This is a genomic window from Aminobacter ciceronei (assembly GCF_014138625.1).
Classification (GTDB): Bacteria; Pseudomonadota; Alphaproteobacteria; order Rhizobiales; family Rhizobiaceae; genus Aminobacter; species Aminobacter ciceronei.
The window spans coordinates 1-95,205 of record NZ_JACJHY010000029.1; the positions used below are offsets into that span (position 1 = coordinate 1).

Annotated in this window: 91 protein-coding genes, 1 tRNA gene, 1 pseudogene and 1 riboswitch; of the genes and pseudogenes, 48 read left to right on the top strand and 45 right to left on the bottom strand. The window is 64.1% G+C overall.

The window, feature by feature from the left end:
• Positions 1–61 precede the first annotated feature (61 nt).
• The 7 genes from HNQ95_RS24880 to HNQ95_RS24910 all read left to right on the top strand — a co-directional run bounded on the left by HNQ95_RS24880 (position 62) and on the right by HNQ95_RS24910 (position 7,754).
• On the top strand, positions 62–1,060 hold the full coding sequence (locus HNQ95_RS24880) for a BMP family protein (protein WP_312870992.1): 999 nt from the start codon (positions 62–64) through the stop codon (positions 1,058–1,060).
• Between the two features lie 161 nt (positions 1,061–1,221).
• Complete coding sequence (locus tag HNQ95_RS24885) at positions 1,222–2,748, top strand: ABC transporter ATP-binding protein (RefSeq protein ID WP_182575536.1); 1,527 nt, start codon at positions 1,222–1,224, stop codon at positions 2,746–2,748.
• Between the two features lie 102 nt (positions 2,749–2,850).
• Positions 2,851–3,900: an ABC transporter permease gene (locus HNQ95_RS24890; protein ID WP_067965592.1), complete on the top strand. Its 1,050-nt coding sequence runs from the start codon at positions 2,851–2,853 to the stop codon at positions 3,898–3,900.
• A gap of 250 nt (positions 3,901–4,150) precedes the next feature.
• On the top strand, positions 4,151–5,092 hold the full coding sequence (locus HNQ95_RS24895; protein WP_154386874.1) for an ABC transporter permease: 942 nt from the start codon (positions 4,151–4,153) through the stop codon (positions 5,090–5,092).
• Positions 5,089–6,381, top strand: coding sequence for an amidohydrolase family protein (locus HNQ95_RS24900; protein WP_154386875.1), 1,293 nt, complete (start codon positions 5,089–5,091; stop codon positions 6,379–6,381). The genes HNQ95_RS24895 and HNQ95_RS24900 overlap by 4 nt, the downstream gene beginning before the upstream one ends.
• Before the next feature lie 81 nt (positions 6,382–6,462).
• Entirely contained in the window at positions 6,463–6,720 is a 258-nt protein-coding gene (locus HNQ95_RS24905; RefSeq protein ID WP_067965586.1) for a hypothetical protein, read from the top strand.
• Between the two features lie 113 nt (positions 6,721–6,833).
• Positions 6,834–7,754 carry a DMT family transporter gene (locus HNQ95_RS24910; RefSeq protein ID WP_067965584.1) on the top strand — a complete coding sequence of 307 codons (921 nt, stop codon included), beginning with the start codon at positions 6,834–6,836 and terminating at the stop codon, positions 7,752–7,754.
• A 136-nt stretch (positions 7,755–7,890) separates the two neighbouring features.
• Here HNQ95_RS24910 and HNQ95_RS24915 read toward each other — a convergent pair whose 3' ends face one another.
• From HNQ95_RS24915 to HNQ95_RS24940, 6 genes are all read right to left on the bottom strand, one after another.
• Entirely contained in the window at positions 7,891–8,373 is a 483-nt protein-coding gene (locus HNQ95_RS24915; protein ID WP_246340965.1) for a CAP domain-containing protein, read from the bottom strand.
• 144 nt (positions 8,374–8,517) lie between these two features.
• A complete protein-coding gene (locus HNQ95_RS24920) occupies positions 8,518–10,959 on the bottom strand; it encodes a GcvT family protein (RefSeq protein ID WP_154386876.1) in 2,442 nt (813 codons plus the stop codon).
• A 2-nt stretch (positions 10,960–10,961) separates the two neighbouring features.
• Complete coding sequence (locus HNQ95_RS24925) at positions 10,962–11,843, bottom strand: phosphotransferase family protein (protein WP_154386930.1); 882 nt, start codon at positions 11,841–11,843, stop codon at positions 10,962–10,964.
• Between the two features lie 13 nt (positions 11,844–11,856).
• Positions 11,857–13,878, bottom strand: coding sequence for an ABC transporter permease (locus tag HNQ95_RS24930; protein WP_246340966.1), 2,022 nt, complete (start codon positions 13,876–13,878; stop codon positions 11,857–11,859).
• Positions 13,875–14,897, bottom strand: a complete 1,023-nt coding sequence (locus HNQ95_RS24935; RefSeq protein ID WP_067965579.1) for a quaternary amine ABC transporter ATP-binding protein — start codon at positions 14,895–14,897, stop codon at positions 13,875–13,877. Before HNQ95_RS24935 ends, HNQ95_RS24930 begins: the two co-directional genes overlap by 4 nt.
• 98 nt (positions 14,898–14,995) lie before the next feature.
• Entirely contained in the window at positions 14,996–15,961 is a 966-nt protein-coding gene (locus HNQ95_RS24940) for an ABC transporter substrate-binding protein (RefSeq protein WP_067965577.1), read from the bottom strand.
• A 249-nt stretch (positions 15,962–16,210) separates the two neighbouring features.
• Between HNQ95_RS24940 and HNQ95_RS24945 the strand changes: the two genes are divergently transcribed.
• A complete protein-coding gene (locus HNQ95_RS24945) occupies positions 16,211–16,975 on the top strand; it encodes a DeoR/GlpR family DNA-binding transcription regulator (protein ID WP_154386877.1) in 765 nt (254 codons plus the stop codon).
• Between the two features lie 8 nt (positions 16,976–16,983).
• On the opposite strand, the gene HNQ95_RS24950 is transcribed toward HNQ95_RS24945, so the two are convergent.
• Together HNQ95_RS24950 and HNQ95_RS24955 are read right to left on the bottom strand one after the other, a co-directional pair.
• Positions 16,984–18,366, bottom strand: coding sequence for a sensor histidine kinase (locus tag HNQ95_RS24950; protein ID WP_154386878.1), 1,383 nt, complete (start codon positions 18,364–18,366; stop codon positions 16,984–16,986).
• A complete protein-coding gene (locus HNQ95_RS24955) occupies positions 18,363–19,037 on the bottom strand; it encodes a response regulator transcription factor (protein ID WP_067965571.1) in 675 nt (224 codons plus the stop codon). Before HNQ95_RS24955 ends, HNQ95_RS24950 begins: the two co-directional genes overlap by 4 nt.
• 240 nt (positions 19,038–19,277) lie before the next feature.
• Here HNQ95_RS24955 and HNQ95_RS24960 point away from each other — a divergent pair, with 240 nt between their 5' ends.
• Both HNQ95_RS24960 and HNQ95_RS24965 read left to right on the top strand, forming a co-directional pair.
• The gene (locus tag HNQ95_RS24960; RefSeq protein ID WP_246719271.1) at positions 19,278–19,847 is read left to right on the top strand and encodes a class I SAM-dependent methyltransferase; all 570 of its coding nucleotides are present in this window, start codon (positions 19,278–19,280) and stop codon (positions 19,845–19,847) included.
• On the top strand, positions 19,844–20,461 hold the full coding sequence (locus tag HNQ95_RS24965; protein WP_182575537.1) for a DedA family protein: 618 nt from the start codon (positions 19,844–19,846) through the stop codon (positions 20,459–20,461). Before HNQ95_RS24960 ends, HNQ95_RS24965 begins: the two co-directional genes overlap by 4 nt.
• A 64-nt stretch (positions 20,462–20,525) precedes the next feature.
• On the opposite strand, the gene HNQ95_RS24970 is transcribed toward HNQ95_RS24965, so the two are convergent.
• From HNQ95_RS24970 to HNQ95_RS25035, 14 genes are all read right to left on the bottom strand, one after another.
• A complete protein-coding gene (locus HNQ95_RS24970) occupies positions 20,526–20,843 on the bottom strand; it encodes a hypothetical protein (protein ID WP_067965566.1) in 318 nt (105 codons plus the stop codon).
• Between the two features lie 42 nt (positions 20,844–20,885).
• Entirely contained in the window at positions 20,886–21,248 is a 363-nt protein-coding gene (locus tag HNQ95_RS24975; protein ID WP_067965564.1) for a nuclear transport factor 2 family protein, read from the bottom strand.
• 70 nt (positions 21,249–21,318) lie between these two features.
• A complete protein-coding gene (locus tag HNQ95_RS24980) occupies positions 21,319–21,795 on the bottom strand; it encodes a carboxymuconolactone decarboxylase family protein (RefSeq protein ID WP_067967121.1) in 477 nt (158 codons plus the stop codon).
• A 104-nt stretch (positions 21,796–21,899) separates the two neighbouring features.
• Positions 21,900–23,465, bottom strand: a complete 1,566-nt coding sequence (locus tag HNQ95_RS24985) for an alpha/beta fold hydrolase (RefSeq protein ID WP_154386881.1) — start codon at positions 23,463–23,465, stop codon at positions 21,900–21,902.
• A gap of 87 nt (positions 23,466–23,552) precedes the next feature.
• The gene (locus HNQ95_RS24990; RefSeq protein ID WP_067965560.1) at positions 23,553–23,783 is read right to left on the bottom strand and encodes a formate dehydrogenase subunit delta; all 231 of its coding nucleotides are present in this window, start codon (positions 23,781–23,783) and stop codon (positions 23,553–23,555) included.
• Positions 23,784–23,793: 10 nt separating this feature from the next.
• A complete protein-coding gene (gene fdhD, locus HNQ95_RS24995; RefSeq protein ID WP_182575538.1) occupies positions 23,794–24,621 on the bottom strand; it encodes a formate dehydrogenase accessory sulfurtransferase FdhD in 828 nt (275 codons plus the stop codon).
• Between the two features lie 7 nt (positions 24,622–24,628).
• Positions 24,629–27,508 carry a formate dehydrogenase subunit alpha gene (gene fdhF, locus HNQ95_RS25000; RefSeq protein WP_154386882.1) on the bottom strand — a complete coding sequence of 960 codons (2,880 nt, stop codon included), beginning with the start codon at positions 27,506–27,508 and terminating at the stop codon, positions 24,629–24,631.
• Positions 27,509–27,519: 11 nt separating this feature from the next.
• Positions 27,520–29,076 (bottom strand): formate dehydrogenase beta subunit, encoded by a 1,557-nt coding sequence (locus tag HNQ95_RS25005; protein WP_154386883.1) that lies wholly within the window; start codon positions 29,074–29,076, stop codon positions 27,520–27,522.
• Positions 29,073–29,552 carry a formate dehydrogenase subunit gamma gene (locus HNQ95_RS25010; RefSeq protein WP_067965552.1) on the bottom strand — a complete coding sequence of 160 codons (480 nt, stop codon included), beginning with the start codon at positions 29,550–29,552 and terminating at the stop codon, positions 29,073–29,075. Before HNQ95_RS25010 ends, HNQ95_RS25005 begins: the two co-directional genes overlap by 4 nt.
• A 141-nt stretch (positions 29,553–29,693) precedes the next feature.
• Positions 29,694–30,593: a LysR family transcriptional regulator gene (locus HNQ95_RS25015; RefSeq protein ID WP_067965550.1), complete on the bottom strand. Its 900-nt coding sequence runs from the start codon at positions 30,591–30,593 to the stop codon at positions 29,694–29,696.
• A gap of 63 nt (positions 30,594–30,656) precedes the next feature.
• Complete coding sequence (locus HNQ95_RS25020; protein ID WP_067965548.1) at positions 30,657–31,034, bottom strand: VOC family protein; 378 nt, start codon at positions 31,032–31,034, stop codon at positions 30,657–30,659.
• 101 nt (positions 31,035–31,135) lie between these two features.
• Positions 31,136–31,687, bottom strand: a complete 552-nt coding sequence (locus HNQ95_RS25025) for an SRPBCC family protein (RefSeq protein WP_182575539.1) — start codon at positions 31,685–31,687, stop codon at positions 31,136–31,138.
• 24 nt (positions 31,688–31,711) lie between these two features.
• Positions 31,712–32,119: a DoxX family protein gene (locus HNQ95_RS25030; protein ID WP_067965544.1), complete on the bottom strand. Its 408-nt coding sequence runs from the start codon at positions 32,117–32,119 to the stop codon at positions 31,712–31,714.
• Between the two features lie 33 nt (positions 32,120–32,152).
• Entirely contained in the window at positions 32,153–32,566 is a 414-nt protein-coding gene (locus HNQ95_RS25035) for a VOC family protein (RefSeq protein WP_067965541.1), read from the bottom strand.
• 211 nt (positions 32,567–32,777) lie between these two features.
• Here HNQ95_RS25035 and HNQ95_RS25040 point away from each other — a divergent pair, with 211 nt between their 5' ends.
• Complete coding sequence (locus tag HNQ95_RS25040; protein WP_182575540.1) at positions 32,778–33,944, top strand: Mrp/NBP35 family ATP-binding protein; 1,167 nt, start codon at positions 32,778–32,780, stop codon at positions 33,942–33,944.
• Between the two features lie 230 nt (positions 33,945–34,174).
• Here HNQ95_RS25040 and HNQ95_RS25045 read toward each other — a convergent pair whose 3' ends face one another.
• The 3 genes from HNQ95_RS25045 to pgi are packed head-to-tail and all read right to left on the bottom strand — an operon-like array spanning position 34,175 to position 37,123.
• A complete protein-coding gene (locus HNQ95_RS25045; protein ID WP_182575541.1) occupies positions 34,175–34,636 on the bottom strand; it encodes a GNAT family N-acetyltransferase in 462 nt (153 codons plus the stop codon).
• Between the two features lie 53 nt (positions 34,637–34,689).
• Positions 34,690–35,418 (bottom strand): HAD family hydrolase, encoded by a 729-nt coding sequence (locus HNQ95_RS25050; RefSeq protein WP_182575542.1) that lies wholly within the window; start codon positions 35,416–35,418, stop codon positions 34,690–34,692.
• Positions 35,419–35,473: 55 nt separating this feature from the next.
• Positions 35,474–37,123, bottom strand: a complete 1,650-nt coding sequence (pgi, locus tag HNQ95_RS25055; protein ID WP_376769274.1) for a glucose-6-phosphate isomerase — start codon at positions 37,121–37,123, stop codon at positions 35,474–35,476.
• A gap of 273 nt (positions 37,124–37,396) precedes the next feature.
• On the opposite strand from pgi, the gene pdxR reads away from it, so the two are divergent.
• The gene (gene pdxR, locus HNQ95_RS25060; RefSeq protein ID WP_067965532.1) at positions 37,397–38,890 is read left to right on the top strand and encodes a MocR-like pyridoxine biosynthesis transcription factor PdxR; all 1,494 of its coding nucleotides are present in this window, start codon (positions 37,397–37,399) and stop codon (positions 38,888–38,890) included.
• Between the two features lie 278 nt (positions 38,891–39,168).
• A complete protein-coding gene (locus HNQ95_RS25065; RefSeq protein ID WP_067965530.1) occupies positions 39,169–40,758 on the top strand; it encodes a trimethylamine methyltransferase family protein in 1,590 nt (529 codons plus the stop codon).
• Between the two features lie 44 nt (positions 40,759–40,802).
• On the opposite strand, the gene HNQ95_RS25070 is transcribed toward HNQ95_RS25065, so the two are convergent.
• The 3 genes from HNQ95_RS25070 to HNQ95_RS25080 are packed head-to-tail and all read right to left on the bottom strand — an operon-like array spanning position 40,803 to position 42,958.
• Positions 40,803–42,029: an NAD(P)/FAD-dependent oxidoreductase gene (locus HNQ95_RS25070; RefSeq protein ID WP_182575543.1), complete on the bottom strand. Its 1,227-nt coding sequence runs from the start codon at positions 42,027–42,029 to the stop codon at positions 40,803–40,805.
• Positions 42,029–42,346 carry a 2Fe-2S iron-sulfur cluster-binding protein gene (locus tag HNQ95_RS25075; RefSeq protein ID WP_182575544.1) on the bottom strand — a complete coding sequence of 106 codons (318 nt, stop codon included), beginning with the start codon at positions 42,344–42,346 and terminating at the stop codon, positions 42,029–42,031. Before HNQ95_RS25075 ends, HNQ95_RS25070 begins: the two co-directional genes overlap by 1 nt.
• Before the next feature lie 9 nt (positions 42,347–42,355).
• Positions 42,356–42,958 (bottom strand): MSMEG_1061 family FMN-dependent PPOX-type flavoprotein, encoded by a 603-nt coding sequence (locus HNQ95_RS25080; protein WP_182575545.1) that lies wholly within the window; start codon positions 42,956–42,958, stop codon positions 42,356–42,358.
• Positions 42,959–43,104: 146 nt separating this feature from the next.
• On the opposite strand from HNQ95_RS25080, the gene HNQ95_RS25085 reads away from it, so the two are divergent.
• Positions 43,105–44,256: an ROK family transcriptional regulator gene (locus tag HNQ95_RS25085; protein WP_067965522.1), complete on the top strand. Its 1,152-nt coding sequence runs from the start codon at positions 43,105–43,107 to the stop codon at positions 44,254–44,256.
• Here the strand turns inward: HNQ95_RS25085 and HNQ95_RS25090 are convergent.
• On the bottom strand, positions 44,253–44,651 hold the full coding sequence (locus tag HNQ95_RS25090; RefSeq protein WP_182575546.1) for a hypothetical protein: 399 nt from the start codon (positions 44,649–44,651) through the stop codon (positions 44,253–44,255). The two genes, HNQ95_RS25085 and HNQ95_RS25090, sit on opposite strands and share 4 nt — an antisense overlap.
• A gap of 162 nt (positions 44,652–44,813) precedes the next feature.
• Here HNQ95_RS25090 and HNQ95_RS25095 point away from each other — a divergent pair, with 162 nt between their 5' ends.
• Positions 44,814–45,002 (top strand): hypothetical protein, encoded by a 189-nt coding sequence (locus tag HNQ95_RS25095; RefSeq protein WP_182575547.1) that lies wholly within the window; start codon positions 44,814–44,816, stop codon positions 45,000–45,002.
• A gap of 221 nt (positions 45,003–45,223) precedes the next feature.
• On the opposite strand, the gene HNQ95_RS25100 is transcribed toward HNQ95_RS25095, so the two are convergent.
• Positions 45,224–45,931, bottom strand: coding sequence for a DUF6065 family protein (locus HNQ95_RS25100; RefSeq protein WP_182575548.1), 708 nt, complete (start codon positions 45,929–45,931; stop codon positions 45,224–45,226).
• Positions 45,932–46,092: 161 nt separating this feature from the next.
• On the opposite strand from HNQ95_RS25100, the gene HNQ95_RS25105 reads away from it, so the two are divergent.
• The 5 genes from HNQ95_RS25105 (at position 46,093) to HNQ95_RS25125 (ending at position 48,598) form a co-directional block, all read left to right on the top strand.
• A complete protein-coding gene (locus HNQ95_RS25105; RefSeq protein ID WP_067965514.1) occupies positions 46,093–46,446 on the top strand; it encodes an ArsR/SmtB family transcription factor in 354 nt (117 codons plus the stop codon).
• Complete coding sequence (locus tag HNQ95_RS25110; RefSeq protein ID WP_067965512.1) at positions 46,430–46,891, top strand: SRPBCC family protein; 462 nt, start codon at positions 46,430–46,432, stop codon at positions 46,889–46,891. The genes HNQ95_RS25105 and HNQ95_RS25110 overlap by 17 nt, the downstream gene beginning before the upstream one ends.
• A 110-nt stretch (positions 46,892–47,001) precedes the next feature.
• A complete protein-coding gene (locus HNQ95_RS25115) occupies positions 47,002–47,451 on the top strand; it encodes a GFA family protein (RefSeq protein ID WP_182575549.1) in 450 nt (149 codons plus the stop codon).
• A gap of 84 nt (positions 47,452–47,535) precedes the next feature.
• Positions 47,536–48,306 (top strand): DUF899 domain-containing protein, encoded by a 771-nt coding sequence (locus HNQ95_RS25120; protein ID WP_246340967.1) that lies wholly within the window; start codon positions 47,536–47,538, stop codon positions 48,304–48,306.
• A gap of 124 nt (positions 48,307–48,430) precedes the next feature.
• Complete coding sequence (locus tag HNQ95_RS25125; RefSeq protein ID WP_182575551.1) at positions 48,431–48,598, top strand: hypothetical protein; 168 nt, start codon at positions 48,431–48,433, stop codon at positions 48,596–48,598.
• A 65-nt stretch (positions 48,599–48,663) separates the two neighbouring features.
• Here the strand turns inward: HNQ95_RS25125 and HNQ95_RS25130 are convergent, their stop codons facing one another.
• Positions 48,664–50,466, bottom strand: a complete 1,803-nt coding sequence (locus HNQ95_RS25130; RefSeq protein WP_154386901.1) for an IlvD/Edd family dehydratase — start codon at positions 50,464–50,466, stop codon at positions 48,664–48,666.
• A gap of 253 nt (positions 50,467–50,719) precedes the next feature.
• Here HNQ95_RS25130 and HNQ95_RS25135 point away from each other — a divergent pair, with 253 nt between their 5' ends.
• Entirely contained in the window at positions 50,720–51,457 is a 738-nt protein-coding gene (locus HNQ95_RS25135; RefSeq protein ID WP_182575565.1) for a class I SAM-dependent methyltransferase, read from the top strand.
• A gap of 98 nt (positions 51,458–51,555) precedes the next feature.
• Positions 51,556–52,008 (top strand): SRPBCC family protein, encoded by a 453-nt coding sequence (locus HNQ95_RS25140; protein WP_154386903.1) that lies wholly within the window; start codon positions 51,556–51,558, stop codon positions 52,006–52,008.
• A gap of 394 nt (positions 52,009–52,402) precedes the next feature.
• On the opposite strand, the pseudogene HNQ95_RS25145 reads toward HNQ95_RS25140, so the two are convergent.
• A pseudogene (locus tag HNQ95_RS25145) lies at positions 52,403–53,597 on the bottom strand (TCR/Tet family MFS transporter).
• 358 nt (positions 53,598–53,955) lie between these two features.
• On the opposite strand from HNQ95_RS25145, the gene HNQ95_RS25155 reads away from it, so the two are divergent.
• On the top strand, positions 53,956–54,162 hold the full coding sequence (locus HNQ95_RS25155) for a ParD-like family protein (protein ID WP_067965500.1): 207 nt from the start codon (positions 53,956–53,958) through the stop codon (positions 54,160–54,162).
• Between the two features lies 1 nt (position 54,163).
• Positions 54,164–54,943 (top strand): type I methionyl aminopeptidase, encoded by a 780-nt coding sequence (gene map / locus HNQ95_RS25160; protein WP_067965498.1) that lies wholly within the window; start codon positions 54,164–54,166, stop codon positions 54,941–54,943.
• A 46-nt stretch (positions 54,944–54,989) separates the two neighbouring features.
• On the opposite strand, the gene HNQ95_RS25165 is transcribed toward map, so the two are convergent.
• The 3 genes from HNQ95_RS25165 to HNQ95_RS34115 form a co-directional block, all read right to left on the bottom strand.
• Positions 54,990–55,943 (bottom strand): DUF4034 domain-containing protein, encoded by a 954-nt coding sequence (locus HNQ95_RS25165; protein ID WP_067965496.1) that lies wholly within the window; start codon positions 55,941–55,943, stop codon positions 54,990–54,992.
• Between the two features lie 328 nt (positions 55,944–56,271).
• Positions 56,272–57,921 (bottom strand): long-chain fatty acid--CoA ligase, encoded by a 1,650-nt coding sequence (locus tag HNQ95_RS25170; RefSeq protein ID WP_263008117.1) that lies wholly within the window; start codon positions 57,919–57,921, stop codon positions 56,272–56,274.
• 157 nt (positions 57,922–58,078) lie between these two features.
• Positions 58,079–58,645, bottom strand: a complete 567-nt coding sequence (locus tag HNQ95_RS34115; protein WP_246719272.1) for a hypothetical protein — start codon at positions 58,643–58,645, stop codon at positions 58,079–58,081.
• A 390-nt stretch (positions 58,646–59,035) separates the two neighbouring features.
• Between HNQ95_RS34115 and HNQ95_RS25175 the strand changes: the two genes are divergently transcribed.
• The 13 genes from HNQ95_RS25175 (at position 59,036) to HNQ95_RS25235 (ending at position 71,218) form a co-directional block, all read left to right on the top strand.
• Positions 59,036–60,631 (top strand): ABC transporter substrate-binding protein, encoded by a 1,596-nt coding sequence (locus tag HNQ95_RS25175; RefSeq protein ID WP_067965492.1) that lies wholly within the window; start codon positions 59,036–59,038, stop codon positions 60,629–60,631.
• Between the two features lie 110 nt (positions 60,632–60,741).
• Complete coding sequence (locus HNQ95_RS25180; protein WP_067965490.1) at positions 60,742–61,746, top strand: ABC transporter permease subunit; 1,005 nt, start codon at positions 60,742–60,744, stop codon at positions 61,744–61,746.
• 9 nt (positions 61,747–61,755) lie between these two features.
• On the top strand, positions 61,756–62,664 hold the full coding sequence (locus HNQ95_RS25185) for an ABC transporter permease subunit (RefSeq protein ID WP_067965488.1): 909 nt from the start codon (positions 61,756–61,758) through the stop codon (positions 62,662–62,664).
• A gap of 1 nt (position 62,665) precedes the next feature.
• Positions 62,666–63,517 (top strand): ABC transporter ATP-binding protein, encoded by an 852-nt coding sequence (locus tag HNQ95_RS25190; RefSeq protein WP_083948704.1) that lies wholly within the window; start codon positions 62,666–62,668, stop codon positions 63,515–63,517.
• Positions 63,514–64,341 (top strand): ABC transporter ATP-binding protein, encoded by an 828-nt coding sequence (locus HNQ95_RS25195; RefSeq protein WP_067965486.1) that lies wholly within the window; start codon positions 63,514–63,516, stop codon positions 64,339–64,341. Before HNQ95_RS25190 ends, HNQ95_RS25195 begins: the two co-directional genes overlap by 4 nt.
• 342 nt (positions 64,342–64,683) lie before the next feature.
• The gene (locus HNQ95_RS25200) at positions 64,684–66,291 is read left to right on the top strand and encodes an ABC transporter substrate-binding protein (protein WP_067967118.1); all 1,608 of its coding nucleotides are present in this window, start codon (positions 64,684–64,686) and stop codon (positions 66,289–66,291) included.
• Positions 66,292–66,563: 272 nt separating this feature from the next.
• Entirely contained in the window at positions 66,564–67,550 is a 987-nt protein-coding gene (locus HNQ95_RS25205) for an ABC transporter permease (RefSeq protein ID WP_182575553.1), read from the top strand.
• Positions 67,547–68,374, top strand: a complete 828-nt coding sequence (locus HNQ95_RS25210) for an ABC transporter permease (RefSeq protein ID WP_067965481.1) — start codon at positions 67,547–67,549, stop codon at positions 68,372–68,374. The genes HNQ95_RS25205 and HNQ95_RS25210 overlap by 4 nt, the downstream gene beginning before the upstream one ends.
• The gene (locus HNQ95_RS25215; RefSeq protein ID WP_067965480.1) at positions 68,371–69,147 is read left to right on the top strand and encodes an ABC transporter ATP-binding protein; all 777 of its coding nucleotides are present in this window, start codon (positions 68,371–68,373) and stop codon (positions 69,145–69,147) included. Before HNQ95_RS25210 ends, HNQ95_RS25215 begins: the two co-directional genes overlap by 4 nt.
• A complete protein-coding gene (locus HNQ95_RS25220; RefSeq protein WP_067965477.1) occupies positions 69,144–69,950 on the top strand; it encodes an ATP-binding cassette domain-containing protein in 807 nt (268 codons plus the stop codon). Before HNQ95_RS25215 ends, HNQ95_RS25220 begins: the two co-directional genes overlap by 4 nt.
• The gene (locus HNQ95_RS25225; RefSeq protein WP_067965473.1) at positions 69,947–70,450 is read left to right on the top strand and encodes an L-2-amino-thiazoline-4-carboxylic acid hydrolase; all 504 of its coding nucleotides are present in this window, start codon (positions 69,947–69,949) and stop codon (positions 70,448–70,450) included. The genes HNQ95_RS25220 and HNQ95_RS25225 overlap by 4 nt, the downstream gene beginning before the upstream one ends.
• Before the next feature lie 162 nt (positions 70,451–70,612).
• The gene (locus HNQ95_RS25230) at positions 70,613–70,801 is read left to right on the top strand and encodes a YegP family protein (protein ID WP_067965471.1); all 189 of its coding nucleotides are present in this window, start codon (positions 70,613–70,615) and stop codon (positions 70,799–70,801) included.
• A 162-nt stretch (positions 70,802–70,963) separates the two neighbouring features.
• Positions 70,964–71,218, top strand: a complete 255-nt coding sequence (locus HNQ95_RS25235) for a GlsB/YeaQ/YmgE family stress response membrane protein (protein WP_067967117.1) — start codon at positions 70,964–70,966, stop codon at positions 71,216–71,218.
• A 90-nt stretch (positions 71,219–71,308) separates the two neighbouring features.
• Here HNQ95_RS25235 and HNQ95_RS25240 read toward each other — a convergent pair whose 3' ends face one another.
• The 4 genes from HNQ95_RS25240 to HNQ95_RS25255 form a co-directional block, all read right to left on the bottom strand.
• Complete coding sequence (locus HNQ95_RS25240; RefSeq protein WP_246340968.1) at positions 71,309–72,232, bottom strand: acyl-CoA desaturase; 924 nt, start codon at positions 72,230–72,232, stop codon at positions 71,309–71,311.
• A gap of 672 nt (positions 72,233–72,904) precedes the next feature.
• Positions 72,905–73,123, bottom strand: a complete 219-nt coding sequence (locus HNQ95_RS25245) for a hypothetical protein (RefSeq protein ID WP_157097168.1) — start codon at positions 73,121–73,123, stop codon at positions 72,905–72,907.
• Between the two features lie 470 nt (positions 73,124–73,593).
• Positions 73,594–74,373, bottom strand: coding sequence for a (2Fe-2S) ferredoxin domain-containing protein (locus tag HNQ95_RS25250; protein WP_246340969.1), 780 nt, complete (start codon positions 74,371–74,373; stop codon positions 73,594–73,596).
• Between the two features lie 115 nt (positions 74,374–74,488).
• Positions 74,489–74,681, bottom strand: a riboswitch (cobalamin riboswitch).
• An 896-nt stretch (positions 74,682–75,577) separates the two neighbouring features.
• Entirely contained in the window at positions 75,578–75,922 is a 345-nt protein-coding gene (locus tag HNQ95_RS25255; RefSeq protein WP_182575555.1) for a hypothetical protein, read from the bottom strand.
• Between the two features lie 167 nt (positions 75,923–76,089).
• Between HNQ95_RS25255 and HNQ95_RS25260 the strand changes: the two genes are divergently transcribed.
• From HNQ95_RS25260 to HNQ95_RS25275, 4 genes are all read left to right on the top strand, one after another.
• Positions 76,090–76,446, top strand: coding sequence for a cupin domain-containing protein (locus HNQ95_RS25260; RefSeq protein WP_067965465.1), 357 nt, complete (start codon positions 76,090–76,092; stop codon positions 76,444–76,446).
• A 209-nt stretch (positions 76,447–76,655) separates the two neighbouring features.
• Positions 76,656–76,796 carry a hypothetical protein gene (locus HNQ95_RS25265; RefSeq protein ID WP_154386918.1) on the top strand — a complete coding sequence of 47 codons (141 nt, stop codon included), beginning with the start codon at positions 76,656–76,658 and terminating at the stop codon, positions 76,794–76,796.
• Positions 76,797–76,849: 53 nt separating this feature from the next.
• A complete protein-coding gene (locus HNQ95_RS25270) occupies positions 76,850–77,605 on the top strand; it encodes a glycosyltransferase (RefSeq protein ID WP_154386919.1) in 756 nt (251 codons plus the stop codon).
• 56 nt (positions 77,606–77,661) lie between these two features.
• A complete protein-coding gene (locus HNQ95_RS25275) occupies positions 77,662–78,591 on the top strand; it encodes a polysaccharide pyruvyl transferase family protein (RefSeq protein WP_210289169.1) in 930 nt (309 codons plus the stop codon).
• Positions 78,592–78,688: 97 nt separating this feature from the next.
• On the opposite strand, the gene HNQ95_RS25280 is transcribed toward HNQ95_RS25275, so the two are convergent.
• Positions 78,689–78,764 (bottom strand) — tRNA-Thr (locus HNQ95_RS25280).
• Positions 78,765–78,942: 178 nt separating this feature from the next.
• Positions 78,943–79,899, bottom strand: a complete 957-nt coding sequence (locus HNQ95_RS25285; RefSeq protein WP_182575557.1) for an NAD(P)H-dependent flavin oxidoreductase — start codon at positions 79,897–79,899, stop codon at positions 78,943–78,945.
• A 296-nt stretch (positions 79,900–80,195) separates the two neighbouring features.
• Here HNQ95_RS25285 and HNQ95_RS25290 point away from each other — a divergent pair, with 296 nt between their 5' ends.
• Positions 80,196–81,290 (top strand): hypothetical protein, encoded by a 1,095-nt coding sequence (locus HNQ95_RS25290; RefSeq protein ID WP_182575558.1) that lies wholly within the window; start codon positions 80,196–80,198, stop codon positions 81,288–81,290.
• A 55-nt stretch (positions 81,291–81,345) separates the two neighbouring features.
• On the opposite strand, the gene HNQ95_RS25295 is transcribed toward HNQ95_RS25290, so the two are convergent.
• A complete protein-coding gene (locus HNQ95_RS25295) occupies positions 81,346–82,944 on the bottom strand; it encodes a cisplatin damage response ATP-dependent DNA ligase (protein WP_182575559.1) in 1,599 nt (532 codons plus the stop codon).
• A 271-nt stretch (positions 82,945–83,215) separates the two neighbouring features.
• Positions 83,216–84,226, bottom strand: coding sequence for a ligase-associated DNA damage response exonuclease (locus tag HNQ95_RS25300; protein WP_182575560.1), 1,011 nt, complete (start codon positions 84,224–84,226; stop codon positions 83,216–83,218).
• Positions 84,227–84,310: 84 nt separating this feature from the next.
• Between HNQ95_RS25300 and HNQ95_RS25305 the strand changes: the two genes are divergently transcribed.
• Positions 84,311–85,222, top strand: a complete 912-nt coding sequence (locus tag HNQ95_RS25305) for a class I SAM-dependent methyltransferase (RefSeq protein WP_182575561.1) — start codon at positions 84,311–84,313, stop codon at positions 85,220–85,222.
• Here the strand turns inward: HNQ95_RS25305 and HNQ95_RS25310 are convergent.
• Positions 85,219–85,392, bottom strand: coding sequence for a hypothetical protein (locus HNQ95_RS25310; protein ID WP_182575562.1), 174 nt, complete (start codon positions 85,390–85,392; stop codon positions 85,219–85,221). The two genes, HNQ95_RS25305 and HNQ95_RS25310, sit on opposite strands and share 4 nt — an antisense overlap.
• Before the next feature lie 421 nt (positions 85,393–85,813).
• Here HNQ95_RS25310 and HNQ95_RS25315 point away from each other — a divergent pair, with 421 nt between their 5' ends.
• Positions 85,814–88,315, top strand: coding sequence for a ligase-associated DNA damage response DEXH box helicase (locus HNQ95_RS25315; protein ID WP_182575566.1), 2,502 nt, complete (start codon positions 85,814–85,816; stop codon positions 88,313–88,315).
• Positions 88,312–89,025, top strand: a complete 714-nt coding sequence (pdeM, locus tag HNQ95_RS25320) for a ligase-associated DNA damage response endonuclease PdeM (RefSeq protein ID WP_182575563.1) — start codon at positions 88,312–88,314, stop codon at positions 89,023–89,025. The genes HNQ95_RS25315 and pdeM overlap by 4 nt, the downstream gene beginning before the upstream one ends.
• A 255-nt stretch (positions 89,026–89,280) precedes the next feature.
• On the opposite strand, the gene HNQ95_RS25325 is transcribed toward pdeM, so the two are convergent.
• The gene (locus HNQ95_RS25325; protein WP_067967102.1) at positions 89,281–89,733 is read right to left on the bottom strand and encodes a MerR family transcriptional regulator; all 453 of its coding nucleotides are present in this window, start codon (positions 89,731–89,733) and stop codon (positions 89,281–89,283) included.
• Positions 89,734–90,174: 441 nt separating this feature from the next.
• Here HNQ95_RS25325 and HNQ95_RS25330 point away from each other — a divergent pair, with 441 nt between their 5' ends.
• From HNQ95_RS25330 to HNQ95_RS25340, 3 genes are all read left to right on the top strand, one after another.
• Positions 90,175–93,909 carry an SEL1-like repeat protein gene (locus HNQ95_RS25330; protein ID WP_067965449.1) on the top strand — a complete coding sequence of 1,245 codons (3,735 nt, stop codon included), beginning with the start codon at positions 90,175–90,177 and terminating at the stop codon, positions 93,907–93,909.
• A gap of 176 nt (positions 93,910–94,085) precedes the next feature.
• The gene (locus HNQ95_RS25335; RefSeq protein ID WP_067963116.1) at positions 94,086–95,012 is read left to right on the top strand and encodes a sulfite exporter TauE/SafE family protein; all 927 of its coding nucleotides are present in this window, start codon (positions 94,086–94,088) and stop codon (positions 95,010–95,012) included.
• A partial coding sequence (locus HNQ95_RS25340; RefSeq protein ID WP_182575564.1) for a TIGR02186 family protein occupies positions 95,012–95,205 on the top strand: 194 nt, incomplete at its 3' end. The genes HNQ95_RS25335 and HNQ95_RS25340, both read left to right, overlap by 1 nt.

Here is a 95,205-nt window from a genome sequence, read left to right on the forward strand (position 1 = left end):
TGCTCTTCCGTGAACCGCTTTCTCTTCATCAGTCCGTCCTTCGATCAAGGACCGGACTCTAATCTCAGATGGAGGAAAAACTCAGCGGCAGGTCACTTCCGCCGCGGTCGCGGCCGTGGGCTTGCCCGGCCGGCTTTTCGCCGCCGACCCGATCAAAGTCGCGGCCATCTACACCGTCCCGGTCGAGCAGCAATGGGTCAGCCGCATCCACAAGGCGGCCAACGCCGCCAAGGATCGTGGCGACATCGAATATGTCTATTCGGAAAACACCGCCAACAACGACTATGAGCGCGTCATGCGCGAATATTGCGAGGCCGGCCACAAGCTGATCATCGGCGAGGTCTTCGGTGTCGAGGATGCTGCCCGCGCAGTCGCCAAGGACTACCCCGACGTCGCCTTCCTGATGGGCTCGAGCTTCAAGCCCGATGCCGCCGTGCCGAATTTCTCGGTGTTCGACAATTACATCCAGGATGCGTCCTATCTCTCCGGCCTCGTTGCGGGCGCGATGACCAAGTCGAAAAACATCGGCATGGTCGGCGGCTATCCGATCCCAGAGGTCAACCGCCTGATGAACGCCTTCATGGCGGGCGTGAAGGAAGTGGCGCCAGACACCAAATTCCAGGTCGCCTTCATCGGCTCGTGGTTCGATCCGCCCAAGGCCAAGGAAACCGCCTTCGCCCAGATCGATGGCGGCGCCGACCTGCTCTACGCCGAGCGTTTCGGCGTGTCTGACGCCGCCAAGGAAAAGAAAGTACTGGCCATCGGAAACGTCATCGACACCCAGGCCGACTATCCCGAAACGGTGGTCGCCTCCGCACTCTGGCACTTCGAGCCGACGCTCGACAAGGCGATCGCGGAAGTGAAAGCCGGCACCTTCAAGGCCGACGACTATGGCGTCTACTCCTTCATGAAGAACGGCGGCTCGTCGCTTGCGCCACTTGGCACCTTCGAGGGCAAGGTGCCTGACGAGATCAAGGCCAAGGTCGCCGAGAAAGAAAAGGCGATCAAGGACGGCTCGTTCACTGTCGAGATCAACGACGCCGAGCCGAAGTCGAGCTGATGACAGCGTTCTTCTCCCCCGTTTACGAGGGAGAAGATGCCGACAGGACGATGAGGGGCAGCGTATCCTCTCCGATTTCGGCACTGCCCATCATCCGGCCCTTCGGGCCACCTTCTCCCCGCAGGCGGGGAGAAGGGACCTCCAGCTGCCGTCGCCGCTTCATGACAAATGAGCCCAGCATCGTCCTTCGCCTCTCCGGCATCACCAAGCGTTTCGGCCCGCTGACGGCCAACGACGCCATTTCCTTTGAGCTGAAGCGCAGCGAGGTGATCGCGCTTCTCGGCGAGAACGGCGCCGGCAAGACGACGTTGATGAACATCCTGTTCGGCCACTATGTTGCCGACGAAGGCACTGTCGAGGCGTTCGGCAAGCTGCTGCCGCCGGGCGATCCACGCGCGGCCCTCGATGCCGGCATCGGGATGGTGCACCAGCATTTCACCCTCGCCGACAACATGACCGTGCTGGAGAATATCGCGCTGGGCACCCAGGGCCTGTGGCGAGCCAGGCTCGACAGGGCAGCCGCGCGCCGTCGCATCGAACAGTTGTCCGCTGATTTCGGCCTGACCGTCGATCCTGCGGCCACCGTGGCCACACTGTCGGTGGGGGAGCGCCAGCGCGTCGAGATCCTCAAAGCGCTCTACCGCGACGCCCATGTGCTGATCCTCGACGAGCCGACGGCAGTGCTGACGCCGGCCGAGACCGACGCACTGTTCCGCACGCTGAAGCTGCTCGTCGCCAAGGGCCTTTCGATCATCTTCATCTCCCACAAACTTCATGAGGTGATGGCCGTCAGTGACCGCGTGCTGGTGCTACGCGCCGGCCGGCTCGCCGGCGAACGGGAGACGAAATCGACCGACCGCAAGGAACTTGCCGCCCTCATGGTCGGCCAAGAGGTCAAGCCGGCAGAGGTCAGTCCGGTCCATGCAGGTGCGGCCCTGCTGGCACTCGACCGCATCTCGACGGCGCGCCATAACGGCGCCGGCCTCGACGAGGTGTCGCTGACACTCAACGCCGGCGAGATCACCGGCCTTGCCGGTGTTTCCGGCAACGGGCAGGCAGCGCTCGCCGCACTCATGTCAGGCACCCAGCGCCCGACCGGCGGCGCGATTTCCATCGCCGGCCACGCGGTTGGCGACTGGTCCCCGCGCGCCGCCCTCGGCCATGGCATCGCCCGCATCCCCGAGGACCGCCATGCCGTCGGCACGATCGGCGACATGAGCGTTACCGAAAATGTCATCGCCGAGCGTTACGGCAGCTCACGTTTCAGCCGCATGGGCTTCCTTGACTGGACGGCGGCGCGCCGCTTCGCCGAGGAGATCATTGCCGACTACGACGTCAAATGCCCATCGCCCGAGGCGCGCATCCGCCTGCTTTCGGGCGGCAACATGCAGAAGCTGATCCTCGGCCGCGCGCTCGACCCCGAACCGGCGGTCATCCTCGCCAGCCAGCCGACGCGCGGCCTCGACGTCGGCGCCGTCGCTTATGTCCACCGCATGCTGCTCGCCGCGCGTGAGCGCGGCGCGGCGGTGCTGCTGATCTCGGAGGACCTGGAGGAAATCCTGGCGCTTTCCGACCGCATCGTCGTGATGTCCAAGGGGAGGTTGTCCGCGCCATCGGCGCGCGGGGAACGGACGATTCGCGAACTGGGTGAACTGATGGCGGGCCATGGTGGGGAGCAGCCGGCGTGAACGCGCGAGGTCAGATGTCAGTGCTCCACGCCACCCCCCTCTGTCCTGGCAGGACAGAGGGGGGTGCTGTCCCGCAAACATCTCAGGCCACGGAGCAGACCCATGCGGCTTGAGCCCAAACCCGCGCCATCACTGGCGGTCACGCTATTGTTCCCGCTGGCGGCGATCGCCGCCACGCTGCTCATCACGTCGTTGCTGGTGCTCGTCGCCGGTGCGTCGCCGCTGTCGGTGTTCTACCTCGTTGCCAAGGGTGCGGCTGGTTCGCAGTTCGCGCTCCTGGAAACCCTGACGCGCGCGACGCCGCTGATCTTTACCGGGCTTGCCGTTGCCGTCGCCTTCCGGGCCAAGCTCTGGAACATCGGGGCCGAGGCGCAGCTCTATGTCGGCGGCATCGTCACCGTGGTGCTCGGCACCGGCGCGCTGCCGCTGCCCGCGCCCATTCTCATCCCTATCATCATGGTCGCCGTCATGGCCGCGGGCGCGTTGCTGCTGCTCGGACCCGCCGTGCTGAAGACCCGCTTCGGCGTCGACGAGGTTGTGACTACGCTGCTGCTCAACTTCATCGTGCTGCTGTTCGTGTCGATGCTGCTCGAAGGCGTGCTCAAGGACCCGATGGGGCTGGGCTGGCCGCAGTCGCAGAAGGTCATCGCCGAGGCGCAACTGCCGCGCATCATCCAGGGCAAGCGCCTGCATTATGGCTTCGTCATCGCCATCGTCTCGGCCATTGTCGTCTGGGTCATCATGAAGAAGACCGTGCTCGGCTACGAGATGCGCGCCGTCGGCCACAACCCCGAAGGCGCGCGCTTCGTCGGCATTCCCGTCAATCTCGTGCTGATGAAGACGGCACTCCTGTCGGGCGGCCTCGCGGCGCTCGCCGGCTTCTCCGAGGTCTCGGGCCTCAAGGGCAACCTGACGCTCGACCTGTCGCCGGGCTACGGCTACTCGGGCATCGTCGTTGCCATGCTGGCAATGCTGAACCCGCTCGGCGTGATTGCCTCGGCCATCTTTGTCGCCGGCATCTTCGTCGGCGCCGATGCCATGAGCCGTGTTGCCAAGGTGCCGAGCTACATCGCCGACGTCATGGTCGCCACGTCGCTCTTGACGATGGTGGTAGCGATCCTGCTGACGCGGTTCAGGGTGAGGTGGAGGTGATGGCTGAGATCCTTCGCGCCTGGCCTGCCGGCCATCTCCTTCACAAGGGGGGAGATCAGTCGCATCGACGCCACACCAGTTCCTGTTGTTTCCCGGGATGCTTTGGCCGACACGGAGTTCCTAAGCGAACGATTGTGCGAGGCGCTGGCGAAGTCCTGATCTCCCCCCTTGTGGGGGAGATGGCCGGCAGGCCAGAGGGGGGCAACGTCGAGCGCCAGCGTTGTTTGGTATCGAGGCGGAGTGCCCTCTGATGGACGCATTTGAAATCCTCTTTACCGCTTCCTTCTGGGTCGCCGCCATCCGCATTGCTTCGCCGCTGATCTTCGCCACCATGGGCGAGCTGATCTGCGAGCGCGCCGGCGTGCTCAATCTCGGCATCGAAGGCATCATGACCGCCGGCGCCTTCGCCGGCTGGTTCACCGTCTATGCCGGCGGCGACCTGTGGACCGGCGTGCTTGTAGCGGCCCTGGCAGGGGCAATGTTCGGCTTGTTGCATGCGACGCTGACCGTGCCGCTCGGCCTGTCGCAGCATGTCGTCGGCATCGGTGTCACGCTGCTCGCCACCAGCCTGACCTATTTCACCTATCGCCTGGCGCTGCCTGAGGTAACCTCGCCGCCCAAGATCGAGCCATTCCAGCCATTGCCGATCCCTGGTCTGTCCAAGATCCCCATCGTCGGCGAAGCGCTGTTTTCGCAGACGCCGCTGACCTATTTCGCCTTCCTCACCGTCGCCGTCGTTGCCTGGGTGCTCTACCGAACACCCGTCGGCCTTGCCGTCCGCGCCGCCGGCGAAAACCCGGCGGCCGTGGAAGCACAGGGCATCTCGGTCACCGGCATCCGCATGGGCGCGGTGGTGGTCGGCAGCGCGCTGATGGCCGTCGGCGGCGCCTTCCTCACAATGTCGGCGTTCAACTCGTTCTTCTTCGAGATGATCAACGGCCGTGGCTGGATCTGCATCGCGCTCGTGGTGTTCGGCTCGTGGCGGCCGGGCAAGGCGCTAATCGGCGCCATCCTGTTTGCCGCCTTCGACGCCTATCAGGTGCGCCTGCAGCAGATGTCGGGCGGCGTCGTGCCTTACCAGCTGTTCCTGATGATGCCCTATGCGCTGTCGATCCTGGCCCTGATCCTCGTGGCGCGCCGCGCTACCTATCCGAAAGCGCTGATGATCCCCTATCAGAAAGGCGAGAGATGAGCTTCGACCTGATCGTCAAGGGCGGTACGCTGCCCGATGGAACCGTCGCCGATATTGGCATCAAGGGCGACAGGATCGCTGCCATCGAGCCGAAAATCGAAGCAGCGGCCAAGAACGTCGTCGACGCCTCCGGCAACCTCGTCTCACAGCCCTTCGTCGACCCGCATTTCCACATGGACGCGACGCTGTCCTATGGCTTGCCGCGCATCAACGCCTCAGGCACGTTGCTCGAAGGCATATCGCTCTGGGGCGAACTCAAGCCGCTGCTGACGCATGAGGCGGTCAAGGAGCGCGCGCTCGCCTATTGCGATTGGGCCGTGTCGATGGGCCTGCTCGCCATTCGCACCCATGTCGACACCTGCGACGACCGCCTGCTTGCCGTCGAGGCCCTGCTCGAGGTCAAGAAGCAGATTGCGCCTTATATCGACCTTCAGCTCGTCGCCTTCCCGCAGGACGGTCTCTATCGCTCGCCCTCGGCGCGCGCCAACACCATTCGCGCCTTGGACATGGGCGTCGATGTCGTCGGCGGCATTCCGCATTTCGAGCGCACGATGGCCGACGGCACGCGCTCGGTGACCGAACTGTGCGAGATCGCGGCAGCGCGCGGCCTGATGGTCGACCTGCATTGCGATGAAACAGACGACCCGCTGTCGCGCCACATCGAGCAACTGGCCTATGAGACCCAGCGTCTCGGCCTGCAGGGCAGGGTGGCCGGCTCGCACCTGACCTCGATGCACTCGATGGACAATTATTACGTCTCGAAGCTGTTGCCGCTGATTGCGGAAGCCGGCGTGTCGGCGATCCCCAACCCGCTCATCAACATCATGCTGCAGGGGCGCCACGACACCTATCCCAAGCGCCGCGGCATGACCCGCGTGCCGGAAATGCTGAAGGCAGGCATCCGCGTCGGCTGGGGCCAGGACTGCGTGCTCGACCCGTGGTATTCGCTCGGCACCGCCGACATGCTCGACGTCGCCTTCATGGGCCTGCACGTCGCCCAGATGTCTTCGCCTGCCGACATGCGCCGCTGCTTCGACATGGTGACCAAGGTCAATGCCGAGATCATGGGGCTCGACCATTTCGGGCTCGAAGTCGGCAAGACCGCAAGCCTCGTCGTGCTCGACGCCGGCAACCCGATCGAGGCTGTGCGCTTGCGCGCCGAACGCCTCTGCGTGATTGCCAAGGGCAAGGTCGTGGCGGAACGTCCGAAGCGCGACACCGCGCTGTCGATCAAGGGCCGTCCGACTAGCATCAACCGCCGCCATGTGGTGCCGCCGCAGGCGAATTGACCTGGCGTAGCGCGTGGCCAGAAGTCACAAAAAAGTCTACAACAGAACTCAAGATTCTCGCGGTTGCGGAAGGAGAAGGTCATGTTGTCGAGGTCAGTTTTGCTGGTGTTCGTGACGGCTTTGCTTGCCGGCTGCGTGTCGGCGGAAGAACAGCGCGCCCGCGACGAAGACAAGTGCCGCTCCTACGGCTTCACCAAGCGCAACGACGCCTTCGCCGAGTGCCTGCAGCGCATCGAGCTCGATCGCCGCGCCGAGTTCCGCCAGAGCAAGTCGTCGTTCGACGACTGGAACCGGCCTGTCGTGGTCTATCGCCCGATCGTCGTCGCACCGAAGCCGTAACGGCTGGTACTGCGACAGGGCAACGCATGGTCCAGGCCAGATTGCCCTCGCCATTACTCTTTCAAGCGCATAGATAGCCTCAATCCGGGCCCGTCGCCCGGCGGATTGGCACCATGACGTTTCGACAAGCCCTGGCCCTCCCGAAGAACAACATGGTTCTTTCGGGCATCCTCCTCATGTTGCTGGGCGACTTCATGTTCGCGCTCAACGACGCGATGGGCAAATGGCTGGTCGAGAGCTTTTCGGTCGGACAGGTGCTGTTCATCCGCTCGATCGGCGCCTTCATCATTCTTGGCCCAATGATCTACAGGCAGGGGCTCGGTCCGCTGACCAATGTCGAGCGCCCCGGCCTGCAGGTGTTGCGTGTCGTGCTCGCCACCGCCGACACCGCCTTCTTCTACGCCGCCGTCGCTTATCTGCCGCTGGCCGACGTGATGACCTTCTACATGGCCGGCCCGATCTACATCGCCGCGCTGTCGCACTTCTTCCTCGGCGAAAAGGTCGGCTGGCGCCGCTGGCTGGCCATCGTGCTTGGCTTCTGCGGCGTGGTCATCGCGCTCCGCCCGTCGACGGCGTCGCTGTCCTGGCCGTCGCTGTTTGCCGTCGTCGGCAGCATGTCCTTTGCCATCAGCCTGATCCTCAGCCGCAAGCTGCGCGCTACCAACGATACGACGCTGGTGACCTGGCAGACGGTAGGCGCGCTGATCATGGGCGGCGTCCTTGCCGCCTCCGACTGGCAGCCGGCAAGCGCCATCGACTGGTCGGCCATGCTGTTGCTCGGTGTCGTCGCCTGCGCGGCACATCTTTTGATCACCCGCGCCCTCAAGCTCGCGCCCGCCTCGCTGCTTGCGCCGCTGCAATACACACTGCTGATCTGGGCCGTGGTCATGGGCATCGCCTTCTTCGGCGACTATCCGGATGCGCAAATCCTGATCGGCTCGGCGATCATCGTCATCGCCGGCCTGTTCATCTTCCATCGCCAGAAGGTGGTGGACAAGGCCGAACCCGAGACGGTGCCGACCAGCGTGCACTGACGAGTTTAGCTCCTTCACCAATAGCGGGTTTAGCCTCTCCCCAGAAGCGGGGGGACGTCGGCCTGCTCTCGGCAATGAGGTGTCATCGGCGGCAAGATGTTCGGATACCTCCCCCTTGTGGAGAGGGGGATGGACCCTAGCGCCCCAGCACCAGCGCCCAATAGCGCTTGTCGCTGCCTTTGCTCTCGCGCACATAGGCGAGGCCGAATTTGCCGAAGCGCGGGTCGAGCATGTTGCGGCGGTGGCCCGCCGAGTTCATCCACATCGAGAACAGCTTGGCCGGCTCCATGCCGCCATGGGCGATGTTTTCGGCCGCGGCGCCCTCGACGCCGCCATCCTTCATGCGCGCCGCGAAATCCTTGCCCCAGCCGGTGGTGTGCTCCATCTTGCCGCTGCGCGCCATGTAGGCGGCTTGCTGCAGGGCGGCGCGCTCAAGCGTCGAGTCAGGGCTCAGCGGCGGCAGGCCATGCTCGGAGCGGATGGTCTGCAGGTAGGTGACGCCGGTCGACGACGCACCGGATCCGTCGCCGGCGATGTTGGACCCGGTCTGGCAGGCGGCCAGGAACAGCAACGACCCAAGAGCGGTCGCCCGCATCACCGTGCCTGTCAGTCGCGCCATGGTTTTTTCCTTGTCTGTCGTCATTGGCGACCGTTGATAAGGCTGATCATGGCTTTTTGGCGAGCATGGCGCCTCGGGGTGGGCGGGACCTTGGGACCGCGCACCACCTTTTCCGAGGATCGATTCTGGCTTTGCCGGTCGCAGCTACGCCTTCACCCTTGCCGCTACCGGATCGAACAGCGGCTCCATATGGATCTTCGCTGGCACGCGCTCCATGGCAACGACAAGCTCGTAGCTGCCACCTGCAAGGAAGGCGTCGTCGACGCCGCCGGTATTTCTGACATAGCCGAAGCCGATGTTCTTGCCGACCGTGTAGCCATAGCCGCCACTGGTGAGGTAGCCGACCGGCTGGCCGTCGCGCAGGATCGTCTCACGTCCCAGAAGCACGACGTCCTTGTCGTCGACGGTAAAGCAGGCAAGCCGCTTGGTCAGCGCCGCGTCGCCGAGCTTCTCCAGCGCCTTGCGACCGAGGAAGTCGGTGTCTTTCCTGAGCTTCACCGCCCAGCCGAGCCCGGCCTCGAGTGGTGTGTCGTTGGGGGTGATGTCGGAACCCCAGGCGCGATAGCCCTTTTCCAGGCGCAGCGATTCCAGCGCGCGGTAGCCGACAGGGCGGATGCCGTGAGGCTTGCCCGCCGCCATCAGCGCGTCGAATACCTCACCGGTGGCGCCGATCGGCACATGCAGCTCCCAGCCGAGCTCACCGACATAGGTCACGCGCAGCGCCCGCACGGCGGCACCGGCGATGGCGACCTCTCTGACATGGCCGAAGGGGAAGGCCGCGTTGGAGACGTCGGCAGCAGTGACCGTTTCGAGCACACTCCGTGCATTCGGCCCCATCAATGACAACGTGCCGAACTGCTCGGTCACATCGACCACTTTCGCGTCGTATCCAGACGGGATGTGGTCGCTGATCCAGGCGAGATCGTGGGTGCGGAAGCCGGTGCCGGTGACGATGTAGAATTTGTCGTCGGCCAGCCGGGCAACGGTGAGATCCGCCTCGATGCCGCCACGCGTGTTCAAGAGCTGCGTGTAGGTCAGGCGTCCCACGGCCTTCGACACGTCATTGGCGCAGATGAAGTCGAGCGCTTTCTGCGCGTCCTTGCCCGTCATCTCGTATTTGGCGAAAGACGACTGGTCGAACACGCCCACCGCCTCGCGCACATGCCGGTGTTCGTCGCCGACCGTCGCGAACCAGTTCTGCCGCCCCATGGCGTAGACGTCCTTTGGCTCTACGCCTTCCGGGGCGAACCAGTTGGGCCGCTCCCAGCCGAGCTTGGAGCCGAACACGGCGCGGTGCCTCTTCAGCCGCTCGTAGAGCGGCGAGACGATGTAGGGCCGCCCGCTCGCATATTCCTCGTGCGGATAGCCGATCGTGTAGTGCTTGCCATAGGCCTCGAGCGTGCGGTCCGACACCCATTGCCGGTCGCGGTGCAGGCCCGAGAAGCGGCTGATGTCGACCACCCAGAGGTCGAGCGGCGCCTCGCCGTCGACCACCCATTGCGCCAGCACCCAGCCCGCACCGCCGCCCGAGGCGATGCCGAAGGCGTTGAAGCCGGCGCCGACGAACATGTTCGAGCATTCAGGCGCCACGCCGAGGATGAAATTGCCGTCGGGCGTGAAGCTTTCCGGGCCATTGATCATCTGCTTGACGCCGACATCGGCCAGTCCGGGCACACGCTCGATCGCCTGCATCATGTGCTGTTCGAAATGATCGAAATCGTCATCGAACAGGCGGAATTCCCAATCGTTGGGCACGTCACCAGTGGTCCAGCCTTGCGGGTTGGGTTCGTAGCCGCCCATGACAAGCCCGCCGACCTCCTCCTTGAAATAGGTGCGACGGTCGGGGTCGCGCAGCGTCGGCGCGTCGGTGGCGAGGCCGGGCAGCTTCTCGGTGATGATGTATTGGTGCTTGACGGGCTGCAGAGGCACGTTGATGCCGGCCATCGCACCGACCTGCCGCGCCCATTGGCCAGCGCAGTTCACCACCTTGTCGCAGGCAACGTCGCCTTGGTCGGTCTTCACCTTGAGGATGCGACCGTCCTTCATCTCGAAGCCGGTGACGCGCACGTTTTCGAACAGTCTGGCGCCATGCATGCGCGCGCCCTTGGCCAGCGACTGGGTGATGTCGGAGGGGCTCGCCTGGCCGTCGGTCGGCAGCCATGACGCACCTACCAGGTCCGAGGTGTCCATCATCGGCCACATGCGCTTGACCTCTTCCGGCGACACCAGCTGCATGTCCATGCCGAAGCTCTTGGCGGTCGTTGCCAGCCGCTTGTATTCCGTCCAGCGGTCCTGGTTGGTGGCAAGCCTGAGGCAACCGGTCATCTTCCAGCCGGTGGCAAGCCCGGTCTCGGCCTCCAGCCCCTTGTAGAGCTCGACCGAATATTTCAGCACCCGCGTGATCGACGCCGACGAGCGCAATTGTCCTACCAGGCCCGCCGCGTGCCAGGTCGAACCCGAGGTCAACTTGCCCTGTTCGAGCAGGATCACGTCGGCCTTGTGGTCGCGTGCCAGGTGATAAGCCGTCGAGCAGCCGATGATGCCGCCGCCGATGACGACGATCTGCGCGTGCGAGGGGAGGGCCATAGCTACAGTTTCCCGTACTGGTTCTGGTAGGTTTCGAGCGCCGCCTTGAATTTTTCGAGGTTCTCGGCGGTGTAGGCGACGTAATCGCTGCCCGGGGCGGTGAGGTACAGTTCCGAGACCATGCTCCACATCGCCTCGCGCAGCAGCGAGGCGCATTGCATGGCCTGGTGCGAGCGCCGGATCGCCTGGTCGGGTCTGCCGCCGAAATAGACGGTCAGAAGCTCGTCCGACTCCTCCGCCGTCATGCCGGCATTGGAGGCGGTACCGGCAAGGTCGAACATCGCCGTCGAGAAACCGGCATATTCGAAGTCGATGAGCCAAAGCCTCGAGCCGTCGTCGAGGAAGTTGGCCGGCAGCAGGTCGTTGTGGCTGAAAATGATCGGCAGCGGCGCTTGCGCCTTTTCCAGCTTGTCGGCCAGGTCGAGATAGCGCGGCAGTTCCTGACACATCCGGCTGTTGCCGGCGGCCAGCGTGCGGGCATAGTCACGGATGACGTGGAAGGCCCAGAACATGAAGCCCGCGCCGGAGACATGCCGCGGCATCTCGTCATGGAAGCGCTTGACCAAGTGGGCGATGCGTCCGGCATTGGCCCGCACATCGTCGGCGCCATAGGTCTTGGCGCCGAGGAAAGCGCTGACCATGACGCCAGGCGCGGCATAGCGCAGCTCCGGTGCAAAACCGGCCTCATGGGCCGCACGCGCCACCATCGCCTCGCGGTCGCGGAAGACGTGATGGAACGGATAGTCCTTGCCGAAGCGGACGACATGGCGGCCGTTGCCGTCTTCGACCAGCCAGCTCTCGTTGCTGATGCCGCCCTTGAGTGGCGCAATTGTCAGCGTCCCGTTCCACAAGGGCAGGGCGCGAATGCGGTCCATTGTTGTCAACGCAGCCATCCCCTTACTCCAATCCCAGCCGTGCCTTTGTCCGAGCGGCCCCGGCCGAGATCAGCCGGTCGGCTATGATGGCGATGAAGGCCACCGCCAGACCAGCAACAAGGCCGCGTCCAGTATCGGCCTTGGTCAGGGCGATGTAGACCTCCTGGCCGAGATCCCGGGTGCCGACGAGCGCCGTGATGACAAGCATCGACAGGGCGAACATGATGGTCTGGTTTAGCCCCAACATGATTTCTGGCAGCGCCAGCTTGATCTTGATCCTGGTCAGCAATTGCCATTGCGTGCAGCCCATTGCGGTGCCGGCTTCGATCAGGCGCGGATCGACCTTGCGCAGGCCATGCACTGTGTAGCGAATTGCCGGAGAGATCGCATATGCCACCACCGCAATCATGGCGGTGAAGTCGCCGACACGGAACAGCATCACCGCCGGCATCAGGTAGACGAAGGATGGCAGCGTCTGCAGTGTGTCGATGATCACCTGCACCCAGTTCCACAGCCTGTCGCGCTGGGCAGCGGCGATGCCGATGGGAACGCCGATCAGGCAAGCCAGAACGACCGATATTCCGCACAGATAGACCGTGATCATCGCCTTTTCCCACTGGCCCGTGGCGGCGATCAGGAAGGCAAGCGCGCCGGTCAGCATTGCCAGGCGAAGGCCACCGAGGCGATAGCCGGCGAAGGCCAGGAGTGCTGTCACTCCCGCCCAGGGCAGTCCGAGCAGCAGTCGCTTGAGCGGCACCAGTATGTTCAGCAGAACTGCGTTCTTGGCCGCTTCCAGCGTATCGAAGTAGTTCACGTTGATCCAGCCGACGACATTCGACCAGAACGAGCCGGTCGAGAGCTGGAGCGCCGGCGGATAGGTTTGCAGTGCCGGCATGGCGAGACCGGCAACACCGGCCAGAACGATCATTACCAATGCCGCCACGATGTAGGGATGACGAGCCGGGAGGCTGGTCGACACGGCGGGCGGCGTCATTGTGCCGGCGCGCGCGGCAGACGCCTGGCTCAAACGGTCGAGCGCGATCGCCAGTGCGACGATGGCAAGTCCAGCCTCCAGGCCAGCGCCGATGTCGAGGCGCCGCAATGCCGCCAGAACATCGAAGCCGAGGCCTCCGGCGCCGATCATCGAGGCGATGATCACCATATTTAGCGACAGCATGATCACCTGGTTGACGCCGACCATCAGGCTGTCCTTGGCCGATGGCACAAGCACACGCCATGTCATCTGCCGGCGCGTGCAGCCGATCATCCTGCCAAGGTCGAGCGTGTCGGAAGGCACCGCGCGCAGCGCGAGCGTGGCAATGCGGGTCATCGGCGGCATCGCGTAGATCACTGTCGCCACCACCGCCGCTGTCGGCCCGAAACCGAACAGGAACAGGATCGGCACCAGGTAGGCAAAGACCGGAATGGTTTGCATCAGGTCGAGCACTGGGGTGAGTGCCCGTTCGAACCAGTGCCAGCGATAGGCCGCAATGCCAAGCAGCAGCCCGCCAATCACGCCGATCGGCACCGCCACCAGGATCGAGGCGAGCGTTGCCATTGCGCTCTGCCATTGGCCGAAGGCTGCCAAGAAGCCAAAGCACAGGACCACCAGTGTCGCGAGCCTGCGGCCTCCGGCATGAAAACCGATCAGGCCAATGGTCGCGGTCACTGCGACCCATGACAGCGGTGGCAAAATCTGGACCGCGCCCGAGCCCTGGCCTTTGAGAAAGCCGGTCGCCAGCAGGCTGAGCGCGCAGCGGTAAGGCAGGTCGATCAGGGCAGCAATGAACCGGGTCAGGTCCTTGAAGCTGAACAGTCCGAAATGCGCCTCATTGACTAGCCATTTCATGAAATCGCCGATCCATCGTCCAGCGGGGATGATCGCTGCACTGGGATATTCGAAGGCCCAGTCATAGGCCCCGCCAAACCGCCAAAGCACGATGAAGGCGCCGGCAGCGACGATCCAGGGAATGAGCCCGCGCGGCAAGCCAATTGGACCGGCAGCAGCTTCGACGCTGGAGTTGGCCGGGGCGGTCATCGTCATCCCCGCATCAGCACGTCGACGACGTCGGTTCGAAGCAGTTGGCCCAACATGTTGCCTGCTTCGTCGATGACACCGACGCACTCGTTGGAACCGTCGAAAAGTGCGACGGCTTCCGACACGGTGGCCCGCGCCGGCACAGATGTTTTCGGCTGCGCGCCCTGTACCGGTTTCATGATCGATTGCGCCTTGATCACCTTGGCTTTCGGGACGTTGCGGGTGAACTCGGCGACATAATCGGTGGCCGGGGCAAGCACGATGTCCTCGGGCGTGCCGATCTGCACGACGGCTCCATCCTTCATGATGGCGATGCGGTCGGCCAGCCTGATCGCCTCGTCGAAATCGTGGGTGATGAAAACGATTGTCTTGTTCAGTACCGATTGCAGGCGAATGAATTCGTCCTGCATTTCGCGCCGAATGAGCGGGTCGAGCGCCGAGAAGGGCTCATCGAGGAACCAAAGCTCCGGTTCCACCGCCAGCGACCTGGCAATGCCGACTCGCTGCTGCTGGCCGCCGGAGAGTTCGCGCGGGAAGACACCTTCCTTGCCAGACAGGCCGACAAGTTCGACCATGCGGCGCGCCAGTTGCTCCCGTTTCTGCCGCTTGACGCCCTGAACCTCTAGCGGAAAGGCCACATTCGCAAGCACTGTCAAATGGGGCAGCAAAGCGAATTGCTGGAACACCATGCCCATCTGGTGGCGGCGGATTTCGATCATCCGGGCTTCGTCGGCGGCGAGCAGGTTTTCGCCGTTGAACAGGATTTCGCCTGAGGTCGGCTCGACCAGGCGCGACAGACAGCGCACCAGGGTCGACTTGCCAGAGCCCGACAGCCCCATGATGACGAAGATCTCGCCGTCACGGACCTCGAGATTGACGTTGCGTACCGCGCCGACGAGGCCTGCTTTCACAAGATCGTCGCCGGTGACCGATGCCGGCTCTCTCGCTCGCAGGAAATCGCGCGCGCCGGAGCCGAACAGCTTCCAGACATTGCGGCAGACGAGTTTAGGTTGGCTATCGTTCATCGACCCGGCTGACAATGCTTGCGGGAAATCTGCCCTTCGGCCATGGGGCCGAAGGGATGACGCGCGTCATTCGTTCCGCCCCGTGGCGGGAATGCGGTCTATTTCTTGATCCAGCCGGACCAGCGGGCTTCGTTAGCGCCCATCCACTCCGCGACCACGTCGCTGACGCTCTTTCCGTCGAGGTCGACCTTTGTGATCATCGCGCCCATCTCGTCATTGTCGATCGTGAACGCCTTGATCGCGGCATAGGCGCCAGGCCATTTGTCCTTGACGCCTGACCAGCCGACTTTCCAGATTTCGCCGAAAGGCTTGCCGCAATCATATTGGGCTGCGGCATTCGAGCCCCATTTCGGGTCCTCGTAGCATTCCTTGGTATAGGCTGGGAATTCGACCCATTCGCCCTTGTACTTGGCCGGCGCCCAGTGCGGTGCGTAGATCCACAGCATGATCGGCGCCTGCCGCTGATAGGCGCTTTCGAGTTCGGCAAACAGTGCGGCGTCGGTGCCGGCATGGATCACTTCGAAGGGCAGGTCGAGCGCCTGCACACGCTCATCGTCGAAGCCGCCCCAGGTGACGGGGCCGCCGAGGTAGCGCCCCTTTGGGGCGGTTTCAGCGGTGGAGAATGCCTCGGCGCACGACGCTTCCTTCAGTGCCTCCCAATTGGGAAGGCCCGGGCACTTCTCCTTCATGTATTCGGGGAACCACCATTCTTCCTTGGCCTTCATGCCGGTCGGGCCGATGTTCTCGACCTTGCCGGTTGCCGTCGCCGCGTCCATGGCGTCGCGTCCGGTGGTTTCCCACATCTCCATCGCCACATGCAGGTCGCCGGCTTCAAGCCCGGCAAACTGAGCGAGATAGTCGGCCTGGACATATTCAATGTTGTATCCGGCCTTCTTCAGCACTTCGCCCATGATCTCGGTGGTGATCAACTGACCGGTCCAGTCGTGTAGTGTCAGCTTGATCGGGTCAGCGGATTCCTGTGCCGTGGCCGGTGCCATGGCAAACGCAGCAGACAGCGTCAGTGCTATCGCTGCGGACTGCAAAACCTTGTTGCGCGCGAACATGTCGTGCCTCCTGATCACCCTCTGAAGATGTTGTTTCTTCTTGGTATACCCGAAGGCCCGCACGGCATTGGCGACGGCGGCTCCTGCCAGGTCACTGCATGAGTGTCACGCAGCGTAATGCACGTTGTCAACGAGTGTTTGAGGTTTTATGTGTTTTTTTGACCGATGAATGTGGAATTTTGGTCAAGGAACGGCCATCATACCACGAAACAAGTCAAACCATTGTACGTCTCCTAACAGGTCTGCAAGATGAATCACTCCAAGCGCCACAGCGAAATCCTGCGCCTGCTCGAGGATGAGGGTACGATCACCATCGCAGAGCTCGCCGACAAGCTTGGCGTCTCGCTGGAAACCGTGCGCCGCGACGTCAAGCCGCTCGCCGACGGTGGCTCGATCCTCAAGATGCACGGGGCCATCGGCCTTCCTTCGGTCGTCGGCGAAGCGCCTTTCGAGCGGCGCATGCGCGACAATGCCGACGCCAAGCGTGCCATCGCCAGGACTGTCGCCACCACCATCCATGACGGCGAGTCGGTCATGCTCGATACTGGCACGACGACAAGCTACCTGGCGCGCGAGCTTCTCGGCCATCGCCGCCTGACGGTGGTGACCAACTCCTCCGACATCGCCCGTACGCTGGCGACGGTGAACGGCAACAAGGTCTACATGGCCGGCGGCGAGTTGCGCAGCGACAGTGGTGCGGCCTTCGGCATCTCGGCGATCGAGTTCGTCAGCCGCTTCGCCGTCACCCATGCGGTGATCTCGGCCGGTGCTGTCGATGCCGAAAACGGCGTCATGGACTACAATCTCGAGGAGGCTGAGTTCGCCCGCGTCGTGCTGGCGCGCGGCCAGCGTTCGGTTGTCGTCACCGACCACAGCAAGTTCGGCCGCAAGGGCCTGGTCCAGGTATGCGGCTTCCACGGCTTTACCGAGCTCGTCACCGACAAGCAGCCATCCGACGACCTTGCCCAAGCCCTGGCCGACGCCGGGGCACAGCTCACCATCGCGGGGCGTTGAACCAGACCTCAGGCCTGCGCGAAGACCAGCCTGAAGCAGGCGCCTTTCCTGTCGCTGCCGGCGAGCTCGATGCGGCCGCCATGGATCTGCATGATCTCGTGTACGAGGTTAAGTCCGAGACCGGCGCCATGGCCGCGCGGGCGCAGGCGATAGAACGGCTCGAAGATCTTCTCCCGTTCCGCCGCCGGCACGCCGTCGCCCTCGTCCGAAACCTCGATCGTGGCCGGGCTGTTGACGCCGATGGTGATCCTGCCGGCATTGCCGCCGTGCTCGATGGCATTCTGGACGAGATTGGTGATGGCGCGCTCGACGGCGGTGCGGTCGCCATTGGCAAACAGCTCGCCGCGTGCCGGTTCGAACGACATCTCGTAGCCGGCGGCAAAGGCCATCGGCGCCAGGTCGACGACGACCCCACGGGCCACCGCCACCAGGTCGAAGCGGGTGAATTGCTGCGTCTGCCGGCCGAGCCGCTGGATGTCGAGAAGCTGGTCCGTCAGCGTCGACAGCCGCGCCGTGTCCTGCAGCAGCCGCGCCCGTTCGGGCGTCGCCGGCAGCGAGGTGATGCGCGTGTTGAGGATGGCGACCGGCGTCCGCAGCTCATGTGCGGCATCGATCAGGAAGCGTTTGTGCCGCTCGTAGCCCTTGTCGAGACGGTCGAGCGCCCCGTTGACAGCCTTCACCAGCGGCGCGATTTCGGTTGGGATTGCCTCGATTGGCAGGCGGACGCCGCGTTCTTCGACGTCGATCTTCTCGGCGAGAGTGGCAGCGCGCCGCATACCCTTGAAGGCATTGCGCACGACGAGGGGAATGACGATCAAGGTCGCCAGGCCCATGACGCCGCCGACGGGCAGAATGATGTCGGTGAACAGCTCCGGGGTTATCGACACCAGAGCCATGTAGTGAAACTCACCCTGCGCGCCAGTGAAGATCTGCACGCGGCCAGCCGCGGTATCCGCCCATTGGACGGTCGCCGACGTCTGCGTGCCGCCAAACTGCTTCACGAAAGTCGCGTCGTTGATGTAGTCTAGCGAAGAAGGAATGTCGATCAGCAGGCGGGGCACCTCGCCTTCGGAGATCTTGTTGCCTTCCGTGTCTCGCACGATGAACCAGAGGTTTGGCACCTCAGCGCGCAATCCGGCGAGCAGTGGTCCTTCCTTGAGCGTCAGCTTGCCGGCGTCGTCCTTGCGCACGGTCTTGCGCAACACGTCGATAGCGCGACCCTCATAATTGTCCGGGATCACGCCGGCGATGGTCAGCCCGGCGAGCAGGATGACGATCATCAGCGTCAGCAGAACGACCTGCAACACCACTAGGCGCCACACCAACTGCCACTTCAGCGAGCGCGGCCGGAAGAAGCGCTGGGTATAGAAAAGCAGGCGCGCCAGTCTCATGAAATCTCGCGCAGGAGATAGCCGACGCCACGGACGCCATTGATCTCGACCTTGCCGTCGGCTTCGGCCAGCTTGCGCCGGAGCCGCGACACATGGGTGTCGAGCGCATTGGATTGGATCTCGTCGTCGAGGCCGAACACCGCTTCCATCAGCGACGAACGCTGCACCATGCGGCCCGTCCGACGCAACAGCGCTTCCAGCACCAGCAGCTCACGGCGCGGCAGCGTCAGCGGCTCGCCGCGGACCATGACCTCGCGATGGCCCAGATCGAAGGACAGGTCGCCGGCACGGATGACCTGCGTCTGCACATTGGCCGGCCGGCGCAACAGCGCGCGCAACCGCGCCAGCAGCTCCTCGAAGGCGAAGGGCTTGGCCAGATAGTCGTCGGCGCCCATGTCGAGCCCGTCGACCTTGTCGGAGGTGTCGCTGCGTGCCGTCAGCACCAGCACCGGTGTTGCGTTGCCGCGCGCGCGGATCTTCGGCACCAGCGTCAGGCCGTCGCCGTCGGGCAACTGCCGGTCAAGCAGGATCGCGTCGTAGTTCTCGCTGGCGGCAAAGTCGCCGGCCTCCAGCAGCGATGCGGCGTGATCCACCACCATGTCGTATCGCCGCAACGCCGTCTTCAAAGCCGAAGCCAGTTCTGGCTCGTCTTCCACAAGCAGTATGCGCATTTCAGTCCTCGAAGGGCCCCTCGGTGCCGCCCGGCTATTCCCTCAACATTGCAGAAGCATTGCGCAATAAAGGTCACGACCGAATGCAGCCGTCGAAATGCCCGGTTCTCAGGCTTTGTCGCAATGCATGTGTAATCCAGCGGCCTCAAACAGCTTTCGCTAAAGGCAGGCGACCGATTCGCCGGCAGACGATTTCGAAAGAGGTTCGCAATGGCCGCAAATGACACTTTGTCCTTTCTCATGGCATGGGCCACCGCGCCACTCAAGGTCGCCTCGATAACGCCGTCCAGCTCCAGCCTGGCGACGCTGATGACCCGGGAGCTTGGCCCCGAGACCGGACCGGTCCTCGAACTCGGCGTCGGCACCGGCCCGTTCACCCGCGCCATGCTGGCGCGCGGTGTCAGAGAAAGCGACATGACGCTGATCGAATTCAACAGCGATTTCGCTCATTTGCTCAGGTGCCGCTTCCCCAAGTCGCGGGTGCTGGAAATGGATGCGGCCGATCTGCGCTACCGGCCGATCTATGACGGCCCGATCGCTGGCGCGGCTGTCAGCGGCCTGCCCTTCCTGGCGATCCCGCCACGCCAGACGCTCTCCATCCTGGAAGGTATTTTCGCCAATCTCCGGCCCGAGGGGGCGATGTACCTATTCACATACGGCTTCCGGTGTCCTATTGATCAGCCGCTTCTCGACAGGCTCGATCTCGAAGTGACGCGCATTGGCCATACCTTCCGCAACCTGCCGCCGGCAGCTGTTTATCGGATCACAAGGATGAAGCCGGCAAAGAGTTACGACTGGCGCTTTTCATGATTCCATCTTTCCTGGGCTTCGGCCTGCTCGGCGCGGCATGTCTTGCCTTCACCGAGAAGGTCTCGCCTGTTCCGCCATCGCATGTGCTGCTGCTGTTCCTCGGCATGACGGCTGCACCGGACGTTACGACACTTGTCCCGTTGATGTTTGCGACGACTTTCGGTTCGACCTTGGGATCGATGATCTGGTACACCGGCGGCAACTGGCTGGGGCCCGATCGCGCCGATGCAGCGGTCCGACGGTTCGGCAAATACATCTTCCTCAAGCACGCCACCTATCAGCGGCTGACGGTGGCTTATCGCCGCAACAACTTCCGCGCATCGCTGATCGCCCAGCTGGTGCCGGTGGCGCGGACCTATCTCGCGCTCGAGGCAGGCGTGCTCAGGCTACCGCTCGTGCCCTTCGCGATCGCCACCATGACCGGCGCCTGCATCTGGAACGCTGCCTTCCTGATTGGCGGCTATATGATGCGCGACAGCGACCACGATCCGGTGACCATCGGCTTTCGCATCATCGCCATCGTCGTCGTCGCCGAGATCGTCTTTCTCGTAGCTCTGCGCCACAGCGCGCGAGGGGAGGACAAGGACCGTCCCTCGGGCGAGACGCACCCATGACGGCCGGTGCCCGGCAACAGGCAACCTGCCGCCGGGCACTGCCTTTGATCGGGTTGTGGCTGCCTCAGCCCTGGATCACGCGATAGAAGTTCCAGTAGGACGAGCCTGAGACGACGAAGGGCTCGAGCTTCTTGCCCCATTGTGCATGGGCATCGATCTTGGACAGCTTGGCGAACATCTCTTCGATCTGCGCCAGGCTTTCGACGTTGTGGTTGACCTCGATTGTGGCTTCCTTGGCGCCGATCGATCCGGTCAGGATCTGCATGGCCATCTTGTCGGTTCCGGCCTGCGGACCGATTTCCCGTTCCCATTGGCGCAACAGATCGATGGCGCTCTGCTTGTGCCCGAAGCGGGCATCGATCTTCCAGCGTGCGACGAACATGGCTTCCTCCCATCTGGCGGGCGACCATTCGCCCGCATCCGATCACTCGTCCCAGGCCTGCACCACGGTCTGCCGCGCGATCTTGCCGTCCTTGAGTTCCAGCATCGCAGCGCAGAAGACTTTGGTGCCGTCCGGGTAGGCGCAGTCCTGCGAAAAGGCGAGGTTGTCGCCTTGCGCAATTGTCAGGTCGACGCGATGGCTCATCGCGCGGCTGCAGATGTCGTCCCAGAAGGTGGTGATCGCCGCGCGGCCGCGGATTTCGCGCGGCTTGCTGGGCGGGTTGTTACGGTCGATGACCCGCACCAGCGCGTCGTCGGCGTAGAAGCTGGACAGCATCGGCCCGTCGCGGCTTTCGATCGCCTTCTTGATCGAGGCACCGGTGACGGCTTCCTTGGTGGCAAGCATTTCTTCCTCCTGTCGGCCGGCCTCCCGAGGCGGCCCTGTGTTGCGACGGTCCCTGTGAGGACCTCGAAAACTACTGCGACTTCGCCTTGGCGGCGGCCATTGCCGTGTCGACCTCCTGCTTGAACTGTGGGTAGTCGACCTGCATGCCGTTCAGCACCGTCGACCAGTGGCGGACGACGGCCGCCATCGCCACCGCCTCGCGGATTTCTTCGTCGGTGGCGCCGTTGGCCTTGGCCGCGGCAGTGTGGAAATAGACGCAGTACTGGCACGGTATCTGGGCGGCGACGGCGAGGCCGAGCAGCTCCTTGGTCTTGCCGTTCAGCTCGGTCTTGGGATTGAGCTGGATGCCCTTGAACTCGGCCCAGGCGCCGGCAATGCCCGTTTCCGGGAATGCCTTGAAGAAGCTGGGCACCGAACCGAGCGTGGCTTCGATGTCCTTGTAGGTCGCCTCGGCAGAGGCGTCTTCGGCGCCGGCGCTCGAAGCTGCCAGAACGGCGAGGCCAGCCGCCATCGCCAGCGTGGTGAGCATTCCACTTGCCTTGGTCATGTCTTCCTCCTTCGCAGTTTCGAGGCGCTGTCTCCGCCTGCCTGCATCGGAAAACTTTAGTCCCAGGCGCCGCTTCACCGCTTCGCCCGAAAAGGCCACTGGTCCTATGGCCCGTCCGGGCCAGTCTGCCGCACCGCGAATGCTGCCGCGGCCGCGCGCGAGGGCAGGTCGAGCTTGGTCAGGATGTTGGCGACATGGCGTTTCACCGTGTGTTCGCTGAGGCTGAGTTCGATGGCGATGGCGGCATTGCTCTTGCCGTCGGCGATGAGCGCCACGACCTCGTTTTCGCGCGCCGTCAAGGCCGAAGGCTCGGCTGCGGCGGGCGTGCGGCTGCGGCACGCCGGTTCGAGATGCTGCTCCGACGTCGCCTCGACCAGCGCCAGCGGTCCCTCCAGGTCGTCGAGCGCCAGGCGACCGGCGTCGACGAAATGCAGGCCCGAGCCAGTCGCGATTTCGGAGACGAGCCGTGATGCCAGGATGCCGCCGCGCCCGGCATGTTCGGCAATCTTGACGGCGACACGCACTGTCAGCCCTGACGGTGGCCCGCGTGCGTCGATCTCGCCGACATGCACGCCCTGGGCGCTGGCGATGCCGATGCCCTGAGCCGCGTCGCGCAATGCAGCCGCACATCTGATGGCGCGCGCCGGCCCGTCAAAGCGGGACACCACCACGTCGCCATATTGATCGGCGATGCGGCCGCCATGGCGGCCGACAAGCAGGCGCAGCGTTTCCTGGAAGCGCAGGCTGCGTTCGCTCCACATCCGGTCGCCGAGCCGCGCTGTATCAGAGACGCGCGTCACCAGCAGTGCCGCCAGCACCCGGTCGGTATCCGGCGGGGCATGGGTGCCGGTCAGGAATTCCTCGATCAGGTCGGCAACACGGTTGACGTCGCCCGTCCAGATCGGATGGTCGCGCCCTGAAATCTCGCAGAGCTGCGCGTCGGGAATGTTGCGGGCGAGGTAGCGGCTGGCCTCGGGGGCGACACGGGCATCGTTGCGGCGGTGGATCAGAAGCGTCTGGGCCCGAATGCTGGCCAGCGCACCGCGCACGTCGATCTCGGCGTTCATCCGGGCCAGTGCCGCGGCCGCCGTCGGGCTCGCCGACAAGCGTTCGAAGCGCGCCCACCAGGCGGCAAAGCGGGCGTCGTCGAGACGGCCCGGGGCGAAGTTCTGCAGCGTGGCGCCGGTGCCCCAGTTGGTCTCGGCCGCGTCGATGAATGTCTGCAGCCGCTCCGGGTCCATTACCCATTTGTGGAAATGGGCATAACCGGCATAGAGCACCAGCGAGCGGGTCCGTTCGGGATAGGTCGCGGCAAACAGGATCGCCATCGGCGCGCCCTCGGAGGCGCCGAGGATCGCCGCACGGCTCGATCCCGCGGCATCCATCACCGCGCGCACGTCGTCCATCCGCGTTTCGAGGCTGGGCAGCGCATTCGCGTCGACGCGGTCGGAAAGCCCGGTGCCGCGCTTGTCGAACAGGATCAGGCGCGAGAAGGCCGAGAGGCGCGACAGTAGCCGGCTGTAGCCTTCGTCTTCCCAGTGCAGGTCGAGATTGGAGATGAAACCGGGAACGAAGACGAGGTCGAGCGAACCCTGGCCAACCACCTGATAGGCGATCTGGACGTCACCGCTGCGCGCATATCGAGTAGCGATCGGCCTTGCCACAGCCATTCCGCCTGCAAATTGCATTAGGTCTGGCTAAGATTAGCAGGTTTCCGGCGGGAAGGTGAGGGGCCTTCGCCGGCCCCAGGGCCTGCTTTAGGCTGCGTCCTGCCTGGGGCGCCGGATCTTGGCGGCGGCGTCGATGACCAGCGGCTTCATGCCCTTGCCGCCTTCGTCGAACATCTCGAAGAACTGGCGCCGCATCCGCGGATCCCAGAAGTCATTGATGTGCTTGGCGACGCCTGCAACACCCTCGTCATGGGGCTTGGACTCGAAGAATGTCGCGATCTGGTTCGCCATGTAGACGAGCTTTTCCTTCGTCCCCATCCTGTGCTCTTCATGCGACATTTTTGGCGGCTCCGGTGGTTACGCGGTCTGGATGGGTGAAGATGTCGAAATCGTCGCCGCGCACCAGTGCGATCAGCGTCATGCCGGCCTGTTCGGCGGTGCGGATGGCGAGTGCCGTCGGTGCCGAAACGGCGATGATGAAGGGCGCCCCGATGGCTGCCGTCTTCTGCACCATTTCCACCGACACGCGGCTGGTCACCACCACGGCGCCCGTACCGCCGCTGATGCCGGCTTTGTTCAGCGCACCCGCAAGCTTGTCGAGCGCATTGTGGCGGCCGACGTCCTCGCGTGCTGCCACGATGCCCTTGCCGGGCACGTAGAAACCGGCGGCGTGCACCGCGCCTGTCTCGGCATGCAGCGGCTGTACCTTGGACAGCAGCTTCACCGCCTGCACGATGTCGTCGGCGGAAAGCCCTGATGACGATGTGTGGACGTCGTCGACCGAACGCATCGCCTCCTCGATCGATTCGATGCCGCAAAGGCCGCATCCGACCGGGCCGGCAAGCCGGCGGCGGCGTTGCTCGAAGCGCTTGTTGGCCTTGTCCTTGAGCCTGATCTGGATGTCGATGCCGGCCTCGACATCGAGCACTTCGATCGTTTCGATCTCCTTGACCGAGCCGATGATGCCTTCGGTCAGCGAGAAACCGAGCGCGAAATCCTCGAAGTCGGCTGGGCTCGCCATCATCACCGCATGGGTGGTGCCGCCATAGGACAGCGCCACCGGCGTCTCCTCCGGCACCATGCGGTTGGCCACCGTGATGCCGCTCGCCCGGCGGGCGAGACGGCTGGTCTGGGTGATGGCGGGGCGGTCGGTCACCGCAAGGCTACTCCGCCGCTTCCAGATGGCCGGCGATGCGGCGGCTCTGCTGGGCCTGCTCGTTGTAGTCCTTCTGCCAATCCGACGGACCGTTGGAGGCGCCGACCTGAACCGCCGTTACCTTGTATTCCGGACAATTGGTTGCCCAGTCCGAGAAGTCGGTGGTGATGACGTTGGCCTGCGTGTCGGGGTGGTGGAAGGTGGTGTAGACCACGCCAGGCGACACCTTGTCGGTAATCGTCGCACGCAGCGTCGTTTCTCCGGCACGGCTCTGCAGCCTGACCCAGTCGCCGTCGCGCAGGCCGCGCTGTTCGGCGTCGTGCGGATGGATTTCCAGCAGGTCCTCGGCGTGCCAGGCAACGTTTTCGGTGCGCCGTGTCTGCGCGCCGACATTGTACTGGCTGAGGATTCTGCCGGTGGTCAAAAGCAGCGGGAAACGCGGGCCGGTCTTTTCGTCGGTCGCGACATACTCGGTGCGGATAAACTTGCCCTTGCCGCGGACGAAGCCGTCGATGTGCATGATCGGCGTGCCTTCCGGCGCCTTGTCGTTGCACGGCCACTGCACCGAGCCCATCTTCTCCAGGAACTCGTAGGAGACGTTGGCGAAGCTCGGCGTCGTCTTGGCCACCTCGTCCATGATCTCGGACGGGTGCTGGTAGTTCCAGTTCAGGCCCATCGCCTGAGCGAGGCGCTGCGTCACTTCCCAGTCGGCGAGGCCGTTCTTCGGTGCCATCACCTTGCGCACGCGGTTGATGCGGCGCTCGGCGTTGGTGAAGGTGCCGTCCTTCTCGAGGAAGGTCGAACCGGGCAGGAACACGTGGGCGTAGTTGGCGGTCTCGTTGAGGAACAGATCCTGCACAACGACGCATTCCATGGCTTCCAGGCCGGCCGACACGTGCTTGGTGTCGGGGTCCGACTGCAGGATGTCTTCGCCCTGGATGTAGATGCCCTTGAAGGTGCCGTCGACGGCGGCATCCAGCATGTTGGGGATGCGCAGACCGGGCTCGTTGTCGAGCTTGACGCCCCACAGGCTGTCATAGATGTCACGCACCGCGTCGCCCGAGATGTGGCGGTAGCCCGGCAGTTCGTGCGGGAACGAGCCCATGTCGCAGGCGCCCTGAACGTTGTTCTGGCCGCGCAGTGGGTTCACGCCGACGCCTCTGCGGCCGATATTGCCGGTCAGCATGGCGAGGTTGGCGATGCCGATGACGGTCGTCGAACCCTGGCTATGCTCGGTGACGCCGAGGCCGTAATAGATCGCGCCGTTGCCGCCGGTGGCGTAGAGGCGGGCCGCACCGCGGATGGTCTCGGCCGGAACGCCCGACAGCTTCTCGACTTCCTCGGGGCTGTGGCGCGGATCCGAGACGAACTCGGCATAATCCTGGAATTCCGACCAGTCGCAGCGCTCGCGGATGAACTTCTCGTCAAACAGGCCTTCGGTGACGATGACATGCGCGATCGCGGTAACCACGGCGACGTTGGTGCCCGGCTTCAGCGCCAGATGATGCTCGGCCTCGATATGGGCCGACTTCACCATTTCGGTGCGGCGCGGATCGATGACGATAAGCTTGGCGCCGGCGCGCAGGCGCTTCTTCAGGCGCGAAGCAAACACCGGGTGGGCCGAGGCAGGGTTGGCGCCGATGATCAGCGCGACATCGGTGTCCTCGACCGAGTCGAAGTCCTGTGTACCGGCCGACGTGCCATAGGTCTGGCCGAGGCCGTAGCCGGTCGGCGAGTGGCAAACGCGGGCGCAGGTGTCGACGTTGTTGTTGCCAAAGCCCTGGCGGATCAGCTTCTGCACGAGGAAGGTTTCCTCATTGGTGCAGCGCGACGAGGTGATGCCGCCGATGGCGCCGCGGCCGTACTGATACTGGATGCGGCGGAATTCCTTGGCCGTGTGTGTCAGCGCCTCTTCCCACGACACTTCACGCCACGGATCGGTGATCTTGTCGCGGATCATCGGGTTGAGGATGCGCTCCTTGTGCGTGGCATAACCATAAGCGAAGCGGCCCTTGACGCAGGAGTGGCCACGGTTGGCCTTGCCGTCCTTCCACGGCACCATGCGCACGAGCTCGTCGCCGCGCATCTCTGCCTTGAACGAGCAGCCGACACCGCAATAGGCGCAGGTGGTGACGACCGAGTGCTCGGGCTGGCCGATCTCGATCACAGACTTTTCCGTCAGCGTCGCCGTCGGGCAGGCCTGCACGCAGGCGCCGCAGGAAACGCACTCGCTGTCGAGGAACAGTTCATGCGCGCCGGGCGAGACACGGCTGCCGAAGCCGCGGCCTTCGATGGTCAGCGCAAACGTGCCCTGCACCTCTTCGCAGGCCCGCACGCAGCGCGAGCAGACGATGCATTTGGACGGGTCGTAGGTGAAATACGGGTTGGACTCGTCCTTGGCCATCCACTTGAAGTTTGCGACGCCGTCATTCTTGGCGCGAACATGGTTGTCGCCTTCATAGCCGTAGCGCACGTCGCGCAGGCCGACGGCACCCGCCATGTCCTGCAATTCGCAGTCGCCATTGGCGGCACAGGTCAGGCAGTCGAGCGGGTGATCGGAGATGTAGAGCTCCATCACGCCCTTGCGGATGTCCTTGAGGCGGCCGGTCTGGGTATGCACGACCATGCCGGGCATGACAGGCGTCGTGCAGGACGACGGCGTGCCGTTGCGGCCTTCGATCTCGACCAGGCAGAGGCGGCAGGAGCCGAAGGCGTCGACCATGTCGGTGGCGCAGAGCTTCGGGATGGCGATGCCCGCTTCCATCGAAGCGCGCATGATCGAGGTGCCTTCGGGCACGGTGACCTCGAAGCCGTCGACGGTCAGCGTGACTTGCTTTTCGGACTTGGAGGCAGGGGTGCCGAAGTCGATTTCGTGAATGAGACCCATGATGTCGTCTCCTATTCCGCTGCCTGGGCGACCGCTGCCGGCCGGAAGTCTTCGGGGAAATGGTGGATGGCGCTCATGACAGGGTACGGAGTAAAACCGCCGAGAGCGCAAAGGGATCCAAACTTCATCGTGTTGCAGAGGTCGGTCACCAGCGCGAGCTGCTTTTCCGGCTCGATGTTCTGCTTGAGCTTGTCGAGCGTTTCGACACCGCGCGTCGAGCCGATGCGGCAGGGCGTGCACTTGCCGCAGCTTTCGATGGCGCAGAATTCCATGGCGAAGCGTGCCTGCTTCAGCATGTCGGCGCTGTCGTCGAACACGGTGATGCCGGCATGACCGATCAGGCCGTCACGTTTGGCGAACTCCTCATAGTCGAATGGCGTGTCGAACAGAGCGCGCGGGAAGTAGGCGCCGAGCGGGCCGCCGACCTGCACCGCCTTGACCGGACGACCGGTCGCCGTGCCGCCGCCGATCTCGTCGACGATCTCGCCCAGCGTCAGGCCGAAGGCAACCTCGAACAGGCCGCCATGCTTGACGTTGCCGGCGATCTGGATCGGGATGGTGCCGCGCGAGCGGCCCATACCGAAGTCCTTGTAATACTGCGCGCCCTTGTCCATCACGATCGGCACCGAGGCGAGCGAAATCACGTTGTTGATGACTGTCGGCTTGCCGAACAGGCCCTGGATCGCCGGCAGCGGCGGCTTGGCACGGACCACGCCGCGCTTGCCTTCGAGGCTGTTGAGCAGCGAGGTTTCCTCGCCGCAGACATAGGCGCCGGCGCCCGAGCGGATTTCGATGTCGAAGCCCTGGGAGGATCCAAGCACGCTCTTGCCGAGCACGCCGGCGCGACGGGCAACTTTCACCGCCTTGTCCATCACGGCGATGGCGTGAGGATATTCGGAGCGGATGTAGACGTAACCCTTGGTGGCGTGGGTGGCGAGGCCGGCGATCGCCATGCCCTCGATCAGCACGAACGGGTCGCCTTCCATGATCATGCGGTCGGCGAAGGTCGCCGAGTCGCCTTCGTCGGCATTGCAGACGATGTACTTCTGATCGGCCGCGGTATCGAGAACGGTCTTCCACTTGATGCCGGTCGGGAAGCCGGCGCCACCGCGGCCGCGCAGGCCGGACTCGGTCACTTGCTTGACGATGTCGGCCGGCGCCATTGACACGGCCTTGCGCAGGCCGGCAAGGCCGCCATGAGCTTCGTAATCTTCCAGCGAAATCGGGTCGGTGATGCCGCAGCGGGCGAAGGTCAGGCGCGTCTGCTTGGCGACAAATGGCAGCTTTTCCGGATCGCCGAGCGACAGCTTGTGCTGGCCGCCATTGGTCAGGCCGGCGTCGAACAGCGAAGCGACGTCCTTGGCAGAGACCGGGCCGTAGGCAACGCGACCGGCTTCGGTCCTTACTTCAACCATCGGCTCGAGCCAGTACAGGCCGCGCGAACCGTTACGCACGATCCTGGCGTCGATGCCGCGTGCAGCAATTTCTTTCTCGACCGCCTTGGCGACCTTTTCGGCGCCGAGCGACAGTGAACCCGAATCGCCGGGAATGTAGATCGTCACGCTCATGAGCGGATCTCCTCGGCGATTTCATCGATCTTGTCGGCGTCGAGACGGCCGATCACTTCGCCGTCGAGCATCGCGGCAGGAGCACAGGCGCACAGGCCGAGGCAATAGATCGGCTCCAGCGTCACTGCGCCATCCTTGCTCGTCTCGTGGAAACCGATGCCGAGCTTCTGCTTGATCTGGGCGGCGATCGCGTCGCTGCCCATCGACTGGCAGGCTTCGGCCTGGCAGACCTTGAGCACGTGCCGGCCGGCCGGGTGGTGGCGGAAATCGTGATAGAAGGTGAAGACGCCGTGCACTTCGGCACGCGACAGGTTCAGTGCCTCGGCGATGATCGGCAGGGTTTCCTGCGGAACATAGCCAAACTCTTCCTGGACACCATGAAGGATCGGGATCAGCGGACCCTCGAGGTTCTTCAATTCGCTTATCACCGCAGCGGTTCGCTCGGCGAGTTCGGTACTTGCTGGCTGCATGACCACGCAGCGCCCTCCCTGACTTCGCGCCGTTCCCTTGGCGCAGTATGTCTATTGAACCGATCCAAGGGGCCGGAATCAATAAAGCTGTTTCGTCGTATGATAAAAATTTTCTATCGAGTGGACGAAAGCAGGGGGTAGTGTAGGTCAGGACCTGCGGCGGAAATCGCCTGCCAGCGCCATGGCTTCGTCAAGCAGCGCCTGCACCAGCGTGGTGTTCGGATCGCGCTTGGCGACCACCAGTCCGACCGTGTGGCTGGCATCGGGCTCGACGATCGGTATTGCACGGATCGGTTCGGCAAAACCGAACGTTTCCGCGAGGTTGAGCGGCATGATCGACGACCATTTGCCGGTCCTGATGTGCGAGAAAAGCACGATCATCGAGTTCGATTCCAGCGTCGGCCGCACCTGAACGCCGGCATCTGCCAGGTGCTGGTCGATGATGCGGCGGTTCTGCATGTCGGGGGTGAGCAGGCACAGCGGCAGCGTGCTGACCTCTTCCCATGTCACCTTGTCACGATCGGAATATTCGTTCCCCGCCGCCGTGATCAGCTGGTAGCGCTCTGCATAGAGCGGCACGCTGGTCACCCGGCCGAGCGGCTCGTTGTCGAGATAGGTGATTCCCGCGTCGATCTCGAAATTGCCGAGCAGCGACAGAACCTCGATCGAGGTGCGCGAGAGGATCGAGAAGGTGACGCCGGGGTGCTTGTCGCGGAACGGCGTCGTCAGCCTCGGCACCATGGCGAGGGCTGTCGGGATGGCGGCAATGCGGATTCGGCCGGACAGGCCGTGCCGAGCCGCACGCATCTCCTCGCGCATGGCGCGAGTGTCGCCGACGATGCGCCGCGCCCAGTCCAGCACCTGCCGTCCCTCGGGCGTCAGCCCCTGAAAGCGCGAGCCGCGCTGCACCAGCATCACGCCAAGGATGTCCTCGAGCTGCTTGATGCCGGCCGACAGCGTCGGCTGGGTGACGCCGCATTCCTCGGCGGCGCGCCCGAAATGTTGCTCCCTTGCGAGCGCGATGAAGAACTCAAGCTTGTCGATCATGCCGGAAAACTATCCGGCGTCGGTCGAATTAGCCAGTCTTCACAAGGGACTACCGCATCAAAATCACTGGTTGATCAGGTTGAGGATGTTGCCGTCGGGATCCTTGAACCAGGCAACCCGCAAGTCGCCGAAGACATGGACGTCGCCTTCGAGCCTGACATCGGGCATGTCGTAGTGCTCGAACGCCACGCCCTTCGACCTCAGCTCATCGACGAGGCCGTCGATCCGGTCGCCGACGGCCCAGGTGACCGAGGTCGCCTTGTTGGTTCCGGCATAGTCCGAGCGGTAGACGTTGATCACAGTGTCGCCGCTCTTCAGCACCGACACCTCGTCGCCCATGTGCTCGACCTCGCTGAGACCGAGCGTCTTTTCGTAGAAGGCCCTGGCGCGTCCGAGATCCCTGACGGCCACATTGGCAACGGCATTGATTTGACCAAGCATGTCAGTCTCCTCTCTGTTGCCCCCGCATTGGGGTAAAGCCCCGGTTGAATATAGTGCCACCCGGTTGGGCGGCAGGTCTTGCTGTGCTGAGACTGGTAAACTCACGAGCTGGCAAGGCGTTTCCGTTCGGCGATCGCCTTGATGCTCGCGAGGCCCTTTTCGAAGTCTTTGCCGACCATTTTGTCGAAGTTCATGAACACCTGCATCACCTTGGACATGAACGGTGACGGACCGGTCATTTCCCAGTTCAGGCGCGTCTTTCCGGCCCTCGGTTCCATGGTGAAGCGGGCCTCATTGTGCGCTTCGAACGGCTTCAGGAAGTCGAGCTTGATGACAACCTTGTTCGGTGCCACAGCTTCGGTGATCTCCATCCGGCCGCTGCCGACCTTCTTGTTACCGTCCCATTCGTAGACCGCGCCGCGGCCGGTGCTCGCACCGCTCATCTTGCGCTTGAGGTCGGGGTCGAGCGCCTCCCATGGCGACCAGTCGCGCCAATTGTGGAAGTCATTGATCAGCGAAAAGATGGTATCAGGGTCTGCGTCGACATCGGTCGTACGCTGGATCGAGAAGATAGCGGGTTTGGTCGCGGCGATCGCCAGGATGATGAGGATCGCGAGCACGAGCAGCCCGAGGATGATGGCAAGAACCTGCATTGTCGTCTCCTGGGTATGGCTGGTTCAGCGGCGGAATGGGATCAGCGCCTGCAGACGCGGATCGCGCAGATACAGCCCGCCCCAGGCCATCAGCCCGAGATAGACGCCGAACAAGGTGTGCGAAAGCATCGGATTGCCGATGCGCAGGTGGATGGCGATGGCGCCGCCGAGATAGCCGGTCAGAAGGATCGCGCCGAGGATCGCAGTGCGTGGCCAGGCGTAGAGGATCGTGCAGGCCAGGGTCAGCACGCCGAGTGTGCGTGCGAGCTCCGAAGGCAGGCCGAGCGTCGCCATGGTGTCGTGCACGACCTGCAGCGGCACCAGCTTGATTGCGCCGTCAAACAAAAGGAAGGCGATGACCAGGCCGCTGAGAACGCGTCCGGTCCACAGGACGCCATTGGAAATTGCGGGCGTTGCAACTGCAGTATTCATTGTCAGTTTCCTCGTAATGCCGCTAGTTTGAAATTATTCGCCAGCGTTGCCGCTGCTGATCATCCAGGGTGTTCCGAACTTGTCCTTCAGCATGCCGAACCCCTTGGCCCAGAAGGTCGGGGCAAACGGCATGGTGACAGTTCCGCCGTCGGCAAGGGCTGCGAAGATGCGCTCGGCGCGGGCAAGGTCGCCGAGGTCGACCGAGATCGAGAATCCGCCCATTTCGCTCGCATATTGTGGCGGCGAGTCCGACGCCATCAGCGACTGGTCACCGATCGACAGTTGCACGTTCATCACCTTGTCCTGCCAGTCCGCAGGCATGCTGCTCTCGCCGGGTTCGTCACGATAGGTCACCAGGCCGACGACCTGTCCGTCGAACACGTCGGCGTAGAACTCGAAAGCCTCACGGCAATTGCCGTTGAAGAAGAGGTAATTGACGAATTTCATCACGGCTCTCCGGGTGATTGCTCTCCGTATGCCCCAAGGACGCAGCAGGCAGCGCTGATCCTACATCCCTGCTGAAGTTTCTTTGCCGGTGTAACACGGCGCCGGATCAGGCACTTGCCAGCGGTCAGGATCCGGCTGCCATTTCGGGTAGCTTGGTTCTTCCGCCAAACTGCATTATCTCAGGCTCGACACAGAGCAGCAGGTTCGTCACATGACAGTCACCAAGGAAATCGTTGTCGAGCGTCTCAAGACGGTCAATGGCCCGGATTTCTCAGGCAACATCGTCGATCTCGGATTGGTTTCCGACATCTTCATCGCCGACGGCAAGGTGTTCTTCTCGATCACCGTGCCGGCCGCCCGCGCCCAGGAGATGGAGCCGCTGCGTGCCGCGGCCGAACGCGTCGTCAAGGCGATCCCGGGCGTCAACGGCGCCGTCGTCGCCCTGACCGCAGAGAAAAAGGGCGGCGGCATGGAAGCGCCGGTGCCGCAGAAGCCAGCACCTCGTCCGACGCCCGCACCGGCGGCACGGCCTGCTCCGCACGCACCGGCTTCGCAGACGCAGGGCAAGCGCGGAGTTCCTGGCATCGCCTCGATCATCGCCGTTGCTTCCGGCAAGGGCGGCGTCGGCAAGTCGACGACTGCCGTCAACATTGCGCTTGGCCTCGCTGCCAACGGCCTCAAGGTCGGCGTGCTTGATGCCGACATCTACGGCCCGTCAATGCCCAAGCTGCTTGGCATCCATGGCCGCCCGGAAACTGTCGACGGCAAGATCCTCAAGCCGATGCAAAATTATGGCCTCAAGGTCATGTCGATGGGCTTCCTCGTCGACGAGGAAACGCCGATGATCTGGCGCGGCCCGATGGTCATGTCGGCGCTGACCCAGATGCTGCGCGAGGTCGAATGGGGTCCACTTGACGTGCTCGTCGTCGACATGCCGCCCGGCACCGGCGATGCCCAGCTGACCATGGCCCAGCAGGTGCCGCTGGCGGGTGCCGTCATCGTCTCGACGCCGCAGGATCTGGCACTGATCGACGCGCGCAAGGGTCTGAACATGTTCAAGAAGGTCGACGTGCCGCTGCTCGGCATCGTCGAGAACATGAGCTATTTCATCGCTCCCGACACCGGCAAGCGCTACGACATCTTCGGCCATGGCGGAGCCAAGCGTGAGGCCGAGCGCCTCGGCGTCACTTTCCTCGGCGAAGTGCCGCTGGAAATGGGCATCCGCGAGAGCTCCGACGCCGGCACGCCAGTCACCGTCGCCAAACCCGACAGCGTTCAGGCGCAAACCTATCGCGACATCGCCGCCAAGGTCTGGGAGCGGCTGCGGGAGGAAAAGGGTGCCGCCGAAGCGGCGACGCCGACGATCGTGTTCGAATAGGCGAGGGTTAGGAGGCTCGTGAGACTACTGTCTCATCCTTCGCACCCCTCTCTGTCCTGCCGGACATCTCCCCCGCAAGGGGGGAGATTGGCAGCTCGGACGCCGCAGCACATCCTGCAACGCTGGTGATTGGCGAAAGTCGATTTGACGGCTGATCTTCCCCCTTGCGGGGGAGATGTCCGGCAGGAAAGCGAGGGGTGCGAAAGATCGCTACCCGACCGAGTTCCGCCTCACCCCACCCGCGACGGTATACGCCTCATCTCAAACCCCGTCTTGGTCGTCTGGAACCCGGCGTTGCGGTAAAAACCCAGCGTCGCCGGCTCCTTCGAGCTGGTCAGTAACATCACCTTGTAGCAGCGGAGCGACCACGCCTCCTCGACGGCCGTGAGCAGCACTGCCTTGCCATGGCCCCGGCCGCGGAAGTCGGCATGGGTCACCACATTCTCGATCAGCGCATAGTTGGCGCCGCCGCGGACGAAGTTGGGCACCAGCACAAGCGTGCAGGTCGCCACCTGCCTTCCGTCGATCAGGCCGAGCAAGATGCCGCTCGGCCCGTAATGCGAGAACCGCTCCCAGATCTCTTCCGCATGTCCGGTGCTGACTGGCTCGTCAGGCACGAGATGACGATAGAGCTGCACCAGTTCGGGCAGATCCTCGCGGGTCGCCCGGCGGATGGTCAGCTCGTCGGCCATGGGTTTTCCTTCGGAGTGGCTGGATGCCTGCGGGTGTTGCCGATGGGCCCCGCTCAGGCCTCGCGTGCCAGATAGGCGGGCAGGTCGGCGATCGAATCGAGCACCACGTCGGCCATCGGCGTCAGCGATTCCCGCGTGCCGGTGCCCGACAGCACGGCGATGGCCAGGGCGCCGCCAGCCTTGGCCATCTCGAGGTCGTGACGATTGTCGCCGACCATGGCGATCTCCTTCGGCTTGAGGCCGGTGAGGTCGGAAAAGGCATGGATCGCATCGGGCGCCGGCTTGGGGTTGGCGACGGCGTCGTAGCCATAGGCCGCGTCGAACAGCTGGGCGATGCCGAGCGACAGCAGCGTCTTCTCCGCGCCGCCGGTCGAATCGTTGGTGGCGACGCCGAGGCGGAAGCCGGCGCTGTGCAGGCTCGCCAGCGCATCCTTGCTGCCCGGCAGCGGCACGGCCTTGGCCGAGCCCTGCTCGGCCGATACCTGGTCGAACATCCTGATCAGGTCAGAGCGCTCGCTGTCGGTCGCGCCGGGATACCAGAGCGCGACGATATCGGCGTTGGTGCCGGCGGCAAAAACCGAATCGGCCTTGAAGCAATGGGCGCTGAAATCGTAGCCGGCTGCTTCCATCAGCGCGGTTGCCTGCGCCTGGTCGCCATCCGCCGCCTTCAGCGCCATCATTTCGCCGATGGCGAACCACGTCGCCTGGAAATCGACAAGGGTCCCGTCCTTGTCGAAAAGTATGCCCTTGATGCCCCTCAAATCACTCACTCCTCCGACCATGCGCCCCGGCGGAAGGCCGAATGCGCAGGTGCATTGCCAGGGGCGCCGTCCGCTTCTATTGCCCGCGCGGCGCTCTGAGGCGGTGGATATGCTCCACGAGGCCGGCTGTCGAGGAGTCATGACGCGCGGCATTTTCTCGCCCATCCACGACAGGCAACAAGCCGGTGGCCAGTTCCTTGCCGAGTTCGACGCCCCATTGGTCGAAGGCATTGATGCCGAACAGCTGTGCCTCGACGAAGACGCGGTGCTCATATAGCGCGATCAGCCGGCCGAGCATGTAGGGGTCGAGCTGACGGTAGAGGATCGTCACCGACGGGCGATTGCCCGAGAAAACGCGGTGCGGCGCGATCTTGTCGACCTCCTCCGGCTTGATGCCCTTGGTCAGCATCTGCCGCCGTGCTTCCTCAAGCGTACGGCCCTTCATCAGCGCTTCCGACTGCGCCAGGCAGTTGGCGAGCAGCAGGTCATGGTGTTCCTGCAACTCAGGTTCATGGCCTTCCGCCGCCGCGAGAAACTCGACGGGGATGAAGTCGGTGCCCTGGTGCAGCAACTGGAAGAAGGCGTGCTGGCCGTTGGTGCCCGGCTCGCCCCACACCAGCGGACCCGTCGGCGTCACCACGCCGCCGCCCGATATCGTCACGCTCTTGCCGTTCGATTCCATGTCGAGCTGCTGCAGATAGGCTGGCAGGCGCGACAGGCGCTGGTCGTAGGGGATGACGGCGCGGGCCGGATAGCTGCACACCACCCGGTGCCAGAAGCCGATCAGCCCCATCAGCACCGGAATGTTCTTGAGCAGCGGCGCCGTGGCGAAATGCTTGTCCATGGCATGCGCGCCGGCAAGGAATTCGCGGAAGTTCTTCGGTCCGATGGCGATCATGATCGGCAGGCCGATCGCCGACCATAGCGAATAACGCCCGCCGACCCAGTCCCAGAAGCCGAACACGCGTGACGGCTCGATGCCGAAGGCGGCAACCTTGTCGAGAGCCGTCGATACGGCGGCGAAATGGTGGCCCACCGCCTTGGCCCCCAGCTTCTCCTCCACCCAGCGCCGCGCAGTGGCGGCATTGGTCATGGTCTCGACCGTGGTGAAGGTCTTCGACGCGATGATGAACAGCGTCGTGCCGGCGTCGAGCCCCTTCAGCGTGTCGTGGATATGGGCGCCGTCGATGTTGGAGACGAAATGCACGCGCGGCCCGTCATGATAGGGCGCCAGCGCCAGCGTCGCCATGGCCGGACCAAGGTCGGAACCGCCGATGCCGATATTGACGATGTCGGTGATCTTCTTGCCGGTGGCACCTGACGCCTTGCCCGAGCGGACGTCGTCGGCGAAGGCCGCCATGGCATCGAGCACGGCGTGCACGTCAGCCGTCACATCGTGGCCGTCGAGCATGACCGGCTCGCCGCGTGGATTGCGCAGAGCCGTGTGCAGCACGGCGCGGTCTTCGGTGACGTTGATGCGCTCGCCGGCGAACATCGCGGCGCGCCGGCCTTCGAGATCGACCGAGTGTGCCAGCTTTTCCAGCAGCGTCATGGTCTCGGCGTCGACAGCACATTTCGACCAGTCGAGCAAAAGGTCGTCGTCGGAGGCGGAAAAATGCTGGAACCGCTTCGGGTCGGAAGCGAATGCCGCCCGGAGATTTCTGGGTGCGTCCTGATGGTGGCTGCGAAGCGCGGCCAGTGCCGCCTTGAAAGGTTGGTCGATCACCTGGGAACTCCGGAAATGTCAGCTGCTGGCATCATCCTAGCAGACCTTGGGGCTGATTGAGAGGCGTCGCGGCGGACTATCGCCGCAAATTTCAATCGATTCAATAGATGTCTTTCAATCGATTTAATCGGTGTCATTTGCAACCGCCGCTGGAAAGGTTCACTGGCATAAATCTATAAGATTAGAAAAATTGATTGGTGCAACTGCTTGTGCCAAGGATAGCTTTCTATGGTCCAGCGAAGTCAAAAGACTGGACATGCAGGAAACGTCCCCATGCCACAGCGAAACGATACGGCTATCTGGTCAGGCTTGTTCAGAATTTCGGCGGAATCAGGTCAGACGCTCCAGGCCCAGATCCGACAGGCGATCGTCGCCGCCATTCTCGACCGCCAGATCGCGGCGTCGATGCCGCTGCCGTCCTGCCGCATCCTTGCCGAAAAGCTCGGCGTCGCGCGTGGCACGGTGGTGCTGGCGTTTCAGCAGCTTGTCGACCAGGGGTTCCTCGTCGCGCGCGAGCGCCGTGGCCACTTCGTCAATCCCGAAGTTCTGGCGACACCGGCCAAGCCGCAGCAGAAGAGCCCCGATCAGGCCAATGAAATCGATTGGAAGGCGCGCCGCCAGATCGCTGCCTCCGACATGCAGCCGCCGGCCAAGCTCGATAACTGGATCAAGTCGTCCTATCCCTTCGTCTATGGCCAGTTCGACCCGACGCTGTTTCCGACCGCCGAATGGCGTGAGTGCAACCGCATGGCGCTGGCCGTGCTCGAGATTCGCAACTGGGCGGCCGACATGGTCGACCGCGACGATCCGCTGCTGATCGAGCAGATCCAGGCGCGTCTGCTGCCGCGTCGCGGCATCTTCGCCAATCCGGATGAGATCATCGTCACGCTCGGCGCCCAGAACGCGCTCTACATGTTGGCCACGCTCTTGATGAGCAAGGGCTCCAAGGTGGCGATGGAAGACCCGGGTTACCCCGACGCGCGCTCGATCTTCCGCCTCGCCGGGGCCGACATCGAGCCCGTGCCGGTCGACCATTCGGGCATCGTCACCTCGGCGGTCCCGTCGGATGCCGGCTTTGTCTTCGTCACGCCGAGCCACCAGTGCCCGACAATGGTGCCGCTGAGTGCCGAGCGCCGGCAGGACCTGCTGGCGCGCGCGGCGCGCAACAACCAGATCATCATCGAGGATGGCTATGACAGCCAACTGCTCGACGAAGCGCCGCAGCAGGCCTTGAAGAGCCTCGATCGCTCGGGCCGCGTCGTTTATGTCGGCTCGATGTCGAAGACGCTCGCGCCAGGCCTGCGCCTTGGCTACATCGTCGCTTCGGCCGACCTCATCGCCGAACTGCGCGCATTGCGCCGCTTCATGCTGCGCCACCCGCCGGCCAACAATCAGCGCGCCGTCGCGCTGTTCCTGTCGCTCGGCCATCACGAGGCGCTGGTGCGCCGCCTCTCCACCGCCTTCGGCGAGAGGCGCAAGCGATTGGTCCAGGCGATCTCGGCTTTTCTGCCAGAATGGCAGTCGACCGACTCGGCCGGCGGCACGTCTTTGTGGTTGGAAGGCCCCCGCGGCACCGACTCGCGCGGTCTTGCGGCAGCGGCAGCGGCGCGCTCGGTCATCATCGAGCCGGGTGAGCGTTTCTTCGAGCATTCCGACAAGCCGACACGCTTCATGCGGCTGGGCATCTCCTCGATCGCGCTCCAGCACATCGAGCCTGGAATCCGCGAACTGGCAACCGCTGCCGGCCGTCGGCCCGCCGCTGCGTGATCCCTCAGCAACGCTGCCCGCCTCCTGGCGCGTGGCGTTGCACCACTTTTTCCAGCTTCCGATCCCTGCCTGATTTCGGCTCCGATTTCAGGCCTATCGCCCATGCCGGCCGCCGCTTCGTGCCGCCGCGCATATATGAGCGCTCTGGCATATCCGGCGCAATCTGCTGGCCCATAGTCTGGGCCAATGGACGTTGCATAGTCGCGCAAAGGGAACGAGGCGACACGACGGTGGCATAATCACTGCGGGCCAGCCTCACACGAATTCGGAGGACCTGCATGTCAGTTGCCGTCGAAAGCCATGACCTGTCTGCGGAACAACGCTCACGAAGGTCCGGTGGCAGGGAGGCGCGACGGGCGATGCGCGCCGCTCCGCTGGCCGACGACATCCGCCCCGTGCGGGCCGGTCTCGAAGGCGGCACGTTCAAGGCATTGGGCCAGAACGATCTCGAACGCATCCACGAGGCGGTACTGACCCTGCTCGAAACCGTCGGCTTCGCCAACGCCATCCCGAGCTGCATCGAGGCGCTGAAGCGGGTCGGCGCCAGCTACGGCGACGACGGCCGCATCCGCTTCCCCAGGGAATTGGTGCTGTCGACCATCAGGAACGCCGCCCGCAACTTCACACTCTGCGGCCAGGACCCGAGGCACGACATGGTGATTCAGGGCAGGCGGGTCCACTACGGCACCGCAGGTGCCGCTGTTCACCTCGTCGACGTCGAGAAGCGCGAATACCGCGAAAGCCTGCTGCAGGACATCTACGACGCCGCCCGCATCGTCGACGGGCTCGACAACATTCACTTCTTCCAGCGTCCGATGGTGCCGCGCGACATCCCAGACCCGCTGGAGATGGACTTCAACACGCTTTATGCCTGTGTCTCGGGCACCTCCAAACATGTCGGCACCAGCTTCACCGTGCGCGAGAACGTGGCGCCTGCCTTGCAGATGCTCTACGAGATATCAGGCGGCGAGGAAAATTTCCGCGCCCGCCCCTTTGTCTCCAACTCCAATTGCTTCGTCGTGCCGCCGATGAAATTCGCCGAGGATGCCTGCGGCGTGCTCGAAGCCTGCGTCGAGGGCGGCATTCCGATCCTGCTGCTCTCCGCCGGCCAGGCCGGCGCCACCGCACCTGCAGCCATCGCCGGCGCCGTCGTCCAGGCGGTCGCCGAAGTGCTGGCCGGCCTCGTCTATGTCAACGCGCTGAAACCCGGCCACCCCGCCATCTTCGGCACCTGGCCCTTCGTCTCCGACCTGCGCACCGGCGCCATGTCCGGCGGCTCGGCCGAGCAGGCGCTGCTGACTTCAGCCTGCGCCCAGATGGCCCAGTTCTATGACCTGCCCGGTGGCTCGGCCGCCGGCATGGCCGACTCCAAGCTGCCCGACATCCAGTCCGGCTACGAAAAGGGCATCACCAATGTCATGGCCGGGCTGTCCGGGCTCAATCTGGTCTATGAATCCGCCGGCATGCATGCCTCGTTGCTCGGCTTTTGCCTGGAAAGCCTGATCATCGACAACGACATGCTGGGCCAATGCTTGCGCTGCGTGCGCGGCATCGAGGTCTCCGATGAGGCACTCTCCATCGCCACCATCTCCGAAGTCTGCCTCAACGGCCCCGGCCATTATCTCGGCAACGAGCAGACGCTCCGGCTAATGCAGACCGAATATTTCTATCCCGCCGTGGCCGACCGCTTCTCGCCCAAGGAATGGAACGAAAAGGGCAAGCCGGATCTGCTGGGCAAGGCGATCGCGGAGAAGAGACGCATCCTTGCCGAGCGTTTTCCGCGACATATCCCGCGCACCCTCGACGACAGGCTGCGCGCCCAGTTCGGCGAACTGATCAAGTTGCCGCGCTCGGGCATGGGCGGGTAACGCCAGAAACTCCTGGCGGTGTTTCAACAGACCTGCTGTGCGGCCTAGGCTGCGCGTGAAGACTCGGCCACTCGCGCGGCAAGTGCCTTCGCATGAGCCACAATGTCGAAGCCGGGCGCGTTGGCCACATCCATTCCGAGCGGGACACCCGCGTCGAGAATACGCCGCGCCGCGACATGGACGCGGTTGGCGTTGATCGTCTCGACGGCAGCCAACTGCTGGTCGCGGAAGCATAGCGTGGCATGACCGTCATTGACTGCCAGTGTTTGCACCACATCGTCAGGCTGCCTCACTCCCACCATTTTCAGCTTGAGCTCGCCGATATCGCTCCAGAACCAGGGCGTCTCCGGTGTCAGATCGGGCTTGCCGCAGAACTGGGCCGCGATGCGGCGTGCCTGGAAGGTGGCATTGGCCACGCTCTCCAGCCGGGCGCCGCCACGCAGCCGCGCACAGTCGCCAATGGCCGAGATGTTGGCAGCCGATGTCGCCAACGCTTCGTCGACCAAAATGCCGTCGTCGACGTCGAGCCCGGCATGGTCGGCGAGCTCGATACTGGGCACGGCGCCGATGCCGATGACAACAAGCTCCGTCGCGCACAACCTGCCGTCGCCCAGCCGAACGCCGGTCACGCGATGCCTGCTGCCTTCGAAACCGGCAACATCGGCGCCGACGATGGTCTCGATGCCCATCTCCCGCAGCGCCGTCGCTAACACCTTGGCCGTCCCCTCGGACACCGAGCGGCTCAGAGGCAGCGGACGCGACGCGGCGATGGTCACCTTCACGCCGCGCCTCGCCAGTACGGCGGCCACCTCGAGGCCGAGATAACCCGCACCAACGACGAAGGCCCTCGTGCCGATGACGACAGACGAGGCCAGCCGGTAGGCGTCGCCGAGATCGCGGATCGAGACGATGCCGTTCAGCTCCTCGCCGGGAACCGCAAGCCGGCGGTTGCGCGCGCCGGTAGCGAGGATCAACTGGTCATAGGCAAGCTGTTTGCCGCTCCCCAGCGTCAAGCGCTGTCTCCTAGCGTCAATTTCTTCCACCGCCGTACCGCGCCGCAGCCTGATGTCCTGCGTCGCGTAGAACGCCGCCGGCCTGAGCGCGATCGCCTCGTCGGTCAGCCCCTCGGCAAAGCGCTTCGACAGCGGCGGGCGATGATAGGGCAGGGTGCTTTCTGCACTGACCAGCTCGATGTCCCCGTCAAAACCCTCGTCGCGCAGCGAGGCAGCCGCCTGCACGCCGGCGTGACCGGCACCGACAATGCGCTCCATCAGGCGGCTCCCGGGATCGCCACGCTCAGGCCATTCAGTTCGGGCGCGAGCCTGATTTGGCACGCAAGGCGGCTCTGTTCGGTCACGTCCTCGGCCAGCGAAAGCATGTCGGTCTCGTCGTCGGCCGGCGCCGGCAGCCTGCCTGTCCAGTCCAGAGCGACATGGACGTGGCAGGTGCCGCATGAGCAGCCGCCGCCGCATTCGGCGACGATGCCCTTGATGCCGGCGCCGAGGATGGCGTTCAGCAGCGTGCTGCCGGGATCGGCGCTCAGGATGCGCCTGTTGCCGTCGGCTTCGGTGAAGTTGATTTCGATCATGTCACACCCTCAGTAGAGCGTCCGCTGGTCGCCCACGCGGATCCATTCGATCATCTCGTCCTTGTCGAGCCCGGCGATCTGGTCGGCCAGAACGGCGCCCAGCGGCGGAAAATCCTCGCGCCTGGCAAAGGTCGCCGGGTTCCAGACCTTGGAGCGGATGACCGCCTTGGCGCAGTGGAACAGCGCCTCGCCGATCCGGATGCGGATGGCGACCGGTGGCGTCTTGCCCTGGAAGGCAAGCTGCTCCAGCTCCGGCCCGACGACGAGGTCGGCCTCGCCATTGATGCGCAGGATCTCGCCCAGCCCCGGCACCAGGAACAGGCAGCCGACGCGCGGGTTGTCGAGGATGTTCTCCATCGTATCGAGCCGGTTGTTGCCGGGCCGGTCTGGGATCAGGATCGTTTGCCTGTCGATCGCCTTGACGAAGCCGGCGGGGTCGCCGCGCGGCGACACGTCGGCGCCGTTGTGACCTTGGGTCGCGATCAACAGGAACGGCGACAGGGACAGGAAATGCAGGCAATGCTGGTCGAGCCGATCGAGCACCTTCTGAACCACCAGGTTGCCGGGCGGCGGAAACATCTCCCTCAGCTTCACGCGGTCGATCGACTGCATCGACTGATCTCCCTTGCTTGCGGCCCATCTCCATGGCGGGCCTGTTTGATCCGCCGCGAGGCTAGCGGAAGCTGGTTTGGAGTCAATAAAGAAATTTCGTTGTTTTACTTTTATATGCTAGCGAGACTGGAATCGAGGGTGGAAACATGGCCAACGGCAATTCGGCGACGCTGACCCGGCGCTACAACCGCACAGTCGTGCTCGACGCGCTACGCCGCCACGGCAGCCTGTCGCGCATCGAGCTGGCGCGGCTTTCAGGCCTCACGCCGCAAGGCATCCGCAACATCATCGAGGATTTGATCGACACCGGGCTGGTGCGCGAGACCGGCCGCCGGCGCGGCCAGCGCGGCCAGCCGCAGATCGACATCGAGATCAGCCCAGGCGCCGGCTATTGCCTCGGCCTGCATGTCGCGGCGGGCGCCTGCCACGCCATCGCCACCGACCTCGCCGGCAACGTCCTGGCGCGGCCGGAGGCGCGCGCCTTAGGCGGCGATCACGGCCAGCAACTGGACGCATTGGGGGCGATCGCGCGCGAGGTGGCTTCCGCGGCCGACGGGCTGTCTCGGCTCGGCACAGGTGTCGTGGTCTCGCGTCCGCTTGCCAGCCGCTGGTCGGCGACGGGCGGGCTCGCCGCCGCACAGGCGGACTTCGCCAAGCCCTTCGAGGCCCTGTTTGCGTCGACCCCGCTGGTGTTCGAGAATGACGCCAATGCCGCCGCCATGGCCGAGTACACGCATGGCCGGGCCAAGGGGCGCGGCGACTTCCTCTATCTTTTCCTCGGTGAGGGCGTGGGTGGCGCGATCGTGCAGGGCGGGGTGCCGGTGCATGGCGGACGCGGAAATGCCGGCGAGTTCGGCCACATGCTCATCGACCCCAAGGGACCGAAGTGCCACTGCGGCAATCGCGGTTGCCTGCATGGCTCTCTGGCGCTCGATGGCCTCAGGCGGCTGTTGCCGGCAGGTGCTCCGCTCGCGCCGGAGACCGTTCCGCAATCCTGGCTGGATGGCGCAGCATCGGCACTGTCTCGAGCGCTCGTCAGCCTCGAGAACATCTTCGATCCCCAGGCGATCGTGCTCGGCGGCACTGCACCTGCCTGGCTGTTGCATAGGCTGGTAGAAAAAATGGGTGATCCCGGCCCGTCGGTTCGTTCGGATATGGCAGAGGCACGAGTCGAGGTCAGCGGTCTCGGCCAGAGCTGCGCCCTGATCGGCGCCGCGGCCCTGCCGCTGCTCGCGCTGACCAGCCCGGACCCGGCGACCTTGATGAAGGAACCTTTGGTCGAGCAGGCTGCCGATTAGTCGGACGACAACCCGAAGCGTTCGACGACGTCGGGATTGATCAGCTTGGCATGCAGCGCCAGCAGGATGATCTGGGCGTCGATACTGTCCTCGGCATCGAGCGCGATCTCGATGCGCTGTTCCGCCCGCACGGCCATGTCGCCGCCATTGGCGCCGGCAAAGGCGTCGGCGCCAGCAATGCAGTAGCCGAACAACTGGGCGATGGGCGGATAGGCTGAAGAAGGCGGCTCTTCGGGCCAATGGTCCTTCATCAGGTTGACGATGGTGAGCTTCACCCCCTCCGGCACCAGCGCCGGATGCAGGTCGACCGCGCGCAACGCAGCATCAAGTTCGCGCAGGTCGCTGGAGCGGCCGAACAGGCCGAGGAAACCGAGGGATGAGCGTCGTCTGGCCATGGCTTGCGTCCGTTGCGTCGGTTTCCAGTTAGGCGAGGCGAGGGGCAAATTCAAACATCCTCGGACGTTCATCGGCAGAATTTCCCGGCGGCGGTGGAATAGTCACCGATGTCTCCCGTTCCTCCCCGGCAATCAGCAAGATTGTCGAACAGGAGATGACAGATGAAAAAGACCCTCGCCATTCTTGGTGCCCTGATCTTCGCCGCACCGCTGGCGCAGACGCCTGCACATGCCGACGACGACATCAGCCGCTTCTTCAAGACGGTCATTGCCGGCGGCAAGAAATCCGACGGCAAGAGCTGGTCGAACAGCTCGTCGAACGCATCGAGCAATTCGAGTTCCAACCGTTAGTCGAACTCGTCCAACAACTCGAGCTCCAACAGCTCGTCCAATTCCTCCAGCAATTCGAGTTCGAACTCCTCGTCCAATTCCAGCTCCAATTCGTCGTCGAACTCGAGCTCCAACAGCTCGTCGAACTCGTCGTCCGACGACGATTGACCCCGACGGAAACGCAGAAAAAGGGCCGGTGGTTCGCCACCGGCCCCTTTTTGTGTGCATTGAAAACATGCGCCTCAGCGCTGGCTGCGGGCGAAGCGGCGATACCAGCCGTCGGTGGAGATGGTGTTGCGGAAGACGCGGCTGCGGTCCTTCTTTTCGTCTTCCCTCTCGGCCCGAATGTCTGCTGAAAGCTCCAGCGCCTTGCGCTCGAAAGGGATGACCTGCGCGATCGGCGCGCCCTTCTCGATGATGTGCAGCCCGTCCGCGCCGGTGGCGAAGAACGGGAAGTGGATCTCGGCCGCATAGCTGTCGCTGTCGACGACGCCCGAGATGATCTCGAAGATGCCATTGGGGCGGTTCAGCGGCTGCACGAACAGGCAGCTCCAGCCCGGTGGGGTACGGATGCTCCAGTAGTTATGGAACTTGCACGGCGGCAGCGGCGCGCGCGGATTGCCGGCCACCTGATGGGCACCATGATTGCTGACCAGAGTGCGGTCGAAGTCCCAGGCGGTATCGACCTTCTTGCCGCCGTCCGAAATTTCCATGCGCACGGTTGCCGCCAGCCGGATGATCCAGCCGGCCGTCATGGCGTCGAGAAACGGCATGCATCGTTTGACCGTCAGCCCGCTGTCGCCGGTTGACAGCTTCTCGGGATCGACCGCCGGCAGCTTGCGAAACCAGTCGGGCATGAAGGTCTTGGCCGACACCGGCGGCGGGATCACGCCGTCGTCTTCGGGGCGGCAGAGAAAGCGTATCGCGCGCGTCTTGGGCGTCAGGAACATTCTTGCATCTCCTTGATGATGGCAGGGAGAACGGGCGGGCAGGGCGTCTATTCCATGGCGTGGTCATGCAACCCTTCCGGCCGCTATTTTCGGCCTCGCTTGACAGCGTGGCTTTCCGGTTGTACTTAACAGATAAGTTAATTAATAAGTCTGCTAAATAGATGACCGAAGATCACCTCGACGCCACATTCGCCAGCCTCGCCGACCCGACCCGGCGGGCCATCCTTGCCCGGCTTGCGCAGGGCGAGGCGACCGTCAACGAGCTGGCCGAGCCGTTCGAGATGAGCCTGCCGGCGATCTCGCGCCACCTGAAGGTGCTGGAGCGCGCCGGTCTGATCAGCCGCGGCCGCGAGGCGCAGTGGCGCCCGTGCCGGCTGGAGGCCGGGCCGCTCAAGGACATCGCCAACTGGGTCGAGCGCTACCGCCGCTTCTGGGATCAGAGCTTCGACCGCATGGCTGACTATCTCAAGGAACTGCAGACGCCCAGGGGAGACCAGGATGACCGCAAGAACTGACACCGTCGCCGCCCAGTCGCTCGTCCTCGAATTTTCACGTGTCTTCGATGCGCCGCCGGCGCTCGTCTTCCGCATGTGGTCGAGCCCCGAGCATCTCTGCCGCTGGTGGGGGCCGAAGGGCTTTACGTCGAGCTGCGAGACGCACGAGTTCCGTAACGGCGGCAGCTACCATCTGCTCATTCATGGCCACGTCGAGGATGGCATGACCGGCACCTTCCGCGAGGTCGTCGAGAACGAGAGGATCGTCTTCACCTTTGCCTGGGACCACGACCCCGACTGGCAAACGCTGGTGACGGTGACGTTGAAGCCTGAAGGAGACCGCACGCGGCTGACCTTCCGCCAGGAGCCGTTCCTCGACGTCGAAACGCGCGACTCGCATCTGGGCGGCTGGGGCGAATGCCTCGATCGCCTGGCCGACGCGCTTGCCGGCCGACCCGTGCTGTGAAGCTTCGCGCCGGCTGAAGCCGCCGGCGCGCCGACTGCCCGATTGAAACCGCTGTCCCCGATGATCGTTGTCGATCATCGGAACGAACAGCCATGCGAGGAGAAACGAAGATGCTGAAATCCTATCGCGGCAGTTGCCATTGCGGGGCCGTGCATTTCGAATGCCAGCTCGATCTGGCACCCGAAGGCCAACGCTCGACGCCTGAGCTCGACGGCGTCTGGTGGACGTCGAGCTTCCGCTGCAACTGCTCCTGGTGCGCCAAGACCCGTTTCTGGAAGAATTTTGCCCGGCCTGCCGGCTTCCGCGTCACAGCGGGTGCCGACATGCTGACCGAGTACCGCTTCAACTCGTCAGCCATCCGCCACACTTTCTGCAGCCGCTGCGGCGTCCATCCCTTTGCGTCGGCCAGCTTCGACATCATGGGTGGCGATTTCTTTGCGGTGAACATCGCCTGTCTCGACGACATCTCGGCCGACGAATTGGCTGTGGTGCCAATCACCTATGAGGACGGCAGGAACGACGCCTGGGACCGGCCGCCTGTGGTGACCGCCTACCTCTAGCAAGACCTGAAAGCTTGAAGCCGTGCAAGACGGCCGCCATCCGGTGGCCGAATGGAAACCTGTGTCCAAACGATGGAGACTGACATGCAGCATGAAATCGTATCGCGAGACGAGTGGGTTGCGGCGCGCCGGACGCTGCTCGCCAAGGAAAAGGCAATGACCAGGGCGCGCGACGCGCTGAGCGCCGAGCGGCGCGAACTGCCCTGGGTCAGGATCGACAAGCAATATTATTTCGACGGCCCCGGAGGACAGCTGTCGCTGTCCGACCTGTTCGACGGGCGCAGCCAGCTGTTCATCAAGCACTTCATGATGGCGCCGGGCCAGCAGCACCATTGCGTCGGCTGCTCGTTCGAGATGGACAATGTTGACAGCGTGCTCGTCCACCTCGAAAACCACGACGTCAGCTACGTTGCGGTCACCCGTGCGCCGCTGGCCGAAGCCGAGGCGCTGAAGGCGCGCATGGGCTGGAAGGCGCGCTTCGTCTCGTCCTTCCGCAGCGACTTCAACTACGACTTCAACGTCTCCTACACGCCCGAGCAATTGGCGGCGAAGCAGGCCGTCTACAACTTCGCGCCACTCGATTTCCCTATCGAGGATCTCTCCGGCGACAGCGTCTTCTACAAGGACGACGACGGCCAGATCTATCTGACCTATTCGACCTTCGGCCGCGGCGCGGAGCAGTTTCTCGGCATCTATGGTTTTCTCGACGTGATGCCCAAGGGCCGTGCCGAGAACGGTCCGTTCCACCTGCTCGCCGACTGGGTCAGGCCGCACGACATGTATGGCAAGGGCGGCATGGTCGAGATGACGGGCCGCTACCACCCGGCCGATTGCGGCTGCGGCAAGCACGGTTGAGCGGGTGATGTGCTGCGCCCTGACAGCATTGCTCTTCGCCGTGATGGCAGCCTGGCGCCGCTTGTGGAGAGCGGCGTCCGGTTGGCATCACGGCGTGCGCTGGGGTGCAGTTGTTGGCACGGCCTTGGCCGTAGGTATCGGCACAGCTGCCGCCGCGCAGCATCTCGGTCATTACGTCGCGCGCGCCGAGATCAACCAGCGCAGCATTCTCGCCGAGATGCTGGCGCAGCCGATCTGCTCCGGCGAAGCCGCAAATGTGGCGGGCGAGCAAACGGCGATCAGCCTCGACTGACTGCGTCTCGGGCTGACCGTGCCCGAGGCGTGATTGTGCCTAGGCAATGATGCTGCCGGGGGTACCTAGTGATTGTCGCGCGGCAGGCCTTTGGTCTGGGCGACACGCTGGTATTTGACAGCCGGCTTCAGCACCATGCCTTGCGCCAGCTGGTCGACCATGCCGCGCTGGATTTCCTGCCATGGCGTCTGGTGCGCCGGGAAGTGATAGCCGCCATCGTTCTGCAGCTCGGCGCGGCGGCGGGCGATCTCGTCGTCGCTCACCAGGATGTCGGCGGTGCCCTTCCTCAGGTCGATGCGCACCCGGTCGCCCGATTTCAGCAGCGCCAGCCCGCCGCCGACGGCGGCTTCCGGAGAGGCGTTGAGGATCGAGGGCGATCCCGATGTGCCCGACTGACGGCCATCGCCGATGCAGGGCAGCGAGTGGATGCCACGCTTGAGCAGATAGGCTGGCGGCTGCATGTTCACCACCTCGGCGCCGCCGGGATAGCCGACAGGCCCAGCACCTCGCATGAACAGCACCGTATGCTCGTCGATGTTCTCGGCGGGGTCGTCGATGCGGGCGTGATAGTCCTCCGGTCCGTCGAACACCTTTGCCGTGCCTTCGAAGGCTTCCGGGTCTTTGGGGTTTGACAGATAGCGGTCACGGAACTCTGGCGAGATCACGCTGGTCTTCATGATCGCGCTGTCGAACAGATTGCCCCTGAGGTTGATGAAGCCGGCGTCCTTCTTCAACGGGTCGGCGACCGACCTGATGACCTTGGGGTCCATGTTCTCGGTGGCGCCGCAGTTCTCGCCCATCGACTTGCCGTTGGCGGTGATCGCGTCGGGGTGCGGCAGCAGGCCGGCCTTCATCAGTTCGGCGACGACCGCCGGCACGCCGCCGGCGTGGTGATAGTCCTCGCCGAGATATTCGCCGGCCGGCTGCAAGTTGACCAGCAGCGGCACATGGTGGCCGACCCTCTGCCAGTCGTCATTGTCGAGCGGCACGTCGAGATGACGGGCAATGGCATTGAGGTGGATCGGCGCATTGGTCGAGCCGCCGATCGCCGAATTGATGACGATGGCGTTTTCGAAGGCTTCGCGGGTCATGATGTCGGACGGCTTCAGATCCTCGCGTACCATGTCGACGATGCGCTTGCCGGTCTCGTAGGAGATCTGGCCGCGCTCGCGATAGGGCGCGGGGATCGCAGCCGCTCCGGGCAACTGCATGCCGAGCGCCTCGGCCAGGCTGTTCATCGTCGTCGCCGTGCCCATGGTGTTGCAATAGCCGACCGACGGCGCCGACGAGGCGACGATGTCCATGAACTGGTTGTAGTCGATCTCGCCCGACGACAGGCGCTCGCGCGACTTCCACACGATGGTGCCCGAGCCGGTGCGTTCGCCCTTGTGCCAGCCATTGAGCATGGGACCGACCGACAACGCGATCGCCGGGATGTTGACGGTGGCCGCTGCCATCAAAAGCGCGGGGGCAGTCTTGTCGCAGCCGATGGTCAACACCACGCCGTCGAGCGGATAGCCATAGAGCACTTCGACGAGGCTGAGATAGGCGAGGTTGCGGTCGAGCGAGGCGGTTGGGCGCTTGCCGGTTTCCTGGATCGGGTGGCAGGGAAACTCGAACGGCACGCCGCCGGCGGCAACGATGCCGTCGCGCACGCGCTTGGCCAACTCGATGTGGTGGCGGTTGCACGGCGACAGGTCAGAGCCGGTCTGGGCGATGCCGATCAGCGGCTTGCCCGACTGCAGCTCCTCGCGCGTCAGGCCGAAATTCAGGTAGCGCTCGAGATAGAGCGCGGTCATGCCGGGATTGTCGGGATTGTCGAACCACTCCTGCGAACGGAGCTTCTTCGTCGTCTTTGTGCCGGCCATCAATTCCTCCCGAAATCCGGACTTGCATCGTTATGGCAAGGACCAAAGCGCTGCAAGAGCGACGAAGGGCGCAACGTGCGGGATGCCGTTGGGCGATGCCCTGGTGCAACTTTCACCGGCCTCTGATCCGGCCGGCGAGGCTTTTCTCGTGACGCTCCAATGATAAGAATGCGCCGCCGGCGCGTCGGTCGGAAAGCCGAAACCGGCTTCGCAAAGATGCGCGACTTCAACAAGCAAAGCGAGCAATGCCTTGATCGACGACCGTCTTTACATCGACCCCGAGCTTGTCCAGTTCTACGACCTCGAGAACGAAGGCGGCGACGATGTCGACTTCATCATGGGCTTCGTCGGCGACGCCAAGAGCGTGCTCGACCTCGGCTGCGGCACCGGCGCGCTGACGGCAATGCTGGCCGACGGCAGGGCGGTCACCGGTGCCGATCCGGCGCCGGCCATGCTCGATGTCGCCCGCAAGCGCTGCGGCGGCGATCGCGTCGAATGGGTCGAGGGCGATGCCCGGTCGCTGCGCCTCGGCAAAAGCTTCGACCTGGTTATCCTGACCGGCCACGCCTTCCAGGTGTTCCTGACCGCCGATGACCAGCGCGCTGTGCTCGACACCATCGCTGCCCACCTGGCATCGGACGGCCGCTTCATCTTCGACAGCCGCAATCCGCTGGCCCGGGAGTGGCAGGAGTGGGGACCCGACGACTCGAGGCGCACCGTTGCGCATCCCACTTTCGGCGCCGTCGAGGCCTGGAACGACGCCGTCCAGGACGCGGTAACGGGCATTGTCACCTACGACACCTTCTATCGCGTGCCGGCCGGCGGGCGGCAGTTCCATGCCCAGTCGCGCATCGCCTTTCCGGCGCAGCAGGCGCTCGCCGAGATGATAGCCGCGGCAGGGCTTGTCGTCGACCGATGGCTCGGCAGCTGGCAGGGCGCGCCCTACGCGCCCGACACGGGCGAGATCATCCCGATCGGCCGCAAGGCCTGATCCCGATCGGCCACGGGGTCTGACAAAAACTGCGGCGATGGACAATCGCCGGGCGCTGCGTTACGCCTCGATCGGATCGGCATTCGGGAGGATAACGCATGGCCCTGGTGATCGAAGGCGAGGAAAAGATCGCCGCCCCCATCGAGGTGGTGTGGAAGGCGCTCAACGATCCCAATGTGCTCAAGGAGAGCATTCCCGGCTGCGAGAGCCTGGAGATGACCTCGCCGACCGAGATGGCCGCCAAGGTGGTGCTCAAGATCGGTCCGATCAAGGCGACCTTTTCCGGCGAGGTGACGCTGAAGAACCTCAAGCCGCCGCACTCCTACACCATCGAAGGCGAGGGCAAGGGCGGCATCGCCGGCTTCGCCAAGGGCGGCGCCGACGTGACGCTGACCGAGGATGGGCCCGGTTCGACGATCCTCAAATACGAGGCCAAGGCCGATGTCGGCGGCAAGATCGCCCAGCTCGGCAGCCGCCTGATCACCTCGACTTCGAAGAAGCTGGCCGGCCAGTTCTTCTCGACCTTTGGTGAGAAGGTTGGGGGGGCGTAAGGCGCAATTTTCCTTCTCCCCTTGGCGACTGTCCACGGGGGAGTGGTGACAGTGGCGCTGGCGGTCGTTCTTTACGAGGCCAACCTTTGGCGTCGCGATCCTTCGCACCCCCCTCTGGCCTGCCGGCCATCTCCCCCACAAGGAGGGAGATTAGTCGCGTCGCCGGCGGCGCCTATCCCGCACTGTCATGCTTGCGACGTTGGCGATTGGGCGCGGGGTAGATGCAGGCCTGATCTCCCCCCTTTTGGGGGAGATGCCCGGCAGGGCAGAGGGGGGTGGGAAGGAATGAGACCGAGGCGGTCTGCGGGAGTTCCGCTTGGCGGCTCCGGTTCAGAAAAAACCGGAAAAGCGTGGAAAAGCTCTCCACGTCTCGCACCCTACCCACCCACCAGCTTCACGTCGCCGCTGCCGGCACCGCCTCGCGAAACCTCAGGCCAAGCACCAGCGGCACGCTGAGGGCGTAGAGGGCGATGACGGAGAGCCAGATCGCGCCGGGCCATTGGGCGCGGACGACAAAGTAGAAGCTGGAGAAGGCGAGCGGGGCTGCGATCGAGGCGAGGCTGAGCGCCGAGGCGAGCACGCCCTGGAACTGGCCTTGCTGGCTCTCGTCGACCTGCCGGGTGGCGAGCGACTGAAGGGCGGGCACGCCGATGCCGCCGAGGGCGAAGAGCGGCATGATGGCAAAGATCATCCAGCTCGCGGTGGCGAATGCCATGACGACCAGTGCAGTGCAGGCGCAGGCGATGCCGACGAGGATGGCGGTGCGCTCGCCGAGCAGCCTGACTGCGGGACCGGGTAGAAAAGCCTGGGCAAGCGCCTGGCAGACGCCGAAGCTGCCCAGCGACAGGCCGATCCACAGCCCGTTCCACTGAAAGGCATCGCTGCCCCACAGCGCCCAGGAGGTGCCGTAGGCCTCGCCGGTGGCGCTGAAGATGAGGAAGACGGAAATGACGGGCAAAAGGTGCTTCATCGAAAACAGCCAGCGCAGCGGCCTAAGCGGATTGAGCGCGGCGAGGTCGATCTTCGCCCGGCTGGGTTCTCGCGCTTCCGGCAGGGCGAAAAATGCCAGCAGGAGGTTGCAGGCGTTGAGCACCGCTGCCGCGATGAAGGGCAGGCGCAGCCAGTGGTCGCCGAGCACGCCACCCAGCACCGGCCCGATGATGAAGCCAATGCCGAACATGGCGTTGAACAGGCCAAAGCGGCGGGCACGTTTATGCTCGGCGGAGATGTCGGTGATGTAGGCAGTTGCCACCGACAAGTTGGCGCTGGTCAGCCCGGCAATGGCGCGGCCGAGCAGCAGCATCCAGAGGCTGGGGGGCAATGGCCAGGAACAGGTAGTTGACGACGGCTCCGGCGAGCGAGATCAAGAGCACCGGGCGCCGGCCGAGCCGGTCGCTCAGCGAACCGAGGACTGGAGCGAAGACGAACTGCATCGCGGCATAGAGAGCCGTCATGACGCCGATACAGGCGGCGACATTGTCGGCATGGGTGACGTCGCGCAAAAGCGCAGGCAGGATCGGAAAGACTAGCCCGATGCCGATGGCGTCGAGGACTATGGCAACGAAGATAACGATGAGCGGCTTGCTCATTGCGGACTCCAATCGATGCAAGCGTGCAGCGGTGCCTGGCGCCGATGGGGTGCTTGCGATGGGCCTGATCGATGTCAGGCGGGATGATTTTCGGGAGACGCTGGCGACCCACGCCCGAAACGGCATGGGTGCTTATGCTTGACCGCCTGGACGACTATTCGTCCACCTGTTTACTCCGCCACTGGGCGGATCAAGGGAAGCGGTCGCTTTTCGCGACGGGTTCCCTTTACGTTACGTGACGGCGCCGGGCAAGGGTGTCCTTTGCGACGTGCCTCGCTGGCCCTCATGTCGCCGAGTCCGATTGACCTAAGAATATATGAAACGTATATGATGCGTATATTCATTGCAGGAGACATTCATGGGCATCGTAAAGATCGACGAGGAGCTGCATGAGGAAGTCAGGCGGGCGAGCACGGTGATGTGCCGGTCGATCAATGCCCAGGCCGAGTTCTGGATGAAGGTCGGCATGCTGGCGGAGGCCAATCCGACGCTGTCGTTCAACGAGATCGTCAGGATGCAGTTTGCGGCAGCACAAGTGCATATCAGGGACCTGGCGGTCGCCTGACATGGTCAAGACATCGGACGAGCTGGCGCTGATGCGGGTCGCGGGCAGGATGCTGGCGTCGGTGTTCGAGATGCTGGACGGGCAGGAACTGGCCGGCATGTCGACCTTGCAGGTCAATGATCTTGTCGAGCGCTTCATCACCGTCGACCTCGCCGCGCGCCCGGCGAGCAAGGGGCAGTATGGCTTCAAGCATGTGCTGAACTGTTCGATCAACCATGTCGTCTGCCACGGTGTGCCCGACGGCCACGAGATCATCCGCGACGGCGACATCGTCAATTTCGACATCACGCTGGAAAAGGGCGGCTACATCGCCGATTCGAGCAAGACCTATCTCGTCGGCAATGCCGCGCCGGCGGCGACGCGGCTGGTGCGGGTGGCGCAGGAGGCGATGTGGAAAGGCATCAGGCAGGTCCGGCCCGGAGCGCATCTCGGCGACATCGGTTTCGCCATCGAGCGACATGCCAAGAGGAACGGCTATTCGGTGGTTCGGGAATATTGCGGCCACGGCATCGGCCGCGAGATGCACGAGGAGCCGCAGGTGCTGAATTTCGGACGCCCGGGAACCGGCCTGGAACTGCGCGAGGGCATGGTCTTCACCATCGAGCCGATGGTCAACCAGGGCACCCGCAGGGTTGTAACCGAGAGCGACGGCTGGACCGTGGTGACGGGTGACCGCAAGCTTTCGGCCCAGTTCGAGCATACGGTCGCGGTAACCGCGACCGGCGTCGAGGTGCTGACGTTGCGCCGCGACGAGGCGCGGATGTTGCAAGGGCGGGCTTAACGCGCACCTGCCAACGATGCCGAGCCTGAGGTGAGCGAAATGACTTTCATTTGACTTCTATGTTCCGCTCCGGATGCTTTGCCCAGGCGGCACACTGCATATCCTGACCGGGATAGTCCCAGACATCAGCCATCGCTACACCTTCGATCAGACTGTAGGCGTCCAGGAATCTCGTGCGGTCCTTTGCCAGGCAAGCGAATTTGGCATACGCGTTGTGATTCCACTGATCCGGATATCGGCTCAATAAGTCTTGGAAGCCCTGAGCGACCTCGGACCAGTTGGCGACTAACTTTTCTCTGTCAAAGACAGCTCGACCATAGCTTGAGGCATACCAATATCCGCGAGCCTTGAATGAGTCTCCATCAAGCTCTCTGGTGTAGTCGGTCGCGCGTGCGACGACCGCGTTCATTTTCTCCGCGCTGCCGCCCCACTGCGGAAGATTCCGGTCAATGGCTAAGAAGTACGTTTGATAATAATACGGTTCGTGCTCGGCAGCCTCTGTGACAAGGCGGTCGAACGCCTCATCGGGCCAACCCTCTTCCTTTGCGACCGCGACCATAAGCGTAAACCAATGAGGGTCCTTGGACACCTCCTCTTTGATCGCCAGCAGGTGATCGCGTCGCTTTCGAAGAGATGTGATGTAACCCAATCGTTGTTGATCAGTTAACTTGTTGTAGTAGTCATCTCCGCGCAGGAACCAAGCGCGCTGGGAAAGTGCCAATGCGTAAGCTATTTTTGCCGCTGGCGAATTTGGTCGAGCCTTTATCCAAGCCAACGTCTGAGCCTCAAAGCGGTCGAGTGAGGCCGCACTGAAGTTAGGATCGAGTAGCGCATAGTTGAAGCCAGAGTAAAATATGGTCAACTTCCAGACGCCACTTTCCGTTCGCTCGCGGCTCATGCGAAATTGATCGGCCATAGTGTCGAGTTCGTCAAAACGCCCATTTGTGAACGCCGACGCGACGGCATGTTGGATGATTTGGCGCTGAGCAACCTCATTCATTCCGGCATTCGTTGGTCCAACAATTGCTAGAACGAAAGGCAGTACCAAAATTATTAGTCGCATTGGGCACTCCGCTTTGGTCATGAAAACTCGACATCGCATTTTCAGATGGAGATGACCTTAGCGAGAATAGTAAATTTGTACTTTTTCCGGAATGCAGAGACGTCAGAAGTGTTTTGAAAATAATATGGCCAGTAAGCTATATTTGAGGTTCAATTTTTGATTTGTCAGAATCCGAGAGTGTTCTTGCGAAGTCCAAAAGGTTCGTAATGCGAAAACGGCCACCGTGTTCCCACGATGGCCGTTGTCGTTCGGATCGAGCGGAGCCTCAGCCCCTGAGTTCTCTCCGTAGGATCTTGCCGACATTGGTCTTCGGCAGTTCAGTGCGGAACTCGATGTATTTGGGCCGCTTGTAGCCGGTCAGGTTTTCGCGGCAGTAGGCGATCAGCGTCTCGACGGTGAGGTCGGGATCCTTGCGCACGACGAACAGCTTCGGCACTTCGCCCGAATGCTCGTCCGGCACGCCGACGGCGGCGACCTCGAGCACGCCGGGATGCTGGGCGACGACGTCCTCGAGCTCATTGGGATAGACGTTGAAGCCCGAGACCAGGATCATGTCCTTCTTGCGGTCGACGATCTTGGTGAAGCCGCGCTCGTCCATGAAGCCCATGTCACCCGACTTGAAGAAGCCGTCCGAGGTCATCACCTTGGCGGTCTCGTCGGGGCGGTTCCAGTAGCCGGCCATGACTTGCGGGCCCCTGATGCAGATCTCGCCGACCTCGCCGAGCGGCATGTCGTTGTCATTCTCGTCGCGGATGGCGATGTCGGTCGAGGGCAGGGGCAGGCCGATGGTGCCGGTGAAGTCGGGCGACGAGCACTTGTTGGCGGTCGCCACCGGCGAGGTTTCCGACAGGCCATAACCTTCGGTGATGTGGTTGCCGGTCGCCTTCTTCCAGCGCTCGGCCACCGGCCGCTGAACCGCCATGCCGCCGCCGAGCGACAGGATCAGGCCCGAGAAGTCGAGCTTGCGGAAGTCCTCGTTGTTGGTCAGCGCGTTGAACAGCGTGTTGAGTCCGGGGAAGATGTTGAACTGGAACTTGCCCAGTTCCTTGACGAAGCCGGGAATGTCGCGCGGGTTGGGGATCAGCACGTTGAGCGCGCCCTGCTGCATGCCCATCAGCGCGTTCACGGTGAGTGCGAAGATATGATAGAGCGGCAGCGCACAGACGAAGGTCAGGTGCGGCGGCTTCGGACGCACCGTGTAGGCGTCCTCCACCCACAGCGCCAACTGGGCGACGTTGGCGAGCACGTTGGAGTGGATCAGCATCGCGCCCTTTGAGACGCCGGTGGTGCCGCCGGTATATTGCAGGAAGGCGATGTCGGAGGCAGCGACAGTGGCCGGCTTGAAGCTGAGGCTTGCACCTTCCTTGAGCGCCGCCATGAACTTGACATGGCCGGGCAGCGACCAGGCCGGCACCAGCTTCTTGACCTTGCGCACGACGAGATTGACCAGCAGGCCCTTGAGGCCGAGCATCTCGCCCATCGAGGCCACGACGACATGCTTGACCTCGGTCTTGGCGATGACGGCCTGCAGCGTGGTGGCGAAGTTTTCGAGGATGATGATGGCCTGGGCGCCGGAATCCTTGAGCTGGTGCTGGAGTTCGCGCGGTGTGTAGAGCGGGTTGACGTTCACCACAGTGTAGCCGGCGCGCAGGACAGCCATCATGGCGACCGGGTACTGCAGCACGTTCGGCATCATGATGGCGACGCGGGCGCCCTTTGCGAGGCCCTTCGACTGAAGCCATGCGCCGAACGCCGTCGACATGCGCTCGAGCTCGCCATAGCTCAGCGATTTGCCCATGCACGAAAACGCCGGGCGGCCGGCATATTGGCGGCAGGCTTCGGTCAACAGATCGCCGATCGAGCTGTATGTGAGCGGCGGCATCTCGGCCGGAACGTTGGCCGGGTAGCTCTTCAGCCACGGCTTGTCGCCGGACCTCGCTGCTGCCTTGGCAGGTGCCGCAGGCTTGGCTGCTGGCGTCGGCTTCGCGGTGGGGGCTGCTGCAGCCTTGGCGGCAGGTTTTGCCGCTGCTGACTTTGCAGCAGGCTTCGCCTCGGCAACAGGCCTGGGCGTTTCAGCAACTTTTGCCGGTGCGGCGACCGCAGGCGCCGATGCCGCGATCTTCGATGCGGCAGGTTTGGCGGCGCTTTTCGCCTTGGCCGGAGCGGCCTTTGCAGCCGCTTTCGGCGCTGTGGCTTTTGGCTTGGCTTCGGTCTTGGTTGCGGGCTTCGTGGCCGCAGGCTTTGATGCCGCTGGCTTTGCTGCAACAGGCTTTGGCGCTGCCGCCTTTGGCTTGGCCGCTACGGCTTCGGTCTTCGCGGTTACTGGCTTGGATGCGGCTGGCTTCGCTTCGGATTTCTGAGCCGGCTTGGCGGCCGGCTTGCTCACTGGGGCCACGGACTTCGGCGCTGCGGCCGCCTTTGCCGGCTTTGGAGCCGCTGCCTTGGCAGGTGCCGGCTTGGCGGCGGTCGCCTTGGCTGCGGGTTTGGTTTCGGGCTTGGTCGTATCGGCTGGCTTGGCCGCCGCCATGGTGGTTGCGGACTTCGCCGTGCTCGCCTTGCCGGTAGATTTGGCCAATGCATCCTCCCTTGTTGTTCTTGTTTCCGGCGGCAACGATCCGCCGGCTTTCGCCCTCGTCCACGTCGCAGCGCCGCAAGAACAGTGCCGCGTCGGGGCATGTTGTAGTTGTTTGTATTGCCACCTGACGTTAACGGCAAGTATCACCCAACGTCACCTCGCAGAACGAATTTTAGGTTTCGCAGTTATATCGGCCCGGTCCAGCAACAGCGCCGCAATTGCCATCGGCCGCGATGACAAAACCTGTCGCCGTCGAATCTAACGCGAAGTGCAAATGGCTGGCCAGCCAATGGAAATTGCGAATTTTCGACTATTTCGAAGTCATCTGTGGGTAAAATATTCTGCTTACCAAAGGGCAGGTAGGCGGGGAGTTCCAAAGCTGGATAAACGGTGCTTATATGCGCGCCTGCGAGCCTGACGGGTAGGGCTTGGGAAAAATCATAGGGAGTGTTCAATGTTGAAAAAAACGACCTTTGCGGCCGCGTTGCTGGCTGCAACCGTCCTCAGCGGTGCGGCGAGCGCTAAGACGTTCGTCTACTGCTCGGAAGGTTCGCCGGAAGGCTTCGATCCGGGCCTTTATACCGCCGGTACGACCTTCGACGCCGCTGCGCACACCGTCTATAATCGCCTGCTTGAGTTCAAGAAGGGCACCACCGAGACCGAGCCGGGCCTGGCCGAGAGCTACACGGTTTCCGACGACGGCCTCGAGTACACCTTCAAGCTGCGTCCGGGGGTCAAGTACCAGACGACCGAGTTCTTCACGCCGACCCGCGACTTCAACGCCGACGACGTCGTGTTCTCGTTCGACCGTCAGCTGAAGGCCGACAATCCCTGGAACAAGTACGTGACCGGCGCTTCGTGGGAATACGCTGCCGGCATGGGCTTCCCGGAAGTGATCAAGTCGGTCGAGAAGGTCGACGACCTGACCGTCAAGATCACCCTGACCCGCAAGGAGGCTCCGTTCCTCGCCAACGTCGCGATGCCGTTCGCATCGATCGTGTCGAAGGAATATGCCGACAAGCTGCAGGCTGACGGCAAGATGAATCAGATGAACCAGATGCCGCTCGGCACTGGCCCGTTCGCCTTCGTCGCCTACCAGCAGGACGCCATCATCCGCTACAAGGCCAACCCGGATTACTGGGGCGGCAAGCAGAAGATCGACGACCTGGTCTTTGCGATCACCCCTGACGCATCGGTTCGCTATCAGAAGCTGAAGGCCGGCGAATGCCACCTGATGCCGTTCCCGAACGCTGCCGACGTGGCTGCGATGAAGGCCGATACGAACCTGAAGGTCGTGGAACAGGAAGGCCTGAACGTCGCCTACCTCGCCTACAACACCACCCAGGCTCCGTTCGACAAGCCGGAAGTCCGCAAGGCGCTCAACCAGGCCATCAACAAGCAGGCCATCGTCGACGCCGTGTTCCAGGGTGCTGCAACGCCGGCAACCAATCCGATCCCGCCGACGATGTGGTCGTATAACAAGGCCGTCGAAGACGACAAGTATGATCCGGAAGCATCGAAGAAGGGCCTTGAAGCCGCTGGCGTCAAGGACCTCAAGATGAAGGTCTGGGCGATGCCGGTTTCGCGTCCCTACATGCTCAACGCCCGCCGCGCGGCGGAGCTGATCCAGTCCGATTTCGCCAAGGTTGGCGTGACGGTCGAGATCGTCTCCTACGAGTGGGCCGAGTACCTCGACAAGTCGAAGGCCAAGGATCGTGACGGCGCCGTCATGCTCGGCTGGACCGGCGACAATGGCGATCCGGACAACTTCCTTGACACCCTGCTCGGTTGCGACGCTGTCGGCGGCAACAACCGCGCCCAGTGGTGCAACAAGGAGTTCGACGATCTGGTGACGAAGGCCAAGGAAACCTCGGATATCGCCGAGCGCACAAAGCTCTATGAGCAGGCGCAGGTCGTGTTCAAGAAGGACGCTCCTTGGGCAACCATCGACCACTCGCTGTCGATCGTTCCGATGCGCAAGGGCGTCGAAGGCTTCGTCCAGAGTCCGCTCGGCGACTTCGCTTTCGACGGTGTTGACATCACGGAGTAAGGTTGCCTAAACAGGCCAGCCTTGGGTTGGGGCGCTTGGATCACAAGCGCCCCAATGCACTTTTTGTGCTACCCTTACCTTTTCTCGGAACATTCACTTAAAGGTTCGACATGCTCCGGTTCCTGTTGGGACGGCTCGCCGTCCTGATCCCGACATTCATCGGGGTCTCCATCATCGCATTCTCATTCATCCGACTTCTGCCCGGCGATCCTGTCGCCCTGCTTTCCGGCGAACGCGTCATGTCGCCGGAGCGCCACGCGGAAATCTCCGCTGAGCTCGGCTTCGACCGGCCCATCGTCATCCAGTATCTCGATTATCTCTGGGGTGTTGTGCGCGGCGATTTCGGCACCTCGATCGTCACCAAGAAGCCTGTTGTCGACCAGTTCTTCGAACTGTTCCCGGCGACCGTCGAGCTTTCGCTCTGCGCGATCGTCTTCGCCATCGTTCTCGGCGTGCCCGCGGGCATCGTCGCTGCGATCAAGCGCGGCTCCTTCGCCGACCAGGCGATGATGGGCACCGCCCTTGTCGGCTTCTCGATGCCGATCTTCTGGTGGGGCCTGCTGCTGATCATGCTTGTTTCGGGCATGCTCGGCTGGACGCCCGTCTCCGGTCGCATCTCGCTGATGTTCTATTTCCCGCCCGTCACCGGCTTCATGCTGATCGACTCGCTGCTTTCAGGCCAGGCAGGCGCCTTCAAGTCGGCCGTCAGCCACCTGATCCTGCCGACCATCGTGCTGGGCACCATTCCGCTCGCCGTCATTGCGCGCCAGACGCGCTCCGCGATGCTGGAGGTGCTGTCCGAGGACTATGTGCGGACCGCGCGCGCCAAGGGCCTGTCGACCTTCCGTGTCGTCGGCGTCCATGCGCTCCGCAACGCCATGATCCCGGTCGTCACGACAGTCGGCCTGCAGGTCGGCGTGATGCTCGCCGGCGCGATCCTGACCGAGACGATCTTCTCCTGGCCGGGCATCGGCAAGTGGATGGTCGATTCCGTGTCGCGGCGCGACTACGCCGTCATCCAGGGTGGCCTGCTCATGATCGCTGCCGTGATCATGCTGGTGAACCTTGCGGTCGACCTGATGTACGGCCTCATCAACCCGCGTATCCGGCACTAGGAGGGCACGATGTCTCAAGCTGCTGCAACCAGTGCTGTCTCGACCGATCCGTCCCGCCGGGCGCGACTGGCCGAGTTCTGGTACTACTTCTCCGAAAACCGCGGTGCCGTCATCGGCCTCGTGTTCTTCATCTTCCTCGTGCTCTTGGCGATCTTCGCACCGCTGATCGCGCCGCATGATCCGACCCAGCAATATCGCGACGCGGTTCTGGTTCCGCCGGTCTGGCAGGAGGGCGGCCGCGCCGACTTTCTGCTCGGCACCGATGCCGTCGGCCGCGACATGCTTTCGCGCCTGGTCTACGGCACCCAGTTCTCGCTCTTCGTCGGCGTCATCGTGACGGCGCTGTCGCTGGTCGTCGGCGTCGTCTTCGGCGTCATCGCGGGCTATTTCCGTGGCTGGGTCGATACCGCCATCATGCGCGTGATGGACATCATCCTGGCCTTCCCGTCGCTGCTGCTGGCACTCGTGCTGGTGGCGATCCTCGGGCCGGGCCTGGTCAACGCGATGATCGCCATCTCGCTCGTCTACCAGCCGCATTTCGTGCGCCTGGCACGCGCGGCGGTGATGAGCGAAAAGACCCGCGACTACGTCGTCGCCGCCAAGGTGGCCGGTGCCGGCCATACCCGCCTGATGTTCAAGACCATCCTGCCGAACTGCATGGCACCGCTGATCGTCCAGGCGACGCTGTCGTTTTCTTCAGCCATTCTCGACGCCGCCGCACTCGGCTTTCTCGGCATGGGCGCGCAGCCGCCGACCCCGGAATGGGGCACGATGCTGGCCGAGGCTCGCGAGTTCATCCAGAGCAAGTGGTGGGTGGTGACGCTTCCGGGCGTGGCGATCCTGATCACCGTGCTGGCGATCAACCTGATGGGCGATGGCCTGCGCGACGCACTCGACCCCAAGCTGAAGAGGTCCTGAGATGGCACTTCTTGAAATCGAAAACCTGGTCGTCGAGTTCGAGACGGCCTCCGGTCCCTTCCGCGCCGTCAACGGCGTCTCGATGAAGGTCCACGAGGGCGAGGTTCTCGCCATCGTCGGCGAGTCCGGCTCGGGCAAGTCGGTGTCGATGCTGGCGGCGATGGGCTTGCTGCCCTGGACGGCCAAGGTCACCGCCGACAAGCTGACCTTCAACGGTCGCGACCTGCTCGGAATGCCGGCAAACGAACGGCGCAAGATTATCGGCAAGGACATTGCCATGATCTTCCAGGAGCCGGTGGCGAGCCTCAACCCGTGCTTCACCGTCGGCTTTCAGATCGAGGAAGTGCTGCGCGTGCACATGGGCCTCGACAAGGCTGCGCGCCGCAAGCGCGCGATCGAGCTGTTCCAGGCTGTCGGTATCCCAGACCCGGCCGAGCGTCTCAATTCCTACCCGCACCAGATGTCCGGCGGTCAGTGCCAGCGCGTGATGATCGCCATCGCCATTGCCTGCAATCCGAAGCTGCTCATCGCCGACGAGCCGACCACAGCACTCGACGTGACGATCCAGAAGCAGATCCTCGACCTCTTGATGAAGCTGCAGGCCGACCATGGCATGGGCCTGATCATGATCACCCACAACATGGGCGTTGTGGCCGAGACTGCCGACCGCGTGGTCGTGCAGTATAAGGGCCGCAAGATGGAAGAAGCCGACGTGCTGACGCTGTTCGCGAACCCGAAGAGCAACTACACGCGCGCGCTGCTGGCGGCACTGCCGGACAATGCGACGGGGGATCGCCTGCCGACGATCTCGGAACTCTTCGTCGACGACCAGGTGGAAGGGGCTGCACGATGAGCGTCATTCTCGAAGCGCGCAACATCGTGCGCGACTACCACGTGCCCGGCAGCTTTCTGAAGAAGGCCAAGACCGTTCACGCCGTCAAGGGCGTGAGCTTCCAGGTCGAGAAGGGCAAGACGCTGGCGATCGTCGGCGAAAGCGGCTGCGGCAAATCCACGCTCGGCCGCATCCTGACGCTGATCGATCCGGCGACGTCGGGCGAGCTGTTGATCGAAGGCAAGACCGTCGACATTGCCAAGGGTGACCTGACGCCCGAGATGCGCCGCAAGGTGCAGATCGTGTTCCAGAACCCTTATGGCTCGCTCAACCCGCGCCAGAAGATCGGCGACATCCTGACCGAGCCGCTGGTCATCAACACCAAGACGCCGGCCGACGAACGCCGCGACCGGGCGATGACGTTGTTGAAGAAGGTCGGCCTCGAAGAGAAGCATTACAACCGCTATCCGCACATGTTCTCGGGCGGCCAGCGCCAGCGCATCGCAATCGCGCGTGCGCTGATGCTGAACCCGAAGCTGCTGGTGCTGGACGAGCCTGTGTCGGCGCTCGATCTGTCTGTGCAGGCCCAGGTGCTGAACCTGCTCGCCGACCTGCAGGATGAGTTCCAGCTGACCTACGTCTTCATCAGCCACGACCTTTCGGTGGTGCGCTACATCGCCGACGAGGTGATGGTGATGTATTTTGGCGAGGCGGTCGAATATGGCAGCCGCGACGAGGTCTTCGCCGACCCCAAGCACAGCTATACCAAGACGCTGTTTGCAGCGACGCCGCGTGCCGATGTCGAGAGCATCCGCGCGCGCCTCGCCAGGAAGAAAGCCGCCTGACCGGCTGGCGACTATGACTGACCGACCATTGCTTCGGCCCGGAAATCGACAACGGTTTCCGGGCCGAAGCTTTTCCGGACCTGTTCTCGCACTGATAGGCCGCGCACGTAGCACAATGTTTTGGGCCAGCGGCCCAAAACGCCAATTTCGTCTCTCGCAAAAAGGCTTTCCCGGATCATAATCCCGGCCATCATCACTACAGCGCCGCGCGCTCACTTGGACGCGCAAAGGACGTTGTGAATTCTGGATCGGTGCATGATCCTTTCCGAAAATCGATTCCGATTTTCGGCGTCATGCACCAGGGCCCGGCGACGCCGCCGTGCCGAGGGCTTGGAGGCTGACATGGCGGGTTTTGAGATTTCGAGACGCAAGGTTCTGGCGGGATCGGCGTTCCTGCTGGCCTCGACGGCACTGCCCTCGATCGGCTGGAGCCAGGCCAGGAAGGGCGGGCGACTGGTGGTCGCCGCCGATTCCGAGCCGCGCAACCTGAACCCGGCGATCGTTGCCTCCAACGGCGTGTTCTTCGTGTCGAGCAAGGTTGTCGAACCGCTGGCCGAGGCCTCGTTCGACGGCGAGGATGGGCTCGAGCCGCGGCTGGCGACGAGCTGGGAAGGCTCTGCCGACGGCCTGTCCGTCACCTTCAAGCTGCGCGAGGGTGTGACCTGGCACGACGGCCAGCCATTCAGCTCGGCCGACGTGGCATTCTCGGCGCTCAATGTCTGGAAGCCGCTGCAGAATCTCGGCCGCGTCGTGTTCAAGAACCTGGAGGCGGTGGAGACGCCGGACGCAAAAACCGCCGTGTTCAAGTTCTCCAAGCCGACGCCGCTGCAGCTGATCAAGAACGCGCTGCCGGCGCTTACGTCGGTGGTTCCGAAGCATGTCTATGATGGCAAGGATATTGCCGAGAACCCGGCCAATAACGCGCCGATCGGCACCGGACCCTTCAAGTTCGCCGAGCACAAGGCGGGCGAATATTACCGGCTGGAACGTTACGACAAATACTGGGGCGAAGGCGAGCCTCAGCTCGACGAGATCATCTATCGCGTGCTGCCCGACCGCGCCGCGGCCGCCGGCGCGCTGGAGGCGGAAGAGATCCAGCTTGCGGCTTTCTCTGCCGTGCCGTTGGCCGATCTCGAGCGCATCTCCAAGGTTCCCGGTATCAAGGTCATCACTGAAGGCTACGAAGCGTTGACCTACCAACTGGTGGTCGAGATCAATCATCGCCGCAAGGAGCTGGCCGACCTCAAGGTGCGCCAGGCGATCGCCCATGCCATCGACAAGGATTTCGTCGTCAAGACGATCTTCCTGGGCTATGCCAAGCCGGCGACCGGCATCGTGCCGCAGAACGACAAGCAGTTCTACACGCCTGATGTTGCGACCTATGGCTTCGACGTCGCCAAGGCGAACGCACTGCTGGATGAAGCCGGCTATCCGAAGAAGGATGACGGCAAGCGTTTTGCGCTCAAGCTTCTGCCGGCGCCCTATTTCAACGAGACCAGGCAGTTCGGCGACTATCTGCGCCAGGCGCTGGCCGCCGTCGGCATCGATGCCGAGATCGTCAACAACGATTCTGCCGCCCACCAGAAGGCCGTCTACACCGAGCACGCCTTCGACATCGCCATCGCCCCGCCGGTGTTCCGCGGCGACCCGGCGATCTCGACGACGATCCTGGTGCAGTCGGGTATTCCTGACGGTGTGCCCTTCTCCAACCAGGGCGGCTACAAGAACGACGAACTCGACGCGCTGATCGCCAAGGCGGCGGAGACGCTGGATCCGGCGGCGCGCATCGAGCTCTACAAGCAGTTCCAGAAGAAGGTGGCGGCCGACCTGCCGCTGATCAATGTGGCCGAATGGGGCTTCATCACCGTCGCGCGCGACACGGTGAAGAATGTGTCGAACAACCCGCGCTGGGCGGTCTCGAACTGGGCGGACACCTATGTCGAAACGTGACATCATCGCCTGAGCTGGGATGATGATCCGTTACTGAGCATGCCCCTGGAAGTCGCAGTGACTGAACCTACCCCCACCCCTTACGCCTCCCCACAGAGCGTAAGGGGACATGATGCCGCGTGCCCTTCATTTGGCGCGCGGTTCATCTTGACGGGGCAGGCGACCCCAGAATTCCCCTTCCCCTTGTGGGGGGCTAGGGGTGGGGGCAATTTCTTCACTCCGGCAACCCCCAACGGGCTGCTCGGGGCACTTTCCCCACAAGGGGCAGGGTAATGAATCGCGCCTGGGGCCTGTTGAAGCGCCGGCTGATCGGCAGCATTCCGGTGCTGCTGATCGTGGTTGTCGGCTCGTTCCTGCTGCTCGAGGCGGCGCCCGGCGACGCTGTCGATGCTTACGTCGCCTCGGTCGGCGGCGACGCCGGCATGATCGAGGCGCTGCGGACAAGCTGGGGCCTCGATGCCTCGCCGATGACGCGGCTCGCCGCCTATCTCTGGGCGCTGCTGCATCTTGATCTCGGCCACTCGGTCGCCTTCTCCCGCCCGGTGCTCGACGTTGTGCTGGAGCGGCTGCCGAACACGCTGCTTTTGATGGGGGCGGCAACGGCGCTGTCCTTCGCGCTTGGCACCACGCTCGGCATCCTGGCTGGCGCGCGGCCAGGCAGCGCCCGCGACCGGCTTCTGTCGATCGGTTCGCTGGCGCTCTATGCCGTGCCCGGCTTCTGGCTGGCGCTGGTGCTGACCATCGTCTTTTCAGTCGAGTTGCGCTGGCTGCCGCTCTCGGGCATGGAGACCATCGCCTCCGGCAAGACCGGCATCGCCCGCATGCTCGACATCGCCAGGCACATGGTGCTGCCGGTGACGAGCCTCGGCCTGATCTATCTCGCGCTCTATCTCAGAATGATGCGGGCCGGCATGGCCGAGGTCTGGCGCATGGACTTTACCCTGGCCGCCCGTGCGCGCGGCATCCCCAGGCGGCGCATCGTGCTCGCCCATGTCGCGCGCAACGCGCTGCTGCCGCTGGTCACCATGCTCAGCCTGCAGTCGGCGCAGATGCTGGGTGGCAGCGTGGTGATCGAAAGCGTGTTTTCGGTGCCGGGTCTCGGCCGGCTGGCGCAAGAGGCCGTGGGCTCGCGTGACACGCCGCTGCTGATCGGCATCATTCTGGTCAGCGCCTTCCTGGTGATCGTCATCAACCTGCTTGTCGACATCGCCTATGCCGTGCTCGACCCGCGCGTTGGCGCGAGCGAGGTCAAAGCATGAGCCTCTCTCGTCTGTTTCGCACGCCGGAGGCCGCCGCCGGCCTGGTCATCCTTGGCCTGCTTGTCGCCATGGCTGTCGCCGCGCCGTGGCTGTTCCCACGCGACCCGCTGGCGATTGCCGGCCAGCCGCTCTTGCCCCCGTTCCAGGACTGGGCCCTGCCGCTCGGCACTGACCGCCTTGGCCGCGATGTGGTCGCTGGGCTGTTCCATGGCGCCCGCACCTCGCTGGCCGTCGGGCTTGCCGCCGCTGCCGCCTCGATCCTCGTCGGCAGCATCGTCGGCACGGTGGCCGGCTTTGCCGGCGGGCTTGTCGACGAAGTGCTGATGCGTATCACCGACGCCTTCCAGACAGTGCCGGGCTTCTTGCTGTCGCTGGCGCTGGTCAGTGTCGTCGGGCCGTCGCTTTCGGTCGTGGTGGCAGCGATCGCGCTCAGCGCCTGGACCGGCCCGACGCGCATCGCGCGTGCCGAAGTGCTGTCGATCCGCGAGCGCGACTATGTCGCTTCGGCGCGGGTGATCGGCATGCATCCGGTCGAGATCGCCTTCCGCGAGGTGCTGCCCAATGCGTTGCCACCGGTCTTGGCGCTGTCGTCGGTAATCGTTGCCGCCGCCATCCTGACCGAGGCGGCGCTGTCCTTCCTCGGTCTCGGCGACCCCAACCGCGTCACCTGGGGCGGCATGATCGCGGAGGGCAGGGCGGTGCTGCGGTCGGCGCCTTACCTCTCCGTCATCCCCGGTATCGCGCTGGTGCTTTCAGTCCTCGGCGTCTACCTCGCCGGCGAAGGCGTGGTTGAAGGCACGGCGGCACGGGAGGGGCAGGCATGAAGCCGCTGCTCGAACTGCGTGGTCTCGGCGTGTGCTACAACGGCGCAGTGGCGCCGGCGCTCGAAGGCGTCGACCTCGATCTGGCCGCCGGCGAAAGGCTGGCGATCATCGGCGAGAGTGGCTCGGGCAAAAGCACGCTGGCCCGGGCCATATCAGGGTTGCTGCCGCAGACGGCGAGACTTCAGGGCACCGTCGCATGGCCGGGGCTCGATCATCCGGCGCGCAACGGCCGCGACATCGGCTTCGTCTTCCAGGATCCAGCTTCGAGCCTCGATCCGGTCATGTCGGTCGGCGACCAGGTCGCCGAGGTGGCGCACGCCAATCTCGACATCGACTGGGGTGCTGCACGGCGGCTGGCGGTCGAACTGCTGGACAGGGTGAAATTGCCGGAGCCCGAGGCGCTGGCGCGGGCATATCCGCATCAGTTGTCGGGCGGACAGAAACAGCGCGTGGTGATCGCAGCGGCCATCGTGGCGTGTCCGAAACTGCTGATCGCCGACGAAGCGACGAGCGCGCTCGACACAATCGTCCAGGCCGAGATCGTGGCGCTGATCCGCCGGTTCGTGGCCGAGGATGGCATGGCGCTGCTGTTCGTCAGCCATGACATAGCACTTGCCGCCAACCTGGCCGACCGCATCGCCGTGTTCCGTCACGGCCGCATGGTCGAAATGGCGGCGACGGCCGAGTTGCTGGCGCGGCCAAGGAGCGACTACAGCCGCGCGCTGCTGGCGGCACATCTGGGGCTGAAAGCCCATTCTGGTGCCAGCCGATGAGCGCGCTGCTGCAGGTCGAGGGGCTGTCGAAGCGCTACTGGCGCGGCGACAGGGATTTCTCCGCCCTCGATGGCATTTCCTTTTCTATTGCGCCGGGGGAGACGCTGGCGCTGGTCGGACCCTCCGGCTCGGGCAAGTCGACGGTGGCGCGTATCCTGCTGCGGCTGGTCGAGCCCGATGCCGGCAGCATCCGCTTCAACGGCGAGGAATTGTTGGGATTGCGGGGGGCAGCCTTGAGGGCCACCCGGACGAAGCTGCAGATGGTGTTCCAGGATCCGCTGGCGGCATTCAACCCGCGCGCCACGGTGGCCCGCCTGATCGACGATCCGCTGCGCATTCACGGCATCGTCGGGCGCGCCGATCGACCCAAGGCAATCGCAGCGCTGCTGGAGCGTGTCGGTCTCGCCGCCGAGCTCGCCAGCCGTCGCGTGCACGAAATATCGGGCGGCCAGCGCCAGCGCGTGGCGATCGCGCGCGCGCTTGCTACCCGGCCGGCGCTGATCGTGCTCGACGAAGCGTTGTCGGCGCTGGACGTGCTGGTGCGCGGCGACATCCTCAACCTGCTTGCCGAGCTGCAACGGGACGAGGGCGTCGCCTATCTCTTCATCTCCCACGACCTTGGTGCGGTGCGCGCCGTAGCCCACCGCATCGCGATCATGGACAGCGGTCGTATCGTCGAAGAGGGCGACGCCGCCGCCGTGATAGCCGCGCCCGCCTCGGCCACGGGCCGGGCGCTGGTCGCGGCCACGCCGGAACTGCCTGTGTTCCCAAGGTTGCCTGTTTTCAAGGAGACCGTTTCGTGACCGAACATGCCATGCGCGCCGAAAAGCTCGCTGCCGAACTTGACTCCGCCTTTCGCAACCGCGCCGATCTCTACCGGCTGATGCTGGATGAACTTGCCGCCGAGCTTGGCGACGCCAAGGCGGAAGAAGTCCTGGTAAGGGCGATCGAGAAGCGCGGCCGCGAGGTCGCACAGGTGGCGTTCGCCAGCTTCGGGCCGAACGATGCGCGCGCCATCGGCGAGGCCTTCCTGGCCGTCAGCCCGGATGGCGGGCGCATGTACCCCACCGATGTCGAGCGCAGCGACCATCACATCGCCTTCAAGGTCAAGCGCTGTCCGCTCAAGGACGCCTGGGTGGAGGCCGGTGTCGGCGACGACAGGCTGGCGACCTTGTGCCGGATCGCCGGCGCTTTCGACCGCGGCCTGTTCGAGGCGACCGGTGTGCGCTTCGAAAACGTCACCTGGACGCCGGGCCATGGCTCCGGCTGCTGCCACATCTGCCTGACCGACTGCGACATCTGAGATCGCACTTGGCGCGGCTGACGGGTGCGGCGGCGATGTGCCTTGGCGGTTGTATTGGTGCGTTTGCGTCGCGAAAATCGCTTCGCGCTTTTCCTCGGGTTGCCGTCGTGCGACGATTCGTCAGCGGCGTGAGTCGCGGATCGGCACATACGGGGAAATGCGATGTACAAATTCGAGGTCTACAAGGACAAGGGCGGCGAGTTTCGGTTCCGCTTCAGGGCTTCCAATGGCGAGGTGATGTTCAGCTCGGAAGGCTATTCGGCCAAGGCATCGGCGCTGAAGGCGATCGAGTCGATCAAGAAGAACACGCCCGGCGCCACGGTGGAGGATCAGACCACGGCGGTCGCCTGACGGGCGGCATTTCCACGGCGGGCCGATAGGTCGGCCCGTCTCCAGCCTGTTGTTCCAGCATGATCTCTGGCTGCCTGCTTGTCGATCATGCGCTGGTCGTTGCAACTGCGCATCGTGGCTCGTGACGTGCTCCGGCCGATGCGCCAGAACCTGGAGAGACAAATGGGTATCGAAAGCTTGCTCGTCTTCCTGATCGTCGGCGCCGTTGCCGGCTGGCTCGCCGGCCAGTTGGTCAAGGGCTACGGCTTCGGCCTGATCGGCAACATCGTGGTCGGTATCGTCGGCGCGCTGATCGCCGGCTGGCTGCTTCCGACGATCGGCATCAGCCTGGGCTCGGGCATCATAGCTGCCATCATCCATGCCACCATCGGCGCGGTGATCCTGCTCGTACTGCTCAGACTGGTGAAACAAGCCTAGCGAAACCAACCCGAGACGTAGTTGCGATCGCCGGCAAGCACAGCTTCGCCGGCGATCTTTTTTGTCCCCTCTTGAAAAGGTCTGGCGGCGCTAGTCGGCGCGCTTCCGCGGCTCTGCGATCTTGCTCGCCAGTCCGAGCACGCCGAGCAACCTGATGGTCAGGTAGGTGACGTCGAATTCCCACCAGTGGTGGCCGTGGCGGGCCGAGCGCGGGTCGGCGTGGTGGTTGTTGTGCCAGCCCTCGCCATTGCTGAGCAGGCCGACGATGACGTTGTTGGTGCTGTCGTCTGTCGTGTCGTAGTTGCGGTAGCCCCAGACATGGGTGACCGAATTGACCGACCAGGTGATGTGCCAGGTAATCACGGTGCGCGCGAACACGCCCCAGACGAGCAGGCTGAGGCCGAACTGGATCGCCTCGTCAGTCGTGCCGCCGGTGATCAGGCTCGCGGCGACGCCGCCGCCGAAGAAAGCTGCCCAGGACGCGATGATGATGCCGAGATAGACATGCGGCTTGTCGAGCTTGCGGTAGAGCGGGTCGCGGACGATGTCCTTGGCGTAGCGCCCGTAGATCTGCATGCGCTCCATGTCGGGCGACTTGACCAGCAGCCAGCCGACATGGGCCCAGAGGAAGGTGACGATCGGGCTGTGCGGATCCGGCTCCTCGTCGGCGTGCTCATGGTGGCGGCGGTGCACCGCAACCCAGCGCGCCGGCGTGTCCTGGAAGGCGCAGACGGCGATGATCGCAAGCCCGTGCTCGAGCCATTTCGGGCAGGTGAAGCCGCGATGGGTGAGAAGCCTGTGGTAGCAGAGGTTGATGCCGAGCGTGCCGAAGACATAGATGCCGGCGATGCAGAGGACGACGCCGGTCCAGCTGAAGAACCAGGGCAGCAAGGCGTAGAGCGCGACGACATGATAGAAGGCGAGGCCGCTCAAATTGAGCCAGTCGATGCGGGCCAGAAGCGGTCGGCGCGCAATTGCGGGCGTGGCGGACGACGCCGCGATCTGGTCGGACATAGATGCTCCCATTTGCGGCCCGGATCGCTTCCCCACGATCGAGCCGCCTCCTCCGTTTCGGGCGAGGTTGCGCAGTTTCTAATTCAGGGTCAAGGCACGTTTGGAATTACCCCGAAATATGAGTGCGGACGGTGGGCCGTGGCGGCGACCTACTGCTATTGGGGATGCGGGTTTGGCCGGATCATCGGGGAAGGTAGATCGCCCAAGAATGTGCCTGGGACGCCGCGGACACGGAAGTTCCACAGCAGTCGATCCAGGCGCTGGAACTCCCGCAAAGGGAGCTGCGCTGGCTGGACAATCAGTCGTGATGCAGGCAGTCGTCGCAGAGGCCGAATTTCCAGGCGGCAGCGGTGACGCCGATGAAGCGATTATGACAATGGACGCATTCCATGTTGCCATATCCCCGCGGCGAAGGCGGTGACAGAGATCTCTGCGCCGCGATGTAAGTCTCGCGCCGACGCACCAACTCTTCGCGGACATCACGCCGCGAATAGGATACTTGAATTGCCATGACTGCCACCGCCCACTGAACTGATCTAGCCCTGCGCAATAGTCGCTGATGTTTCCCTTGGGTCAATTAGATCGATGGATTGACGTGGATCGCAACAGGCTGTGTCAGCCCATCGGACCTGTGCCCGACGACCCCAGGCGCCGCTGCCGCTGCTGAGCGTTTCAGCCTTGGCTTCCAGCCAGTTGCGGGTATCGGCGGGAACATCCGCCGATCCGTTGAGCAGCGGATTGCGCGCCGTGCCTGGTAAAGACGTCGTGATAGTGGACGATCGACAACGGCAAGCGTTGCTGTTCGGCCGGAATCGGGTCGAACAGGTGGTGCGGAAAGTTGTGCGGTGCCGACAAGGTGCGCATCGTCAGGCCGCTGCCCGGTATGGCCAACGACAGGCAGGCCTGCGAACTGTCCCACAGCTCGCTTCCCCGGGCGGAAACGCGCCGTGGCCCGCCTCGACACGATGGCTGACATTGGGCGCGAGCTTTGCTGCCACCGAACGCTCGAAATAGCCGAGTAGCCGAGGATACGGTCTTCTCGCCGAACCACGACGAGGCCGCCATCGTAGCTCGCTTTGACCCCAGCCTTGTCGACGGTGGTCTCGATCATTGGCACCAGGTCGTAGTCGACGCCCAAGGTCTGGGACGGCGCCTGCCAATAACCGTCCCGAGGATCGGTCGTCGCGGCCATATGTGCACAAGCCCTTGACGTCGACGGAGCCGAAGGGCGGCCGCAGCAACTTCCAGTGCCAGATCAGGTTCACGGCAGAACAGCATCTCGCTGTCCAGGCCGATAAAAGGCAGGGGCAAAAAGCAGGTGGTGGCGGAACGACACGATCCCCCTTGTTTTCAATGGGCCTTCACCGCAGCAACTGCTTGCGGCCGGTGGGGTGGTAGGCAAAGTCGTCGACCACCGCGCCGCCGAGCAGATGTTCGGTGACTATGCGGTCGACGGCGGCCTCGGTGACCCCGCCGTAATAGGTGCCTTCGGGAAAGACCTGCAGCACCGGTGCCAGGTTACAGGGGCCAAGGCAGGTCGATTTGGCGCTCATCGTGCCGTCGCCGGTCACGCGCAGCTTCTGGCGGTCCTGCTGGTTGCGCAGGTGGCCCCAGATCAGGTCCGCGCCGGCGGCATTGCACGGGCCGCCCTGGCAGACCAGCACGCGGCGTTTCTGCGCCGGCACGAGCGAGCCCTCCGGCGCCAGCCTGTCGAGCGGCGGGATGGGCGGCGTCGCATCGGCGCCGGTGACGAGGTCGGCCATCAATGCAGCTAGCAGCGGGCTTTCGGCGAGGCCATGCGCGATGCGCACCGTCGGCCAAGGTGCCGCGTCCTCGGCCTGCCACCGGCGCAGCGACTTGGTGAGCCAGGCATTGAAGCTGGGCTCGATCGGCAGCATCAGCGGCAGGATGAGGATATCGGAGAAATCCTGCTGGCGAAGTGCCGCAAGCGCCTCGCGCAGCGACGGCGTGCCTTGTTCGGTGAAGCCGAAGCTGGTGTGATCGACGCCGGGCAACGCCGCGGCGAGATCACAGAGCTGCTGCATCTGCCTGTAGGGCGCGGCAGCAAAGGCCGACCTGGCGACGAGCACGATGGCACGTCTGGCCTGGGACTGCGCGGTCTCAACTTCTGTATTGTGCAAACGATCGATCCCTGGCCTGACTGCGGTCGGGATTGTCGCAACGCATGTTGGTGGAAGGCGATGGCCGATAGCGCCGCCTGCACGAACCTGCGCTCCGGTGGTACACCCCGCCCACGGAACATCACTCGGTCAGGCAGGTCTCCTGGCTCGCGGGTCTCGGCTCATTGCCTGCCTTCCCGGCCGTCGGCCAGTGACACAATCGGCAATGCGGCTCACCGCTTACAGTTGCGGGGCAGCTTCGGTTTCGCACCGAATTCCCTCTTAGCTTCCGCCCGAAAGCAGAAGAACCATAACCGCGCGGCAAGCTATATGCGGGCAGACGCAAGTCAAGGGTTGTCGATGGACAAGTACCTAGGCCAGCAATGCGCTGCCTTGCGATCGCTTGGCGTTGCTGGACATGGTCCGGCGATGGACGACGATTGCCAAGCAGCCCTTCCGATCATGACCGTGCGCCATCGGGGCGCATTGGTAGAGACCGGAGATGGACATGCACCCCAAGCGGAATAAGCCCAGGAATGCCAGGGCCGGCTGCCTTCTGTGCAAACCGCACAAGGCGAACGGCGCCTGCCCGAGGCATATCGACATGAAAATCGGCAACCGGCGTCGATATGAAGCGGGAAGCTCGCAGTTGCGATGTGAAGGCGTCCGCGGCTGATAAGCTTGTCTGCGCGACATCGGATGTGCGAGGGGACGCGCCCGCCCATTGATTGGGGGGGGCAGGGCGGGCGCTAAGCTCGGGTGGTCCAAGGTGGGGTAAGGACGAGGTGAGCCTGTAGGTCGTTTAGAGGTTCCTAACGTAAGGTCAACCAACGCCAGCGAGCGGACGGCGCGGTCGTTCAACTTCTCGTGTAGAGCGGCTGGATCGCAAGCGGCGTCGAGCCCGTTCAGGGCAATCTGAGCGGCCGTCCACCGGTGCGTTGCCAGGACACCGGCGAGTGTCGTGAGTTACCGCCAACGTGAAGACGCTGGGAACGGCCACCAGGCGGGTCGCCAGAATGAGTGCAGAGCAGCTTTGGCCTGTTTTCGTGGGCACCCCACCAATGTGGCCCGGCATGCAATCGCGACAGCCACAGGCGAGGATCGGAGGTGTCGATGATGTGCGCGGCGGCGGCTCACCGCGTGGGCGAACGCTTCGCCGAAGGCGTTGGAGCAGGCGCGCGACGAGCTTGCCGCACATGCACGCCGTTGGCAGTGAGGACCGAAGTTACCGCTTCGCGGTGTCCGCGCTGCTCGCCAGGCTGGCAGGAAGGGACTTGCTCGAGCATTTCAGATGCATGTCCCGGGCGAATTTCTTGCGCATCTTGGCGCGATGCTCCTTGCCGGCCATGGCGATGCCGAGCCCGTATGGGCCAAGCAGCAGCCCTGCCGATACGCTCAGGGTTTCTTTCTCTTGCGCTGCGTAGTTCGCCGCCTCAGCTCGAGCTTTCGTGCAGTCCGCTGACCGCCATTTGGGATCCTTGGCAGAGAGTGTGGTGGCATAGTCGGCGGGCTGGGATGCACAGCCGGCAACTGCGAGCATCGTCACCGCAGCGAGCAGTTTGGCCTTCATCTATGAGTCCTTGCTAAACATCCGTCCATCAACACAGACAGGGCTGATTCCGCAAGGGGCGGCGGAAGAACACCAACATAGGAATATGCCTCTTTATCATAAGGAAACAAAGTTGCCTGAATTGAGGGCGTCGGCTATGCAGGGGTGTCTTAAGGGAGGAGAATGCCATGGCGAACAAAACAATCCTCAAATTTGGCCAGCCGGAAGGTGCAGATTCCAACGACCTACCGGGATGGGTGGTGGTCGACGGAAAGCCGACGATGAAAACGGCCGTCCAGCATACGACCGGGGATGGCAAGGTGCTGTCGGGAACGTGGCAGGCCACGCCAGGCACCTACCACGCCAGCTACACCGACTACGAGTTCGTCCACATGATCTCGGGTCGCATCATCATCACGCCGGATGGCGGCGCGCCCGTCGAGGTTGGGCCGGGCGACGCGTTCGTCGTGGAAGCGGATTTCAGGGGCACCTGGAAGATCATCGAGCCGGTGACGAAGCACTTCGTCGTTACGCTGGGATCGTAGGAAACACCGCGCAACCGGCGGGGATATCTCCATCGGCTGTCGAAGAAGGCTGCCGGCCGGCTCGTGCACGCGGGCGAACGCCTGATTGATTCGACCTGGTTCCGACAGTGAGCGGAACCAGGCGCACCGGTGATGCCTTGCTGGCTTAATTTCCTTGGGAAAAGGCTGGTGCAGCTTTGAATGATCAAACAACGCGAGATGCATCGCGCATGTTGCGTTCCCCGGCCGAGAATGAGCATTTTTCCAAGCTTTGCGGCCAGGACTATCGCTCGCTGCGCGACCACCACAACATCACCATCGACCTTGTCCGCGGCTGTTGCGGGCTACCACCTGTGCTTGCAGAAGGTTGACCTTTGCCCGATCTGGTTTATTTAGGCCCCGGGCAGGTATGGGGTGGTAATTCATGTTGGCAGTGGTGAATTCGCTGTGGATCGGCAACAGATTGGGGCCGGTCCACGCGGGGTGTCTGAGGTCGTTTCTTCGAAATGGGCATCGTGTCGTTCTGCATGTGTTTGACCGGCCGGAGGACGTGCCTGAAGGCGTCGAACTTTTCGACGCCCAACGGTTGATGGCTCGATCGGAAATCGTTGCGCATGAGACGACCGGTAGCCTGGCTTTGGCGTCGGATATCTATCGGTACCGCATCCTGCGGGCGGGCCTCGGCATATACGTGGATTGCGACGTCTATTGCCTGAGGCCGATCCAGCAGGAGGAATTCCTCTTCGGCTGGGAATCCGACAAGGCGATCAATGGCGCCGTGCTGGGGCTGCCTTCGCAGCATCCGGCGCTCAATGAGCTGATCACGGCATCCAGCGATCCTCATTTCATTCCATGGTGGTATCGAAGCACAAAGAGACGGTTACTGCGCCTGCGCAAGGCCATGCGCCTGCCTGTCCCGGTATCCCGCCATCGTTGGGGTGTCATTGGACCGCAGCTGTTGACCAACGTCACCCGGCGCCACGAAATTGCAGCTTCGGCCAAGCCGATCGATGTGTTCTATCCGGTCAGCTACCAGAACACCAACCTGCTCTTCGATCGCGGGCTGTCCTGGCCCGATGTAGCAACCAATCGGACGCTTGGCGTTCACTTGAGCGCGTCGGTCATATCAGGACGCGAAATCATACGCGGCAGCCTTCTGGACGCCGTTGTCACTCAATAGCTCGTTTCGAGACTGCACTGATGTCGCTGAAGAGCCGGCTAAGCTCCTTTCGTCGCGTGTATCTGGCTGCGCGCACCGTCGACACGCCGCCGACGCTTCTGTTCTGGTGGGGAAGCTACGGCTACAGGGGCGGTCCGACGATCGGCGACCTGATGGCGGTCGACAACCTGTCATCGAGGCTGCGTCTGCGCGGCGTCGAGCACGCCGTCATTTCGCATCCGGAACTGCAGATTCCGGGCCATCTGCCGGTTGATGATCTCTATGCCATCAAGCCTGCGAAAAAGCTCGTGTTCGTCTGTGGTCCGATCACCTACAGTCGCGACCTGAACGACCTTTTGTCTGTCCACAGGCTAGCGACCAAGATCGCGGCAGGCGTCAGCGTCCTTCCCAATCACGCCAGGATGAATCGCCGCTTCCATCACATTGTTGGCCGTGATGGCGTCGATCCACCGTATTTCGATCTCGCCGTTTCGGAGACCGTTGAACCCACTGGAAAGGAGAGGCTCGAGACCGCAGGTGTTTGCCTGCGTGGCCCTCAAGGCGAGTATGGCGCCAGGCGAGTTGCGATGGCACCTCAGGCATTGGCGATGTTCCAAGATGTGGTGCGCGGGTCGACGCTACACCCGATCGAGATCGACACGGTGCTATCACCTGAGAATGGTCCTGGGAAGATCCATGCCGGGTTCGCACGATCCGACATCGTGCTGACGACCCGCATGCACGGGGCGCTGTTGGCGCTCGCCGCAGGAAAGCCGGTGATTGCGATCGATCAGGTTCCCGGTGGAGCTAAGGTTTCAGCCGTGGTCGGCAGGACCGGTTGGCCATTTGTGTTCCAGGCGGAAAAGGTGTCTGCCGAAACGGTGCGTGCGGCTCTTGACGAATTGCGCGCCGGCAATTGGCGGGCCCATCTGGTCGGAGCCCAGGCCAGGATCCGTGCGCTTGTCGAAGATGCTCTCGCGGCAAGCGTCGACGCCATCACGGAGTGATCCGTCTGCACCTCGTGGGGCGAAGGACAGTCCCGAAATGGGCATAGATTTCCGGTGCCGCGTGGGCATCTGGAAGGAGCTGATTTTCCTGGGAAACTGGTGCCGCTTGCGTGACTCGAACACGCGACCCCATCATTACGAATGATGTGCTCTACCAACTGAGCTAAAGCGGCTTCCAGGCAACGCAGCCTGGCGGCCGCGCGACGGTGTGTGCCTGATAACTTCAAAGCGCTGCGATTGCAAGACGCCTTCTGAGGCTTTCGACAGGCGGGACAAACGTGCTGCCTGCCGGATATTCAGCGCGCCGGACGGCACCGGAACAGGTCGGGCGCCGACGGTTTACGGATGTTGTCAGCCCGTGATGCGGGCTTTGGCCGCAGCATATTCGGTGGCGAGGCGCTCGACCAACTCGGCGACGGGCACGACCTTGTCGACGGCGCCGATACCCTGGCCGCAGCCCCAGATGTCCTTCCAGGCCTTGTACTTGCCGGCTTCCTCGAAATCCATCTTGGAGGGATCTGAGACAGCGAGGTTGTCGGGGTCCATGCCGGCGGCGCGGACCGAGCCCTTGAGGTAGTTGCCGTGGATGCCGGTGAACAGATTGGAGTAGACGATGTCGGCGGCCTTGGATTCGACGATCATCTGCTTGTAGTCGTCGCCGGCGCGCGCCTCCTCGGTGGCGATGAAGGGCGAGCCGATATAGGCGAGATCAGCACCCATGGCCTGTGCCGCGAGCACCGCACCGCCATTGGCGATGGCTCCGGACAGAAGCAGCGGGCCGTCGAACCACTGGCGGATTTCCTGGATCAGGGCGAAGGGCGACAGCGTGCCGGCATGGCCGCCGGCACCGGCCGCGACCGCAATCAGGCCGTCGGCGCCCATCTTGATCGCCTTGCGGGCATGGCGGTCATGGATGATGTCGTGCAGCACGACGCCGCCATAGGAGTGTACCGCCTGGTTGACCTCCTCGACAGCACCCAGCGACGAGATGACGACCGGCACCTTGTACTTCACGCACAGGCGCAGATCGTGCTCGAGCCGCTTGTTGGACTTGTGGACGATCTGGTTGACGGCGAAGGGGGCTGCCGGACGGTCGGGATTGGCGGCGTCATGGGCGGCGAGATCTTCGGTCACCATCGCCAGCCATTCGTCGAGCTGGGCCTCTGGGCGGGCGTTGAGCGCCGGAAACGAGCCGACGATGCCGGCCTTGCATTGGGCCAGCACCAGTGGCGGATGCGAGATGATGAACAAAGGCGCGCCGATGACGGGAACACGCAGGTTTTTCTTGAGGATGTCAGGCAATGCCACGCGTCTCTCCCGGGTCTAGAAATTGACGTTTCCGTAAACGTCACTCCATATAGCAGATCGGGCACGATCGACAATGCACGAGTCTGGGCACGAGCCTGGGCACGAGTCCTGGACACCAGTCCGCCGGGGCTTGCCGTCGTCGGTTTCCGGCGTCCGCTGCGAGGCGCGACTTGTTTTGCCGGCCTTGCCGCCCATTGCACCCATTTTTGGCCGACATTTCGCTCGCGGTGCCGTTGATTGATGTCTTTTCTGCCGCTAACCATCTGGCAACACTGGCGCGTTGCGAGGAACATCGGTTGGATTCGATCGAAAAAGCGATCCGGAACGCTTTCGAAAAAGGCGATCCCGAGAATCGCGAGTTTCGCGAAAAGGTCTATCGTGCCGCCTTCGGTGCGCTCGACCGCGCGCTCAAGGCCAATCCGGCGATGACCGTGGAGGCGGCGATCGGCCGCCGCAAGTCGCTGCAGGCAAAGATCACCGAGATCGAATCGGAATTCATGCCCGCGGCCCCGGCGGTTTCGCTCGGCCAGGCCGGCGCGGCCCCGGCGCCTGATATCTCGCTCAACGGCAATGGCGCCGCCAGCGCACCGTCGGTTTCGATCGGCACCCCGGCGGCGGGTGTCACCCCCGTCGTGCCCGACATCATGCCCGACGCAGTGTTGCCCGGCGGACCGCCGATCGAAATCACGGAGAAGCGCAGCCGCGCGGAACGGCGCGCCGCCGACCGTGCCAGCGCGCGGGCCGAACGGCGCCGGCCTTATGCCGCGATGTTTCTTGCCGTGACCTTGCTTGCCATGGGCGGCATCGGCGCCTGGTGGGCGGTCCAGACCGGCCAGTTCAAGTCGGCGGCCGAGATCGACACCTCGGTGCACAATCCGCCCAAGCAGCTTGAAAGCGAGGACTTTTCGCCGACCGATGCCGGGCCGGCGCGGCCCGGCGAGGTCGACCAGTCGCGCAACTGGATCACCGTGTTCACGCCGACCGACCCGACCGATGTCAGCGCGCCGGGTGGTACCTCGGCCGAGGTTGCCAAGGACGACACCGGCAGCTTCCTGCGCATCCGCTCGGGCAACACAGGCTCGGCGATCGTCTTCGACGTCGGCCGCGGCGTGCTCGAACAGATCGCCGGAAAGCATGCGGTGTTCGACATCATTGCGCGCGCCGAGGACGGCAAGGAAACGCAGATGGCCGTCGACTGCAATTTTGGCGAGCTCGGCGACTGCGGCCGCAAGCGCTACCTCGTCGGCTACCAGCGCGGCGAGTACCTGTTCGAGATGGACGTGCCCGACAAGGAACCGGGTGCCGCCGGCACCATCGCCATCAACTCCGACCTGACCAAGGAAGGCAAGGCCGTCGACATCTACGAGATCAGGGTGTCGGTGACCGAGTAGTGCGGCCTCGCGGCGGCAACGATTTCGTTCGACGTCAGGTTTTCGGAACCGGGCCTCAGTCGAGCAGGGCCTGCAGCGTCTCGATGCGGTCGGCTTCGGCTGGTGGCTTGTCCCAGCGCAGCCGGGAGATTCTGGGAAAGCGCATGGCGACGCCCGATTTGTGGCGGGTCGAGCGGTTGAGGCCCTCGAAGGCGACCTCCAGCACCAAGCCGTTGGCCCTGTCGGCGCGCACCGAGCGCACCGGACCGAAACGCTCGACAGTGTTGTCGCGCACGAACTTGTCGATCTGCTTGAGCTCCTCGTCGGTAAAGCCGAAATAGGCTTTTCCCACCGGCACCAGCTCCTCAGCCCCCTCCGCGCCCGACCAGACGCCGAATGTGTAGTCGGAATAGAAGCTCGAACGCTTGCCGTGGCCGCGCTGGGCGTACATCAGCACGGTATCGACAATGTGCGGATCGCGCTTCCACTTGAACCACGGACCCTTGGGCCGACCGGCGAGATATGGTGAATCCAGCCGTTTCAGCATGACGCCTTCGATGATCGGATGCGGCGGTTCTCGTCGCATCGCCTCCAATTGATCCCAGCTGTCGAAGGCGACCAGCGGCGACAGGTCGAAGCGGTCGGGGTCGAGCGTGGCGATGAAGGCTTCAACACGGGCGCGGCGCGTCGTGAAGGGCAGCTCGCGCAGATCCTCGCCGTCGAGCTGGAGCAGGTCGTAGCAGCGCACGAAGGCGGGATAGCGGTCCTGCATCTTGGCTGACACGGTCTTGCGGTTCAGCCGCTGCTGCAGGTCGGAGAAGGTGCCGGTCGCCTCGCGGGGTGAGCCGACGAGTAGCTCGCCGTCGAGTGCCGCGTCGAACTCCATTGCCGCCACCACGTCGGGGAAGGCGCCGGAGACATCGTCGCCGGTGCGCGAATAGAGCCTGCGGATGCCGCCCTCCGACACCGCCTGGACACGGATGCCGTCCCATTTCCACTCGGCGGCGTAGTCGGTGGGGGCGAGTTTTTCGAGGTCGCCGTCGCCGACAGGATTGGACAGCATCACCGGCCGGAACAATGCGCGGGCAGCCTTTTCAGGCTTCGTCGCCTTGCCTTCCAGCCAGGCGAACAGGCTGGTGTAGGGTGGTGTCAGTCCGTGCCACAGCTCCTCGATCTCGGCGACGTCGACAGAACCGAGATCGGCCAGCGCCTGTTTGGCGAGGCGGGCCGAGACACCGATGCGCAAGCCACCGGTGACGAGCTTGATGATCGCGAAGCGGGCGGAGGTTTCGGCCTGATCGAGCAGCCGGGCGAGCACGGCTGGCCCGTCGGAACGGCTGGCGGATTGCAGTTTCTGCACGACCTCGGCGAGTGTGATGTCGTGGTTGGGCCGGCTTTCAGGCGCCTCCGGCCAGACCAGCGACACCGTCTCGGCAAGGTCGCCGACATAGTCGTAGGAATAGCCGAACAGGATAGGGTCCATGCGCTCGGAAACGAGCTGGCGCAGCATCGCCGGCTTGACCGAGGCGATGTCGAGTTCGCCGGTGATGGCGGCAAGGGCCAGCCCGCGATCGGGATCCTCGACCGCGCGGAAGTGGTCGGTGATGAGCTTCAGCTTGCCGTTGCGCGATGGCGTCAGCACCAGACGGTCGAGGAGTTCGGCGAAGCGGTTCATGGAAGAACCACGCCGCGCGAGGTCCGCGCTCTACGTTGCCCCCTGTCCTGCCGGACATCTCCCCCGCAAGGGGGGAGATCAGGCGCGCCTCCGGCGGCCCCATATCTTCGACGGTTGCGATTGGCCAAGGCCGCGATGAGGGCCGATCTCCCCCCTTGTGGGGGAGATGCCCGGCAGGGCAGAGGGGGGCGCTGTCCCGCAGTGTTTTCCGTCCTGTGACGGACAGCAGGCCAGACAGAGGAGCGAGCAATGCTACGGGGCTGGACCATCCTCAATCCCCCTCATCCTCATACCCCACCAGGTGCAGCGGCCTCGCAGCAATCCCGTTGAGCTCGCACCAGCGTACCAGCGCTTCCTCGCGGCCATGGGTGACCCAGACCTCGCCGGCGCCGGTTTCGGTGATGGTGGCGGTCAGCTCGTCCCAGTCGGAGTGGTCGGAGACAACGAGCGGCAGTTCGACGCCGCCTTGCTTGGCGCGCTGGCGGATGCGCATCCAGCCGGATGCGAAGGCGGCGAGCGGGTCGGGGAAGCGCCGCGCCCAGCGGTCGGCGAAGGTGGCGGAGGGGGCGACGATGATGGCGTCGGCGAAGTCGGCCTTGTCGCCATCCTCGACGGTTGCCGGTCGGAGGTCGCCGAGGTCGACACCCTGGCTCTGGTAGTATTCGCTGAGCCTGGTCAGTGCCCCGTGGATGTAGATCGGCTTGTCGTAGCCCTGGTCGCGCAGCAATCGCATCACCCGCTGGGCTTTGCCGAGTGCGTAGGCGCCGACGAGATGGGCGCGCTCGGGAAACTGCCGGGTCGATTTCAGCAGCTTGCCGATCTCCTGGGAGGCGTCGGGATGGTGGAAGACGGGCAGGGCGAAGGTGGCCTCTGATATGAACACGTCGCAGGGTACGACCTCGAAGGCAGTACAGGTCGGATCCCTGGCGCGCTTGTAGTCGCCGGAGGCGACGATGCGCATGCCGTTGCGCTCGACCGAAATCTGCGCCGAGCCGAGCACGTGGCCTGCGGGGTGGAATGACACGGTGACGTCGCCGAGCCGGATCTTCTCGCCCAATGGCATCGCTTGGGTGGTCCCGGCGAAGTCAGGCCCGCAGCGGATCGCCATGATGTCGAGCGTTTGGCGCGTCGCCAGCACCTTGGCGTGGCCAGGGCGGGCATGGTCGGAATGGCCGTGGGTGATGAGCGCGCGGTCGACCGGCCGCACGGGGTCGATGTAGAAATCGCCTGTCGGGCAGTAGAGCCCTTCGGGACGGGAATGGAGGAGGTCGCTCGGCCGCATCTCCTCAAGATAGGCATTTGCCGCTTGCGTGGAAGCCCGGTTTGGCAGTAATGCGCGCCACCCTCCTTGTCATGGATGTCGCGCTTGACGCCGTTGCAGCTCTCCTCCAACGACCTGCTTGCCGACCGGCGGGCGGACTATGCCGAAATGCTGTTCGCCTCAGGCGACCATGCCGCCGCCGCCGAACTGATGCTCGGCGCGCTGGAACTCGCCCCCGGCTGGGCCATGGGCTGGTTCCGGCTCGGCGAGATGCAGGAAGCTGCCGGCGAGATGCAGGCCGCCGCCGAGGCCTGGCGCATGTCGCTGAAGCTCGAGCCGGCCGATCGACCCGGTGCCGCGCTCAAGCTGCAGCTGATCGGGGCGGCACCTGCCGAGGACAGCCCGCCCAGCGCCTTCGTCGAAATGCTGTTCGACCAGTATGCGGAAAAGTTCGACCACGCGCTGGTCGAGACGCTGCATTATCGCGTGCCGGAACTGCTGACGGCGGCGATCGGCGCGACCGGGCGCAACACATTCGCGCACGCCGTCGATCTCGGCTGCGGCACCGGGCTGATGGGCGTGAAACTCCGGCCAGTGACGAAGCGCCTCGACGGCTACGACATCTCGGCCGAGATGCTCCGCAAGGCGCGCGACAAGGGCGTCTACGACTATCTGATCAAGGCCGACCTGCAGGAGTTGGAGCCGGTGGGGCAGACGGCCGATCTCGTCACCGCGGCCGACGTGTTCATGTATCTCGGCGCGCTCGACCGGGTGTTTGCGAGCGTGATGAAGATGCTGGCACCGGGTGGTGTGTTTGCGTTTTCGGTCGAGCGTCTTGCGGGCGAAGGGGTGTTCGATCTGCAGGAGTCCAGGCGCTATGCCCATTCCGAGGCCTATGTGCACGGGCTGATCGCCGCTGCTGGATTACGCCTGCTGTCGCTGGAGCACGCGGTCATACGCCAGGACCGCCGCACGCCGGTCGAGGGCTTGATCGTGGTGACGGATCTGGCGGTCTAGCGCCGACTGCTGCTCGGGCTGCCGAGCATGCCGCGCGAGCGCAGCGGCTTTTCAGCCGGTTTGGCAGTGGGGGCCACCTGATGCTGCAAGGCCGCCAATTGGGTCTGAAGGTCGCGGACGAGCTTTTCCAGCTCGGTGATGCGGGCTTCGTGGGAGGCGGTGTCTGTCATGGGCGAAGGCTCTCAGTTTTTGAGGCCATCTGATACGGCGGTGCCTGGAACGCAAGCCTGCTGCGTCGCGTTCCTTCCCACCCCCCTCTGCCCTGCCGGGCATCTCCCCCACAAGGAGGGAGATTAGTCGCTTCGGCGCCGTGCCATTCCTGCCGCGTCGAAGCGCGTCCAGTCTGATGAAGTATTTCCGCTCTGCTGTTGAAGACTGGACGAAGCGCTGGTGAAGGCCTGATCTCCCCCCTTGTGGGGGAGATGCCCGGCAGGGCAGAGGGGGGTGGGAGGGAACGAGACCTTGGCCGGTTGGCATACAGCTGTCCTTGATCCCTGTTTGTTCCAGATTTCGCTTGGCGCAGCCTGATCGCCGCGCTAGGCATGAGGCGTGACGAGCCAAGCGCGACTGGAGCCGAATTCGACTGCCGCGATGCTGCCGGAGCCATTCCTACGATGGTTCGCCGAGCGCGGCTGGTCGCCGCGTGCCCACCAGCTCGACCTGCTCACCAGTGCCCAGCAGGGCAATTCGGTGCTGCTGATCGCCCCCACCGGTGCCGGCAAGACGCTGGCCGGTTTCCTGCCTGCGCTGACCGATCTGGCGATCCGGCCGAAGAGGCGTCCCGGCGAGCCGAAACGCGGCGTGCATACACTGTACATTTCACCGCTCAAGGCGCTTGCCGTCGACATCGAACGCAATCTCGGCAGGCCTGTTGACGAGATGAACCTGCCGATCACGATGGAGACGCGCACCGGCGACACGCCGCAGCACAAGCGCACGCGCCAGAAGCTGTCACCGCCGGACATATTGCTGACGACACCCGAGCAACTGGCGTTGCTGATCGCATCGCCCGACGCAGACCGCTTCTTCAACGGGCTGCGCTACATCGTGCTCGACGAACTGCATTCGCTGGTCACCTCCAAGCGCGGGCACCTCTTGTCGCTCGGGCTGGCGCGGCTCAGGGCCTATGTGCCCGACCTGCAGGCGATCGGGCTGTCGGCGACGGTGGCCAAGCCGGACGAGCTCCGGCGCTGGCTGGTCAGGCAGAATCCGGCAGGCGAGATGGCCGACCTCATCACCGTGTCGGGCGGTGCCAGGCCAGAGATCACGATCCTCGATTCCGAGGAGCGTGTGCCGTGGTCGGGGCATTCGGCGCGATATGCCATTCCCGAAGTCTATGACGCGATCCGCCGGCACCAGACGACGCTTTTGTTCGTCAACACCCGGAGCCAGGCCGAGCTGTTGTTCCAGGAGCTGTGGCGCGTCAACGACGACAATCTGCCGATCGCCCTGCATCACGGCTCGCTCGACGTCGGCCAGCGCCGCAAGGTCGAAAAGGCGATGGCCGACAACGTGTTGCGTGCCGTCGTCGCAACCTCGACGCTCGATCTCGGCATCGACTGGGGCGACGTCGATCTCGTCGTCCATGTTGGCGCCCCCAAGGGCGCGAGCCGGCTCGCCCAGCGCATCGGCCGCGCCAACCACCGGATGGACGAGCCGAGCCGGGCGATCCTGGTGCCGGCCAATCGTTTCGAGGTGCTGGAGTGCCGGGCCGCACTCGAGGCCAATTATCTCGGCGCGCAGGACACCCCGCCGCTGATCGACGGCGCGCTCGACGTGCTGGCCCAGCATGTGCTGGGCTGCGCCTGTGGCGCGCCCTTCGTCGCAGACGAGCTTTACGCCGAAGTGACATGTGCTGCTCCCTATGCCGGGCTAGACCGCGACAGTTTCGACCGCGTCGTCGATTTCGTCGCCACCGGCGGCTACGCGCTGCGCAGCTACGAGCGCTACGCCCGCATCCGCAAGACCAAGGATGGTAAGTGGCGGGTGTCCAATCCGCGCATTGCCCAGCAATACAGGCTGAATGTCGGCACCATCATCGAAGCGCCGATGCTGAACGTCCGTTACACCAGGGCCAAGGGCAAGGTCGGCGCGGGCACGGCAGCAGCACTGACCCTGCGCGGCGGGCCGGTGCTCGGCAAGATCGAGGAGTATTTCGTCGAGACACTTTCGGTGGGCGACATGTTCATGTTCGCCGGCAAGGTGCTGCGCTTCGAGGGCATCCGCGAAAATGAGTGTTATGTCTCGACGGGCGGCGCCGGCAACGTTCTGGTGCCGTCTTATGCCGGCGGCAAGTTTCCGCTGTCGACCTATCTCGCCGACCAGGTGCGCGGCATGCTGGCCGACCCCGCGCGCTGGAAGGCGCTGCCTGAGCAGGTCGCAGACTGGCTGCGCATCCAGCAGGAGAAGTCGGTGCTGCCGCGCAAGGAGGACCTTCTGATCGAGACTTTTCCACGCGGCGAGCGCTTCTACATGGTGGCCTATCCCTTCGAGGGGCGGCTGGCGCACCAGACGCTCGGTATGCTTCTGACCCGCCGGCTGGAGCGCATGGGCGCGCGGCCGCTGGGCTTTGTCGCCACCGACTATTCGCTGGCCGTCTGGGCGCTGGGCGATCTGGGGGCGATGTTCAGGGCGAAAGAACCGTCGCTGGGCGAACTGTTCGACGAGGATATGCTGGGCGACGACCTCGAGGCCTGGTTGGCCGACAGCTGGCTGCTCAAGCGCACCTTCCGCAACTGTGCCGTCATCGCCGGCTTGATCGAGAAGCGGTTTCCCGGCCAGGAAAAGAGCGGCCGACAGGTGACTGTTTCGGCCGACCTCATTTACGACGTCTTGCGCAGCCATGAGCCCGACCACATTCTGCTCAAGGCGACGCGGGCGGATGCGGCCAGCGGGCTGCTCGATGTCAGGAGGCTTGCCGAGATGCTCTCGCGCATCCGCGGCCGAATCGTGCACAAGATGCTCGACCAGATTTCGCCGCTGGCGGTGCCTGTGATGCTTGAGATCGGCAAGGAGCCGGTCAATGGCGAGGCGCACGACTCCCTGCTTCTGGAGGCGGCGGATCTGATCGATGAGGCGATGGGAAGCGCATGAACATAGCCGCGCGCGAACTGACCAGGGCAGGCTGCGAGACGATCGCGGTCGCTGGTGTGCGCGCCGCCTGCGACTGGCGCGGCGTGGTGCATTTCCCTGAGCTCGACCTGCTCGTCGTCTCCGACCTGCATCTGGAGAAGGGCTCTTCGCATGCCCGCCGCGGCCGGCTGATCCCACCCTATGATACGGCAGCGACGCTTCAACGCCTGGCCGCGGTTGTGGATGACTACCAGCCGCGCACAATCGTCAGCCTCGGCGACAGTTTCCATGACGGCGAGGGCGCGGCGCGCCTGCCCGAACCATTCCGTGACAGCCTGATGGCGATGATGGCCGGGCGGAGCTGGTTCTGGATATCAGGCAATCACGACCCCGACGCGCCCGACGATCTGCCGGGCGAAACGGTAGAGGAATTGGCGGTCGCAGGCCTGGTGTTCCGCCACGAGCCGTCGAAGGGCCATGCCGAGGGCGAGGTCGCCGGCCACCTGCACCCCTGCGCCCGCATCGTCCAGCGCGGCCGCTCGGTCCGTCGCCGCTGCTTCGCCAGCGACGGAATGCGCCTCATCATGCCCGCCTTCGGCGCCTTCACCGGCTCGCTCAACGTGCTCGACCGGGCCTATCGCGGCATGTTCCGGGAAGGGGCGCCGACGGCTTACATGATCGGGACGAGCCGGGTCTATCCGATTGCAGGGTCGCTGCTCAGGCCGGGTTGATGTCGTTTTGACTGCTCGGCAGTCGCTCCTTGCCGTTCTCCAGGTCTTGCCAGTGACGGTGTAGGCTCACCGCGAATTCTGCGCTGCAAAACAGCCACCGCGGAGGGGAGCAACAGGGCGTCCGACGCCGGTGTCGAGGACTGCCGCCATATCAGGCACGGAAGCATCGGAAGAGACGGCACGCGGCCCTCAAACGTAAAACGACCCGGCACGGTCTCCCGCGCCGGGTCGTTTCGTCAACACGCAGTCGCCTTGTTAGCTGGCAGCACTTGCCTGCACGGCGGTGCGCTCAGCCAGGAGCTGGCGAACGACGGCCATGTGGTTGTTCAGTTCGCCGATCGCCTCATCGAGCAGCTGGCGCTGCTTCTGCAGGCGACCGAGCTGCTTGTCCGACTTGTCGAGCGTCAGGCGCAACTGCTTGGCGTTGGTGCCGGTCGGGTCGTAGAGGTCGATCATCTGCTTGACGTCGCGCAGCGAGAAGCCGACCTTCCTGCCGAGCAGGATAAGCTTCAGCCGGGCGCGGTCGCGGCGGGTGTAGAGGCGCGTCGCACCTTCGCGCTTGGGGTTGAGCAACCCCTTGTCTTCGTAAAAGCGCAAAGTACGGAGCGTTACGCCGTACTTCTTTGCCATTTCGCCGATGCGGACATAGTCCTCGCCGGAGAGATTGTTTTCATTGGCCGCAACATCGGCGACCGATACAAGTTTCATCATCTACTCTGCTATCCCCAATTGCGAGCAATGGCGGCAGGGCCGGCCGGTGCTCTGATGGAAGCCGGAGGGGGCAAGGCTTCCGATCGTGGTTTCTACGTAAATGCTACAAAAAGACGGCGATCTGTACACGTCTTACGTTTACGTAAATGCTATAACGATCTGGCCTACCCTACGCAAGGGAAATCTGGCCGAACCGACCGCCAAGGCGGGAACACAACGTCGCACTTTCTTAAGCTTGGTTAAGAGCTTGTTTACCACGTTGAGGGAAATGTAGCCGTGTCGGTTTCCCCCGTGGTCATCATGTACCGAATTGTTCACGGTTTCGGAAGGCGGCGAAATGCCCGAGGAGCCAAAACCCGCGGCAAATCGCAGCCTCCGTCCCGGCAAGGCTTGAGACTTCTGGTTCCGGCACCAGCACTCTGACCAACGGGCGATTCGATGAACAGCAAGCGGTCCTATCTCGATTCCCTCAATGACGGCAGGCAGCGCCGCCCGCTTGCCTCGCTCGACGAGCTCAATCGCTCGCTCGAAAATCTCGAGGCTCGGCTTGAGCGCCAGCGCAACGAGCAGCGCGATGCGCCTGCCGAACCGTATCGCGCGCCACAGCGCCATGCGCCGCCTGCCGGCTACACGCCGCGCGGCGAATATGGCCGCACCACACCCTATGAGCGCCCTTACCAGGCGATCGCCCGCGACATCGACCGCGCCCGCGGCCAGGAAGATGGCGTTGCCGCCGTCGGCAAGATCGCCGGCGAGCTCCGCGCCCTGCGTGAAGAGATGCGCCACCAGATGAGCACCGGGCTGCAGCGCGAATTCGACCTCCTGCGCAAGGACATCGACCGCGCCAGCCAGTCCGGCGCCGTCGGGTCGCAGGCCGTCGAGCTGGGCCTCGAGCTGGAGCGCCTGTCGGGCGCTATCCACACGCTCGCCGAACGCAGCGACGACAAAAGCGTCAACACGCTGCGCCTCGAACTCGAGCAGGTCCGCCGCTCGCTCGGCGAGCTGGCGCGCGAGGAGACCGTGCTTTCGGTCGACCGCCGCTGGGACGAGTTCGACCGCCGCTGGGACGCATTCGCCGACCGCATGTCGGAAGATGCTCGCCGGCGTCCCGAAGATCCGGCGCTTGCTGCCCTTGCCGGCCGCCTCGAACAGATCAACGACGCCGTCAACAACCTGCCCGAATCGCTGTCGCTGCTGTCGATCGAGGACAAGGTCCGCACGCTTGCGGGTGCGGTCGAGCAGTTCGTGCGCCAGCGCGACAGCCATGGCGACGAGATGTTCAGCCTGATCGACGAGCGCCTCGACGAAATCTCGCGCGCCATCGTCGCCTCGACGGTCGCCGCCCAGACGCCGCACTTCAACCCCGAGCCGTTCGAGCGGATCGAGGTGCGCATTGCGGCCCTTGCCCATCAGATCGAAGAGATCACCGCGGAGCAGCCGACCGCCGAGATCATCGACCGCCTCAACACACTGTCCGAGCGTGTCGACGACATCGCGCAGCGCAGCGACATCCCCGAGCAGGCTGTCGAGCGTCTGACGCGGCAGATCTCGCTGATCGCCGACAAGATCGAGCGCACGCCCGCCGCACCTGACGCCGGCCTGATCTTCCAGGGCATCGAACAGCGCTTCGACGCCCTGGCCGACGTGTTCGAGCGCCGCCAGGGCGATGCCTTCGAACATGGCAACACATTGTTCCGTGACCTCGAGCGTCGCCTCGAAGACCTGGGCGAGCGCCTCGATCGCCAATCGGCACAGCCCGCCGCCGATCATTCCGGCATCATGGAAGCGATCGATGCGCGCTTCACCGCCTTCGCCCAGCGCCTCGAGACCAATCGCCCCGACCCGGCGAATGAACTGGCGATGCGCGGGCTCGAAGCCCGGCTGGACGACATCTCCAACCGTCTGGAAATCTCGGCGGCACAGGTGGCGAGTATCGACCCCGACCTGATCCGCGGTCTCGAAGCCCAGGTCAGCGAGCTGTCGAACCATCTGGCGCGGCCTGGCTCGCCGCTGCCCGAGTTCGCAGACGTCCGCCCGCGCCTCGAGGAAATCGAGCGCGCGATTTCTGGCAATCATCATGCGCTGGTCGAAGCAGCCCGCCAGGCCGCCGAGGACGCGGTGCGTTCCTTCTCCGGCTCGACCACCGAAATCGCCGCGGTGACCGGCCTTGCTCAGGACCTGAAGGCGCTCGAAGCGCTGACCCGTCGTTCCGACGAGCGCAACGGCAAGACCTTCGAAGCGATCCACGACACGCTGCTGAAGATCGTTGACCGGCTTGGCTCGATCGAGACCAGCGAAGCGCCGGCGCCTGTCGAAGCCCCGCCCGCTTCCGTCGCAGAACTGCTGTCGACCACCATGCTGTCGCCGGCGCCGAAGCTTTCACTCAGCGAAACGCCGTCGCTGCAGCCGGAGGCGCCGGCACCGCTGCCCGAGGCCAATCACACGTTCGGTCGTCGCGCCAGTGACAGGCCCGACGACGATCGCCCGGCGCGCAGCCCGGCCCAAGCCGCCGCCGAAGCCGCTGCGGCAGTTGCAGCCCTTGACGGTGTCCGCACCGAAAAGAAGGAGCAGAAGCCGGCCAGAACTTCGATGCTGAGTGGTCTCGCCCGCGCTTTCACCAGCAAGAAGGCCAAGCCGCAGCCGCCGGTCGTCGAAGCTGCCGAACCCGTCGTCGAGGCACCGGCGCCCGGCATGGCGCTCGACGCGCCGCTCGATCCCAAGATCGCCAATCGTCCGCTGGAACCCGGTTCGGGCGCGCCCGACCTCAACGCCATCATGCGCCGCGTCCGCGACGAACGTGGCGACACGGTGCGCCCCAACGAGCCCGACGCTTCGAAGTCCGACTTCATTGCCGCCGCTCGCCGTGCCGCTCAGGCCGCGGCCGCTGAGGCGGATGCGGCCAAGCGCAGTTCCGACCTCAAGGGCCCGGTGCGCGCGCTGCGGATCGGCGACCTGATCAAGTCGCGGCGCAAGTCGGTGCTGATGGCCGTCGGCGCCGTGATGCTGGCGCTCGCCGGCATGCAGCTCGGCAAGGCCTTCATCAGCGACCCGATCGAGACGGCAGGCGTCACCGTCGCTCCGGCGGCATCGCAACCGGTCCAGACGGCAGCCGTGGTGCCGGCAAAGCCGGTTGTGACAGCCGCTGCGCCTGTCCGCAATGTCGACAAGCCGGAGACGGCGAGCGCGACCGTCGCCGAGCCCGAGCAGATCGCCGACGTGTCGGTCGACCAGTTGCCCGCCGCTGCCGCGCTCGACAAGACCAGCACCCAGTCGATACCTGCACAGCCTGTAACCACCGAGACGATCAAGCCCTCCGTCACCCCGGCAGCCTTCATGCCCGAGGCCGTTGGACCGGAGGCGTTGCGCCAGGCAGCGAACGCCGGTGACGCCAAGGCGCTCTATGAGATGGGCTCGCGTTATGCCGAGGCGCGTGGCGCCAACGCCGACATGAAGGCAGCTTCCCAGTGGTACGAAAAGGCCGCCGAGCTCGGTTTCGCGCCGGCACAATACCGCATCGGCAACATGTACGAGAAGGGCACCGGCGTCGAACGCGATGCCATCAAGGCCAAGACCTGGTACCAGCTCGCGGCTGCCCAGGGCAACGCCAGCGCCATGCACAATCTGGCGGTGCTGTTTGCCATGGGTGCCGACGGCACTGTCGACAACGACTCGGCCAATCGCTGGTTCACCAGCGCCGCCGAACTTGGCATCAAGGACAGCCAGTTCAATCTCGGCATCCTTGCTGCCAAGGGCGTCGGCATGAAGCAGAACCTCGAAGAATCCTATAAGTGGTTCGCCATTGTCGCCAAAGAGGGTGACAAGGATGCCGCCGCCAAGCGCGACGAGATCGCCAAGGCGCTCAGCCCCGAGCAGCTCAAGCGCGCCGAGGAGACGACGGCACTGTGGCAGCCCAAGCAGCTCGACGCAGCCGCCAATTCGGTCGTCGTGCCGGCTGCCTGGCAGGATGCACCGGCCGCCAACATCGACATGAAGCGGGCGGTGCAGAACATCCAGGCGATCCTCAACAAAAACGGCTACGAAGCCGGCAAGCCCGACGGCATGCTGGGTCAGAAGACCAAGGACGCGATCATGGCCTTCCAGAAGGACAATGCGCTGGCGCCCACCGGCACTGTCGACGAGCCGCTGGTCGAGGCGCTCCTGGCGCGCAAATAGTTAGCGACAGCTGATATCAGGTGACCCGCCTTTACCGGCGGGTTAACTGATTGAGTTATTTTTCGTTTTGTGTCCGGTGAAGTTTGACTTCGCCGCAATGTCGGCGCAAGTACCCGGTAGCCAACAAGCTCCCAGGGATGGGCGTCGGCAACAATTCGATTTGCAGAGTCTGACGGGTGGGCATTTATCTCCCGATTGCTGAGATGTCGGTCAATGTGTTCGTGCTCCTGGCGATGGGTGCGGCGGTCGGCTTCCTGTCTGGTATGTTCGGGGTCGGCGGCGGTTTCCTGATCACGCCGCTTCTGATCTTCTACAACATCCCGCCTGCCATCGCTGTCGCCACCGGCGCCAACCAGGTCATCGCCTCGTCCTTCTCCGGCGCGCTCGCCCATCTCAAGCGCGGCACGCTCGACTTCAAGCTCGGCACGGTGCTTTTGATCGGCGGTATCGCCGGCTCGGCGGCCGGCGGCTTCGTCTTTGCGCTGCTGCGCGCCATAGGCCAGCTCGACCTGTTCATCTCTTTGCTCTACGTCGTCTTCTTGGGCACCGTCGGCGGGCTGATGCTGATCGAAAGCGTCAATGCGCTGCGGCTCACCAAGGGCGGCGTGCCGCCGGCCCTGAAGAAGTCGGGCCAGCACAACTGGATCCACCGCCTGCCCTTCAAGATGCGCTTCCGCACCTCGAAGCTGTTCGTCTCGGTCATCCCGGTGCTCGGCATCGGCGCCGGTATCGGCTTCCTCTCCGCCATCATGGGCGTCGGCGGCGGCTTCATCATGGTGCCGGCGCTGATCTATCTGCTCAAGGTGCCGACCAACGTCGTCGTCGGCACCTCGCTGTTCCAGATCGTCGTCGTCTCGGCCTTCACCACCTTGGTGCACTCCTCGACCAACCAGACCGTCGACATCATCCTGGCGCTGGTCCTGATGGTCGGCGGCGTTGCCGGCGCCCAATACGGCGCCAAGGCCGGCCAGAAGCTGCGCGGCGAACAGCTGCGCGCGCTGCTCGCACTGCTGGTGCTGGCGGTTGCCTTGCGCCTCGGCTTCGACCTGTTCGTCAAGCCGCAGAACCTCTATTCGCTGACCGGCGTGAGCGGGCTGTTGTGATGCGGGTCGCGGCATGTCTCGCAGCCCTGATGCTCGCGGCAGCGGGGCCAGTGCGCGCCCAGGAGCCGGCGCATCCCGAAAGCATCCAGATCGGGCTTTCGACCGACCGCGTCGCCATCACCGCCGACTTCGCCGGTGCCGACCTCACCATCTTCGGGGCGCTCGAAAACGCCGACCCGCTGATCAACCGCCA

Coding starts and splice junctions, on each gene's coding strand:
- HNQ95_RS25175 (WP_067965492.1), top strand. CDS start 59,036: ATGTTGAAAAAAACGACCTTTGCGGCCGCGTTGCTGGCTGCAACCGTC.
- HNQ95_RS25015 (WP_067965550.1), bottom strand. CDS start 30,593: ATGATCGACAAGCTTGAGTTCTTCATCGCGCTCGCAAGGGAGCAACAT.
- HNQ95_RS25300 (WP_182575560.1), bottom strand. CDS start 84,226: ATGCGGCCGAGCGACCTCCTCCATTCCCGTCCCGAAGGGCTCTACTGC.
- HNQ95_RS25065 (WP_067965530.1), top strand. CDS start 39,169: ATGTCAGTTGCCGTCGAAAGCCATGACCTGTCTGCGGAACAACGCTCA.
- HNQ95_RS25315 (WP_182575566.1), top strand. CDS start 85,814: ATGCTGCCGGAGCCATTCCTACGATGGTTCGCCGAGCGCGGCTGGTCG.
- HNQ95_RS25120 (WP_246340967.1), top strand. CDS start 47,536: ATGCAGCATGAAATCGTATCGCGAGACGAGTGGGTTGCGGCGCGCCGG.
- HNQ95_RS24945 (WP_154386877.1), top strand. CDS start 16,211: ATGAATCACTCCAAGCGCCACAGCGAAATCCTGCGCCTGCTCGAGGAT.
- HNQ95_RS25180 (WP_067965490.1), top strand. CDS start 60,742: ATGCTCCGGTTCCTGTTGGGACGGCTCGCCGTCCTGATCCCGACATTC.
- pdxR (WP_067965532.1), top strand. CDS start 37,397: ATGCCACAGCGAAACGATACGGCTATCTGGTCAGGCTTGTTCAGAATT.
- HNQ95_RS24990 (WP_067965560.1), bottom strand. CDS start 23,783: ATGGGGACGAAGGAAAAGCTCGTCTACATGGCGAACCAGATCGCGACA.
- HNQ95_RS25310 (WP_182575562.1), bottom strand. CDS start 85,392: ATGACAGACACCGCCTCCCACGAAGCCCGCATCACCGAGCTGGAAAAG.
- HNQ95_RS25295 (WP_182575559.1), bottom strand. CDS start 82,944: ATGAACCGCTTCGCCGAACTCCTCGACCGTCTGGTGCTGACGCCATCG.
- HNQ95_RS24905 (WP_067965586.1), top strand. CDS start 6,463: ATGTTGTCGAGGTCAGTTTTGCTGGTGTTCGTGACGGCTTTGCTTGCC.
- HNQ95_RS24930 (WP_246340966.1), bottom strand. CDS start 13,878: ATGACGATGACCGCCCCGGCCAACTCCAGCGTCGAAGCTGCTGCCGGT.
- HNQ95_RS25050 (WP_182575542.1), bottom strand. CDS start 35,418: ATGGTCGGAGGAGTGAGTGATTTGAGGGGCATCAAGGGCATACTTTTC.
- HNQ95_RS24935 (WP_067965579.1), bottom strand. CDS start 14,897: ATGAACGATAGCCAACCTAAACTCGTCTGCCGCAATGTCTGGAAGCTG.
- HNQ95_RS24940 (WP_067965577.1), bottom strand. CDS start 15,961: ATGTTCGCGCGCAACAAGGTTTTGCAGTCCGCAGCGATAGCACTGACG.
- HNQ95_RS25020 (WP_067965548.1), bottom strand. CDS start 31,034: ATGCTTGGTCAAATCAATGCCGTTGCCAATGTGGCCGTCAGGGATCTC.
- HNQ95_RS25220 (WP_067965477.1), top strand. CDS start 69,144: ATGAGCGCGCTGCTGCAGGTCGAGGGGCTGTCGAAGCGCTACTGGCGC.
- HNQ95_RS25165 (WP_067965496.1), bottom strand. CDS start 55,943: ATGAATGAGGTTGCTCAGCGCCAAATCATCCAACATGCCGTCGCGTCG.
- HNQ95_RS25230 (WP_067965471.1), top strand. CDS start 70,613: ATGTACAAATTCGAGGTCTACAAGGACAAGGGCGGCGAGTTTCGGTTC.
- HNQ95_RS24975 (WP_067965564.1), bottom strand. CDS start 21,248: ATGCTTGCCACCAAGGAAGCCGTCACCGGTGCCTCGATCAAGAAGGCG.
- HNQ95_RS25215 (WP_067965480.1), top strand. CDS start 68,371: ATGAAGCCGCTGCTCGAACTGCGTGGTCTCGGCGTGTGCTACAACGGC.
- HNQ95_RS25205 (WP_182575553.1), top strand. CDS start 66,564: ATGAATCGCGCCTGGGGCCTGTTGAAGCGCCGGCTGATCGGCAGCATT.
- HNQ95_RS24885 (WP_182575536.1), top strand. CDS start 1,222: ATGACAAATGAGCCCAGCATCGTCCTTCGCCTCTCCGGCATCACCAAG.
- HNQ95_RS25270 (WP_154386919.1), top strand. CDS start 76,850: ATGTTGGCAGTGGTGAATTCGCTGTGGATCGGCAACAGATTGGGGCCG.
- pdeM (WP_182575563.1), top strand. CDS start 88,312: ATGAACATAGCCGCGCGCGAACTGACCAGGGCAGGCTGCGAGACGATC.
- HNQ95_RS25255 (WP_182575555.1), bottom strand. CDS start 75,922: ATGAAGGCCAAACTGCTCGCTGCGGTGACGATGCTCGCAGTTGCCGGC.
- HNQ95_RS25045 (WP_182575541.1), bottom strand. CDS start 34,636: ATGGCCGACGAGCTGACCATCCGCCGGGCGACCCGCGAGGATCTGCCC.
- HNQ95_RS24985 (WP_154386881.1), bottom strand. CDS start 23,465: ATGGCTGTGGCAAGGCCGATCGCTACTCGATATGCGCGCAGCGGTGAC.
- HNQ95_RS25185 (WP_067965488.1), top strand. CDS start 61,756: ATGTCTCAAGCTGCTGCAACCAGTGCTGTCTCGACCGATCCGTCCCGC.
- HNQ95_RS25210 (WP_067965481.1), top strand. CDS start 67,547: ATGAGCCTCTCTCGTCTGTTTCGCACGCCGGAGGCCGCCGCCGGCCTG.
- HNQ95_RS24970 (WP_067965566.1), bottom strand. CDS start 20,843: ATGTTCGTCGCACGCTGGAAGATCGATGCCCGCTTCGGGCACAAGCAG.
- HNQ95_RS24955 (WP_067965571.1), bottom strand. CDS start 19,037: ATGCGCATACTGCTTGTGGAAGACGAGCCAGAACTGGCTTCGGCTTTG.
- HNQ95_RS24895 (WP_154386874.1), top strand. CDS start 4,151: ATGGACGCATTTGAAATCCTCTTTACCGCTTCCTTCTGGGTCGCCGCC.
- HNQ95_RS25265 (WP_154386918.1), top strand. CDS start 76,656: ATGTTGCGTTCCCCGGCCGAGAATGAGCATTTTTCCAAGCTTTGCGGC.
- HNQ95_RS25240 (WP_246340968.1), bottom strand. CDS start 72,232: ATGTCCGACCAGATCGCGGCGTCGTCCGCCACGCCCGCAATTGCGCGC.
- HNQ95_RS24910 (WP_067965584.1), top strand. CDS start 6,834: ATGACGTTTCGACAAGCCCTGGCCCTCCCGAAGAACAACATGGTTCTT.
- HNQ95_RS24950 (WP_154386878.1), bottom strand. CDS start 18,366: ATGAGACTGGCGCGCCTGCTTTTCTATACCCAGCGCTTCTTCCGGCCG.
- HNQ95_RS24920 (WP_154386876.1), bottom strand. CDS start 10,959: ATGGCCCTCCCCTCGCACGCGCAGATCGTCGTCATCGGCGGCGGCATC.
- HNQ95_RS25070 (WP_182575543.1), bottom strand. CDS start 42,029: ATGGAGCGCATTGTCGGTGCCGGTCACGCCGGCGTGCAGGCGGCTGCC.
- HNQ95_RS24890 (WP_067965592.1), top strand. CDS start 2,851: ATGCGGCTTGAGCCCAAACCCGCGCCATCACTGGCGGTCACGCTATTG.
- HNQ95_RS25075 (WP_182575544.1), bottom strand. CDS start 42,346: ATGATCGAAATCAACTTCACCGAAGCCGACGGCAACAGGCGCATCCTG.
- HNQ95_RS25330 (WP_067965449.1), top strand. CDS start 90,175: ATGAACAGCAAGCGGTCCTATCTCGATTCCCTCAATGACGGCAGGCAG.
- HNQ95_RS24960 (WP_246719271.1), top strand. CDS start 19,278: ATGGCATGGGCCACCGCGCCACTCAAGGTCGCCTCGATAACGCCGTCC.
- HNQ95_RS25260 (WP_067965465.1), top strand. CDS start 76,090: ATGGCGAACAAAACAATCCTCAAATTTGGCCAGCCGGAAGGTGCAGAT.
- HNQ95_RS24915 (WP_246340965.1), bottom strand. CDS start 8,373: ATGGCGCGACTGACAGGCACGGTGATGCGGGCGACCGCTCTTGGGTCG.
- HNQ95_RS25035 (WP_067965541.1), bottom strand. CDS start 32,566: ATGAAATTCGTCAATTACCTCTTCTTCAACGGCAATTGCCGTGAGGCT.
- HNQ95_RS25105 (WP_067965514.1), top strand. CDS start 46,093: ATGACCGAAGATCACCTCGACGCCACATTCGCCAGCCTCGCCGACCCG.
- HNQ95_RS25090 (WP_182575546.1), bottom strand. CDS start 44,651: ATGGCCAGACGACGCTCATCCCTCGGTTTCCTCGGCCTGTTCGGCCGC.
- HNQ95_RS25130 (WP_154386901.1), bottom strand. CDS start 50,466: ATGGCCGGCACAAAGACGACGAAGAAGCTCCGTTCGCAGGAGTGGTTC.
- HNQ95_RS24965 (WP_182575537.1), top strand. CDS start 19,844: ATGATTCCATCTTTCCTGGGCTTCGGCCTGCTCGGCGCGGCATGTCTT.
- HNQ95_RS25005 (WP_154386883.1), bottom strand. CDS start 29,076: ATGAGCGTGACGATCTACATTCCCGGCGATTCGGGTTCACTGTCGCTC.
- map (WP_067965498.1), top strand. CDS start 54,164: ATGGTCAAGACATCGGACGAGCTGGCGCTGATGCGGGTCGCGGGCAGG.
- HNQ95_RS25200 (WP_067967118.1), top strand. CDS start 64,684: ATGGCGGGTTTTGAGATTTCGAGACGCAAGGTTCTGGCGGGATCGGCG.
- HNQ95_RS24900 (WP_154386875.1), top strand. CDS start 5,089: ATGAGCTTCGACCTGATCGTCAAGGGCGGTACGCTGCCCGATGGAACC.
- HNQ95_RS25080 (WP_182575545.1), bottom strand. CDS start 42,958: ATGCAGTCGATCGACCGCGTGAAGCTGAGGGAGATGTTTCCGCCGCCC.
- HNQ95_RS25110 (WP_067965512.1), top strand. CDS start 46,430: ATGACCGCAAGAACTGACACCGTCGCCGCCCAGTCGCTCGTCCTCGAA.
- HNQ95_RS25025 (WP_182575539.1), bottom strand. CDS start 31,687: ATGCAGGTTCTTGCCATCATCCTCGGGCTGCTCGTGCTCGCGATCCTC.
- HNQ95_RS25140 (WP_154386903.1), top strand. CDS start 51,556: ATGGCCCTGGTGATCGAAGGCGAGGAAAAGATCGCCGCCCCCATCGAG.
- HNQ95_RS25115 (WP_182575549.1), top strand. CDS start 47,002: ATGCTGAAATCCTATCGCGGCAGTTGCCATTGCGGGGCCGTGCATTTC.
- HNQ95_RS25235 (WP_067967117.1), top strand. CDS start 70,964: ATGGGTATCGAAAGCTTGCTCGTCTTCCTGATCGTCGGCGCCGTTGCC.
- fdhF (WP_154386882.1), bottom strand. CDS start 27,508: ATGGGTCTCATTCACGAAATCGACTTCGGCACCCCTGCCTCCAAGTCC.
- HNQ95_RS24980 (WP_067967121.1), bottom strand. CDS start 21,795: ATGACCAAGGCAAGTGGAATGCTCACCACGCTGGCGATGGCGGCTGGC.
- HNQ95_RS25100 (WP_182575548.1), bottom strand. CDS start 45,931: ATGTTCCTGACGCCCAAGACGCGCGCGATACGCTTTCTCTGCCGCCCC.
- HNQ95_RS25095 (WP_182575547.1), top strand. CDS start 44,814: ATGAAAAAGACCCTCGCCATTCTTGGTGCCCTGATCTTCGCCGCACCG.
- HNQ95_RS25085 (WP_067965522.1), top strand. CDS start 43,105: ATGGCCAACGGCAATTCGGCGACGCTGACCCGGCGCTACAACCGCACA.
- HNQ95_RS25030 (WP_067965544.1), bottom strand. CDS start 32,119: ATGAATACTGCAGTTGCAACGCCCGCAATTTCCAATGGCGTCCTGTGG.
- HNQ95_RS25040 (WP_182575540.1), top strand. CDS start 32,778: ATGACAGTCACCAAGGAAATCGTTGTCGAGCGTCTCAAGACGGTCAAT.
- HNQ95_RS25195 (WP_067965486.1), top strand. CDS start 63,514: ATGAGCGTCATTCTCGAAGCGCGCAACATCGTGCGCGACTACCACGTG.
- HNQ95_RS25155 (WP_067965500.1), top strand. CDS start 53,956: ATGGGCATCGTAAAGATCGACGAGGAGCTGCATGAGGAAGTCAGGCGG.
- HNQ95_RS25325 (WP_067967102.1), bottom strand. CDS start 89,733: ATGAAACTTGTATCGGTCGCCGATGTTGCGGCCAATGAAAACAATCTC.
- HNQ95_RS25190 (WP_083948704.1), top strand. CDS start 62,666: ATGGCACTTCTTGAAATCGAAAACCTGGTCGTCGAGTTCGAGACGGCC.